Source organism: Alsobacter metallidurans, assembly GCF_014636935.1.
Classification (GTDB): Bacteria; Pseudomonadota; Alphaproteobacteria; order Rhizobiales; family Beijerinckiaceae; genus Alsobacter; species Alsobacter metallidurans.
The window spans coordinates 1,051,368-1,164,316 of sequence record NZ_BMES01000001.1; the positions used below are offsets into that span (position 1 = coordinate 1,051,368).

At 68.8% G+C, this 112,949-nt stretch carries 105 protein-coding genes and 2 riboswitches (2 of these 107 cut by a window edge); of the genes, 56 read left to right on the forward strand and 49 right to left on the reverse strand.

Going from position 1 to position 112,949, the window contains the following annotated elements:
- From IEV99_RS04570 to IEV99_RS04620, 11 genes are all read right to left on the reverse strand, one after another.
- On the reverse strand, positions 1-1,025 hold the 5' portion of the coding sequence (locus IEV99_RS04570) for a glutamate--cysteine ligase (RefSeq protein WP_188516519.1). It extends 343 nt beyond the left edge of the window; only the first 1,025 of its 1,368 coding nucleotides appear in the window; it begins with the start codon at positions 1,023-1,025; its stop codon lies off the left edge, out of view.
- A 279-nt stretch (positions 1,026-1,304) separates the two neighbouring features.
- Positions 1,305-2,183 carry a DUF937 domain-containing protein gene (locus IEV99_RS04575; RefSeq protein ID WP_188516520.1) on the reverse strand — a complete coding sequence of 293 codons (879 nt, stop codon included), beginning with the start codon at positions 2,181-2,183 and terminating at the stop codon, positions 1,305-1,307.
- A 113-nt stretch (positions 2,184-2,296) separates the two neighbouring features.
- Positions 2,297-4,147: a monovalent cation:proton antiporter-2 (CPA2) family protein gene (locus IEV99_RS04580; RefSeq protein ID WP_188516521.1), complete on the reverse strand. Its 1,851-nt coding sequence runs from the start codon at positions 4,145-4,147 to the stop codon at positions 2,297-2,299.
- Positions 4,148-4,394: 247 nt separating this feature from the next.
- Positions 4,395-5,558: an ABC transporter permease gene (locus tag IEV99_RS04585; protein WP_371875778.1), complete on the reverse strand. Its 1,164-nt coding sequence runs from the start codon at positions 5,556-5,558 to the stop codon at positions 4,395-4,397.
- Between the two features lie 22 nt (positions 5,559-5,580).
- Positions 5,581-6,603: an ABC transporter permease gene (locus tag IEV99_RS04590; RefSeq protein ID WP_188517646.1), complete on the reverse strand. Its 1,023-nt coding sequence runs from the start codon at positions 6,601-6,603 to the stop codon at positions 5,581-5,583.
- A 7-nt stretch (positions 6,604-6,610) separates the two neighbouring features.
- Positions 6,611-8,536, reverse strand: coding sequence for an ABC transporter substrate-binding protein (locus tag IEV99_RS04595; RefSeq protein ID WP_188516523.1), 1,926 nt, complete (start codon positions 8,534-8,536; stop codon positions 6,611-6,613).
- A complete protein-coding gene (locus IEV99_RS04600) occupies positions 8,533-10,446 on the reverse strand; it encodes an ABC transporter ATP-binding protein (RefSeq protein WP_188516524.1) in 1,914 nt (637 codons plus the stop codon). The genes IEV99_RS04595 and IEV99_RS04600 overlap by 4 nt, the downstream gene beginning before the upstream one ends.
- A 159-nt stretch (positions 10,447-10,605) precedes the next feature.
- The gene (locus tag IEV99_RS04605; RefSeq protein WP_244643551.1) at positions 10,606-12,534 is read right to left on the reverse strand and encodes a glycosyltransferase; all 1,929 of its coding nucleotides are present in this window, start codon (positions 12,532-12,534) and stop codon (positions 10,606-10,608) included.
- Positions 12,531-13,658, reverse strand: a complete 1,128-nt coding sequence (locus tag IEV99_RS04610; protein ID WP_188516525.1) for a glycosyltransferase family 4 protein — start codon at positions 13,656-13,658, stop codon at positions 12,531-12,533. Before IEV99_RS04610 ends, IEV99_RS04605 begins: the two co-directional genes overlap by 4 nt.
- Complete coding sequence (locus IEV99_RS04615; protein WP_188516526.1) at positions 13,658-14,974, reverse strand: glycosyltransferase family 4 protein; 1,317 nt, start codon at positions 14,972-14,974, stop codon at positions 13,658-13,660. The genes IEV99_RS04610 and IEV99_RS04615 overlap by 1 nt, the downstream gene beginning before the upstream one ends.
- Positions 14,975-14,984: 10 nt before the next feature.
- On the reverse strand, positions 14,985-16,265 hold the full coding sequence (locus tag IEV99_RS04620) for a glycosyltransferase family protein (protein WP_188516527.1): 1,281 nt from the start codon (positions 16,263-16,265) through the stop codon (positions 14,985-14,987).
- 343 nt (positions 16,266-16,608) lie between these two features.
- Between IEV99_RS04620 and IEV99_RS04625 the strand changes: the two genes are divergently transcribed.
- On the forward strand, positions 16,609-16,782 hold the full coding sequence (locus IEV99_RS04625) for a Flp family type IVb pilin (RefSeq protein WP_188516528.1): 174 nt from the start codon (positions 16,609-16,611) through the stop codon (positions 16,780-16,782).
- A 14-nt stretch (positions 16,783-16,796) separates the two neighbouring features.
- On the opposite strand, the gene IEV99_RS04630 is transcribed toward IEV99_RS04625, so the two are convergent.
- Complete coding sequence (locus IEV99_RS04630) at positions 16,797-17,696, reverse strand: LysR substrate-binding domain-containing protein (protein WP_188516529.1); 900 nt, start codon at positions 17,694-17,696, stop codon at positions 16,797-16,799.
- A gap of 168 nt (positions 17,697-17,864) precedes the next feature.
- Here IEV99_RS04630 and IEV99_RS04635 point away from each other — a divergent pair, with 168 nt between their 5' ends.
- Positions 17,865-18,236 (forward strand): DUF1127 domain-containing protein, encoded by a 372-nt coding sequence (locus IEV99_RS04635; protein WP_188516530.1) that lies wholly within the window; start codon positions 17,865-17,867, stop codon positions 18,234-18,236.
- Between the two features lie 77 nt (positions 18,237-18,313).
- On the opposite strand, the gene IEV99_RS04640 is transcribed toward IEV99_RS04635, so the two are convergent.
- The gene (locus IEV99_RS04640) at positions 18,314-19,057 is read right to left on the reverse strand and encodes a 16S rRNA (uracil(1498)-N(3))-methyltransferase (RefSeq protein ID WP_188516531.1); all 744 of its coding nucleotides are present in this window, start codon (positions 19,055-19,057) and stop codon (positions 18,314-18,316) included.
- Positions 19,058-19,463: 406 nt separating this feature from the next.
- On the opposite strand from IEV99_RS04640, the gene IEV99_RS23715 reads away from it, so the two are divergent.
- Positions 19,464-19,961 carry a hypothetical protein gene (locus IEV99_RS23715; RefSeq protein ID WP_244643553.1) on the forward strand — a complete coding sequence of 166 codons (498 nt, stop codon included), beginning with the start codon at positions 19,464-19,466 and terminating at the stop codon, positions 19,959-19,961.
- The gene (gene ubiA, locus IEV99_RS23720) at positions 19,958-20,905 is read left to right on the forward strand and encodes a 4-hydroxybenzoate octaprenyltransferase (RefSeq protein ID WP_244643555.1); all 948 of its coding nucleotides are present in this window, start codon (positions 19,958-19,960) and stop codon (positions 20,903-20,905) included. Before IEV99_RS23715 ends, ubiA begins: the two co-directional genes overlap by 4 nt.
- Before the next feature lie 138 nt (positions 20,906-21,043).
- Here the strand turns inward: ubiA and IEV99_RS04650 are convergent, their stop codons facing one another.
- Entirely contained in the window at positions 21,044-21,898 is an 855-nt protein-coding gene (locus IEV99_RS04650) for a dienelactone hydrolase family protein (RefSeq protein ID WP_188516533.1), read from the reverse strand.
- Positions 21,899-22,028: 130 nt separating this feature from the next.
- On the opposite strand from IEV99_RS04650, the gene IEV99_RS04655 reads away from it, so the two are divergent.
- Complete coding sequence (locus IEV99_RS04655; protein ID WP_188517648.1) at positions 22,029-22,250, forward strand: DUF2093 domain-containing protein; 222 nt, start codon at positions 22,029-22,031, stop codon at positions 22,248-22,250.
- On the opposite strand, the gene lpxK is transcribed toward IEV99_RS04655, so the two are convergent.
- The 5 genes from lpxK to IEV99_RS04680 are packed head-to-tail and all read right to left on the reverse strand — an operon-like array spanning position 22,234 to position 26,416.
- The gene (gene lpxK, locus IEV99_RS04660; RefSeq protein WP_188516534.1) at positions 22,234-23,244 is read right to left on the reverse strand and encodes a tetraacyldisaccharide 4'-kinase; all 1,011 of its coding nucleotides are present in this window, start codon (positions 23,242-23,244) and stop codon (positions 22,234-22,236) included. The genes IEV99_RS04655 and lpxK overlap by 17 nt on opposite strands.
- A complete protein-coding gene (locus IEV99_RS04665) occupies positions 23,244-24,500 on the reverse strand; it encodes a 3-deoxy-D-manno-octulosonic acid transferase (RefSeq protein ID WP_188517649.1) in 1,257 nt (418 codons plus the stop codon). Before IEV99_RS04665 ends, lpxK begins: the two co-directional genes overlap by 1 nt.
- 26 nt (positions 24,501-24,526) lie before the next feature.
- Positions 24,527-25,252 carry a lysophospholipid acyltransferase family protein gene (locus IEV99_RS04670; protein WP_188516535.1) on the reverse strand — a complete coding sequence of 242 codons (726 nt, stop codon included), beginning with the start codon at positions 25,250-25,252 and terminating at the stop codon, positions 24,527-24,529.
- Positions 25,253-25,276: 24 nt separating this feature from the next.
- Entirely contained in the window at positions 25,277-25,522 is a 246-nt protein-coding gene (locus IEV99_RS04675; RefSeq protein WP_188516536.1) for a DUF4170 domain-containing protein, read from the reverse strand.
- A 42-nt stretch (positions 25,523-25,564) separates the two neighbouring features.
- Positions 25,565-26,416, reverse strand: coding sequence for an inositol monophosphatase family protein (locus IEV99_RS04680; RefSeq protein ID WP_188516537.1), 852 nt, complete (start codon positions 26,414-26,416; stop codon positions 25,565-25,567).
- 223 nt (positions 26,417-26,639) lie between these two features.
- Here IEV99_RS04680 and IEV99_RS04685 point away from each other — a divergent pair, with 223 nt between their 5' ends.
- Positions 26,640-27,167, forward strand: a complete 528-nt coding sequence (locus tag IEV99_RS04685) for a DUF6101 family protein (RefSeq protein ID WP_188516538.1) — start codon at positions 26,640-26,642, stop codon at positions 27,165-27,167.
- A gap of 340 nt (positions 27,168-27,507) precedes the next feature.
- On the opposite strand, the gene xseA is transcribed toward IEV99_RS04685, so the two are convergent.
- Positions 27,508-29,076: an exodeoxyribonuclease VII large subunit gene (gene xseA, locus IEV99_RS04690; RefSeq protein WP_188516539.1), complete on the reverse strand. Its 1,569-nt coding sequence runs from the start codon at positions 29,074-29,076 to the stop codon at positions 27,508-27,510.
- Positions 29,077-29,478: 402 nt separating this feature from the next.
- Between xseA and purD the strand changes: the two genes are divergently transcribed.
- The 6 genes from purD to rnhA all read left to right on the forward strand — a co-directional run bounded on the left by purD (position 29,479) and on the right by rnhA (position 35,374).
- Positions 29,479-30,744 carry a phosphoribosylamine--glycine ligase gene (gene purD, locus IEV99_RS04695; protein WP_188516540.1) on the forward strand — a complete coding sequence of 422 codons (1,266 nt, stop codon included), beginning with the start codon at positions 29,479-29,481 and terminating at the stop codon, positions 30,742-30,744.
- 81 nt (positions 30,745-30,825) lie between these two features.
- Complete coding sequence (locus IEV99_RS04700; protein ID WP_188516541.1) at positions 30,826-31,731, forward strand: alpha/beta fold hydrolase; 906 nt, start codon at positions 30,826-30,828, stop codon at positions 31,729-31,731.
- Positions 31,731-32,891, forward strand: coding sequence for a benzoate/H(+) symporter BenE family transporter (locus IEV99_RS04705; RefSeq protein WP_188516542.1), 1,161 nt, complete (start codon positions 31,731-31,733; stop codon positions 32,889-32,891). Before IEV99_RS04700 ends, IEV99_RS04705 begins: the two co-directional genes overlap by 1 nt.
- Before the next feature lie 44 nt (positions 32,892-32,935).
- Positions 32,936-33,928 carry a 4-hydroxy-3-methylbut-2-enyl diphosphate reductase gene (ispH, locus tag IEV99_RS04710; RefSeq protein ID WP_188516543.1) on the forward strand — a complete coding sequence of 331 codons (993 nt, stop codon included), beginning with the start codon at positions 32,936-32,938 and terminating at the stop codon, positions 33,926-33,928.
- A gap of 4 nt (positions 33,929-33,932) precedes the next feature.
- Entirely contained in the window at positions 33,933-34,898 is a 966-nt protein-coding gene (thrB, locus tag IEV99_RS04715) for a homoserine kinase (RefSeq protein WP_188516544.1), read from the forward strand.
- Complete coding sequence (gene rnhA / locus IEV99_RS04720) at positions 34,895-35,374, forward strand: ribonuclease HI (RefSeq protein WP_188516545.1); 480 nt, start codon at positions 34,895-34,897, stop codon at positions 35,372-35,374. The genes thrB and rnhA overlap by 4 nt, the downstream gene beginning before the upstream one ends.
- Positions 35,375-35,609: 235 nt before the next feature.
- Here the strand turns inward: rnhA and IEV99_RS04725 are convergent, their stop codons facing one another.
- Positions 35,610-36,095, reverse strand: a complete 486-nt coding sequence (locus IEV99_RS04725) for a peroxiredoxin (RefSeq protein ID WP_188516546.1) — start codon at positions 36,093-36,095, stop codon at positions 35,610-35,612.
- A gap of 94 nt (positions 36,096-36,189) precedes the next feature.
- Positions 36,190-37,047, reverse strand: a complete 858-nt coding sequence (locus tag IEV99_RS04730) for a protein-disulfide reductase DsbD domain-containing protein (RefSeq protein WP_188516547.1) — start codon at positions 37,045-37,047, stop codon at positions 36,190-36,192.
- 111 nt (positions 37,048-37,158) lie between these two features.
- Here IEV99_RS04730 and IEV99_RS04735 point away from each other — a divergent pair, with 111 nt between their 5' ends.
- Entirely contained in the window at positions 37,159-37,779 is a 621-nt protein-coding gene (locus tag IEV99_RS04735; RefSeq protein WP_188516548.1) for a YqgE/AlgH family protein, read from the forward strand.
- Positions 37,780-37,818: 39 nt separating this feature from the next.
- A complete protein-coding gene (locus IEV99_RS04740) occupies positions 37,819-38,043 on the forward strand; it encodes a hypothetical protein (protein ID WP_188516549.1) in 225 nt (74 codons plus the stop codon).
- Between the two features lie 279 nt (positions 38,044-38,322).
- Here the strand turns inward: IEV99_RS04740 and IEV99_RS04745 are convergent, their stop codons facing one another.
- The 11 genes from IEV99_RS04745 to coxB all read right to left on the reverse strand — a co-directional run bounded on the left by IEV99_RS04745 (position 38,323) and on the right by coxB (position 51,177).
- Positions 38,323-41,205 (reverse strand): EAL domain-containing protein, encoded by a 2,883-nt coding sequence (locus IEV99_RS04745; protein WP_188516550.1) that lies wholly within the window; start codon positions 41,203-41,205, stop codon positions 38,323-38,325.
- 135 nt (positions 41,206-41,340) lie between these two features.
- Positions 41,341-41,943, reverse strand: coding sequence for a GNAT family N-acetyltransferase (locus IEV99_RS04750; protein WP_188516551.1), 603 nt, complete (start codon positions 41,941-41,943; stop codon positions 41,341-41,343).
- 11 nt (positions 41,944-41,954) lie between these two features.
- Entirely contained in the window at positions 41,955-43,301 is a 1,347-nt protein-coding gene (locus tag IEV99_RS04755; protein WP_188516552.1) for a M16 family metallopeptidase, read from the reverse strand.
- Positions 43,298-44,719, reverse strand: coding sequence for a threonine synthase (gene thrC / locus IEV99_RS04760; protein ID WP_188516553.1), 1,422 nt, complete (start codon positions 44,717-44,719; stop codon positions 43,298-43,300). Before thrC ends, IEV99_RS04755 begins: the two co-directional genes overlap by 4 nt.
- 61 nt (positions 44,720-44,780) lie before the next feature.
- Complete coding sequence (locus tag IEV99_RS04765) at positions 44,781-45,536, reverse strand: SURF1 family protein (protein WP_188516554.1); 756 nt, start codon at positions 45,534-45,536, stop codon at positions 44,781-44,783.
- 260 nt (positions 45,537-45,796) lie between these two features.
- Positions 45,797-46,672 carry a cytochrome c oxidase subunit 3 gene (locus IEV99_RS04770; protein ID WP_188516555.1) on the reverse strand — a complete coding sequence of 292 codons (876 nt, stop codon included), beginning with the start codon at positions 46,670-46,672 and terminating at the stop codon, positions 45,797-45,799.
- A 52-nt stretch (positions 46,673-46,724) separates the two neighbouring features.
- On the reverse strand, positions 46,725-47,330 hold the full coding sequence (locus IEV99_RS04775; RefSeq protein ID WP_188516556.1) for a cytochrome c oxidase assembly protein: 606 nt from the start codon (positions 47,328-47,330) through the stop codon (positions 46,725-46,727).
- Positions 47,330-47,488, reverse strand: coding sequence for a cytochrome c oxidase system small membrane protein (locus tag IEV99_RS04780; protein WP_188516557.1), 159 nt, complete (start codon positions 47,486-47,488; stop codon positions 47,330-47,332). Before IEV99_RS04780 ends, IEV99_RS04775 begins: the two co-directional genes overlap by 1 nt.
- Positions 47,488-48,477: a heme o synthase gene (locus tag IEV99_RS04785; protein ID WP_188516558.1), complete on the reverse strand. Its 990-nt coding sequence runs from the start codon at positions 48,475-48,477 to the stop codon at positions 47,488-47,490. Before IEV99_RS04785 ends, IEV99_RS04780 begins: the two co-directional genes overlap by 1 nt.
- Before the next feature lie 153 nt (positions 48,478-48,630).
- Entirely contained in the window at positions 48,631-50,250 is a 1,620-nt protein-coding gene (ctaD, locus tag IEV99_RS04790; RefSeq protein WP_188516559.1) for a cytochrome c oxidase subunit I, read from the reverse strand.
- Between the two features lie 78 nt (positions 50,251-50,328).
- Entirely contained in the window at positions 50,329-51,177 is an 849-nt protein-coding gene (gene coxB, locus IEV99_RS04795; protein WP_244643769.1) for a cytochrome c oxidase subunit II, read from the reverse strand.
- A 373-nt stretch (positions 51,178-51,550) separates the two neighbouring features.
- Between coxB and IEV99_RS04800 the strand changes: the two genes are divergently transcribed.
- From IEV99_RS04800 to ypfJ, 8 genes are all read left to right on the forward strand, one after another.
- Positions 51,551-52,087: an invasion associated locus B family protein gene (locus tag IEV99_RS04800; RefSeq protein ID WP_371875763.1), complete on the forward strand. Its 537-nt coding sequence runs from the start codon at positions 51,551-51,553 to the stop codon at positions 52,085-52,087.
- Positions 52,088-52,196: 109 nt separating this feature from the next.
- A complete protein-coding gene (locus IEV99_RS04805; RefSeq protein WP_188516560.1) occupies positions 52,197-52,805 on the forward strand; it encodes a hypothetical protein in 609 nt (202 codons plus the stop codon).
- Between the two features lie 38 nt (positions 52,806-52,843).
- Positions 52,844-53,152, forward strand: coding sequence for an addiction module antidote protein (locus tag IEV99_RS04810; RefSeq protein WP_188516561.1), 309 nt, complete (start codon positions 52,844-52,846; stop codon positions 53,150-53,152).
- Positions 53,153-53,224: 72 nt separating this feature from the next.
- Positions 53,225-53,328, forward strand: a riboswitch (glycine riboswitch).
- Positions 53,329-53,331: 3 nt separating this feature from the next.
- A riboswitch (glycine riboswitch) is annotated at positions 53,332-53,432 on the forward strand.
- 56 nt (positions 53,433-53,488) lie between these two features.
- Positions 53,489-54,646 (forward strand): glycine cleavage system aminomethyltransferase GcvT, encoded by a 1,158-nt coding sequence (gene gcvT, locus IEV99_RS04815; RefSeq protein WP_188516562.1) that lies wholly within the window; start codon positions 53,489-53,491, stop codon positions 54,644-54,646.
- Between the two features lie 193 nt (positions 54,647-54,839).
- The gene (gene gcvH / locus IEV99_RS04820; RefSeq protein ID WP_188516563.1) at positions 54,840-55,211 is read left to right on the forward strand and encodes a glycine cleavage system protein GcvH; all 372 of its coding nucleotides are present in this window, start codon (positions 54,840-54,842) and stop codon (positions 55,209-55,211) included.
- A 17-nt stretch (positions 55,212-55,228) separates the two neighbouring features.
- Positions 55,229-56,569, forward strand: a complete 1,341-nt coding sequence (gene gcvPA / locus IEV99_RS04825; RefSeq protein ID WP_188516564.1) for an aminomethyl-transferring glycine dehydrogenase subunit GcvPA — start codon at positions 55,229-55,231, stop codon at positions 56,567-56,569.
- The gene (gene gcvPB, locus IEV99_RS04830) at positions 56,569-58,149 is read left to right on the forward strand and encodes an aminomethyl-transferring glycine dehydrogenase subunit GcvPB (RefSeq protein ID WP_188516565.1); all 1,581 of its coding nucleotides are present in this window, start codon (positions 56,569-56,571) and stop codon (positions 58,147-58,149) included. Before gcvPA ends, gcvPB begins: the two co-directional genes overlap by 1 nt.
- A gap of 237 nt (positions 58,150-58,386) precedes the next feature.
- Complete coding sequence (ypfJ, locus tag IEV99_RS04835; RefSeq protein WP_188516566.1) at positions 58,387-59,289, forward strand: KPN_02809 family neutral zinc metallopeptidase; 903 nt, start codon at positions 58,387-58,389, stop codon at positions 59,287-59,289.
- A gap of 161 nt (positions 59,290-59,450) precedes the next feature.
- Here the strand turns inward: ypfJ and IEV99_RS04840 are convergent, their stop codons facing one another.
- Entirely contained in the window at positions 59,451-59,975 is a 525-nt protein-coding gene (locus IEV99_RS04840) for a glycosyltransferase (protein WP_188516567.1), read from the reverse strand.
- A gap of 175 nt (positions 59,976-60,150) precedes the next feature.
- Here IEV99_RS04840 and IEV99_RS04845 point away from each other — a divergent pair, with 175 nt between their 5' ends.
- The 4 genes from IEV99_RS04845 to IEV99_RS04860 all read left to right on the forward strand — a co-directional run bounded on the left by IEV99_RS04845 (position 60,151) and on the right by IEV99_RS04860 (position 63,907).
- Entirely contained in the window at positions 60,151-61,287 is a 1,137-nt protein-coding gene (locus IEV99_RS04845) for a PA0069 family radical SAM protein (protein WP_188516568.1), read from the forward strand.
- 133 nt (positions 61,288-61,420) lie between these two features.
- On the forward strand, positions 61,421-61,882 hold the full coding sequence (locus IEV99_RS04850; protein ID WP_188516569.1) for a VOC family protein: 462 nt from the start codon (positions 61,421-61,423) through the stop codon (positions 61,880-61,882).
- 68 nt (positions 61,883-61,950) lie between these two features.
- Entirely contained in the window at positions 61,951-62,601 is a 651-nt protein-coding gene (gene rnhB / locus IEV99_RS04855) for a ribonuclease HII (protein ID WP_188516570.1), read from the forward strand.
- A gap of 130 nt (positions 62,602-62,731) precedes the next feature.
- Positions 62,732-63,907: a site-specific DNA-methyltransferase gene (locus IEV99_RS04860; RefSeq protein WP_188516571.1), complete on the forward strand. Its 1,176-nt coding sequence runs from the start codon at positions 62,732-62,734 to the stop codon at positions 63,905-63,907.
- Between the two features lie 231 nt (positions 63,908-64,138).
- Here the strand turns inward: IEV99_RS04860 and mutY are convergent, their stop codons facing one another.
- Positions 64,139-65,227, reverse strand: coding sequence for an A/G-specific adenine glycosylase (mutY, locus tag IEV99_RS04865; protein ID WP_188516572.1), 1,089 nt, complete (start codon positions 65,225-65,227; stop codon positions 64,139-64,141).
- Between mutY and IEV99_RS04870 the strand changes: the two genes are divergently transcribed.
- From IEV99_RS04870 to IEV99_RS04905, 8 genes are all read left to right on the forward strand, one after another.
- A complete protein-coding gene (locus tag IEV99_RS04870) occupies positions 65,226-65,795 on the forward strand; it encodes a DUF721 domain-containing protein (RefSeq protein ID WP_188516573.1) in 570 nt (189 codons plus the stop codon). The two genes, mutY and IEV99_RS04870, sit on opposite strands and share 2 nt — an antisense overlap.
- A 218-nt stretch (positions 65,796-66,013) precedes the next feature.
- Positions 66,014-66,655: a DsbA family protein gene (locus IEV99_RS04875; protein ID WP_188517652.1), complete on the forward strand. Its 642-nt coding sequence runs from the start codon at positions 66,014-66,016 to the stop codon at positions 66,653-66,655.
- 60 nt (positions 66,656-66,715) lie between these two features.
- Positions 66,716-70,177, forward strand: coding sequence for a chromosome segregation protein SMC (gene smc / locus IEV99_RS04880; protein ID WP_188516574.1), 3,462 nt, complete (start codon positions 66,716-66,718; stop codon positions 70,175-70,177).
- Positions 70,178-70,545: 368 nt separating this feature from the next.
- Complete coding sequence (locus IEV99_RS04885) at positions 70,546-70,902, forward strand: AtpZ/AtpI family protein (RefSeq protein ID WP_188516575.1); 357 nt, start codon at positions 70,546-70,548, stop codon at positions 70,900-70,902.
- Positions 70,903-70,977: 75 nt separating this feature from the next.
- Positions 70,978-71,724 (forward strand): F0F1 ATP synthase subunit A, encoded by a 747-nt coding sequence (locus IEV99_RS04890; protein ID WP_188516576.1) that lies wholly within the window; start codon positions 70,978-70,980, stop codon positions 71,722-71,724.
- 53 nt (positions 71,725-71,777) lie between these two features.
- Complete coding sequence (locus IEV99_RS04895) at positions 71,778-72,005, forward strand: F0F1 ATP synthase subunit C (RefSeq protein WP_091831801.1); 228 nt, start codon at positions 71,778-71,780, stop codon at positions 72,003-72,005.
- A 146-nt stretch (positions 72,006-72,151) separates the two neighbouring features.
- Positions 72,152-72,700 carry a F0F1 ATP synthase subunit B gene (locus IEV99_RS04900; protein ID WP_188516577.1) on the forward strand — a complete coding sequence of 183 codons (549 nt, stop codon included), beginning with the start codon at positions 72,152-72,154 and terminating at the stop codon, positions 72,698-72,700.
- A 15-nt stretch (positions 72,701-72,715) separates the two neighbouring features.
- Entirely contained in the window at positions 72,716-73,195 is a 480-nt protein-coding gene (locus IEV99_RS04905; RefSeq protein WP_188517653.1) for a F0F1 ATP synthase subunit B family protein, read from the forward strand.
- Between the two features lie 182 nt (positions 73,196-73,377).
- Here the strand turns inward: IEV99_RS04905 and IEV99_RS04910 are convergent, their stop codons facing one another.
- Entirely contained in the window at positions 73,378-74,181 is an 804-nt protein-coding gene (locus IEV99_RS04910) for a uracil-DNA glycosylase (RefSeq protein WP_188516578.1), read from the reverse strand.
- Positions 74,182-74,372: 191 nt separating this feature from the next.
- Here IEV99_RS04910 and IEV99_RS04915 point away from each other — a divergent pair, with 191 nt between their 5' ends.
- The 3 genes from IEV99_RS04915 (at position 74,373) to IEV99_RS04925 (ending at position 79,109) form a co-directional block, all read left to right on the forward strand.
- Positions 74,373-76,052, forward strand: a complete 1,680-nt coding sequence (locus tag IEV99_RS04915) for an electron transfer flavoprotein-ubiquinone oxidoreductase (RefSeq protein ID WP_244643561.1) — start codon at positions 74,373-74,375, stop codon at positions 76,050-76,052.
- A gap of 378 nt (positions 76,053-76,430) precedes the next feature.
- Entirely contained in the window at positions 76,431-78,179 is a 1,749-nt protein-coding gene (locus IEV99_RS04920; RefSeq protein ID WP_188516579.1) for a tetratricopeptide repeat protein, read from the forward strand.
- A gap of 48 nt (positions 78,180-78,227) precedes the next feature.
- Positions 78,228-79,109 (forward strand): 4-(cytidine 5'-diphospho)-2-C-methyl-D-erythritol kinase, encoded by an 882-nt coding sequence (locus IEV99_RS04925; RefSeq protein ID WP_188517655.1) that lies wholly within the window; start codon positions 78,228-78,230, stop codon positions 79,107-79,109.
- Between the two features lie 93 nt (positions 79,110-79,202).
- Here the strand turns inward: IEV99_RS04925 and IEV99_RS04930 are convergent, their stop codons facing one another.
- Positions 79,203-80,228, reverse strand: a complete 1,026-nt coding sequence (locus tag IEV99_RS04930; protein ID WP_244643563.1) for a polyprenyl synthetase family protein — start codon at positions 80,226-80,228, stop codon at positions 79,203-79,205.
- Between the two features lie 209 nt (positions 80,229-80,437).
- On the opposite strand from IEV99_RS04930, the gene IEV99_RS04935 reads away from it, so the two are divergent.
- Positions 80,438-80,677 carry a putative signal transducing protein gene (locus IEV99_RS04935; protein ID WP_188516580.1) on the forward strand — a complete coding sequence of 80 codons (240 nt, stop codon included), beginning with the start codon at positions 80,438-80,440 and terminating at the stop codon, positions 80,675-80,677.
- Positions 80,667-81,446 (forward strand): tRNA1(Val) (adenine(37)-N6)-methyltransferase, encoded by a 780-nt coding sequence (locus tag IEV99_RS04940; protein ID WP_188516581.1) that lies wholly within the window; start codon positions 80,667-80,669, stop codon positions 81,444-81,446. Before IEV99_RS04935 ends, IEV99_RS04940 begins: the two co-directional genes overlap by 11 nt.
- 60 nt (positions 81,447-81,506) lie before the next feature.
- Here IEV99_RS04940 and IEV99_RS04945 read toward each other — a convergent pair whose 3' ends face one another.
- Both IEV99_RS04945 and IEV99_RS04950 read right to left on the reverse strand, forming a co-directional pair.
- Positions 81,507-81,830, reverse strand: a complete 324-nt coding sequence (locus IEV99_RS04945) for a hypothetical protein (protein WP_244643565.1) — start codon at positions 81,828-81,830, stop codon at positions 81,507-81,509.
- Between the two features lie 114 nt (positions 81,831-81,944).
- A complete protein-coding gene (locus IEV99_RS04950; RefSeq protein ID WP_188516582.1) occupies positions 81,945-82,241 on the reverse strand; it encodes a hypothetical protein in 297 nt (98 codons plus the stop codon).
- A 201-nt stretch (positions 82,242-82,442) separates the two neighbouring features.
- On the opposite strand from IEV99_RS04950, the gene IEV99_RS04955 reads away from it, so the two are divergent.
- The 5 genes from IEV99_RS04955 to IEV99_RS04975 all read left to right on the forward strand — a co-directional run bounded on the left by IEV99_RS04955 (position 82,443) and on the right by IEV99_RS04975 (position 88,181).
- Positions 82,443-83,369, forward strand: a complete 927-nt coding sequence (locus tag IEV99_RS04955) for a glycine--tRNA ligase subunit alpha (protein ID WP_188516583.1) — start codon at positions 82,443-82,445, stop codon at positions 83,367-83,369.
- 267 nt (positions 83,370-83,636) lie between these two features.
- A complete protein-coding gene (locus tag IEV99_RS04960) occupies positions 83,637-84,248 on the forward strand; it encodes a cysteine hydrolase family protein (protein WP_188516584.1) in 612 nt (203 codons plus the stop codon).
- A 348-nt stretch (positions 84,249-84,596) separates the two neighbouring features.
- The gene (gene glyS / locus IEV99_RS04965; RefSeq protein WP_188516585.1) at positions 84,597-86,876 is read left to right on the forward strand and encodes a glycine--tRNA ligase subunit beta; all 2,280 of its coding nucleotides are present in this window, start codon (positions 84,597-84,599) and stop codon (positions 86,874-86,876) included.
- Positions 86,877-86,994: 118 nt separating this feature from the next.
- Positions 86,995-87,366, forward strand: a complete 372-nt coding sequence (locus tag IEV99_RS04970) for a hypothetical protein (RefSeq protein ID WP_188516586.1) — start codon at positions 86,995-86,997, stop codon at positions 87,364-87,366.
- Positions 87,367-87,479: 113 nt separating this feature from the next.
- Complete coding sequence (locus tag IEV99_RS04975; RefSeq protein WP_188516587.1) at positions 87,480-88,181, forward strand: HAD family hydrolase; 702 nt, start codon at positions 87,480-87,482, stop codon at positions 88,179-88,181.
- A 161-nt stretch (positions 88,182-88,342) separates the two neighbouring features.
- Here the strand turns inward: IEV99_RS04975 and IEV99_RS04980 are convergent, their stop codons facing one another.
- Positions 88,343-88,873, reverse strand: a complete 531-nt coding sequence (locus tag IEV99_RS04980; RefSeq protein WP_371875764.1) for a MarR family winged helix-turn-helix transcriptional regulator — start codon at positions 88,871-88,873, stop codon at positions 88,343-88,345.
- Between the two features lie 142 nt (positions 88,874-89,015).
- Between IEV99_RS04980 and IEV99_RS04985 the strand changes: the two genes are divergently transcribed.
- The 4 genes from IEV99_RS04985 to IEV99_RS05000 all read left to right on the forward strand — a co-directional run bounded on the left by IEV99_RS04985 (position 89,016) and on the right by IEV99_RS05000 (position 93,966).
- Positions 89,016-90,644 (forward strand): long-chain-fatty-acid--CoA ligase, encoded by a 1,629-nt coding sequence (locus IEV99_RS04985; RefSeq protein ID WP_188516588.1) that lies wholly within the window; start codon positions 89,016-89,018, stop codon positions 90,642-90,644.
- A gap of 45 nt (positions 90,645-90,689) precedes the next feature.
- Positions 90,690-91,472 carry a substrate-binding domain-containing protein gene (locus IEV99_RS04990; RefSeq protein ID WP_188516589.1) on the forward strand — a complete coding sequence of 261 codons (783 nt, stop codon included), beginning with the start codon at positions 90,690-90,692 and terminating at the stop codon, positions 91,470-91,472.
- A 353-nt stretch (positions 91,473-91,825) separates the two neighbouring features.
- The gene (locus IEV99_RS04995; protein ID WP_188516590.1) at positions 91,826-92,911 is read left to right on the forward strand and encodes a ParB/RepB/Spo0J family partition protein; all 1,086 of its coding nucleotides are present in this window, start codon (positions 91,826-91,828) and stop codon (positions 92,909-92,911) included.
- Positions 92,912-92,916: 5 nt separating this feature from the next.
- Positions 92,917-93,966, forward strand: coding sequence for a hypothetical protein (locus IEV99_RS05000; protein ID WP_188516591.1), 1,050 nt, complete (start codon positions 92,917-92,919; stop codon positions 93,964-93,966).
- On the opposite strand, the gene IEV99_RS05005 is transcribed toward IEV99_RS05000, so the two are convergent.
- Positions 93,959-94,969, reverse strand: a complete 1,011-nt coding sequence (locus tag IEV99_RS05005) for a DNA adenine methylase (RefSeq protein ID WP_244643567.1) — start codon at positions 94,967-94,969, stop codon at positions 93,959-93,961. The two genes, IEV99_RS05000 and IEV99_RS05005, sit on opposite strands and share 8 nt — an antisense overlap.
- A 221-nt stretch (positions 94,970-95,190) precedes the next feature.
- Here IEV99_RS05005 and IEV99_RS05010 point away from each other — a divergent pair, with 221 nt between their 5' ends.
- Together IEV99_RS05010 and IEV99_RS05015 are read left to right on the forward strand one after the other, a co-directional pair.
- Positions 95,191-95,436 carry a DUF898 family protein gene (locus IEV99_RS05010; RefSeq protein ID WP_244643568.1) on the forward strand — a complete coding sequence of 82 codons (246 nt, stop codon included), beginning with the start codon at positions 95,191-95,193 and terminating at the stop codon, positions 95,434-95,436.
- A 218-nt stretch (positions 95,437-95,654) separates the two neighbouring features.
- Positions 95,655-96,434: a DUF1499 domain-containing protein gene (locus tag IEV99_RS05015; RefSeq protein ID WP_188516592.1), complete on the forward strand. Its 780-nt coding sequence runs from the start codon at positions 95,655-95,657 to the stop codon at positions 96,432-96,434.
- 22 nt (positions 96,435-96,456) lie between these two features.
- Here the strand turns inward: IEV99_RS05015 and IEV99_RS05020 are convergent, their stop codons facing one another.
- Positions 96,457-97,962 (reverse strand): MDR family MFS transporter, encoded by a 1,506-nt coding sequence (locus tag IEV99_RS05020; protein ID WP_188516593.1) that lies wholly within the window; start codon positions 97,960-97,962, stop codon positions 96,457-96,459.
- Positions 97,963-98,149: 187 nt separating this feature from the next.
- On the opposite strand from IEV99_RS05020, the gene IEV99_RS05025 reads away from it, so the two are divergent.
- On the forward strand, positions 98,150-98,938 hold the full coding sequence (locus IEV99_RS05025; RefSeq protein WP_188516594.1) for a bestrophin-like domain: 789 nt from the start codon (positions 98,150-98,152) through the stop codon (positions 98,936-98,938).
- 9 nt (positions 98,939-98,947) lie between these two features.
- Here IEV99_RS05025 and IEV99_RS05030 read toward each other — a convergent pair whose 3' ends face one another.
- Positions 98,948-100,579 (reverse strand): RNA-directed DNA polymerase, encoded by a 1,632-nt coding sequence (locus tag IEV99_RS05030; protein ID WP_188516595.1) that lies wholly within the window; start codon positions 100,577-100,579, stop codon positions 98,948-98,950.
- An 815-nt stretch (positions 100,580-101,394) separates the two neighbouring features.
- Between IEV99_RS05030 and IEV99_RS05035 the strand changes: the two genes are divergently transcribed.
- A complete protein-coding gene (locus IEV99_RS05035; protein ID WP_188516596.1) occupies positions 101,395-101,652 on the forward strand; it encodes a DUF6719 family protein in 258 nt (85 codons plus the stop codon).
- A gap of 49 nt (positions 101,653-101,701) precedes the next feature.
- On the opposite strand, the gene IEV99_RS05040 is transcribed toward IEV99_RS05035, so the two are convergent.
- Positions 101,702-102,613 (reverse strand): MBL fold metallo-hydrolase, encoded by a 912-nt coding sequence (locus IEV99_RS05040; protein ID WP_188516597.1) that lies wholly within the window; start codon positions 102,611-102,613, stop codon positions 101,702-101,704.
- Positions 102,614-102,784: 171 nt separating this feature from the next.
- On the opposite strand from IEV99_RS05040, the gene IEV99_RS05045 reads away from it, so the two are divergent.
- Positions 102,785-103,408, forward strand: a complete 624-nt coding sequence (locus IEV99_RS05045) for a biotin transporter BioY (RefSeq protein WP_188516598.1) — start codon at positions 102,785-102,787, stop codon at positions 103,406-103,408.
- Positions 103,409-103,461: 53 nt separating this feature from the next.
- On the opposite strand, the gene IEV99_RS05050 is transcribed toward IEV99_RS05045, so the two are convergent.
- The 5 genes from IEV99_RS05050 to IEV99_RS05070 form a co-directional block, all read right to left on the reverse strand.
- On the reverse strand, positions 103,462-103,872 hold the full coding sequence (locus IEV99_RS05050; protein WP_188516599.1) for a hypothetical protein: 411 nt from the start codon (positions 103,870-103,872) through the stop codon (positions 103,462-103,464).
- A 69-nt stretch (positions 103,873-103,941) separates the two neighbouring features.
- A complete protein-coding gene (locus IEV99_RS05055) occupies positions 103,942-104,703 on the reverse strand; it encodes a sulfite exporter TauE/SafE family protein (protein ID WP_188516600.1) in 762 nt (253 codons plus the stop codon).
- Between the two features lie 117 nt (positions 104,704-104,820).
- Complete coding sequence (frc, locus tag IEV99_RS05060; RefSeq protein ID WP_188516601.1) at positions 104,821-106,098, reverse strand: formyl-CoA transferase; 1,278 nt, start codon at positions 106,096-106,098, stop codon at positions 104,821-104,823.
- A 13-nt stretch (positions 106,099-106,111) separates the two neighbouring features.
- A complete protein-coding gene (gene oxc, locus IEV99_RS05065) occupies positions 106,112-107,845 on the reverse strand; it encodes an oxalyl-CoA decarboxylase (protein WP_188516602.1) in 1,734 nt (577 codons plus the stop codon).
- A 57-nt stretch (positions 107,846-107,902) separates the two neighbouring features.
- Entirely contained in the window at positions 107,903-108,613 is a 711-nt protein-coding gene (locus IEV99_RS05070; RefSeq protein ID WP_188517660.1) for a GntR family transcriptional regulator, read from the reverse strand.
- A gap of 358 nt (positions 108,614-108,971) precedes the next feature.
- Here IEV99_RS05070 and IEV99_RS23845 point away from each other — a divergent pair, with 358 nt between their 5' ends.
- The 3 genes from IEV99_RS23845 to IEV99_RS05080 form a co-directional block, all read left to right on the forward strand.
- On the forward strand, positions 108,972-109,106 hold the full coding sequence (locus IEV99_RS23845; RefSeq protein ID WP_280514630.1) for a hypothetical protein: 135 nt from the start codon (positions 108,972-108,974) through the stop codon (positions 109,104-109,106).
- Between the two features lie 214 nt (positions 109,107-109,320).
- Positions 109,321-110,628 (forward strand): oxalate/formate MFS antiporter, encoded by a 1,308-nt coding sequence (gene oxlT / locus IEV99_RS05075; protein ID WP_188516603.1) that lies wholly within the window; start codon positions 109,321-109,323, stop codon positions 110,626-110,628.
- 490 nt (positions 110,629-111,118) lie between these two features.
- Positions 111,119-112,949 carry the 5' portion of an acetate--CoA ligase family protein gene (locus IEV99_RS05080; protein WP_188516604.1) on the forward strand. The gene runs 308 nt beyond the window's last position, so only the first 1,831 of its 2,139 coding nucleotides appear in the window; its start codon is at positions 111,119-111,121; its stop codon lies beyond the right edge, outside the window.

Below are 112,949 nucleotides of genomic sequence, written 5' to 3' on the forward strand. Positions count from 1 at the left end.
CCCACCCAGAACGCCGGCAGCGCGACCACCATGTCGGACGTCCCCATGTCGGCGCCGCGCATCTCCAGGTAGCGCTTCAGCCGCACCTCGGGAAACAGCGTCGAGAGGTGGTTGGCCCAGTCCGAGATCGTCGCGCGCTCGCCCGGCAGCTGGGCGAGCTTGCCGTCCAGCAAGTCGCGGAACGAGGCGCCGGCGACGTCGTGGTAATGGTCGCCGCGCTTCACGAAATACATCGGCACGTCGAGCGCGTAGTCGACATAGCGCTCGAAGCCCATGCCGTCTTCGAACGCGAACGGGATCATGCCCGAGCGGTCGTTGTCCGTGTCGCGCCAGATCTCGGACCGCACGGTCTTGAAGCCGTTGGGCTTGCCCTCCGTGAACGGCGAGTTGGCGAACAGCGCCGTCGCGATCGGCTGCAGCGCCACCGACACGCGCAGCTTGCGCACCATGTCGGCCTCGGAGGCGAAGTCGAGGTTCACCTGCACCGTGCAGGTGCGGAACATCATGTCGAGCCCGCGCGAACCCACCTGCGGCATGTAGCGGCGCATGATGCCGTAGCGCTGCTTGGGCATCACGGGCGTCTGCTCGCGCGTCCACACGGGGCTGTGTCCGAGCCCCAGGAAGCGCACGCCGATCTGGCCCGCCACCGAGTTCACGGCCTCCATGTGCTGCACCAGCTCGGAACGCGTCTCGTGCAGCGTTTCCACAGGGGCGCCCGAGAGCTCGAATTGCCCGCCGGGCTCCAGCGAAATGGCGCCGCCGCCCATCGGGTCCGCGAGCCCGATGATGGCCTCGCCGTCTAGAATCGGCTCCCAGCCGATGCGCGATTCAAGACCCTTCAGGATCGCCTCGACGCCCCTTGCGCCCGCATACGGCACCGGCGCGTGGTCGTGCGCGTAGAAGCCGAACTTCTCGTGCTCGGTGCCGAGGCGGAACTCGGACGCGGGTTTGTTGCCCTGTTCAAACCAGGCGACCAGCTCGGCGCGGCTTTCAATCGGCGTCGGGTCGGACTGGTCACGGGCCATGGGAGATCCTGAACTCCGGCGCGAGGGGTGCGCGGGACCCGTTCATTAAAGCCCCCGGCGCAACGAAGCAATGACAGGAACGGGTCAGATGCTTGCACAAACGCAAAACTCGAGGCGGAGGGCGCACGCGCGCGTTCCGCTCCGCGGCGCCACCTCCTCGCCGTCGTGGCGAGCGCTAGCGAAGCAATCCAGCGTGAAAGGCCCGGCGTAAGGCTGCATCGCTCCGCCTCCGGCTCGCATTGGCGGGAGGAAATGGGGGCCTCGAGCTCAAACGGCCACTCACTTGGAGGGCGTTGTCTCGGGTTTCTCGCCGCCCCACACCTGGGTCATCACGTTTTGGAGATTGCGCAGGTGCTGCTGCTGCACTTCGCGGCCAGTTTCCACCAATTGCGTGAAGGCGTCGAAATCCGGCGCGGTCGGGGCCGCAGCCGGGGCGGTCTGATCAGGCGCACCCGGCGCGGGCGGCGTGTCGGCGACGGGTGAGGGCGCTTCGCCGGGCGCATCGGCCTTCGGCGTCGCGGCGCGCTCCATGATGCCGGCCAGCATGGCGCCGATGCCGGCGGGGTCGAACATGTTGGGCTCGTCGGCCTTGGCGGGCTCGGGCTTGGGCGGCGGCGGGCCGCCCACCAGCTCACCCAGGATCTCGCCCCAGTTCTCGGGCACGCCCATCGGAAAGGCGGCCGGCTTGGCTTCGGGCTTGCCGCCCATCGCCTTGGAGAAAGCCTCCATGGCGCTCGCCATCGCGCCGCCGAAGGTCTGCCACGCGCCGCCGGTCAGCATGGCCGCCATGGCGGGCATCATCTGCTGCATCACGGCCGAGCTCATGCCGGTGGCGGTCGCCGCCTGCTGGGCGATTTGCGGACCGAGCTGTGGCGAGCCGAACAGCGCCGCCATCACCTGCTGGCCCTGCTGCATCCCCTGCGGCGAGAACGGCTGGATCGCGCCAGGCTGCTGCGTCGGCGGAATCGACAGGGCGGCCATCAGAAAGGGCCAGGCCTGCGGGTTTTTCAGCTGCTGGCGCAGCGCCAGCGTAAAGGCCGGCAGCAGCGCGTCAACGGCGGCCTCGCTCTGCTGCGGCGTCAGGCCGAACTGGCGGGAAAAAGCATCCAGGGCGTTCCCGCCCTGCGCCTTTTGCATCATGTCGAACAGATTGATCATCCCGGTCCCAGACCTGCGCCCGCATGACGTCCCCGGAAAACCGGATCATGACATTGCAAGCGCAAGGTCTCACGGGTTGTGCATTTTTCCAATGCGCGTGTGGGCCGACGCCCTCATTCAATCGTGGGGATATCCATCACGTCCTGGGTTTCCGCCGTCAGCGCCTTGGAGCGCGCCTTCGGCGCCGTCAGCGGCTCCGGCGTCAGCCGCGGAACGAGCTTGCTGAAGTCCGCCGGACGCAGCTTGCCCTCCACCTGCTGGAGCGCCAGGCGCTGCTCGTCGCGCTCGCGCACGCCGAGGCGCACTTCCTCGGCGCGGGAGGCTTCGGCGCCAAGGGCGATCAGGGTCTCGCGGCCGAACTCCAGCGCCGAGATCAGCGTCTCGCGCATCTGGTAGTCGACGCCGGCCTTGATCAGGTCAATCGAGTGGATGCGGTCATACGCACGGGCGTGCACCTGGGCGAGCGGGAAGTTTTCGCGCACGAGCTCCACGATGGTGAGCGCCGCCTGCCGGTCGTCCACACACACGGCGATCACGCGCGACTGCCCGGCCCCGGCGGCCCGCAGCACGTCGAGCCGCGCGCCGTCGCCGTAGTAAACCTTGAAGCCGAACTTGCCCGCCGCCTTGATGCGGTCGACGTTGTTGTCGATCACGGTGACGTCGACGCCGTCAGCGAGCAACACCTGCGTGGTGAGCTGGCCGAAGCGGCCGAACCCGATCACCAGCACGCTGCCCTGCGCGCCGTCGAAGCTCGCGGGGTCGAATTCCGGCTCCGGCCGGGCGGCGTCGCGGCGCTCGATCCCGATCTCGATCGCCTTGGCGGTGATCGGCCCGAGCACCATGGTAAGCGCCGCCAGCGCCGAGGCGAGGCTCGCCGCCTGCGCGTCCAGGATCGCGAGCGCGCCCGCCATGGGGACGAGCACGAAGGCGAACTCGCCGGCCGGCGCGAGCAGGGCGGCGCTGCGCAGCGCGTCCCGCGGCTGCGACCCCATCCAGCGCTCCAGCGCGAACGCCACCGCGATCTTCAGCGCGATCAGCCCCACGGCGGCCAGCGCCAGCGGCAGCGCGCGCGACAGGATCACGGTCGCGTCCATGCCCATGCCGACGCTCATGAAGAACAGCCCGAGCAGGAGCCCGCGGAACGGCTCGATGTCGGCTTCCAGTTGGTGCCGGAAGTTGGATTCCGACAGCAGCAGCCCGGCCAGGAAGGCGCCGAGCGCCATCGACATGCCGGCGTGCTCCATGATGATGGCGGAGCCCAGCACCACCAGCAGCGCAGCCGCGGTCATCACCTCCCGGGCGCCCGTCCAGGCCAGCACGCGAAACAACGGGTTCAGGAGGTAGAGGCCGGCCAGCACGATCGCCGTGATGGAGCCGACCGCCACCCCGGTGGAGCGCAGCCCCTGCCAGAGATCCGGCCCGGCCGCCGCCGTGCCGGGCGCCAGCAGCGGCACGATCGCGAGGATCGGCACCACCGCCATGTCCTGGAACAGCAGCACCGCGAAGGTGCGCTGGCCGTGATGCGTTTGCAGCGTTCCGCGCTCGTCCAGGATCTGCAGCGCGATCGCGGTGGCCGACAACGCAAAGGCGACGCCCAGCAGGGCCGAGGCGCGCACCGTGAGCCCCAGCGTCATGCAGGCGAGCGCGATCAGCGCGCCGGTGACGAGGAACTGCGCGGCCCCGAGCCCGAAGATGTCGCGCCGCATGGCCAGCAGCTTGGACGGCTTCAGCTCCAGCCCGATCACGAACAGCAGCATCACGACGCCGACTTCGGCGACGCCCCGCACCGAATCCGCGTCGTTGAACAACCGGAGGCCCGCCGGGCCGATCACCGCGCCGGCCACCAGATAGCCGATCACGGCTCCCAGCCCGAGCCGCTTAAAGATCGGCACCGCCAGCACGGCGCTCAGGCAAAAGATCAGGATGGGCGCAATGAAGCTCGTCGTTCCGTGTGTTTCAGGCATGAGTCCGGGCCGGAGAGGGGGATGCGGGATCATAAGAGACGATTCACAAGCTGGCGAGGGCGCGCGCCGCAACAGAGGCGCGAAGCGCCCACCCTCCCCTTGAGGGGGGAGGGTCGCCGCAAAGCGGCGGGGTGGGGTGACATCGGGCGAAGGGCGTCAACAGCTCAGCCAAGCCGCACCGTCACCCCGCCCCGCCGGGCTTCGCCCGTCGACCCTCCCCCTCAAGGGGAGGGTGGTGACGCGTCCCTCAGCTATACGGATCCGCAGCGTCCCGCAGGCCGTCGCCCATGAAGTTGAAGGCGAGCACCACGAGCACCACCGGGACCATCGGGGCCAGCAGCCAGGGATAGAGGTTTACGGCAGCGAGATTCTGCGCCTCGTTGAGCAGCACGCCCCAACTGGTGACGGGCGGGCGCAGGCCGAGGCCGAGGAAGGACAGCGCGGTTTCGCCCAGGATCATGGACGGGATCGACAAGGTCGCGCTGGCGATCAGGTGGCTCATGAAGTTGGGCACGAGATGATGCGCGATGATGCGCGCCCGCGAGGCGCCCATCAGCTCGGCGGCGCGCACGAACTCTTCCTCGCGCAGGGCGAGCAGCTTGGAGCGCACGGCGCGCGCCAGCCCGGGCCAGTCCAGCAGGCCGAGGATCAGCGTGATGGCGAAGAACACCAGCACGGGGCTCCAGTTGGCCGGCAAGGCGGCCGACAGGGCGAGCCACAGCGGCAGCTCGGGCAGGGAGCGCAGGACCTCGATCATGCGCTGCACGGTGGCGTCCACCCAGCCGCCCATGTAGCCTGCGAGCCCGCCCAGCGTCAGGCCGATCACGAACGACACCGCGATGCCGAGCAGGCCCACCGTGAGTGAGATGCGCGCCCCATAGATGATGCGCGAGAAGAGGTCGCGGCCGAGCTTGTCGGTGCCGACCAGAAAGAACGTGCCGCCCTCCGGCGGGCAGACGAGATGGAAGCGGGACTGGATCACGCCCCAGAACGCATAGGGCGCGCCCTGGCAGAAGAAGCGCAGCGGCTGTGGCTTGGTCCGGTCCTCGACGTATTCGCGGCGGAATGTGTCGAGGTTGAACTTGAACGCGTAGGGATAGACGAACGGCGTCCGCAGGCTGCCCTCGTGCATGATGTGCACGCCCTGCGGCGGGGCCGAGAGGTGCTCGGCGTTGCGCGTCGCCAGGCCGTAGGGGGCGATCACCTCCACGAAGGGCAGCATCAGGTAGAGCGCGACGAGGAAGATCGCCGAGGCCAGCGCCACCCGGTGTCGCTTGAATTTCCACCAGATGAGCTGCAGCGACGAGGCGCGATAGAACGCCTCTTCGTGCGCGCTCATCTTCTCGGCCGCGCTCGGGTCGAACGGGGCCGTGTTGACGTAGTGGCCCGGGGCGTTCGGGTCGTGCGTGATGGGGGCGAGGCTGGCGCTCATCTCACCTCTTTCGCCCGCCAAAGCGGATGCGCGGGTCGATGGTGGCGAGCAGCAGGTCCGACAGGAGCATGCCGACCACCGTCAAAACCGCCACGAACATCAGGATGAACCCGGCCAGGAACTGGTCCTGCTGCTTCAGCGCCTGCAGCAGCACCGGCCCGACGGTGGGCAGGCTCAGCACCAGCGACACCAGCACAGAGCCGGAGATCAGGTGCGGCAGCAGGTTGCCGATGTCGGCCACGAAGGGGTTCAGCGCCATCCGAAACGGATACTTGATCAGCGCCGGCATGGGCCGCATGCCCTTGGCCTTCGCGGTGATCGTGTACTGCTTCTGCAGCTCGTCCAGCAGGTTGGCCCGCATGCGCCGGATCATCGCGGCCGTGCCCGAGAGCCCGATCACCACCACGGGGGCGATCAGGTGCGAGCCGATGGAGCCGAGCTTGGCCATGCTCATGGGCTCGCCGTCGTAGCGCGCGTCCATCATCCCGCCGATCGAGATGCCGAACCATCGGTTGAGGTAGAACAGCAGGATCAGGGCGAGGAGGAAGTTTGGCGTCGCCAGCCCGATATAGCCCAGCAGCGTGGCGGCGTAGTCGCCCCACGAATATTGCCGGGTGGCCGAATAGATCGCGATCGGGATCGCGATCACATGGACGAAGATCACGACGGCGACATTCACCAGCAGAGTCAGCCCGAGCGCGCCGCCCACGACCTCGTTCACCGGGCGCTGGAACTCGAACGACCAACCCCAGTCGCCCTGCAGCAGGCCCGAGAAGCCGTTGGGACCGGACCAGGCGCCGATCCAGATCAAGTACTGCTCCCATACCGGCCGGTCGAGACCGTATTGGGCGCGCAGGAACTCGGCCTTGGCGGCGGCCGCCGGGTCGCCCTGCGAGCGCAGCTCGGCGATCTGGTTGCTGAGATAGTCGCCGGGCGGCAGCTTGATCACCACGAACACCAGCGCCGAGATGGCGACCAGCGTCAGCAGCATCGTGACGGCGCGGCGCAGGATGTAGAGCGCGATCGCCATGTCAGGCGCCTGCCGCGTAGTAGTATTCGTCTATCCGGTACACGCCCATCAGCGAGGTCGGCTCCCAGGAGAACAGCGCCTTTTCGGGCACGTTGCGCAGCCGCTTGTTCACCACCACGGGCTGCAGCTCGCCCGCAATGGTGCCGATCGTCCACTGGTTCTCGGCGTGCAGCGCCAGCATCTCGCGCCAGATCGCGGCGTTGCGCGTGTCCTCGGTGGCGCTCAGCCACTCCTTGTAGAGCGCGAGCAGGCGCTTGCCGCCCGGCGTGTCGGGCTCCTCGCCGTTGTGGCCCTGCGTTTCGAACCACTGGCCCCATTTGGGCCAGCTGTAGTGCTCCTGCCGCACCGGCGCGAGCTCGGTGGGCGGCATCATGGCGGTCGGCACGGCGTTGTCGAGGCCGGTCGCCGCCACCATCACGGTTTGGCCCGAGAACGAGCGCTGGCGCAGGATGCCGCGGTCCTGCGGCTTCATGAACAGCTTCACCCCGACATCGCGCCAGAACTCGGTGATGAGCTGCAGCGCATCGACGATATCGGTGGACTCGCCGTCCACCTCCACGACGATCTCCAGCGTCCTCCCGTCCGGCAGGGTGCGGAAGCCGGAGGAATCGCGGCCCGTCAGGCCCACTTCGTCGAGCAGCCCGTTGGCGAGCTCGGGGTCGTAGGCCGCGTTGTCGGTCCGGAACACGTCCGAGTACAACGGGCTGGTCGCCAGCACGGTGTTGTTGCCCTCGACGCCGAGCCCGAACAGCAGCGCGTTGTTGAGGATGCGCCGGTCGATGGCGGCCGACAGCGCGCGCCGGTAGCGGATGTCGCGGTTCAGCCGCCGCCACTCCGGGTCGGCCGTGTTGAGGTTGGGGTAGAGCGTGTAGATCGACCCGCGCGCATAGGGCCAAAGCAGCGTGCGGTAGTTCTGCGCCGCTTCGCCCTCCTTCAGCACCGGCACGTCGTTCATCGAGAGGCCGCGCGCCTGCAGGTCCACCTCGCCGGCGTTGCTCTTGGCCGGAAACAGCCCGGGCGAGGCCACGTCCACCAGCACCTTGTCGACATAGGGGAGCTGCCGCCCCTCCGGGTCGAGCCGGTGAAAATAGGGGTTGCGCTCGAACACCATCCGGTTGGCCGGCGGCGGCGTCACCAGCCGCCAGGGCGTCAGCACGGGCGCGTCGGGGTTGCTGTACTCGTAGTCATCGTCGAGCCGGTTGTGCAGCGCCGCCCAGTTGCGCAGCTTGGCGGCCGCGATCGCCTTCTCGATCACGCCCTTCTCGGCGTAGCGCTTGTGGAACGCCCGCAGATATTGCGACGGCGAGAACAGCCGCAGCGGCCGCGGCATCGCGAGCGCCGGCAGGAACCGCGGGTTCGGGGCGTCCCAGGAATAGCGGATGCGCAGGTCGTCGATGATCTCGAAGCGCGGCAGCTTGCCGTCCACCATGAAGAGCTCGGGCGGCCCGCTCGGGCTCAGGTCCTTGTTGAGCGCCACGTCCTCCCAGTAGTAGCGGAAATCCTCGCTCGTGAAGGGCTGGCCGTTGGACCAGCGATGCCCGCGCCGCAGCGTGAACGTGAAGACGCGGTTGTCCTGCTCCTCGTAGCTCTGCGCCAGGTCCGGCTGCAGCGTCAGCGTCTCGTCATAGCCCACCACGCGCGTGTAGCCGTTCGCCGACATGTAGCGAAGGTCGCGCGTCTTCGCGATCAGGGTGCGGATCTCGCCGCCATAGCGCCCCACCGTGCGCTTGCGCGACGCGAAATCGGCGATCAGCGGCGTGGTCGGCAGGCGGTCGATCACGGGCGGCAGCAGGCCCTTTTTCACCCGCTCGGCCAGCATGGGCGACTCCTGGAAGGAGAACCCCTCCGCGCGCAGGGCGCCTGGCGCCGCTGCGGCGGCGGCCGCCGCCAGCCCGGTCTGGAGAACGCCGCGACGCGTGATCGTCATGACGCGGCCCTCAGCGGCTCGGGTTGCGCCACGGCATCGCAGGGCCGCGCCAGCGCGATGCGGTGGTCGGGCTCCACCTCCACCATCTCGGGGCGGGTCTCGCCGGGCACGAGGCGGAACGGCTCCGGCCAGTCCGCCGGGTTCGAGAACCCCCCGCCCGTGAGGCGCGAGAAATCGAGCAGGTGGTCGAGGTCCGGGCTCGGCACGGCGGCCAGCAGCGCCTGCGTGTAGGGGTGCTTGGGCGAGCGGAACAGCGTCTCGCGCGGCGCCTGCTCGACGATCACGCCCCGGCACATCACCGCGATGTCGTTGGCCATGTAGTCCACGACCGCGAGGTTGTGCGACACGAACAGGTAGGAGAGCCCGATCGCGGTCTGCAGGTCCTTCAGCAGGTTCAGGATCTGCGCCTGCACGGACACGTCCAGCGCCGAGGTCGGCTCGTCACACAGGATCACGGCCGGGTTCAGCGCCAGCGCGCGCGCCAGCCCGATGCGCTGCCGCTGCCCGCCCGAGAACGAATGCGGGTAGCGCCGCATGGAGCGCTGGTCGAGACCGACCAGCTCCAGCAGGTCCTTCACGCGCTGGAAGCGTTGGTCCTCGCTGCCGATGCGATGGATGCGCAGCGGCTCGGCCAGGATGTCGTACACCGTCATGCGCGGGTCTAGGCTCGAGAACGGGTCCTGGAACACGAACTGCACGGCCCGGCGGTAGTCCTTCAGGTCCGAGCCCTTGAGCTTGAACACGTCGCGCGCGCCGGTTCCGTCGTCGAAGCACACGGTGCCGCAGTCGGGCGCCATTGCGCGCATGATCACCTTGGAGAGCGTGGTCTTGCCCGAACCGCTTTCGCCCACCAGCCCCAGGGTCTCGCCCGCGCGCAGCGTCAGGTTGACGTTGGAAAGAGCCGCGATCCGCTGCGGCGTGCCGAAGAGCCCGCCCGAGCGCAGCGTGAAGGTCTTGCTGACGCCGGTGACGTCCAGCACGGTGCGCCCCGCCGGCACGGGATCTCGCCCGCAATGGGCTGCGGCCGCCGCCGCTGCGGCGTCGATCTTGATCTCTCGCAGCGGCGTCAGGCGCTCGTCCTGCTTCATGTCGAAATGCGGCACGGCGCGCATCAGCGCCACCAGATAGGGATGCTGCGGCCGGCGGAAGATGTCCTCGCGCTCGCCGCGCTCCATCACCTGGCCGCGATACATCACCACCACGTCGTCCGCCATGTTGGCGACCACGCCGAGGTCGTGCGTGATCAGCAGCACGGCCATCTGGGTTTCGGCCTGCAGCTCCTTGATCAGCGCCAGGATCTGCGCCTGCGTGGTCACGTCCAGCGCGGTGGTGGGCTCGTCGGCGATCAGCAGGGCGGGCCGGCAGATCAGCGCCATCGCGATCATGGCCCGTTGGCGCATGCCGCCCGAGAGCTCAAACGGATAGGTGGTGAGCATGCCCTTGGGGTCGCGGAAGCCGACCCGCTCGAAAACCGCCATGGCGCGCGCCTCGGCGTCCTCCTGGCTCACGCCGTCATGGATGCGCAGCGCCTCCGTCACCTGGTCGCCCACCGTGTGCAGCGGCGACAGCGACGTCATCGGCTCCTGGAAGATCATCGCCAGCCGCGCGCCGCGCAGCTGCCGCATCTTCTCGCTATCGGGATCGAGCTTGACGATGTCCACCGGCCCGCCGCCGAGCGGATCGCGAAACATGATCGAGCCGTTGACGATGCGCCCGCGCTTGGGCAGCAGGCGCAGCATCGCGTTGGCGGTTACGGACTTGCCGGAGCCGGATTCGCCAACCACCGCCAGCGTGCGGCCGGGATAGAGATCGAACGAAACGCCGCGGACCGCGTGCACGAGCCCGGCGTCCGCGGTGAAATCCACCGCGAGATCCCGGATGCTGACCAGCGGTTCGGTGTTCGGCGTCATCTCGCTCCCGCGGTCCCGCTCGTGGTCGGCCGTCCGGACCAGAAGAGCCGGAGCGGACGAACCTGTCGACGAGTTTTCGTGTCCGTCCCGCATCTTGGCCTCACCTGTCCCTAACGCACAACTCCGGGATAAAGGCGACGCTGGCATGAAACTCCCGCTTCAGCCATGCGGTAGCGCAAACGCCTCTTCGGCGGACACGAAACGGACGGCCCCGGAGGCGCCCAGCCGGGCGAGAAGCTCCTCGACGAAACTCCAGATCCAGCCGTCGTGCACAAGATGGTGGGTGAGCAGGCCAAAGGCTTCGTCCAGGTCTGCGCCCCCTGCCGCCATCGCCCGCGCATGCGCGGCGACGATCCCGATCAGCGCGGCCTCGTCGGCGAGCCCACGATCTCCATGCCAGTCGATGGGATCGAGATGCGTGTTGACCTGCCTCAGCCCCGGCGCCGCCTCGCGGGCGCGCCGAGCCCTGAACGTCGACAGGCCGCGAAAGCCGAGCCCCGGGAGCGCGGGCACAAGCGCCGGGTCGATCCGGTTCCAGGGCGGAACCAGCACCGGCAGCGCGCGCGCGCCGAACATCTCCTCCAGGCGGTCACGGCCGAACTGAAGCTCAGCCAGCACCAGATTGCCCGGCGCGTGCCCGAGCTCCTGCTTTTTCGCGCCCTCAGGCGCGTGGTTGCGGTGCGCCCACCCATGCTGCAACACGCTGGCGAACGGGGCCGTCCGCAACCTCTCGGCAAGCTCCGGCCGCACCGCTTCGGGAATCACCGCCAGCGCGACCGGGCAGCCGACGCGCTCGGCCAGCGCGAGCATGTGGTCCAGCGCCGGCGAAGGGGCGACGCAGTCGTCGTCCCGCCACCACACCGCCATGCTGCGCCCAGCCGCTCGCAAAGCCGAGAGCCCATCGTCCAGTTCGCGCCAGGCCAAGGCCCGCTGCGTCGCCGCCGCAGCGGCGCTTTCCAGAATCGCGCAAGCGCGCTCCGCTCCGTCGCGCCAGTCCGGCCAGTGCGGCCGGGGCCCGGCCGAGACCTCGTGAACGGCGCGCAAAAGCGCCTCCGGGGTGAGGTTTGCTTCCTGGAGGGTCACGACGAGCCCGCGCTCGGCCAGGGCCTCCGCCCGCAGGCGCTGCTCGCGCTCGCCGCCCTGCTCGAAGGGAACCAGCACGGCCCGCGCGCCGGCCGCCGCGATGTCCATCACGGTGTTGTAGCCCGCCTGGCTCACCGACACGGCGGCCTCGCGCAGCAACTGGACGAAATCCGGCCGGGCCCGTTCGACAACCACGCGGTCGCAGCCGTGCGCCCGCAGCGCCTCGAAGTCGCGCTCCGCGACTCCATGCCCGGCCAGGATGCGCCAGGGGCGCCAGAGCGGATCGACGCGCCCGGCGGCGACGCCGGCGCTCAGCAGCGGCAGGCCGGCCGCGCCGCCGCCGCCTGAAACCACGATCGCGCCGGCCTGCGCCGGGGCGGGCTCGCCGGTGGGCGGAGCCTCCGGCGGCGGGTCGCCCACATAGCCCGTATAGGCGAGCCGGCGTTCGAGCTCATCGCCGACAGGCCAGGAGGCGTCGAGCGGAACCACCTCCGGGTCGCCATGCACGAGCACCCGATCGTAAAAGGCGCAGAGCCGCTCCAGCGTCTCCTGCGCGCGGACCGCCCGCGACGGCGATTGCAGAATATCCCTGACGGAGCACACCACGGCCGGGCGTGGGTCGCGGCCGCGCGCGCTTTGGAGCAGCGGCACGAATTCGGCCGCGAGCTGGCGGCGGCCAAATGGAAACAGCTCCGTCACCAGCAGGTCGGGCCGGGTGCGCTCGAAGGCCGCGAGCGTGAGCGCCCGGCGTTGGGCCAGAGCCTCCGCCGTCAGGGGCGCGTCGTCCGCCCCGAGCAGCGTCGCGAAATCTGTCCCGACACAATGCGCCGGGGGCAGCTGCACGAGGTCCACCCCGTCGAGCCGCACCATGGGGGCAGGCCTGCCGCCGCTGACCAGCGTGACGCGATGGCCGCGGCGCGCCATGGCGCGGGCCAGCGCGGCCGTGCGGGCGAGATGGCCGGTGCCCAGCAGATGCGTGACAACAAACAGCGCCGAGATGCTCACGAGGCGCGCTCCGCGAAAGCCCGGCCGGCCTCGGCCAGCGCGCCGCGCAGCCGCGCGGAGGCGGCATCCAGCGTGCGGCCCCCGAGCGCCTGGTCCCGGGCTGCGACGCTCAGCGCGCGCAGCCGGCCGGGGGCGTCCAGCAGCGACCCCAGCGCGCTCGCGAACGCAGCCGCGTCGCCGGGCGGCGTCAGCACGCCCGTGCGGCCATTGTCCACCACGCCGGCGACGCCGCCATACGCGCCCGCAAGCGCAGGGCAACCAAACAAGGCGGCCTCCAGAAAGGCCATGCCGAAGGCTTCGTTCACGGCCGGCCACGCGAGCAGGTCGGCGCCCGCGTAAAGCCGGGCCAGCCCCGCCCGGTCCAACTCGCCATGGAGACGGACCCGGTCGCCGAACCGTGCGAAAGCGGCCTCGACCTCCGGCCGCGCAGGGCCGTCTCCGGCCACGTCCAGCGTCCACGGCCGCTCATCCAGCGTCGCGAGCGCTTCGGCGAGCACGCGAAACGACGCCAGCTTGTCGCCCGCCCGCATCATCCCGACCGCCAGCAGGCGGGGCCGCCCGGCGGCCGTCGCGGCTGGCCGCTCCAACCGCGGCCAGGCGGCCGCGTCCAGAAAGGGAGGAAAATCGATGAGCCGCTGCGCCGTCGGCCGGGCCGCCTCGAGCATCGGCCGGTCCCGCGCGTTCATGATCAGCACGGCGTCGGCCCGATCCAGCGCCGCCTCGGCCAGCGCATGCCCGACCGCCCACGGGCCGCCGGCCCGCTTGGGGGCGCGTGAGCCCTCCACCACCACGTATGGCAGCCCGAGCGCGGTCGCGACCGCGGGGCCGAACACATCCGGCGCCTTGTAGTGCACATGGTAGGTCAGCACCGCGCCGGGCCGCTCGGCCGGCGGGCGGCTCTGCGCCTCCTCGACGAAGCGCCCGGCCGCGTCCCGGGCCTCGGCGGCAAGCCGGCGCATGAGGCTCGCGTCGCCGCGCGGGTCGAACATGCGCAGCGCGAAGGGTCGCTCGGCCGCGATGCCGGCCTGCTCCAGCGCCCGCAGCAGCAGGCGCGCGATCTCCCGGTCGCCGGACGGAGCGGGGTGCTCCGGCGGCTTCAGGGGCGCATGAAAAACGACGCGCATCAGGACGCCGCTGCGGCGAGCGTTCCGGCCGGAGAGGCGAGGGGAGCCTCGGCCCCGAGCGACCGGTCCAGCCTGTGAGCGACGGCCTCGACGCCCGCCTCGAACGAGAAGTCGCGAACCCGGCGCGCCGCCGCATCGCCGAGCCGCGCGCGAAGGGCTGGCGAACGGATCAAGGTTTCCAGCGCATCGGCCAGCGCAACGGGATCGCGGGTCGGCGTCAGCACGCCCTCCACGCCCTCGCGGACGAACTCGGGCACGCCCGCAAAGGCGGTGGACAGGATAGGCAGCGCCTGCGTGGAAGCCTCCATGATGACGTTGGGCAGCCCGTCGCGGTCGCCGTGGTCCCCTTCCCGGCAGGGCAGCGCGAACAGGTCGGCGTCGCGCATCGCCGCCACCACGGCGTCCTGCGCCTGGCCGCCCAGCCACTCGATCCGGTCTGCGAGGCCAAGCGTCGTCGCCCGGGCGCGCAGCGCATCCTTGAGCTCGCCCGAGCCGATATGGGTAAACCGCCAATGGAGGCCGGCGGGCAGGCGGGCCAGCGCATCGAGCAGATCGTCGTAGCCCTTCTTGGCCACCGCGCGCCCGACCGAGAGAATGCGGACCGGATCGCCCGGATCGGACCCGTCGCGCGCCGGGCGCGATGGCGGCGCGGCCGGGAAGCGGGTCAGGTCGAGGCCGTGGTAGATTAGCGCGACCCGGTCGGGATCGTCGGCTGGCGCGAGGCGCCGCAATTCGTCCAGCCCCATGGCGGTGCACGTGACCCCCCAGGCGGCGTCCGCGATCTTCTCGCGCTTCTCCCAGTCCGGCGTGGTCCAGATGTCCTTGGCGTGCGCCGAGAAGCTGAAGGTGCGGCCGCTCAAGAGACAAGCGTAGCGCACCACCGAGGCGGGCGTATGGAGGTAGTGCACGTGCACGTGCCGGATCGCCGGGTCGAGCTCACGCGCCAGCACGAGCGCCTGCCCGAGCCGCCGGGCCCGATTCGGCGTGAAGTCCCGCTTCAGGTCGCGCCAGAACAGGCGCAGCAGCGCGCCCAGCGCCGGCCTGCGCAAGGCGGCCCCCGCGCCCGCCAAAACCCGCAGGGGCTCCTGGTACAGGTATTCCGGCAGGTAGGACGCCTCGGCGCGGATCTGCCGGTTCAATGGGTGCACGGCCTTGTCGGTGGGCCGTCGTAGCGCCCAGATCGCAAGCCGGAAGCCGGCGCGCTCCAGCCCCAGCATCTCCTGCGCGATAAAGGTCTCGGAGAGGCGCGGATAGCCCTTCACCACCACGGCGACGGCCGGCGGCGCCGCGCGTCCCGGCGCAGGATCAAGCGTCATGGACGCCGGCTCACTCGGCCGCCATGCCGACGCCGGAGCGACCGCGCCCGGTCCGTGCGTCCTCGAACCACGGGCGCGTCATCGCGCCGATGCGCTCCAGCCCGTCCAGCAGGTCGGGGATCACGGCCTGCGAGGGCTTCGGCTGGCTCATCAGCGCCCGGATGGCGGCCGCCATCTCGAGCGGGTCGTGCGTGGACGGCGGGTTGTCGAGCCCGTCGAGCTGGCGCACCAGGCCGGCCTCCTCGGCGAACTGCGCCCGGATCGCCTGTTCCAGCCGCGGCGTCTTGCGCGGCACGATCAGGCCGGGCTTATCCATCGAGAGGATTTCGCAGAACGTGTTGTAGCCGCCCATCGCCACGATGGCGGACGCCTTCTGCATCAGGTGTTCGATCTTGGAATCAAACGCGATGGCGTCGACCTTCTCGAGCTTGGCGATGCGCCCCATCAGCGATTGCCGCGCCCCGCGCGACACGAAGGGGCCGAACACCACCAGCGCCGGGATCGGGATGTCGGGGTCGCGCTCATAGGCCGACACCACCCAGTCGAGCAGCGCCGGCCCGTCGCCGCCGCCGCCGGTGGTGACCAGCACGAACGGCCCACGCGTCAGCTTCGGGTAGCGCGAGAACTGCGGCGCGTCCGGCAGCTCGCGCCGCAGGTAGCCCGTATAGGTGATGCGGTTGCGCACCGCTTCCGGCAGGTCAAGCGCCGCCAGCGGCTCGTAGAGGCGCCGCAGGCCGTAGATCCAGATGTCGTCGTAGAAGTCCACCAGCGCCTGCACGGCGCCCTTGCGCTCCCACTCGGGCGCGAGCAGCGCCGGCTCGTCCATGACGTCGCGGATGCCCAGCACCAGCCTCGCGCCGCGCTGCTTCATCAGCTGCAGCGTCGGCAGGATCTCGCCGCGGAAGCCGGTCGGCTCCTTGTCGACGATCACGAGGTCGGGATCCAGCGCCAACGCGGTGTTGCGGATGATGGCCTCGCGCAGCGCCACCGCCTCGTCGAGTCCGATCTTGAGGTTCAGGGTGGTGTAGTCGCCGTCCGGCAGCTTCACCACGCCCGGCACGCGCACGAAGTCGACGCCGTTGCCGAAATCGAAGCTGCCCACCACGGGCGAGCCGGTCACGATCACCACGGAAGCGTCCGGCGCGGCCTGCACGAGCGCGTTCGCGATGGCGCGCGACCGGCGCAGATGCCCGAGCCCGAACGTGTCGTGACTGTAGATCAGGACCCGCGGGGCGCGTTTCACGCCGGCGCCCCAGGAAGCGCCGAATGCGCCTGGAACGGGTTGGAACATCGTGTCGCACTCCCGCTCGCAAGGGCCCAGGCCCCCAGGTCGGCACTCGAATCGGCAGGTGCAAACGCCTGCTGGAAATCACTGTTCCGCAGCGTCGGCTCGCGCCGGGAGTTCTGGCCTACGCGCTTCACCAACTCAAGGTTACACGCCTTGGCGTGACCAGCAAGTGACGAGAATCAAGCCGGCGCTCACCGGAGCAGAACCCTATCCGACTCGCAAAAGGCCCGCCACGGCGCCCTTCTCGCGCGGAAACACAACCATAGCGAGCTTTTTCACCGCCATGATCACGCTCCATTAAAAGACACGCGCGTAAGTTGCATGAACTGAGGTTGGCGACCCCCTGATGATCCGCGCCCTTAAACACTTCCGCCAAGACGAAACGGGCGCGACGTCCATCGAATATGGGCTGATCGCCGCCATCATCTCGCTGGTGATCATCGGCGGCTCCGGCTCCATCCGCAGCGCGCTGTGGGACCTCTTCAACTCCATCCTGAGCAACATGGCGTCAGCCGCCTGACGGCCCGGCCCGGCTCACTCCGCCGCAACCGCGTCATCGTCCGGCGCGATGCTGGCCCCCTTCAAATTGTCCAGGCTGGACACGATGTGTCCCGCCAGCGCGTCCGCCAGCGCCGAGCGCTCATGCCGGTTGCGCATCAGGCCGATCTTGCAGGACGGCAGCGTCGGAAAGCCCTCGGACGGCCCCAGCACGCGCATGCCCGGCCGCGCCGCGCTCTCCGGCAGCACGCCCACCGCCAACCCGGCCAGCACGGCCGCCCCCACGGCGTTGGAGTTCCAGCTCGAATACAGGATGCGGTAGGGCCGGCCCATCGCGTCCAGCCGCTCGGTCGCGGCCTGGCGCCAGTTGCAGGTCGGGCGTCCCAGCGCCAGCGGCAGCAGCCCCTCCTCGTGCACGGCGTGGCGCAGCGACGCCACCCACAAGAGCCGTTCCTTGCGGATGATCTCGGCCGGGCCCCGGCTCTCCACATGCGTGATGATCGCGAGATCGAGGTCGCTGGTCTGGATCCGGTCCGCCAGCATGGGCGTCGGCTCGCACACCACCGTCACCTCCACCTTCGGATTTGAGCGCGAGAACCGCGCCAGGATCTCGGGCAGGTAGCGGTCCGCGTAGTCGTCCGGCACGCCGAGCCGCACCCGACCGGCGAGCTCGGCGTCCGCGAAGCTCGCCAGGCACTCCACGTTGAGCCGCAGGATGCGCCGGGCGTAATCGAGCAGCCTTTCGCCGTCCTCGGTCAGGCGCGAGGCCCGCCCGTCGCGCTCGAACACCGGCTTTCCGAGCCGCTCCTCCAGCCGCTTCATCTGCATGGACACGGCTGACTGCGTCTTGTGCACCACCTCGGCCGCCTTGGTGAACGACCCCGTGTCGCAGATCGCCACAAAGGTCTTCAGCTGATCGATGTCGAGAAGGTGCATGACTTCACCCGGTCGCGCGTGACGGCCCTGTGACAATGATCGTTTTTACTGATGCAGTCCATCATGAACATTCGTTTCACTTATGATCTGCGGTTGCGTAGATCTGTCGCACGGCCGACGTCCCGGCCGCCCCCGCCGCAATGGCGCGCAAACATGCAGGAGATCACGATGACCGCCCCCGCCCAGCAGGCCCTCGCACCCTCGTTCACCGGCGCCGGCGCGCTTGTGGCGCGCGTGGCCGTCGCCTGGAAGCGCTGGCGCAATCGTCAACAGGTCGCCGAGCTCCTCTCGCTGGACGACCACCTGCTTGCCGACCTCGGCGTGGCGCGCGGCGATGTTTTCGAGGCCCTGGCTCATCCGCCGGCCCGCGACTGCTCCGCCTCGCTCGGGGCCGCCGCCACCCGGGCGCGGCAGGAAGAGACGATGAGGCTTCGGGAAAGCCTTCGATCGGCTCGGATTCTGAGCCTTCCGAAAGCCGGGATCCAGCCCGCCGCGGCCGCAGGAGCGGCTCCCGCCGCGCAAGTCGGCCACGCCGCCTGACCCATCCCCCGTTTAGCGGCTGCGCGACCCCCTCCCGCAGCCGCTCCTGGGGCCCCGCTTCACGGCGGGGCCCTTTTTTAGGAGCGCCAGTCGCCGAGCGTCGCCTGGACAAGCGCCAGCGCGGCCACCGCGGCCGTGTCGGCGCGCAGGATACGCGGCCCCAGCGAAAGACGCAGGAGCCGGGGCAGGCGCAGCAATTGGGCGCGCTCCTCCGGCGAAAACCCGCCCTCGGGGCCGATCAGGATCGCGGCCGGCCCGGGCTCAACCCCCCTCAGCGCCGAAAGCGGGTCTGCAACTTCAGCGTCTTCGTCGCAGAAGATCATTAATCGTGATGGATCCCAGTCGCCCAGCAGCCGGTCGATCCGGACCTCGTCCGCGACCTCCGGCACGCACAGCACGCCGCATTGCTCGGCGGCCTCCACCACATTGGCCCGCATGCGCTCGATGTTGACCCGCGACACCTGCGTGTGCCGCGTGACCACGGGCTGGATCCGGCTCGCCCCCATCTCGACGGCCTTCTGCAGCATGTAGTCGAGCCGCGCATGCTTCAGCGGCGCGAACAGGTAATGGAGGTCGCCTGGCGCCGGCTGCGGCCGCGTCTGCTCGGCGATCTCGGCCGCCGCGGCCTTCTTGGAGCCCTTGCCGATCCGGGCCAGGAACTCGCCGTCGCGCCCGTTGAACACGAGGAAGCGGTCGCCCTCCTGCATGCGCAGCACGTTCAGAAGGTAATGCGAGGGATCGCGCTCCAGCGCCAGCGTCTGGCCGGCCGCCAGCGCGGCGTCGACGAAAATGCGGTGCGCGCGAAAATCATAAGCGGCCACGGCGGCTCTCCTGGAAGCGCCCCTCATAAAGCCGCGCCGTCCGGATTTCAGCCGTTTTCTCGCGCTAGGACCGGCTGAACTCCCAACGAAAGGTCGAAAGCTCTTCTTCGTTGCGGCGACCAACAATCCCCTCATCCTGAGGAGCATCGCCCCTTGGCGATGCGTCTCGAAGGACGAGGGACTCCAGGATCAGCGCATGATCGAGCGCACTGGACCCCTCGTCCTTCGAGACGCAGGCCCAAGCGGGCCCGCTCCTCAGGATGAGGGGCATTGGAGACGCCGGCGGCTTAGACGTCAGGGAGGCGGTCGCTCCGCCCACCGCAAATCGCGTGAGGCTGCGCGCGGACGATTGCGCCGCTTCGCCTCATGCTGGTAAGGAACCTCGATGGTAAACAGGGGACGAAGCATGGTCTCGGCGGATGTGCGTGCGCGGTTGGCGGTCAGGTTCGCGCTCGCCGTGATGATGGGCGGCGCCGCGCTGGCGTCGTTCGGCTCGCAGGCTCACGCGCAGGCGGCGGCGTCCGATTGCGCGTCCATCGGCCCGCTGCTGCAGCAGCGCGGGGCTCTTCTGCAGCGCGCCACCAATTTTGCCAAGAAGAAGCCGACCGCGGCCGAAGCCTGCAGCGTATTCACGAGCCTCGCGGCCAATGGCGCCAAGGTGCTGCCCTGGCTGAAGACCAACGCGGACTGGTGTCAGGTGCCTCCGCAGGTCACCGAGACGATCACGCAGCAGTCGGCCCAGGTGAACAAGGCCAAGGCCAACGCCTGCCAGGCGGCCGCCATGCAGAAGAAGATGGAAGCCCAGGCCAAGCGCGGCGGCGGCGGGCCGCAGGCGCCGGGCCTGTTCGGCGGCGGCGACGATGTCGTCGGCGGCCCCATCAAGATGCCCCAGGGCGCTCTGTGACGGACAGCCCGTCCGCGGCCGGCCCGGTTCTCCCGGACGCGCCGCGCGGCAACCTCGTCGATAGCTACGCGCCGGCCGCGTGGCGGCCCTATCTTCGTCTCGCCCGCATCGACCGGCCCATTGGCTGGTGGCTGCTGCTGCTGCCCTGCTGGTGGTCCGCCGCCGCCGCGGCGGGCGCCGACGGCTCCGGCCCTCCGTCCATTCTCACGCTCGCGCTGTTCTGGATCGGGGCCGTGGCGATGCGCGGCGCCGGCTCCACCTACAACGACATCATCGACCGCGACCTCGACCGCCAAGTGGAGCGCACCCGCAACCGGCCAATTCCGTCCGGACAGGTCACGGCCCGGCAGGCGGCGTGGTTCCTGCTCGCCCAGTGCGGAGTTGGCCTGGCGGTTCTGCTGCAGTTCAACCGCTTCGCGATCGCGACCGGCTTCGCATCGCTGGTTTTCGTGCTGATCTACCCATTCATGAAGCGCATCACCTCGTGGCCGCAGGCCGTGCTGGGGCTCGCCTTCGCGTGGGGCGGCCTCATGGGCTGGGCGGCGCATTACGGCGCGCTCGGCTGGCCGGCGGTGTTTCTGTATGCGGCCGCCATCGCGTGGACGATGGGCTACGACACCGTCTACGCCATCCAGGACCTGGAAGACGACGTGATCGCGGGCATCAAGTCCACGGCCCGCATGTTCGGCGCCCATGCGCGCGAGGCGATCGGGGCGCTCTACCTCTTCGCCATCGTGTTCGCGGCCGCCGCCATCCGCAGCGCCCATCTGGGGGTCTGGGCCTATATCGGCCTCATAGCCTTCGCCACGCACCTCTTTTGGCAAGTCCGCGTCCTGCGCAAAGCCGACGGCGCCGTCGCCCTCCGCCTCTTCCGCTCCAACCGCGACGCCGGCCTCCTCCTCTTCGCCGGCCTCGCCCTGGACGCCGCCGTCCGCACCCTCTGAGCGCCTCGCCGCCGCCTCGCCGTCATTGCGAGCGCAGCGAAGCAATCCAGACCTAAGGGCCGGGCGTCAGACTGGATTGCTTCGCCCTCCGGCTCGCAATGACGCGAGGGGACGCCCGCCATTCGCGCAAACAACCCCTCACCGCGCCAAAAACGCCGGCACCCGCTTGATCGCGTCCTCGCGGCCGGCCGGGTTGGTGCCGGCGCGGGCTTCGCCGCTGTCGGAGGCCGTGTAGGCGAGGCCGCGGCGGGTGACGACTTCGAGGTTGGGGTGGTCGAAATCGTGCACGGCGTCGGGGTACGTCACCAGGGTGGCGTTGCGGCCGGCCGCCTTGGCCTGTTCGACGAGGCGACGGCAGGCGTCCGGGGGCGTCCAGTCGTCGTCCTCGCCGACCAGGATCAGCAGGGGCAGGCGCGGCTTGTAGTGGCCGGTGGCCGCCAGTGTCCGACAGCCGGGATAGAACGCCACCGCGCGGGCGAAGTCCGGGCCGTCCCCCATGGCGGCGCGGTCCGTCTTGGCGTCCCGGATGGCGTAGAGCGTCGTCGAGGCGCCGTTGGACCAGCCGAGGATGTTGACGGCCTCGGGCTTGACGTAAGGCTGGGCCTGCAGCCAGCGCCGCGCCGCATGGGCGTCGCTTTGCCGCTGGTGATTGGGGCGGACGACGCGTTCGCGGTTGCGGCACTGCGGCCCTTGGGCGCGCGGGCCGTAGCTGTCGGGCATCAGCACCACAAAGCCCAGGCCGACCAGACGCTCAGCCCAGTCGGCGTCGCGCGGCGCGATGGCGCCGTTGCGCAGAAAGAGCCCGCCGCAACCATGGAGGGCCACCACGGCCGGGAACGGCCCCAGGCCGGCCGGCTTGTAGAGGGCGGCGGCCAGCACCACGTCAGATCCCGGCAGGCGGATGCGCTCCGGCCCGGCCGCGCGGACCGTCGCCGGGTGGGCAGCCGCGGCCGTCATCCACAACAGCGCCGGAAGCAGGGCGGCGAGACGCATCAATCGAACACCGGGTTTTGGACGGGAGGCTTGGATGGGGCCTCGCGCTGCGGTACACAGCGCGGACCCTTGACGCCAGCATCGCCGGTCCCGGCGGCGTCCGCAAGATCGAGCAGGAGTGATGCCTGTGCTGAACCGTTTCGAACGCCGTGGGCCCGTGCAGGGCGAGGCGGTCGTGGAATATCTCGACGGGGATTTTCGCGTCGTGAAGCCGGGCGCCTTCGTGCGCTGCGCCGTCACGCGCCAGCAGATTCCTGTCGACGAGCTCCGCTACTGGGACGTCGACCTGCAGGAGGCCTACGCTTCCCGCGAGGCCGCGCTGGAGCGGCTCGGCGTCACCCGGAAGAGCTGAGCGCCCAACGCTCCAGGGCCGCCGCGAAGAGCCGGTCGGCGGCGGCCGGGTCGCGGAACCGCAGCGTCACCGGGAGCACGTGGATCTCTCGTTCCTCGCCGGGGGCGAGCAGGCCCGCGAGCCGCACCTCGTCCTTGGCTGTGGTCACCACGAGGAAATCCTTGCGGCGCGCCCGTGAGAGCAGCCGCGCCACTTCGCCGCGCGTAAAGGCGTGGTGATCGGGAAATGGTTGTTCCTCCACCACCCGCACGCCGGCGTCGCGCAGCGTCGCGAACATCTTCTCTGGCCGGCCGATGCCCGCGAAGGCCAGCACTTTTTTGCGCTTCAGGGCCGCCACGGCTCGCGGATCGGGCGCGAGATCGGCAAACAGCACAGGAACGCCGCGCGCGGCAGCCTCGGCCGCGACGGCCTCGCCGGGCGCGCCCGGCCCGATCACCAGCACGGCGTCCACCTGGCCGAGTTGGCTGGCGAGAGGGGCCCGCAACGGCCCTGCAGGAAGGCACAGCCCATTGCCCACGCCCGCCGCGCCGTCCACCACGGCGATCCGGAGGTCCTTGGCGAGCGAGGGGTTCTGCAGTCCGTCGTCCATGATTACGACGTCGCCCAGCGCCGCGGCCAGCCGCGCACCGCCGACGCGGTCCGGCGACACCACCGTGGGGGCGCGGCGCGCCAGCAACAACGGCTCGTCGCCGGTGAAATCGTGCCGGTGCCGGGCGAGGTCGACCCGGGTCGGCTCGCGCACCTTGCCGCCATAGCCGCGGGACAGAAAGGCGGGACTCCGGCCCAGTGCGGCAAGGCGGTCCGCCGCCGCAAGCGCGGTCGGGGTTTTGCCGGCGCCGCCGGCCGTGAAATTGCCGATGCATACCACCGGAACGCCGACGCGTTCGCCGATGCGCTTCATCCGGACCGCGGTCGCCGCGCCGTAGATCCACCCGAGCGGGGCGAGCAGGCGCGCGGCCGGCCCCCGGTTCCGCCAAAAGGCGGGAGCGCGCATCAGCGCTCCTCCAGGTGCATCTGCATCAGGTAAGGCTCCACCGCAGCCATGGTGCGATCCACGCCGCCGCCAAAGGAATCCACTGTGGCGGCGGCGGCGCGCGCCATCTTGCGCATCCGCATGCCATCGCCGAGCAGGCGCATCAGCGTGTTGGCGAGCTGCTGTGCGTCGGGAACCGCCAGCGCGCCGCCGTCGCGGTCCAGCGCCGCATAGACGTCGGCGAAGTTCTGCACGTGCGGGCCGTGCAGGATGGCGGCGCCGAGCTTGGCCGGCTCGATCGGATTCTGGCCCCCGTCGCCCACCAGCGACTTCCCGACGAACACCACCGGGGCGATGCGGTAGAACAGGCCGAGCTCGCCCATGGTGTCGGCGATGTAGAGATCGACGCTGGTGTCGGGCTCCAGCCCCCTGGAGCGCTGCGCGGCGCGCAGCTCGAAATCCCCCGCCACGGCCGCAATCTCGTCGCCACGCTGCGGGTGGCGCGGCGCGATGATGGTGAGAAGGCCGGGAAAATGCGGCGCGATGGCGCGGTGCACGGCGGCGACGATCTCGTCCTCGCCCGGATGCGTGGAGGCCGCGATCCAGCACGGCCGGCCAGCGATCAATCCGCTCAGGGCCGACACCCGCAGCGGATCGGCCGGCGGCGGCGGCACGTCGAACTTCAGGTTCCCGACCACGCCCACCCGGGGCGCGCCCAGCCGTGCGAGCCTGTCGGCGTCGCCGGGCGACTGCGCCAGGCACAGGTCGAAGCGCCCCAGCACGGCCTCGATCATCCCGCCCATGCGCTGCCAGCGCCGGAAGCTGCGCTCCGACATGCGGGCGTTCACGAGCACCAGCGGAATGCCCCGCCGGTCGACGTCCACCAGCATGTTGGGCCAGATCTCCGACTCCGCGATCAGCACCAGGTCGGGCTGCCAGTGGTCGAGGAAGCGGCGCACGTAGGCGGGCACGTCCAGAGGCGCGAACTGGTGGAACGCGCCGGCGGGCAGGCGGCGCTCCAGCAGGCGCGCGGACGTGACCGTGCCCGACGTCACCAGCACGGCGAGCCCGCGCTGGGTCAGGCGCTCCACCACGGGCAGGAGCGAGAGCGTCTCGCCCACGCTGGCGCCGTGCAGCCAGGCGACGCGCCCGCGCGGGCGCGCGAGGGAGGGCTCGCCCCGGCGCTCGCCCACGCGGGTGCGCTCCTCCTTGCCCCGGCGGGCCCGGGCCTGCAGCAGCAGGCGCGTGAACGGGCCCAGCAGGCGCGTGCCGGCCATGTAGGCGCGCAGGCTCAGGGGCGTGCTCACGCGGCGCGCTCCTGCGGGCGCAGCGCGGCCCCGGGGTCGTGTCCGCCCACCAGCGCGTACGCGCGGGCGTGCACGTCGTCGAGCGCGCGCTCCAGCCGCGCCCGCGCGGCCTCCAGCGCCCCCGCGTCCGCGTCCGCGGCCACCCGGATGGGCTCGCCCACGGCCACGACCCCGCGCCCGAACGGCAACCCAATCGAAGTCCTGTCCCAGTTGGCGAGGGTGAGGCGGCGGCTGGTGACCACGGCGGCCGGGATGATGGGGCGGCCGGAAAGGCGCGCCAGCGTGACGATCCCGAGCCCGGCCACGCGGGCCGTCTTGGGCACGTCGGCCGTGAGCGTGACGCTGTCGCCGCCCGCCAGCGCCCGCAGCATCTCGCGCAGCCCATAGACCCCGCCGCGTTTGTGCATCTTGGACGGCTGGCCGCCGGAAGCCCGGATCGGCCGGATGCCGAAGCTCTCGCAGGCGGCCGCGTTGATGCCGCCGTCGCCATGGCGGGAGATCAGCACCGCGTAGCGGTCCTGCGGCCGCTTGCCGAGCGGGATCATGAAGTGCTGCCCATGCCAGAGCGCGCAGATATAGGGCGCCTCGGCGTCGAGCCGGGCGAAAAGGTCCGGCGGATCCACCGTGAAGCGGTTGGTGCGCTTGACGAGGCGCAGGTAGCCGGCGAGCAGGCGCCCCACGGCGGTCTGCACGGCCTGCGATCGTCCGATGGACTTCAACATGGGCGTGTTTGGCGCCGGCCCGCCTCAGCGCGCCGCGGCCGTCTCCGACGGATCGAGCAACCGGTGCAGGTGCACGATGAAATAGCGCATGTGGGCATTGTCGACCGTGGACTGGGCCTTGGCCTTCCAGGCCGCGTGCGCCGACGCATAGTTCGGGAAAACGCCCACGATGTCGAGCTTGGTAAGATCCCGGAATTCGGTTCCGTCCAGGGTCACGAGTTCGCCGCCGAACACGAGATGCGGCAGTTGCTTGGCGGGGGTATCGGTCATCGGTCGGGTCCTTGACGCTGGTTGCGCAAACGGGGTGGGGGGCTAGAGCCCCGCGATGGCGTCCTTGTGGCCCGCCGCCCTGGCGATCGGGCCGGCGGACAGGAGCCGCGCGAGGTCGCCCGCGAGCGCGGCGCCGGCCACCGCGATGGGCTCATGCATCGTGCTGGTGCGGTTGTATGTCGGCGAAACGCCGGATGGCGTCTCGATCACGGCCCCGGCCGCCGTCACGATGGCGTGCGCGGCCGCAAGGTCCCAGTCATGCGCCTTGCCGCTCGCCAGCGCGCCGTCCACCGAGCCGTCGGCGACATGCACGAGCCGATAGGCGAGCGAGTGGATGCGCGGCATGCGCCGGAACGGCGTGCGCGCCGCCTCCATGGCGTCCAGGATCGGGCCCGGCCCGGCGATGCGGGCTTGCGCGATCGCGCCATGGCCGGAGGCCCGGATCGGCGCGCCGTTGCGGAGCGCCGGCCCGCCGGGCAGCGCCTCGTACATCACGTCCTGGACGGGCGCGTACACGAAGCCCGCCACCGCGATCCCGTCCTCGACGAGGCCGAGCGCGATCGTCCAGTCCGTGTCGCCGCGCGCGAAGGAGCGCGTGCCGTCAATCGGGTCCACCACCCAGACGTGGCGGCGGTCGAGTCGCGACGGATCGTCGGCGGTCTCCTCCGACAACCAGCCGAAATGAGGCGCGAGATCCATCAGGCGCGCCTTCAGGAAGCGGTCGACCGCGAGGTCGGCCTCCGTGACGGGCGAGCCGCCGTCCTTGTAGCTGACGTCGGCCGACGTCGCGGCGCCGTGCCGGAAAAACGAAAGGGCGAGTTTCCCGCCCTCGATCGCGGCCGCACGGGCGGCTTCGAGCGCGCCTTCCGGGATGTGGCTCGGCTTGGGGGCCATGCTGGTTTCCAGTTCGGGGGAGCGCTGTCTTCTAGCCTCGATGCTGCAACGCGGCAAGCTCAGGCCACGCTGCAAGGGACCGGTAGGGAAAACGGCCGTTAACCGGCTCGCAGAGCCCCGTTAACCACCCCTTTTAAGCGATTCCGAGACGCTCGGGAGCATGATCGTCGGCAAGTGGTCGGACCCGAAAAACAATGGGCCGCCAGCGTCTTGGGAGACGTCGATGACATGGATGCAGGAGCAGGCCAGCCCTGCGGGCCGCCGCGTGCGGCTCGCAGGGACCGGCCCCGACGAAACACGTCCGGTGCGCTGCCTCGTCGAGGGTCCGCTCGCCGACATGACGCCGCTCAGCGGCCCGGCGGCGCGCCGTCGCACGGTGGCGCGCGCCGCCTCGGGCGTGCTGCTGGCGCAAAGCGAAGTCCCTGGCGATTTCTACGACATCCACCTCTGCTACGCCGACGGAAGGCCGATGCAGATCCTGTATTCGGCGCAGGACGACGCCGCCGTGGTGGCGCTCTGGCGCCGCACCGCGCTCGACCTCGGCTTGCCCCTCATGGTGCAGCGCCAGGACGGCTCCGTGCTGCAGCCCTACGAGCATTGCGGCCCCGTTGCGATGGGCCTCTTTCGCTACCGGCGCCGCACCGCCCTGCTGCGCAACCGCCGCCCGCGCTTCCTCCAGCGCCGCAAGACCACCTGCCTTCCCGACCGCCCGGTCGTCCACCGCAACCGCGAGATGACCTCGCAGGCGTGAATGCACGGGTCGACCCTCCCCCTGAGGGGAGGGTGGGGCTGCGGCGTCTCCGTCACCTGCCGTCATTGCGAGCCGGAGGCGAAGCAATCCAGCCTAAGTGGCTGGCCGTTAGACTGGATTGCTTCGCTGCGCTCGCGATGACGGCGAGGCGGTCATGGTGGGTCCGGTGATCGGGACAGAGATCGCCGTCTCTCCACCGTCATCCCCGGCGGCCTGCGCAGCAGGTCGGGAAGGGGATCCAGAGCAAAGGCGCTCACCTCTGGATCCCCTTTCCGGCGCTCCGCGCCGCCGGGGATGACGGAGAGAGTGGAGCCTCACCGAAACTGGGAGTCTCAGTCAGTCACCCGCCGAACAGGCTGCCCTGGCCGGCGGGCTCGGGGGTCTTCGGCTTGGCCGCGCGGGGGCGGGGATTGTCGCCCGCGACGGCTTTCACGCGGCCGTCCGCGAATTCAATGTCGAGCATCGTTCCGCCGGCCACCTGCGCGGCTTCCCGCACCAGATGCCCGTCCGGGCCGTGCACCAGCGCGTAGCCGCGGCGCAGAACCTGCTTGTAGTCGTAGCTATCGAGCAGCTGCACCACGCGGCCGAGGGTTTCGCGCCGGCGCTCCACCGTGGCCGCCACGGCGCGGCCAGGCCGGCCTTCGAGCCGCTCCAGCCGCTCGCGGCGGCGGGCGACGAGCACCAAAAGGGCGCGGTCCGCGCGTTGCCCGAGAGCGGCGATGCGCTCGAGGCGCTGCGCTAGGCGCTGCTTCTCGGCCCGCAGGTTGGCGTCCTTGGCGGCGGCCAGGCGCTTCTCCAGCCCATCCAGCTTGGCCCGCATGCCGGCCAGCCGCGCCTGCGGCGAAAGCCCCGCGAGCTTGCGGGCGGCCTCCGACAGCCGCGCCTCGTGCCGGCGGGCGTTGGCGGCCAGCGCGTGCGCGAGCTTGCCGCCCGCGAGGTCGAGCCGCTGGCGCGGGAGGGCCAGCAGGTCCTCCGGGCCGGGCAGGGCGCGCGTGGCGGAGCGCAGGTCCGCCTTGCGCCGGTCGAGATGGCGCAGCAGCGCGGCCAAGACGCGCCGGCCGAGGTCGCCCACATTCGCCATGAGCTCGGAGCGCACCGGCACCGCCATCTCGGCCGCGCCCGTGGGCGTGGGAGCGCGCTTGTCGGACGCATAGTCGATCAGCGTCCAGTCGGTCTCGTGGCCGACGGCCGAGATCAGCGGGATCATGCTGTCGGCGGCGGCGCGCACCACGGCTTCGTCGTTGAAGCCCCAGAGATCCTCGATGGAGCCGCCGCCGCGGGCCACGATCAGCAGGTCCGGCCGCGCGATCGGGCCGCCTTCCGGCAGCGCGTTGAAGCCCCGGATGGCGGCCGTCACCTCGGCCGCGCTGGTCTCGCCCTGCACGCGCACGGGCCACACCACGACATGGCGCGGGAACCGGTCGGCGAGACGGTGGAGAATGTCGCGGATCACCGCGCCGGTGGGCGAGGTGACGACGCCAATCACGCCCGGCAGGTAGGGCAGCAGCTGCTTGCGGGCTTCGTCGAAGAGGCCCTCGGCGGCGAGCCGCTTCTTGCGCTCTTCGATCTGCGCCAGGAGAGCGCCGACGCCGGCCGGCTCCAGCGTGTCGATGATGAGCTGGTACTTGGACTGGCCCGGGAATGTCGTGATCTTGCCGGTGGCGATGACTTCCATGCCCATCTCGGGCCGGAACCGCATCTTAGCCGCCGCGCCGCGCCAGATCACGCCCGCGAGGCAGGACTTGTCGTCCTTGAGGTCGAGGTAGACATGGCCGCTGCCATGCACCGTGACCTTGCCGAGCTCGGCCCGCACGCGCACATGGCCATAGGCGTCCTCCAGCGTGCGCCGCAGGGCGCCCGAGAGTTCGCTGACCGACCATTCGGGGACGTTGGAGACGGTGTCGTTCATGCGCGCGAGCATAGTGGCCGAATCGCCGGGCGGGTAGGGCGGTGGGGCGGAACCCTCTCCCGCGCAGCGGGGGAGGGCAGGGAGGGGGCGGTGGTGCGGCCGACACCAGCCATCGCCGCGCTCCGCCGCCCCCTCTGTCGGCCGGCGCGACATCTCCCCCGCTGCGCAGGAGAGAGTTGCGCGACGGGCCCCGCAGCCGCAGCGGGCCCCTCTCCCCGGGCGCGCTTCGCGCGCCGAACGGGGAGAGGGCTGGGGTGAGGGTGGCCCAGCCGCTCCCCTCATCCGGCCCTTCAGGCCACCTTCTCCCCGTGCCGGCGAGAAGGGAGGCGCGCAGATTCTCGTTTTCACCCGCCGACCGCTTGCTCTAAAGCATCGCCAGGAACCAACCCGGCGGAGGCCACCATGAAGATCCTGCTCATCGGCTCCGGCGGGCGCGAGCATGCGCTGGCGTGGAAGCTGGCCCAGAGCCCCCGCTGCGAGAAGCTGTTCATTGCGCCCGGCAATCCCGGCACGGCGCAATGCGGCGAGAACGTCGTGGTGGACGTGACCGACCACAAGGCCGTGGTGGATTTCTGCCGGCTGATCGGCGTCAAGTTCGTGGTGGTGGGCCCCGAGGCGCCGCTGGTGGCCGGGATCGTGGACGACCTCAAGGCGGCCGGCATCGTGGCCTTCGGGCCGGAGCGCGTGGCCGCGCAGCTCGAGGGCTCCAAGAGCTACACCAAGGAAATGTGCCGCGAGGCCGGCGTGCCGACGGCCGCCTTCGCGCGCTTCACCGAGCCTGCGCCCGCCAAGGACTACATCCGCGCCCAGGGCGCGCCCATCGTCGTGAAGGCGGACGGGCTCGCGGCCGGCAAGGGCGTGGTGGTGGCCGCCACCGTGGCGGAGGCCGAGGCCGCGATCGACATGATGTTCTCGGGCGGCCTCGGGGCGGCCGGCGAGGAAGTCGTGATCGAGGAATGCATGGTGGGCGAGGAGGCGAGCTTCTTTGCCCTGGTGGACGGCGAGCGCGCCCTGGCGCTGGCCTCCGCGCAGGATCACAAGCGGGTCGGCGATGGCGACACCGGGCCCAACACGGGCGGCATGGGCGCCTACTCGCCGGCGCCGGTGGTGACCGACGCCGTGGCGGCCCGCGTGATGGCCGAGATCATCGAGCCCACGGTGGCGACCATGAAGCGCCGCGGCGCGCCCTTTCGGGGCGTGCTGTTCGCCGGGCTGATGATCACCGCCGAGGGGCCGAAGCTGATCGAATACAATTGCCGCTTCGGCGACCCCGAATGCGAGGTGCTGATGCCGCGCCTCCAAGGCGACCTCGTGGAGCTGCTGCTCGCCACCGCCGAGGGGCGCCTCGGCGACGTGAGCGTGGGCTGGAGCCGGGAGGCGGCGCTCACGGTCGTGATGGCCGCCAGGGGCTACCCGGCCAAGCCAGAGACCGGCACGCCGATCCGCGGGATCGAGGCCGCCGAGGCGCTGGAAGGCGTGCGGGTGTTCCACGCCGGCACCAAGGCGCAGCCGGACGGCTCGCTGGTCGCCTCCGGCGGGCGCGTGCTCGCCGTCACGGCGCTGGGCGCCACGGTCGCGGAAGCCCAGAAGCGGGCCTATGACGGCGTCGCCAGAATCGACTGGCCGGGCGGCTTCAACCGCACCGATATTGGCTGGCGCGCCGTCTAGGCGCTGGACCGCGAGCCTCCTGGCTCGCATCTTTCCGTCGTTCAGGGCGAGCCGGAGGCTCGCGGTCCAATCGAGGCTCCCATGTCCGATCTCGCCGACCTCTTCCCCGGCTTCGCCTCCAAGTGGATCAACACGGAGGCGGGCAAGATCTTCGCCCGGGTGGGTGGGGAGGGGCCGCCGCTGGCGCTGATCCACGGCTTTCCGCAGACGCACGTGATGTGGCATCGCATCGCGCCGGAGCTGGCCAAGCGCTTCACCGTGGTGGCGATGGACCTGCGCGGCTATGGCTGGTCCACCGCGCCGCGCGGCGACGGCGGGCGGGAGGTTTACTCCAAGCGCGCCATGGCGGGCGACGTGGTCGCGGTGATGCAGGAGCTCGGCCACGTGCGCTTCGCCGTCGTGGGGCACGATCGCGGCGCGCGCGTCGGCTACCGGCTGGCGCTGGACCATCCGGGCCGGGTGGAGCGGCTGGCGTTGCTCGACATCGTCCCGACGCTGCTGATGTGGGACCGCATGGACGCCAAGAGCGCCATGCAGGTGTATCACTGGACGTTCCTGGCGCAGCCCGAGCCCGTGCCCGAAAAGGCGATCGGCGGGGATCCCGTGGCGTGGCTCGACCACACGCTGGCGAGCTGGACCAAGACAAAGTCGCTGGACGGCTTCGACGGGCGGGCGCTGGCGCATTACCGGGCGTTCTTCAACAATCCCGACCGCATCCACGCCTGCTGCGAGGACTACCGCGCCGGCGCGACCACCGACCTGGCGCAGGACCGCGAGGACCGGGCGGCGGGCAAGATCATCGACTGCCCGGTTGCGGTGATCTGGGGGGCGGCCGGCATCCCGGCCGCCGGCGCGAGCCCGCTGGACGCGTGGCGCGAGACCTTCGCGCCGAAGGCCGTCGGCGAGGCCGTGGACGCCGGGCACTTCCTCGCCGAGGAGAACCCGCAGGCGACGCTGGCCGCGCTGCTGCCGTTTCTGACCGCCTGATGCGCCCTTCCGTCGTGATCTCGGCCGTCGTGGCGGCCCTCGTGGGCTTTGGCGGCACGCTCGCGATCGTCGTTCAGGCGGCGCGGGCGGCTGGCGCGGACGCCGCGCAAACGTCGTCCTGGGTGACCGGGCTCTGCCTCGCGATGGCGGCGACAAGCGCGTTTCTGAGCATCCGCCACCGCATCCCGATCATCACCGCGTGGTCGACGCCCGGCGCGGCGCTGATCGCGGCCTCAACCGTGCCAGTCGGCATGAACGCCGCCGTGGGCGCGTTTCTGCTGGCGGGCGGGCTGATCCTGCTAACGTCGGCGTTCCGGCCGCTGGGCGACCTCATCGGCCGCATTCCCACCGCGGTGGCGGCAGCCATGCTGGCGGGCGTGCTGATCCGCTTCGTGCTCGCTGTGTTCGAGAGCGCCGGCCACGCGCCGCTGCTGGTGTGGCCGCTGGTCGGCCTCTTCCTGGTCGCCCGGCTCGTGAACCCCTCCTGGGCGGTGCTCGCCGTGCTGGCGGCGGGCGGAGCGCTGAGCTATGCGCTCGGCCTCACCGGGCCGATGCCGGACGGGCTCGGCTTCACCAGCGTTGCCTGGATCGCGCCCAGCTTCGAGCCGGCCGTGCTGGTCGGGCTCGGCCTGCCGTTGTTTATCGTCACCATGGCGTCGCAGAACCTGCCCGGCTTCGCGGTGCTGAAGGCGGCCGGCTACGCCGCCCCGGCGCGCTCCATCCTGGGCGTCACCGGCCTCGCCTCCGTGCTGACCGCGCCGCTGGGCGCCCACACCAGCAACCTCGCCGCCATCACGGCCGCGCTCTGCACCGGCCCGGACGCCCATCCCGACCCCGAGAAGCGCTGGATGACCGGGCCGTTCTACGGCGCGACCTACCTCGTCTTTGCGGCCTTCGGCGCATCCTTGGTGGCGATCTTCGCGGCCCTGCCGGGCGACCTTGTGAAGACTGTCGCCGGCCTCGCCCTGCTTGGCCCGCTGACGGGCGCGCTAGCCGCCGCGCTGGGCGACGAGCAGCGCCGGTTCGCGGCCGTGCTGACGCTGGTGGTGACGGCCTCCGGCTACGCGGCCTTCAGCATCGGCTCCGCCTTCTGGGGCCTCGCCGCCGGCCTGCTGGCGCTCGCGCTTGACGGCGGCGCCCGCCGCTGGCGCGCCCGCTAGCGTCCCGCCTTGACCTCGCCCCGCCGCGCCGCCACAAGAGCCCCATGGCCGCCGACGCACCGCCCCTGACCCCTTCCGCCGAGAAGCCGCCCCTCACGGTGCTGCTCTGCGCCCCGCGCGGCTTTTGCGCCGGCGTGGTGCGGGCCATCGACGCGGTGGAGCAAGCGCTGCGGCTCTACGGGCCGCCCGTGTATGTGCGCCACGAAATCGTACACAACAAATACGTGGTGGAAGGCCTGCGCCGCAAAGGCGCGGTGTTCGTGGATGAACTCTCCGAGATCCCCGAGACCTCCGCGCCCGTGATCTTTTCCGCCCACGGCGTCGCCAAGGCGGTGCCGGTCGAGGCCGCCGAGCGGCGCTTCTTCGCCGTGGACGCCACCTGCCCGCTGGTCACCAAGGTGCACCGCGAGGCCGAGGTGCACTGGAAGCGCGGCCGCACCGTGGTGCTGGTCGGCCATTCGGGCCATCCCGAGGTGGTCGGCACCATGGGGCAACTGCCGCCCGGCGCGGTGCTGCTGGTGGAAACCGTCGCGGACGTCGCCCGCCTCGCGCCGCCCGACCCTCAGACGCTCGCCTATGTGACGCAGACGACGCTGTCGGTGGACGACACCCGCGAGATCGTGGAAGCGCTGCGCGCCCGCTTTCCGGCCATCGTCGCCCCCCACAAGGAAGACATCTGCTACGCCACCACCAACCGGCAGGAAGCCGTGAAGGTCGTGGCCCCCAAGGTCGACGCCATGCTGGTGGTCGGCTCGCCCAACTCCTCCAATTCGCAGCGGCTCAAGGAAGTCGCCGAGCGCGCCGGCTGCCCGGTGTCCCGGCTGGTGCTGCGGGCGCAGGACATCGACTGGTCGCTGTTCGGCTCGATCAGGGCGCTGGGCGTCACGGCCGGCGCCTCCGCCCCCGAGGTGCTGGTCGAGGAGATCATCGACGCCTTCGCGGAGCGCTACGACGTGACTGTCGAGACGGTCTCGACCGCGGACGAGAGCGTGTTCTTCCCCCTGCCGCGCGAGCTGCGCGGCGCAGCCGCGGAGTAGGCGCGTGGCGGTCTACACCGACGTCTCGGACGAAGAGCTCTCGGCCTTCGTGGAGAAGTACGACATCGGCGGCCTTCTGGCCGCCAAGGGCATCGCCGAAGGCGTCGAGAACTCCAATTACCTGCTGCACGCGCAGAAGGGCTTCTACATCCTCACGCTCTACGAGAAGCGCGTGCGCGAGGAGGACCTGCCGTTTTTTGTCGGCCTCATGCAGCATCTGGCGGCTGGCGGCCTCAATTGCCCTGTGCCTGTGCGCACCCGCGACGGCGAGGCGCTGGGCCGGCTCGCCGGCCGGCCGGCCTGCATCGTCACCTTCCTGGACGGCATGGGCGTGCGCCGCCCCGGCGTCGGTCACTGCATGGCGGTGGGCGAGGCGCTGGCCCGCCTGCATCTCGCCGGCGCCGACTTCCCCATGCGCCGCGCCAACGCGCTCTCGGTCGGCGGCTGGAGGCCGCTGTTCGAGGCCGCCGAGGCGCGCGCCGACACGGTGACGCCGGGCCTGCGCGAGCACACCGCCGCCGCGCTGGCGGCGCTGGAGCGCGACTGGCCCACCGGCCTGCCCGAGGGCGTGATCCACGCGGATCTCTTTCCCGACAACGTGTTCTTTCTCGGCCCGCAGCTCTCCGGGCTTATCGACTTCTATTTCGCCTGCACGGACGCGCTGGCCTACGACCTCGCGATCGGCCTCAACGCCTGGTGTTTCGAGAATGACGGCTCCTACAACATGACCAAGGGTCGCGCGATGATCGCCGGCTACGAGCGCGTGCGCCGGCTGGAGCCCGCCGAGGTGGAAGCCTTGCCGACGCTCTGCCGCGGCGCGGCGCTGCGCTTCATGCTCACCAGGCTGGTGGACTGGCTCAACGTGCCGCCCGGCGCGCTGGTGCGCCCCAAGGACCCGCTGGAATACTACCGCAAGCTGCGTTTCCACGAGCGCGCCGCCTGCGCGTCCGACTACGGGCGCACGCCATGACGACGACGGACGGCGCGGCCGACAAAGTCACGATCTACACGGACGGCGCCTGCAGCGGAAATCCCGGCCCGGGCGGCTGGGGCGCGCTGCTGGTCGCGGGCGACAAGAAAAAGGTCATGAAGGGCGGCGAGCCGCTCACCACCAACAACCGCATGGAGCTGATGGCCGCCATCATGGCGCTGGAGGCGCTGAAGCGTCCCTGCGTGGTCGACCTCTGGACCGACAGCCAATATGTCCGCCAGGGCGTCACCACCTGGATCCACGGCTGGAAGCGCAACGGCTGGAAAACCGCCGACAAGAAGCCCGTCAAGAACGCCGAACTTTGGCAACAGCTCGACGCGGCCCGCGGCAAGCACACGGTCCAATTCCACTGGGTGAAAGGCCATGCCGGCCACACCGAGAACGAGATGGTGGACGGGTTGGCCCGGGAAGGAATGGCGCCATTCCTGCCGAAGAAACGCGGGGCGGCGGGGTAAACCCCCTGGGCCATGGGGACGAGAGGGGCGGGTCCCTCGCCCGTCATTGCGAGCGACAGCGAAGCAATCCAGCTGACGCAGGGCCACTCGGCTCAGAGCCTTTCGCCCGGCGCCTGGGTTGCTTCGTCGCTGCGCTCCTCGCAATGACGGCGAGGCGCACTATCGGGCATGAACGACCGGTACAAGCCTGGCCATGACGAACATGGGGCGGCTTGTGCCGGATGAATGCCCCAGCTCAGAGCTGCTTCAGCAGGTTCTCGGCGCCCGAGACGTCAGCCTTGGAGGGCGAGTCCTCGACGTTGACGGCGCGCACGACGCCGTCGTCGACGATCATCGAGTAGCGCTGCGAGCGGGTGCCGAGGCCAAAGCCCGTGCCGTCGAGGGCGAGGCCGAGGGCCTTGGCGAAGTCGCCGTTGCCATCGGACAGGAACTCGATCTTGCCGGAGCCGCCGGTGGACTTGGCCCAGGCGTCCATCACGAAGACGTCGTTGACGCCCGTGACCGCGATGGCGTCCACGCCCTTGGCGAGAATCTCGTCGGCCTTCTCGATGAAGCCCGGCAGGTGGTTTTTGTGGCAGGTGGGCGTGAAGGCGCCGGGCACCGCGAACAGCACCACCTTGCGGCCCGAGAAGATCTCCTCGGTGGTCTTGGCGGCCGGGCCGTTCTCGGTCATGACGCGAAACGTGGCCTGGGGCAGGGTATCGCCGACTGCGATGCTCATCGAAAACTCTCCTGGGGATCTCGGGCTTGGCCCGGACGGATGCTCAGCGCAGGGGCCGGGCGGGGAACCCGCCCTGCGTCATGACGGCCTAGATCTAGTGCGGCTTGATCATGGCGTCGAGATGGGCTTCCACGGCCTTGTCGCCCGCCGTCAGCGTGACCGTGAGGGGCTGGCCCGCCAGCCTGGCGTCCGCGGGCCGCGCCTCCACGGAAAGGCGCCATGTGGCGCGGCGGTTTGCCCCCTCGACGGTCTCGGTCGCGAGCGCCGGAACGCCGAAGAGCCAGTCGGCCGTGGGGCCCTCCACGAAGATGTCGGTGGCCGCGCCGGCGGGCGTCAGCGTGGTGGCCAGAACGGCCTTGTCGTCCGGCGTGGGCTCCAGGCTGGCGATCGCCGGGACCTCGCGGTCGCCGATCTTGCCCGACTTCGGCGTGCGCGCGACCGCGTCACGCACGCTCGACGCGAAGGGGGCGAGCAGGCCGCCCAGCGGCAGCGCGGCCTCGCCGTTGACCGGGATGCAGATCTGCTCGCAGACCGCGTAGTCGAGCTTGAGGTCGAGCTTCGCGGGCTTGGCGGGGTCGGCGAGCGTCACCCGCACGGGCAGCAGCGCCTTGTCCTTGTAGCCGATCGACGACCCGGCCGCGTCCTGGAAGCGCGTCGGCGCGGGCCAGAGCACCTCGACGGATCGGACGTTCTCCGACCGCGACCAGTCGAAGCTCGGCGGCAGGCCCGAGTCGCCCGGCATGCGCCAATAGGTTTTGAAGTGCGGATCGAGCCGGATCTCGACGCCGGCGAGGCGCTGGCCGGGCTTGTCGCCCGCGCCGCCGTCCACGAGGCGGAACGATGCGTGGAAGCCGGACTGCCAGTCCGACGCGCCCGGCGAGGCGGCGAGGGACGGGGAAGCCGCGCATGCGACGGCGAGCAGCAGGGCGGAGACGGCGCGAAAAAAGGTCATCCGCCTCTCATGCCAGAGCCGCCCGCGCCCGCAAAGTGACGAGACGGTGATGGGCGTTGGAACGGCGCGCCCGGGCCCGCGTTGGCTTCGCAGCGAAATGGGCATACGATCATGTTCCTTGAAACCATCGAGAATTCCGTCGCGATGACGTCCCGCGGCTTCCTGGACGGTCAGATGCTGATCGCAATGCCGGGCATGCCGGACGAGCGGTTCGCCCGAACGGTGATTTATGTCTGCGCGCACTCGCCAGAAGGCGCGATGGGCTTGGTGATCAACCAGCCGGCGCCGAACATCGAATTCCCGCATCTGCTCGAGCAGCTCGAGATCATCACGGCCGACAGCGGCATCAAGCTGCCCGAGCGCGCCGAGCGCTTCAAGGTGCTGAAGGGCGGCCCGGTGGAGACCGGCCGCGGATTCGTGCTCCATTCGTCGGACTTCTTTATCGACAAGTCGACCCTGCCGATCGACGACGGCATCTGCCTCACCGCGACCGTCGACATCCTGCGCGCCATCGCAACCGGCGGCGGGCCGCGCGACGCCATTTTGGCGCTGGGCTATGCCGGCTGGGGCGCGGGCCAACTCGAAACCGAGATCAACGAGAACGGCTGGCTGCATTGCGAGGCCGACCCGCAACTGCTGTTCGATGGCGGGTTCGAGACGAAATACGACCGCGCGCTGCGCAAGATCGGCGTCGATCCCGCGATGCTTTCGACGGAGGCCGGTCACGCGTGAGCGTTAGACACGCGAGTGATCTTTGCTAAGATGACCCGCATGGGCAAAATCGACGCTGCTCTTCGGGCCTGGGAAGATCTGGACGAGTCTGAGAAGGACACGTTCGAGGCGATCATCGCCGAACAGCGCCATCCAGAACAGGAACTTTTGTCGACCGATCAGCAGGCTGAGGTCGACGAGCTCGTTGCCCAGCTCGAAGCAGGGACGCTGGAATTGGCGACGGACGAACGTGTCGTCGCCCTGCGGCGTTCCGTTGGCCTTTGAAGGTCGTTTATTCAGATAAGGCCGCGAGCCAGCTCGAAAACATCAGAGACTATCTTTCGGCCGAGAGCGCTACCCTGGGTCCCGAAACGGTCGCACGCATCTTCAAGTGCGCGGACACGATTCACCTATGGCCAGAGGGTGGGCGTCGTCAGCGAGGCAACATTCGCCTCCGCGTGGTTCCCCATCTGCCCTAAGTGATCCTTTACCGGGCCGACCGGCGGAAGAATGTTCTGACCATCCTCGCCGTCTACCACACCGCACAGGACCGACCCCGCTAGCTCACGCCGCCTCGGACGCCGCTCCCACCAGTTTGCGGGCTTCCAGCGCCGTCATGGGCGGGCCGAAGGCGTAGCCCTGCGCGTGTTCGCAGCCGAGCTGGTAGAGCTCGATGGCGTCGGACTCGGTCTCGGCGCCCTCGGCCACCACTTCCATGCCGAGGTCGTGCGCAAGCGTAATGATGGAGCGCAGGATCACCGGGCGGGCGCCCTTGCCGTCGGGCTTCACGAAGGAGCGGTCGATCTTGATGGTGTCGAACGGGAAACGCTGCAGGTAGCTCAGCGACGAATAGCCGGTGCCGAAATCGTCCAGCGACAGCCCGGCGCCGAGATCGGCGATGCGGGTGAGGATCTGGGTGGCGTATTCCGGGTTCTCCATCACCAGGCTTTCGGTGATCTCCAACTTCAGCGTGCCGCGCTGCACCGGATAGCGCGACAGCACCATCTTGACGTCCTGCAGGAGGTCGTGGCGCAAAAGCTGGCGGCTGGACACGTTGACGCTGGCGAAGATGGGCGGGTCCACCTCCAGCGCCCGCTGCCAGGCGGCGAGCTCCTGGGCGGTGCGGTCGAGCGCGAACACGCCGAGCTCGATGATCAGGCCGCTCTCCTCCGCGATGGAGATGAACTCCGCCGGCGCGAGGCGGCCATGCTTGGGATGGTCCCAGCGCATCAGCGCCTCGAAGCCCGCCACGGTGCGGTCCTCCAGCCGGACGATGGGCTGGAACAGCATCTTGATCTCGTTGCGCTCCACGGCGCGGCGCAGGTCCATCTCCAGCGCCAGCCGGTCGGTGCGCTGCGCCCGCATCGCGGGGCGGAACACCTCGATGCGGTCGCCGCCGAGCTTCTTGGCGTGCATCATCGCGATCTCGGCCGAGCGCAGCACGTCCTCGCCGCGCGACTGCGAGCTCGGATCCGGCAACGCGATGCCGGTGGAGGCGGTGAGGAAGATCTCGCGGTCGCCGAACACCACCGGGGTGGTGACGACGCGCCGGATGGTGTCGGCCAGCATGGTGATGCGGTCCGGCTCGCGCTCGGACAGCAGCAGCAGGCCGAACTGGTCGCCGGTGACGCGCGCCAGCGTGTCCTGCGGCTTCAGCAGGCGCCCGAGCCGGCGCGCCACCGCGAGCAGGATCGAGTCGCCGGCCGGCAGCCCAACCGACTCGTTGATCTGCTTGAACCGGTCGAGGTCGAGCACGATCACGGTGGGGCGAACGTCGTCGTCCGTGCGCGCCAGCGTCAGGGCGTTGTCGAGCCGGTCGAGGAACAGCCGGCGGTTGGGCAAGCCGGTGAGGTTGTCATGCACGGCGTCGTGCAGGATGCGCTCTTCGGCGGTCTTCATTTCGGTGACGTCGCCGAGCGTCCCGACCACGCGCACCACTTCGCCGTCCGAACCCACCACCGGGCGGGCGCGAAGCGCGTACCAGTAGTAGTGGCCGTCCGAGGTCTTCAGGCGGAAGTCGAGCGAGACGCGCCCGCGGCGCTGTTCCAGCACGGCGTCCAGCGTGGCGCGGAAGCGGTCGCGGTCGAAGGGGTGCATCACCTCCAGCCAGTTGGCGGCCGGACCCTCCAGAGCGCCGCGCTTGAGGCCGAGCTGCGCCTCCACCTCGGGGCTGACGAACACCCGGTCGGCCGTGACGTCCCAGTCGAACACCGTGTCGCCGGAGCCGGCAAGCGCCAGCGCCTTGCGCTCGGCGTCGCTCACGAGCCCCTGCGCCAGCGCGCCGCCCGCAAAGGCGTGCTGCATCACCGTGAAGCCGATCAGCATCACGATCAGCACCAGGCCGCCCAGCAGGGCCGGGGACACGAAGTCGTTGGTGAGCTGGCCCGAGATCGCGAAGGCGGTGGCGATCACCCACACCAGCAGCAGGAACCAGGTCGGCGCCAGCATCACGGCGCGGTCGTAGTTGTGGGTGGAAAGGTAGACGACCAGCAGGAACCCCACCGCCGCCACGGCCGCGATGGAGATGCGCGCCACGCCGGCCGCCATCACGGGGTCGAACACCGCGAGCCCGATCAGCGCGGTGAGGAACACCAGCCAGCCGGCCGTGACGTGGCTGTAGCGCACGTGCCAGCGGTTGAGGTTGAGGTAGGCGAACAGGAACACCAGCAGGGTGGCGGCCAGCACCGCCTCGGCGGCGGATCGATACACCTGCTCGCCCTGCGGCGTGGTGGGGACGATCTTCTGCCAGAAGCCGAAATCGATGCAGATATAGGCCAGCACCGCCCAGGCGAGCGCCGCCGCGGCGGGGAAGATCACCGCGCCCTTCACCACGAACACGATGGTGAGAAACAGCGCCAGGAGCCCCGCGATGCCGATCACGATGCCGCGGTAGAGGGTCAGGCCGTTGGCCTTTTCCTTGTAGTCGTCCGGATTCCACAGGTAGAGCTGCGGCAGCTTCGGATTGGCGAGCTCGGCGATGTACGTCACCGTGGAGCCCGGATCGAGCACGATCTCGAAGATGTCGGCCTCGGCGTTGTCCTCCCGGTCCGGGCTTTCGCCCTGGCTCGCCGTCACGGCGGTGATTCGCGTCGCGCCGAGGTCGGGCGACACCACGCCGGAATTCACCAGCCGGAAATGCGGGGCCACGAGCCAGCGGGTGAGCTGCTCGTTGGTGTCGTTCTTCAGCGCGAACACGATCCAGTCCGGCCGCGTGCCGGCCTCCTTCGCCTTGATGGCGATGCGCCTGACGATGCCATCCGCGCCGGGAGCTGTGGAAATCTGGATCAGGTCTCCATCCGAGCGCGAGCGCTCCACGAAGGGCAGCAGGTCCACGGCCGCGCTGCCGGTCCGCACCGACACGGGATCGAGCGCCAGGGCCGTCCCGGGGACGGCCGCCAGCGCGAGGACGAGCCCGGCCAAGGCGAAAATGAACCTGAGAAAACGCAACGAGGACGTCCTGGGGAATCGGCGCCGAACCTCCCGGACGGGCGGCGAAGCGTCAGCAGTGGTAGCTGTCGGAAGGGAGGAGGGCAAGGCGGGCTCGCCCCATCGGGAGGAACACGGCGTGGTTCTCGCCGCCCATCAAGGCGAGGGTGTGTCCGCCGCAAACTCGGCCCGCAGCAGGGCGAAGAGCAGGTGGTCCTGCCACAGCCCGTCGATGCAAAGATACTGGCGGGCGTAGCCCTCGCGCTGGAAGCCGACCTTCTCGAGAACCCGCGTCGACGCGATGTTGTAGGGCACGCAGGCGGCCTCGATGCGGCGCAGCCGCAGCGTCTCGAACGCGTACGAGCAGGCGAGCCGCACGCCTGTCGTCATGGCGCCCGCGCCCGCATGCTGCTGGCCCATCCAGTAGCCCAGCGTCGCCGCCTGGGACACGCCGCGCCGCACCATGCCGAGCGTCAGGCCGCCCAGCAGCGCGCCGTCCGCTTCGCGAAACAGAAAAAACGGGTAGGCCGAGTCGTCCTCGATCTCGCGAGCATAGCGCTTGAGGCGGCGGCGAAAGGCCGGCTTAGTCAGGTCGTCCGAAGGCCAGACGGGCTCCCACGGCTTCAGAAAGTCGCGGCTCGCCTCACGCAGCGCCGCCCAGGCGTCGAAATCCTCCAGCCTCGGCGTGCGCAGCACGAAGCCTTTGCCGCGGAGACCCGGGGGCTCCTCGGCGGCGATCGGCAGACGGAAGAACGCCATCGCGCGCCCCGTCAGCTCGCGGTTTTAGCCGAGCCGACGCTTGGCTTTGCCGAGCCGAGATGCGCGGCGATGCGCGACGTGTCCATGAGCTTGCGGACGGGCCCGACGGCCGTCACCGTCGGGGCGCTCGCCAACGTGGCGGCGGCGACCCGCTTCACGTCGTCGAGCGTGATCGCCTCGATGGCGGCCACGATCTCCTCGCGCGGCATCACGCGGCCGAAGGCCAGCACATGGCGGGCCATCTGCTCGGCCCGGCGGGCGGAGGATTCCAGCCCCATCAGCAGCGACACCTTGATCTGCTGCTTGGCGCGGACGACCTCCTCCTCGGTCGGCCGCTCCGCCGCCTCGCGCAGGCAGTCCAGCATCACGGGCATGAACTCTGCCAGCTTGTCCTCGCCGGTGCCGCCATACACCGCGAAGGTGCCGGTGTCCGAGAAGGGCTGGTGAAACGAGTAGATCTCGTAGCACAGGCCACGCTTCTCGCGGATCTCCTGGAACAGGCGAGACGACATCCCGCCGCCGAGCAGGTTCGAGAACACATGCAGGGCGTAGTGGTCGGGATGGTTGAACGAGGCCCCCGCGAAGCCCACCACCATGTGGGCCTGCTCGAGCTTGCGGATCTTGCGCTGGTCGCCGCCCGAATAGATGCCCGCCACCGGCTCGGGCGCGACCTCGCCGCCGAACTTTGCGAAGCGGCGCGAAACCTCGTCCACCACGGCGTCGTGGTCCACCGCGCCGGCGGCCGCCACCACCATGTCCGGGCCGCGATACTGCCGCTCCAGAAAGCCGCGCATGCTCTCGGGCGTTTGCGCCCGTACGGTCTTGGGCGTTCCCAGGATCCGCCGCCCAATCGGCGCCCCGCCGTAGGCGGTCTCCATGAACATGTCGAAGACGATCTCGTCCGGCGTGTCCTCGCAGGCCCCGATCTCCTGCAGCACCACGCCTTTCTCGCGCCGGAGCTCGCCCTTGTCGAAGGCCGGCTCGGTGAGGATGTCGGACAGGATGTCGAGCGCCAGCGGCACGTCCTCGCCCAGCAGGCGCACATAGTAGGAGGTGCGCTCCACGCTGGTCTCGGCGTTAAGGTCGCCGCCCACAGCCTCGATCTCGGCGACGATCTCGAGCGCCGAGCGGCGGCGCGTGCCTTTGAAGGCCATGTGTTCCAACAGGTGCGCGAGGCCCTGCTCGCCGTCCCGCTCGTGGCGCGCGCCCGCGCCGATCCAGACGCCGAGCGACGCGGTGGCGAGTTGGGGGATGGTTTCGGTCACGACGCGCAGGCCGTTCGGCAGCGTGGTGATGCGCACCGCCTCCTGCCGCGGCGCGCCGAATTTCAAGTCCTTGTTGCGCGGGGGCGCATTCATGCGGCGGCTCCCTGCCGGGACCCGGCGGCCCTGGCCTTGTGACGGACGAATAACTCGATCGCACCCTGATCGTTGGGCAAGACGGTGAAATGCTCGGGCCGCTGGAGAAGATCCGCGAGATGCACCGGCAGAGCGGGCCTGCGTCCCGTGGCGGCTTCCACCGCGTCCGGGAACTTGGCCGGATGGGCGGTGCCGAGCACCACCATCGGGGTCGCAGGAACACGCGCCAGCACCGTGCGGGCGCTGGCGACGCCCACCGCCGTGTGCGGATCGAGCGTGTAGCCGCTGGCCTGGAACGTTGCGGCCATCTCGGCGCGGACGCCGGCCTCGTCCACCTTGCCGGCCGAGAACTCGGCCCGGATGAGTTCGAGCGCGGCGGGCTCGATGGTGAAGGACTTGCTCTGCGAGAGCCCCTGCATGAGCCGCCGGATGGTCGCGCCGTCGCGGCCATGCGCCTCGAACAGGAGGCGCTCGAAGTTGGACGAGACCTGGATGTCCATGGAGGGCGAGGAGGTCGGCACCACGCCGGTGGCCTCGTAGCGCCCGGTCGCGATGGCGCGGGCCAGGATGTCGTTGGCGTTGGTGGCGACGTTCAGCCCGCCGATGGGCAGGCCCATGCGCTTGGCCACCCAGCCGGCGAGCACGTCGCCGAAATTGCCGGTCGGCACCGAAAAGTTCACGGGCCTGTGCGGCGCGCCCAGGCTGACGGCGGCCGTGAAGTAGTAGACGACCTGCGCGACAATGCGGGCCCAGTTGATGGAGTTGACGCCGGATAGCATCAGCTCGTCCCGGAACGCGTGGTTGTTGAACAGCGCCTTCACGAGCGCCTGGCAGTCGTCGAAGTCGCCCTCCACCGCGACAGCGTGGACGTTCTCGGCGTCCACGGTGGTCATCTGCCGGCGCTGCACCTCGCTCACCCGGCCCTGCGGGTAGAGGATGAACACGTCGACCCGCTTCAGGCCCTTGAAGGCGTCGATGGCCGCGCCGCCGGTGTCGCCCGAGGTGGCGCCCACGATGGTGGCGCGCTGGCCGCGCTGTTCCAGCACGTGGTCCATCATGCGGCCGAGGAGCTGCATGGCGACGTCCTTGAACGCCAGCGTCGGGCCGTGGAAGAGCTCCAGCACGAAGAGGTTGTCGCCGAGCTGCACAAGCGGGCACACGGCCGGGTGCCTGAACGTCGCATAGGCGGCGTCCACCATGGCCGAGAAGGCGGCGGAATCGATGTCGGACGCAAAGGGCCCGATGATGCGCCGCGCGACCTCCGGATAGGGCAGGCCCGCCAGGTCCGCGATCGCGTCATGCGTCAGGGTCGGCCAGGATTCCGGCATGTAGAGGCCGCCGTCGCGGGCGAGGCCGGCCAGCAGCGCGTCGGAAAAACCGAGGGCGGGCGCTTCGCCCCGGGTGGAAACATGGATCACGGGTGACCTCTTCAGTGCGACGCGAGGGTAGGAGCCCGGTCGGGGCCTGACAAGCGCAGGTTCACGCAGAGCCGTCCTTCAGCTGCTGGCGGGCCCAGAAGCCGAACACCCCGAGAAGGCACAGCGCCAGCGCGAACCACGTGAAAGCGTATTGCAGGTGGTTGTTGGGGAAGCTCACGACGGTGTTGCCGCCCCGGGGCCAGCCGCCCGGAACAGGCGTCGCGTCCGCGTCCACCACGAAGGGGGCGACGCGCGTAAGGCCCTTGGCCTGGCCGATCGCGACCGGATCGCGCGAGAACCAGTTGTTCTTGACGGGATCGTTGCTGGGCACGAACACGCCGGGATGCTCGGGCATGCGGAGCAGCCCCGTCACGGTGACGTCGCCCGACGGCTGCCCTTCAGCCCGCTTGGCGGGATCGCGCAGCTCGGTCGGTACGATGCCGCGGTTGACGATCACGACCGAGCCGTCCGCGAGCCGGAGGGGCGTGAGAATAAAGAAGCCCATCAGCGTGTTGGCAGGGGCCGGGCCGGTGGTCGGCAGCGCGATGAAGCCGTTGAGGTGAGCTTCCTTGTCATGGAGGAAGCGACCGGTGACGCGGACGCGCTGGTAGTCGACGTTCTTGGCGTTGAGCCCGCCCCAGTCGGCCTCCGGAGGCAGGGCGCCGGGCTCGGCATGCATCCGCGCCTCGACCCGCGCCAGCAACCGTTGCTTCGCGCCAAGCCGCTCGATCTGCCAGAAGCCGAGCCCGACCAGGATGGCGAAGCCGACCAGCGTGGCGATGGCGGGCGCTATGAGGCGAGTAAGGCGGGGGTTCAAGGATGCGAACTTTCTTTGAAAGCGAAAAGGCGGCCCGGGGGCCGCCTGATCCGGAATTCGAGGCCGCAGCTCCCACCCTCCCCTTGAGGGGAGGGTCGCCGCGAAGCGGCGGGGTGGGGTGCTGCAGGGCGTTGGCGGAACGTGGGTCAATCGCTCGGGTGGTTGCCGGAGCCGGAGCTCGTCCCCGGCTTCACCCCACCCCGCCGGCCTGCGGCCGTCGACCCTCCCCCTCGAGGAGAGGGTGCAGAGACCCTCTCCCGTCAGTGCGCGGCGGCGGCCCCCACTGCGGCGCCCCAGTTGGAGCCCTTGAGGTAGATGGCGACGAACAGGAACAGCCACACAACGTCCACGAAGTGCCAGTACCAGGCCGCGAACTCGAAGCCGAGGTGACGCTGCGGGGTGAAGTGGCCCTTCAACGCGCGGATCAGGCAGACCAGCAGGAAGATGGTGCCGATGAGCACGTGGAAGCCGTGGAAGCCCGTCGCCATGAAGAACGTGGCGCCGTAGATCGAGCCCTTGAAGGCGAACTGCGCGTGCGAATACTCGTAGACCTGAACGACCGAGAACAGCGCGCCCAGGATCACGGTGAGGATCAGGCCCCACTTCAGGCCCTGGCGATCATTGTGCAGCAAGGCATGGTGAGCCCAGGTCACCGTGGTGCCGGAGGTCAGCAGGATCAGGGTGTTCAGCAGCGGCAGGTGGAAGGGATCGAACACCTCGATGCCCTTCGGCGGCCAGTGACCGCCCGTCAGCTCGAAGCGGGCGAACTGCTTGGCCTCGTTGGCGAACAGGCTGGCGTCGAAATAGGCCCAGAACCACGCCACGAAGAACATCACCTCGGAGGCGATGAACATGATCATGCCGTAGCGATGGCTGATCTGCACCACGCGGGTGTGGTCGCCCTTGTGCTCGGCCTCGTTGATAACGTCCGACCACCAGGCCAGCATGGTGTAGAGCACGCCGATGAAGCCGGCGCCGAACAGCACCGGGCCTGCATGCAGGCCGCCGAGCGCCATGTTCTTCATCCACATGATCGCGCCCAGCGCCATCACGAAGGCGCTGATCGATCCGACGAACGGCCAGGGGCTCGGGTCGACGAGGTGGTAGTCGTGGTTCTTGGCGTGGACGTCGGCCATCAGGGTCGCTCTCCGATACGATCCACGGGCGATTCTGGCGCCCGCGTGCCGCTTATAGCTTAGGTTTGCGTGTGGGGTCGGCATTTTCGGCCAGGGGCTTGGTGGAGCCCTTGGTCGGGAAGATGGTGTAGCTCAGCGTGATCTCGGTCGCGCTCGCGAGGTCGCGGTTTTTCACGATCTCGGGGTCGACATAGAACACCACCGGCGCCTCGAGCGTCTCGCCCGCCGCCAGCGTGATCTCGTTGAAGCAGAAGCACTGGAGCTTGTTGAAATAGGCTCCGGTCATCTCGGGCGCGACGTTGAAGGACGCGATCGCGGTCCCGGGTTTCGTGCTGCCGTTGATGAGCTTGTAGAACACGGTCGCGGTCTCGCCGACCTTCACGTCGATGCTCGGCTGCTCGGGCTCGAAGCGCCAGCCGAGGCCGGTCGAGACGTTGGAGTCGAACCGCACCTTGAACACGCGATCGCCCGTGGTCTTGGACGCCTCGGTGGCGATCAGCGGCGTGCCGCCGAAGCCGGTGGCCTGGCAGAACATGCGGTAGAGGGGCACGGCCGCATACGAGAGGCCCACCATGCCGACCACAGTGGCCACGCAGGCGACCAGCGTGCGCCGGGCGGCGCGCGAGCGGTCGGGGGAGGGGCGTTGATCCTGGCTCATCACATCGGCCTGTTGAGGACGTTGCCGCCCAGCTTGGCGACAGTGACGATAAAGAACAGCAGCACGAGGCCGCCGAGCACCAGCCCGAGCGCGACCGAGCGGGAGCGGCGGCGCTTGGCCTCCTCCTCGGTCAGCACGATGCCGGGCTTCTGCTCCATCACGAGGCGGCTCCCGTGAGGAAGCGGGCCGCGAAGGCGCCCAGCGCGGCGACGCGGTCATGGCCGACCATGAACTCGGCCAGCAGCACGGCGTAGAGCAGGAAGAGGTAGAGGATCGAGAAGCCGAACATCCCGAACGCGGCCTTGCGGGCCGCCTCGCCCTCGCGCCGCGTGAAGATGCGCCAGGCGAGCACGAGCATCATCACGCCGGTGACGCTGGCCGTGACCGCGTAGGGCAGCCCCGCGAAGCCCATCGCGTAGGGCAGCATCGCGACCGGGACGACGATCAGCGTGTAGATGAGGATCTGCAGGCGGGTGTGGTCGTCGCCCGCCACCACGGGCAGCATCGGGATGCCGGCCCGGCGGTAGTCGTCGGACTTCACCAGCGCGAGCGCCCAGAAGTGGGGCGGCGTCCACAGGAAGATGATGGCGAACAGCACCACGGTCTCGATCGACACCGTGCCGGTGACGGCCGCGTAGCCGATCATGGGCGGGAAGGCGCCGGCCGCGCCGCCAATCACGATGTTCTGCGCGGTCGCGCGCTTCAGCCACATCGAATAGATCACGACATAGAAGAAGATCGTAAAGGCCAGCAGGCCGGCCGCGACCCAGTTGGTGATCAGCCCGAGGGTGACCACCGAGCCGATCGACAGCGTGAGGCCGAAGCCCAGCGCCTCGTCGCGCGTCACCTTGCCGGCCGGGATCGGCCGCTTCACGGTGCGCCGCATCAGGGCGTCGATGTCGGCGTCGTACCACATGTTGAGGCAGCCGGACGCGCCGGCCCCCACCGCGATGGCGAGCAGGGCCGCAAAGCCGATCACCGGGTTCACGTGCGGGGCCAGCATCATGCCGACCAGCGCGGTGAACACCACGAGCGACATCACCCGCGGCTTCAGCAGGGCGAAGAAGTCGCCCGCCGTGCCGTTGGAAAGGCCGGACTGGCTCTGCCCGATGCTGTCTTGAACGATGCTGTCGCTGACCGCTGACATGAACGCGTCAAAGGCTCCGTGTGGGTGGTCGGTTCGGGTGCGAACCGGTCCTTGGCGTCTCCGTCCCGGCGGGACGGACAGGCGAAGGATCGGGGACTTCAACAAAGTCCGGAGCCGGCCGAAGCCGGCTCCGGTGAAAACGTTTGGCCTCGATCAGTGATCCGAGCCGGTGATACGCGGCAGCGTCTCGAACTGATGGAAGGGCGGGGGCGACGAAAGCGTCCACTCCAGCGTGGTCGCGCCTTCGCCCCACGGGTTGTCGCCGGCCTTTTCCTTGCGGCTGAAGGCCGTGAACACGCCGTAGAAGAACACGATCAGGCCCAGCGCGAAGATGTAGGAGCCGAAGGACGAGATGCGGTTCCAGCCCGCGAATGCGTCCGGATAGTCCACGTAGTGACGCGGCATGCCGGCCAAGCCCGTGAAGTGCATCGGGAAGAACAGCAGGTTCGCGCCCACGAAGGCGATCCAGAAGTGGAGGCGGCCGATCCAGTCCGGGATCACGTAGCCGGAGATCTTCGGGAACCAGTAGTACCAGGCCGCGAAGATGCCGAACACCGCGCCCAGCGACAGCACATAATGGAAGTGCGCCACCACGTAGTAGGTGTTGTGCAGCTGCCGGTCGACGCCGGCGTTCGCCAGCACGACGCCCGTGACGCCGCCGACCGTGAACAGGAAGATGAAGCCCATCGCCCAGATCATCGGCGCGGGGAAGCGCAGCGAGCCGCCCCACATCGTGGCGATCCAGGAGAACACCTTCACGCCCGTCGGCACCGCGATCACCATGGTGGCGAACACGAAGTAGCGCTGCGTGTCGAGTGACAGGCCGGCCGTGTACATGTGGTGAGCCCACACCACGAAGCCCACCGCGCCGATCGCCACCATCGCGTAGGCCATGCCGAGATAGCCGAAGATCGGCTTGCGCGAGAAGGTCGAGATGATGTGGCTGACGATGCCGAAGGCCGGCAGGATCATGATGTACACTTCGGGGTGACCGAAGAACCAGAACAGGTGCTGGTACAGGATCGGGTCGCCGCCGCCGGCCGGGTCGAAGAAGGTCGTGCCGAAGTTGCGGTCCGTCAGCAGCATCGTGATGGCGCCCGCGAGCACCGGCAGCGACAGCAGCAGCAGGAACGCGGTCACCAGCATCGCCCAGGCGAACAGCGGCATCTTGTGCAGGGTCATGCCCGGCGCGCGCATGTTCAGGATGGTGGTGATGAAGTTGATCGCGCCCAGGATCGACGACGCGCCGGCCAGATGCAGCGACAGGATGCCGAAGTCCAGCGCCGGGCCCGGGTGGCCCGAGGTCGACAGAGGCGGATACACCGTCCAGCCGCCGCCGAAGCCGTTGGAGCCGGGCGCGCCTTCAACGAACAGCGAGATCAGCAGCAGCGCGAAGGACGAGGGCAGCAGCCAGAACGAGATGTTGTTCATGCGCGGGAACGCCATGTCGGGCGCGCCGATCATGAGCGGCACGAACCAGTTCCCGAACCCGCCGATCAGGGTGGGCATCACCAGGAAGAACACCATGATGAGGCCGTGACCCGTCACGAACACGTTGTAGGTCTGCGGATTGGTGAAGTACTGCAGCCCGGGCTCCTGGAGCTCGAGGCGCATCGCGATCGAGAGCGCGCCGCCGATCAGGCCGGCCATGAGGCCGAAGATCAGGTACATCGTCCCGATGTCTTTGTGGTTCGTCGACAGCACCCAGCGGCGCCAGCCGGTCGGGTGATGTGCGTGCGCGTCGTCGTGCGCGTGTGCCGCAGCAGTTGCCATTGTGTCGTGTCCCAGATCGCTGGAAGCCAAGCTTCCGCTGTCCTGTTCGCAGTTTAAGCTTCGAAAGGCCTCAGGCCGTCACTCGACCGGAGCCGAGCGCGAGGCGACCTTCACGGCCGCGCCGGCGTCGTTGGAGGCGAACTTCTTTTTCGCGTCCGCGAGCCACGCCGTGTACTTGTCCTGGCTCACCACCCGGATGGCGATGGGCATGTAGGCGTGGTTCTGGCCGCACAGGCGCGAGCACTGGCCATAGTAGACGCCCTCGCGGTCCGTCTTGAACCAGGTCTGGTTCATGCGGCCCGGAATGGCGTCCATGCGGAAGGCCAGGGACGGCACCGAGAAGGAGTGGATCACGTCCGCGCCCACCACCTGGAAGACCACCGTCTTGCCAGCCGGGAGCACGACCTCGTTGTCCACCGCCAGCAGCGCCGGCTGTCCGGCCTTCTGGGCGTCCTCGCGCGTCAGCATGTAGCTGTCGAACTTGAAGCCGCCGCCCTGGTCCTGCGGATACTCGTAGGACCAGTACCACTGGTTGCCGATCGCCTTCACGGTGATGTCGGCCTTGGGCAGCTCGATCTGGTACTTCAGCAGCCGGAAGGACGGGATCGCGATGCCGACCAGGATCAGCACCGGGATGATCGTCCAGGCGATCTCGAGGCCGGTGTGATGCGTCGTCCGCGAGGGGACCGGATTGGCCTTCTCGTTGAACTTCACCACCACGGCGATCAGCAGGCCCAGCACGAACAGCGTGATGATCGTGATGATCCAGACCAGCGCGGTGTGGAAGTCGTGGACGAACTCCGCGACGGGAGACACGGCGTCCTGGAATCCCATCTGCCAGGGTTCGGGATGTCCGGCCGCCGCGAAGGCGTGGCCGGGGATGCTGAGACCGAGCGCCGTGAGCGCTGAACGGTTCCAGAAACGAATCGTCACCTGCGAATCTCCTGACCTGAATGTGCCCGGCCCATCGGCGCGTCGCGTCTTTCCGAAGGCGGCGTTCCCCACGGGGGAGGGGGAGAACGGAGCCGCTTTGGACGCGCAGACCTGAACCTCGCGCAGCTTGATCTAGCGCAAAGACCACGAAGGCGCCACCACCGCAACCGCGGCGGTCCGCGTTTTTTGTGCGTCATAAGCACGCGAGAATGGCGCTTTCGTCCATCCCATAAACCAAAGTCGGATCGGGGACCGCGCCTTGACACGCGTTTGCGGCCATGGTCCCACCATCGCGTGCCCCCGCAATGTCTCGTCATATGAGGCGCGGGCGAACTTTTTGCTTGGCCCGAGAACAGGAGCGGTCCCCATGCCGAAGGTCTTGACCGACATGCTGGCCCGGATGGCGCCCCGCCTTTCCGCGCGCCTCGCGGCGGGCCTTGTCGCCGCGCTGGCGTTTATCGCCCCGGCGGCCGCGCAGGGCCCCGTGAAGAACAGCTTCGGCGACTGGCAGATGCGGTGCGAGACGCCGGCCGGCGCCAAGGTGGAACAGTGCGCTCTCGTGCAGAGCGTCCAGGCCGAGGACAAGCCGAACGTCACCCTCGTGGTGATCGTGCTGAAGACCGCCGACGGCAAGAGCCGCCTCCTCCGCGTGATAGCGCCGCTCGGCGTGCTGCTGCCCGCCGGGCTCGGCCTCAAGATCGATCAGGCGGATGTCGGGCGCGCCGGCTTCGTGCGCTGCCTGCCCACCGGCTGCGTCGCCGAGGTCATCATGGAGGACGAGCTCCTGGGCAAGCTGAAGAGCGGCAAGGCCGCCACCTTCATTGTGTTCCAGACGCCCGAGGAAGGCATCGGCATCCCGGTGTCGCTCAACGGCTTCCCGAAGGCCTTCGAATCCCTGCCTTGACGGTTGCGGCGACTCGCCTTCCGTCTCGCGCCATCCTCGCCCCGTCGGGGTCTCGTGTGTTAAGCACCTGCCGCCGCACCGCCACGGTTGCGCTTGCCTGGAGTGTTCGATGATCCGGTCCGTATCGCGCGTTCTCCGTCTGGCCGCCTTGCTGGGCTCGGCGGGCCTGCTTGCCGGCTGCAACACCTTCGGCGGATCAACTGAGCCGCAGGCGGCCTCGGCGTCCGGCGGCTCCAGCTTCATGAACATCTTCCGCTATGGCGGAACCACGGTGCCGCCATCCATGAACCCGCCCGAGGAAGAGATTGACTGCCCCTCCGTGCAGATCCTCGACGGCGCGGCGGCGTTGCGCCAGGAAGCCGGCGGCGACGTCCGCAGCCAGCTCTCCATCGGCCAGACGGCGCGCGAGTGCCGGGTCGTCGGCAACCAGATTTCGATCAAGGTCGGGCTGGAAGGCGCGGCCGTGCTCGGCGCCGGCGGCTCGCCGGGGACCTATGTCGCGCCCATCCGCTTCGTGGTGAAGAAGGGCGACAAGGTGGTTTCGTCGGTGCTCCAGCGCGGCAGCGTCACGATCCCGCAAGGAGATGTGCGCGCCAGCTTCGTGATGGTGCAGGAGGGCCTCATGGCCCCCAAGGACGGCCCGGGCGACCTCGAGATCTATATCGGCTTCGATCCCCAGGGCCGCAGCGCCCCGGTGAAGAAGCGCACGCGGGGGTAAGGTGGCGCATACGCGCGAGCCTTCAGGCGGAACGCAGCATGCTGGTGACACTCCCCCTCGACGCATCCGAATACCTTGACGACTCTGCCGCTCAGGTGGAGCTCGTCTCCTCCGCGATCATGTCGGGACAGGCGGGCTACATCGCGGCCGCGCTTCGGGTCGTCGCCGAGGCGCGGGGCATTGCGCAGATCGCTTCGAATGCCGGCGTGCCCGCCGCCACCCTCGAAAAGGAGCTTGGCGAGGGCAATCCAACGCTCGCCACGATCCTCTGCGTGCTGAGCGCGCTGGATTTGCAGTTGGACGTGCGCCACGTCGAGCCCGGGTCGTTACAGGTGGATTTCGGCTGAGCGCGAGCCGGGGCCTGAGCGCAACCAGACGCGTTGACTCACCCCCGCGGCTCGCCTACCACAGACAGGCTTCTGATCTCCGCGGAAGAGTCCGGCCAGGTCCCACGCGGTCCAGGCCGGCGCCGAAGGCGCAACCGCCCCGGAAACGCTCAGGCCCAATGGACCGCGGAGAGCTGGCGCTCTGGAAAGCGGCGTTCGCGCAAGCGAAACGCCCACCGACGGGGGTAACCTCGGCCCTTTCATAGCGGCCGGGGGAAATCTCTCAGGTCTTCGGACAGAGGGGGCGCGAACCGGGCCATTGGGGCCCGGCCGCGCAATCCTGTCCGGGAGACCCGAATGGCCGAGCCCAGCGCCGACTCTGAAGCCCCGATCGCCGTCACCCCCCTGCATGCGCGTCACCGTGCGCTCGGCGCCCGCATGGTGCCCTTCGCCGGCTATGAGATGCCGGTGCAATACCCGACCGGCATCCTGGCCGAGCACGCCTGGACGCGCGAAAGTGCCGGGCTGTTCGACGTGTCGCACATGGGCCAGGGCTTCCTGATCGGCCCCGACCACGAGACAACGGCCCGCGCCCTGGAGACGCTGTGCCCGGCCGACGTGCTGGGCCTCAAGCCCGGGCAGCAGCGTTATTCGCAGTTCCTCGCCGAGGACGGCGGCATCCTCGACGATTTCATGATCACCCGCCCGGCCGACCCGGACGAGGACGGCGTGCTGATGCTGGTCGTCAACGCCGCCGGCAAGGCGCAGGACTGGGCGCACCTGGAGCGGCATCTGCCCGCGGGCGTCCGACTGCTGCGCGCCGACGGTCGCGGGCTGCTGGCGCTGCAGGGCCCCAAGGCTGCCGAGGCGCTGGACCGCCACGCCCGTGGCGTCGCCGAGATGGCGTTCATGACCGCGATCTCGACCAGCTTCGACGGCATCCCGGTGCAGGTCTCCCGGTCCGGCTACACGGGCGAGGACGGCTACGAGATCTCGGTGGCGGCCAAGAAGCTCGACGCCGTCGCGGGCGCGCTGCTGGCCGACCCGCTGGTGAAGCCGATCGGTCTCGGCGCCCGCGATTCGCTGCGGCTCGAGGCCGGGCTCTGCCTGTACGGCCACGACATCGACCCATCCACCTCGCCGGTCGAAGCAGCGCTGGTCTGGTCCATGGGCAAACGCCGGCGCCAGGAAGGCGGCTTCCCGGGGTTCGAGCGCATCGGCCGCGAGCTGGCGGAGGGCCCGTCCCGCATCCGCGTCGGCCTCCTGCTGGAAGGCCGCGCCCCGGCCCGCGAGGGCGCCGAGATCGTGACGCCAGAGGGCGCAAGCGTTGGCAAGGTCACGTCGGGCGGCTTCGGCCCCACGGTTGGCGGCCCGATCGCAATGGGGTATGTCGCGCCTGCCCATGCCGCGCCCGGAACCGCGCTGGCCCTGATGGTTCGCGGTCAGGCGCTCCCCGCCAAGGTTGTCGCGCTGCCCTTCGTGCCGCACCGCTACGTGCGCAAGGCCGCGTCGTGAGCTTGGGTTTCCACCCTCGCCCCAGCCCTCTCCCCATCCCAGGCGGAGGGGGCACATCGCGGCCGCGGCGCCGCCTCTCCCTTCGCCCCGGCACGGGGAGAAGGTGGCCCGAAGGGCCGGATGAGGGGTCGCCCCGCCGAACTCTCCCCCCGGAAACCACCGCAAATCGAACCGCCACCCGCAGGAGCCGCGCATGACCATCAAGTTCACCAAGGACCACGAGTACATCCGGGTCGAGGGCGACATCGGCACGGTGGGGATCAGCGACTACGCCCAGCAGCAGCTCGGCGACGTCGTGTTCGTGGAGCTTCCGGCCGTCGGCAAAAGCCTCGCCAAGGGCGCGGAGGCTGCAGTGGTGGAGAGCGTCAAGGCGGCGAGCGAGGTCTATGCCCCGGTCGCCGGCGAGGTCGTGGAGGTCAACGCCGAGCTGGAGGGCACGCCCGCCACCGTGAACGACGACCCGCTCGGCAAGGGCTGGTTCGTGAAGCTGCGGCTCGCAGCCCCGGCCGAGCTCGACGCCCTCATGGACGAAGCCGCCTACAAGGCCTTCGTGGCCTCCCTCTGAGCCGGACGGGACCCCACATGCGCTACCTTCCCCTCTCCAACATCGAGCGCGCCGACATGCTGGCGCGCATCGGCGTGGCCTCCATCGACGACCTCTTCGCCGACATCCCGGCCGACAAGCGCCGCGCCGGTCTGGCCGACCTGCCGACGCGCAAGACCGAGATGGAGGTCGAGCGCCTGCTCGGCCGCATGGCGGCCCGCAACACGGCGGCCTCAGCCGCGCCGTTCTTTGTCGGCGCGGGCGCGTACAAGCACCACGTTCCCGCCACCGTGGACCACCTGATCCAGCGCTCGGAATTCCTGACGAGCTACACGCCCTACCAGCCCGAGATCGCGCAGGGCACGCTGCAATACCTGTTCGAATTCCAGACCCAGGTGGCGGCGCTGACCGGCATGGAGGTCGCCAACGCGTCCATGTATGACGGCTCCACGGCCTGCGGCGAGGCCGTGCTGATGGCCCACCGCGTCACCCGCCGGCGCAAGGCCGTGCTGTCCGGCGGGCTGCACCCGCACTACGCCGAGGTGGTGCGCACCCTGTCGCGCATGGCCGAGGACGAGGTCGTCACGCTGGCGCCCGACGTCTCTGCGACCGAGGACCTGCTGGCCGCGGTCGACCGCGAGACCTCCTGCGTGGTGGTGCAGACGCCGGACGTGTTCGGCAATCTGCGCGACCTCAGCGCCCTCGCGGAGAAGTGCCACGCCGAGGGCGCGCTGCTGGTGGCGGTGTTCACCGAGGCGCTGTCGCTTGGGCTGGTGACGCCGCCCGGCCACATGGGGGCCGACATCGTGGTGGGCGAGGGCCAGAGCATCGGCAACGGCCTCAACTTCGGCGGCCCTTATGTGGGCCTGTTCGCCACCCGCCAGAAATACGTCCGCCAGATGCCCGGCCGCCTCTGCGGCCAGACCGTCGACGCCGACGGAAACCGCGGCTTCGTGCTCACGCTCTCCACCCGCGAGCAGCACATCCGCCGCGACAAGGCGACGTCGAATATCTGCACCAATTCGGGCCTCTGCAGCCTCGCCTGGACGATCCACATGTCGCTGCTCGGCTCGGCCGGCCTCAGCCGCCTCGCGCGCCTCAACCACGTCAATGCGGTGAAGCTGCATGAAGCTCTTGAATCGCTTCCTGAGGTTGAAGTGCTGAATGCAAGCTACTTCAACGAGTTCACGCTGCGTTTGAAGACGCCAGCCGCCGCCGTCGTGGAGGCTCTCGCGGCGCGCGGGATCATGGCCGGCGTGCCGGTGTCGCGCCTGCTGCCGGGCGCGGGCCTCGACGACCTGCTGCTGGTCGCCTCCACGGAAATCAACACCGACGAAGACCGCGCCGCGCTCGTCGCCGGCCTGAAGGAGCATGCGTGATGCTGAACCGCCAGGGACGCGCCACACAGCCGGGCGAGGCTGCTTCCGCCGTCGTCCATCCCACTTTCACGGGCAACCGCGCCCTCCAGCAGGAGGAGGCGCTGATCTTCGAGTTTGGCCGTCTCGACGCCACGGGCGTGGACGTGGACGAGCCCGTTGCCTTCACGTCCCGCCTCGGCGGGCTGGAGCGCCGGGACGGCATCGGCCTGCCGGGTCTCTCCGAGCCGGAAGCCATGCGCCACTACGTCCGGCTGTCGCAAAAGAACTACGGCATCGACACCGGCGTGTTTCCGCTGGGCTCCTGCACGATGAAGCACAATCCGCGGCTGAACGAGCGCATGGCTCGCCTGCCGGGCTTCGGCGACGTGCATCCGCTGCAGCCCGTCTCCACCGTGCAGGGCGCGCTGGAGCTGATGGACACCCTGGCCGCCTGGCTGCTGGAGCTCACCGGCATGCCGGCCGTGGCGCTGTCGCCCAAGGCCGGCGCCCATGGCGAGCTCTGCGGCATGATGGCCATCAAGGCCGCGATCGCCCACAAGGGCGAGGCGGGGACGCGCCGCACCGTGCTGGTGCCCGACAGCGCCCACGGCACCAACCCGGCCACGGCCGCGCTGATCGGCTTTACCGTGAAGCCCGTCCCGGTGCGCGCCGACGGCACCGTGGACCCCGAATCCGTGCGCGCGCTGGCGGGGCCGGACACGGCCGCGATCATGCTCACCAACCCCAACACCTGCGGGCTGTTTGAGCCGGACGTCGTCGAGATCGCCGAGATCGTCCACGCGGCCGGGGCCTACTTCTACTGCGACGGAGCCAACTTCAACGCCATCGTCGGCAAGGCCCGGCCGGGCGACCTCGGCGTCGACGCCATGCACATCAACCTGCACAAGACCTTTTCGACGCCCCACGGCGGCGGCGGCCCGGGCTCCGGCCCGGTGGTTCTGTCCGACCGGCTCGCCGCCTTCGCACCCGTGCCGTTCGTGGTGCGGACCGCCGATGGCTTCAGGCTGGTGGAGAGCGAAGCAGACGCGGCCGGGCAGGGCGCCCAGCCTTTCGGTCGGCTCACGGCCTTTCATGGCCAGATGGGCATGTTCGTGCGCGCCCTGTCTTACATGCTCTCGCATGGGGCGGACGGCATGAAGCAGGCCTCCGAGGACGCGGTGCTGAACGCCAACTACGTGCGCGCCTGCCTGGCCGACCTCCTGTCCCAGCCCTTCGGCGACCGACCCTGCATGCACGAGGCGCTGTTCGACGATTCCTGGCTCAAGGACACGGGCGTCTCCACGCTCGACTTCGCCAAGGCGATGATCGACGAAGGCTACCACCCGATGACCGTGTACTTCCCGCTGGTGGTGCACGGCGCGATGCTGATCGAGCCGACCGAGTCCGAATCGAAGGCCTCGCTCGACCTCTTCATCGCGGCCCTGCGCGACCTCGCGATGGCGGCCAAGCGCGGCGACGCAGAACGCTTCACGGGCGCGCCCTACCACGCGCCCCGCAAGCGCCTGGACGAAACCCGCGCCGCCCGCCAGCCCATCCTGCGCTGGACTCCGCCCGAGCCGGTGCGCGACGCGGCGGAGTAGGGGGGCGGCTGGCCCAACCTTCTCCCCGGCACGGGGAGAAGGTGGCGCGCAGCGCCGGATGAGGGGAGCGGCTGGCCCACCCTCACCCCAACCCTCTCCCCGCTTCGGGGAGAGGGGGCCCACCGCGGCAGCGGCTCCCCCTCAATCCCATGTACCTCTTGCAACCAACACCCCGCTCACGCCATTTGTGCCTGAGACTGCGCGGAACGGGCTCGCCGCGCCCTGAGGGGAAACGCCATGCGTTGGGATGATCTGCGCACTTCCGAGAACGTCGAGGATCGCCGCGGCGATGGCGGCGGCTTTGGCGGCGGCGGAGGAAGCGGCTTCGGCCTGGGCGGCGGCCGGCTCGGCATCGGCGCGATCGTGGTGCTCAGCCTCGCCGGCTGGGCGCTCGGCATCGACCCGCGCATCCTCATCGGCGGCGCCGAGATGGTGACGGGCGGCCGCGCGCCCACACAGGAATCGCGCTCCGCCCCCACCAGCCAGCCGACGGACGATTCCGGCCGCTTCGTCGCCAAGATCCTGGGCGAGACCGAGGACGTCTGGTCGCAGCTCATGCCCGCGCAGGCGAACCGCGAATACCGGGCGCCGCGCCTCGTGCTGTTCTCCCGCGCCACGCAGTCGGCCTGCGGCTCGGCTCAGTCCGCCATGGGGCCGTTTTATTGCCCGCTGGACCAGAAGGTTTATCTCGACACGTCCTTCTTCCAGGACATGCAGCGCCGCTTCGGCGGCGGCGGCGACTTCGCCTACGCGTACGTGATCGCGCACGAGGTCGGCCACCACGTCGAGAACCTGCTCGGCATCCTTCCGAAGGTGCAGGAGGCGCAGCGCCGCTCCGGCGACAAGGCCCAGGCCAACAACCTCTCGGTGCGCGTCGAGCTGATGGCCGACTGCCTCGCTGGCGTCTGGGCCGCCAAGATGAACGAGAAGCGCCGCAACATCGACGAGAACGACGTCCGGCAAGCCGTCAACGCCGCCACGGCCATCGGCGACGACCGGCTGCAGAAGCAGGGGCAGGGCTATGCGGTGCCCGACAGTTTCACGCACGGCTCCTCCGAGCAGCGCGTCCGTTGGCTGATGACCGGCCTGAAGAGCGGCGACCTGCGCACCTGCAACACGTTCCAGACGCAGCGCCTCTAAAGGGCTTACCCGTTGGGTCAATCCGCCCAACTCTCCGCGAGCAGCCCTCCCTCCACCGTCATCCCCGGGCTCGACCCGGGGATCCACGCGCTGCGTCCCGGCTTGGATGGCCGGGACAAGCCCGGCCATGACGCAGCGTGGGTTGAAGCTCCGGCGGCAGCCTACCCCCGGCTTCGCCTGTCGATGATCGGGCTCGCCAGCCGCACTGCCCGGGGTGGCGTGTTGCCGGCCGCCAAGCGGGCAGTCGCGACGATGAGCCCCTGCGCCGGGCGTCCGCGCCCGAACAGGCTCGCGCGCCAGTTCGTCATGCCGGCCGCGAGCCGCCCATGCCCGCCCCGCGGGGTGAGAGAGAACACGGCCGCTTCGCGCTCGCCATCCGCACTGGCCACGAAATCGGCAGCTTCCTGCATCCACCCGCCGGCCGGCACCAGGCCGGGCTCCAGCGTCAGCGTCCACGCCGAGCGCGCCCTCGCGGCGGCGGCGGCCAGCATCGCGCCCCGGCTGCCCCCTGCTTCCACGATGCCGCAGCCGGCCGCGTCCGCCACAACGGCGGGGTAGCCCTCCAGGCGCGGCGCCACGAGCCACATGTCGCGCACCACGCCCTCGGCCGCCGCCGGCACCAGAGCCGCCACGGTGTCGAGAAGAGCCGGTTCGTCGTCGAGCACCGGGATGATCACGCTGAGCATGGGCCCCCATACCACGGCGGGGCGGCGGGCTCGACTGCCCGGAAGTGGCAAAACGAGGCAGAAACGCCCAAATTGCATGCGGGAGCTGCAAAGTGAGCGGAACAGAAAAGGAACATCTTGCGCGAAGCGCCGTTCGGGTGTCTGTTCCTCATATGTTCACGGATGGAATCGCCCCATGCTGAAGCTCCGCCCCGAGCCCAGGCCTTTGAACTACCAGATCGGCGACGGCCGGCGCGACCCCGACCCGGTGGACGCCGCCCGCCGCCGCGGCCGCGGCGCCGTCACCAACCGCTCCGGTCGCTTCGAGCCGATCGAGCGTGTGGTGGAGGACGACGGCTGGAACAGCACCGACGAGTTGCCGGCCTTCAAGACCGAGATCACGCTCGAAAAGGCCAAGACGGTGATCACCCGCAACGAGTCGCCCGACATCTCGTTCGATCGGGCGATCAACCCCTACCGGGGCTGCGAACACGGCTGCGTCTACTGCTTCGCCCGACCGACCCACGCCTATATGGGCCTGTCGCCGGGGCTGGACTTCGAAACCAAGCTCTTCGTGAAGGAGGGCGTGCCCGAGCTTCTGGCGCGCGAACTCTCGGCCGTGGGCTACAACCCGCGCACGATCGCGATCGGCACCAACACGGACCCCTACCAGCCGATCGAGCGCGAGCGGCGGGTGATGCGCTCCGTGCTGGAGGTGCTGGCGCGCGCCAACCATCCGGTCGGCATCGTCACCAAGTCGGCGCTGGTGACGCGCGACATCGACATTCTCGGTCCGATGGCCGAGAAGGGTCTCGCCAAGGTGGCGCTGTCGGTGACCACGCTCGATCCCAAGCTCGCCCGCACCATGGAGCCGCGCGCCTCGACGCCCACGAAGCGCATCGACGCGATCCGGCAGCTCGCCGAAGCGGGCATCCCGGCTTCCGTGATGGTGGCCCCGATCATCCCGTCGCTGAACGATCCCGAGATCGAAAGCATTCTGGAGGCCTGCTACGCGGCAGGCGCGCGCGAGGCTGGCTACGTGATGCTGCGCTTGCCGTTGGAGGTGCGCGACCTCTTCCGCGAGTGGCTGCTGGAGCACCACCCGGCCAAGCTGCGGCACGTCCTCTCGCTGATCCGCTCCACGCGCGGCGGCAAGGACTACGACGCCCAGTGGGGCGAGCGCATGACCGGCGACGGTCCCTACGCGTGGATGATCGGCCGCCGCTTCGAGATCGCGGCCGAACGCCTCGGCTTCAACAAGCGCCGGCTCAAGCTGCGCACCGACCTGTTCTCCCCGCCAAAGCGGGCCGGGGAGCAACTGACGCTGTTTTGAGGCGGCGACGCGAAAGGTTTGAACCGGAGCCACTCGTCCTTATCCAGCCATGAGCCGGCGCGCCCTTTTTCCGGCGGGGTGAAGGCGCCAGTTCAAGTGCTGCGCTGCCCTTGCCGACATAAAGGACCGCCCCATGCCCGTACCGCCCCGCGTCAGCCTGATCACCCTCGCGGTCGCCGACGTCGCCCGGTCAACCGCTTTCTATGCGGCCCTGGGCTGGCCGCTGTCCTTCGCCAGCCAGGCCGAGGTGTCGTTCTTCGACCTCGACGGCCTGGTGCTGTCGCTTTATGGGCGCGACGCGCTGGCGGCGGATCTGGGGCTACAGCCGGCAGCCCCGCCGCAGCCCGGCGTGGCCCCGACCTTTACGCTGGCGCAGAACCAGCGCAGCCGCGAGGCCGTGGACCGCGTGCTCGCCGAGGCGACGGCCGCCGGCGGAACTCTGCTGAAAGCCGGCCACGAGACCCATTGGGGCGGCTATGTCGGCTATGTGGCGGACCCGGACGGCCATGTCTGGGAAATCGCCCATAATCCGCATTGGCCGCTGGATGCATCCGGCCGGATCGTGCTGCCCGGCTCCGCCGGCGACGCCGCCTAGGCGGAGGAAAACGGGGACTGCGGCGCTCCGGCTCTTGCCCGCCGGCGCGATCCGGCGAGGATGGCGCGATGTCGCGAATCGCCGCCGCTCCCCCCGCGCCCCAGACCACGCCGGACTTCAAGCGCGAGCGCGCCCTGATGCGCGACGGCTACGCCATCGTGGCGGGCGTCGACGAGGCCGGCCGCGGTCCGCTCGCCGGTCCGGTTGTGGCAAGCGCCGTGGTGCTCAACCCGCGCCGCATCCCCAAAGGCCTCGCCGACTCCAAACTCCTGGCGGCCGCGCGGCGCGAGGAGCTCTTCGAGGAGATCCTCGCCACCGCGGACGTAGCCGTGTGCTCCATGTCGGCCGCCGCCATCGACGCTACCGACATCCGCAAGGCGACGCTGGAGGCGATGCGCCGCTCGCTCTCCGGCCTCGCGGCCCGGCCCGACTACATCCTGGTGGACGGCCGCGACCTGCCGCGCTGGGAAGGCCCGGGCCAGGCGGTGATCAAGGGCGACATGCTGGTCTGCTCCATCGCGGCGGCCTCTATCGTCGCCAAGGTCACGCGCGACCGGCTGATGAGTCGATTGGGAGCAGCCTATCCGGACTACGGCTTCGAGAAGCATGCAGGCTATGGAACGCCCGCGCACCGCGCCGCATTGGCTGCCGTGGGACCGTGTCCCTTTCACCGCTTCACATTCTCGCCCCTCGGAGGGGCAGCCGTTAATGAAGAATAAACCTTAGAATAGGCAGGAATTGCCTAGCGTTGTTCTTATTCGAGACGAATTTTTTTCAAGTTGGAAACTTCGCTTTTACCTTGGCGCCCGCATCTTCGCATCTGTTCGGTTGCGTAAATGGTGCTGCGTCATGGGTGCCCAGCGTACCGAGGCAGTCGACGTCGGATCCCGGAAACTGGTCTCGCGTACCGGGCGTCCGTCGTCGCCACCTCGGGTGGGAGAGAATGCTCTCCCGTTAGACACGGTTATGGTCGGCGACTGCGTCGCCGAGCTCGCCAAATTGCCGGACGCCAGCGTTGACCTGGTTTTCGCCGATCCCCCATACAATCTGCAGCTCGAAGGCGCGCTCACCCGCCCCGACCAGTCGCTGGTGGATGCGGTCGACGACGACTGGGACAAGTTCGCCAGCTTCGAGGCCTATGATCATTTCACCCGCGCCTGGCTGCTCTCCTGCCGGCGCGTGATGAAGCCGAACGCCACGCTGTGGGTCATCGGCTCCTACCACAACATCTTCCGCGTCGGCGCGATCCTGCAGGACCTCGGCTTCTGGATCCTGAACGACGTCGTGTGGCGCAAGGCCAACCCCATGCCAAACTTTCGGGGCAGGCGGTTCACCAACGCGCACGAGACCATGATCTGGGCCACCAAGGGCCCGGACGCCAAGGGCTACACCTTCCACTACGACGCCCTCAAGGCCGGCAACGAGGACCTGCAGGTCCGCTCCGACTGGTACCTGCCGCTGTGCACCGGTGGCGAGCGGCTGAAGGACGGCGATGGCAAGAAGCTGCACCCGACGCAAAAGCCCGAGGCGCTGCTCGCCCGCATCATGATGTCGAGCTCCAACCCCGGCGACGTCGTGCTCGATCCCTTCTTCGGCTCCGGCACCACCGGCGCGGTGGCGCGTCGCTTCGGCCGCAGCTTCATCGGCGTGGAGCGCGAGCGCGCCTATGCGGACGCCGCGCTGGCCCGCATCGCCGCCGTGGAGCCGCTGCCGGCCGACGCGCTGCTGGCCCCGCCCGAGAAGCGCTCGGAGCCGCGCATCCCCTTCATGTCCGTGGTGGAGGCGGGCCTGCTCGCCCCCGGCGCGGTGCTGTGCGACGAGCGTCGCCGCTTCGAGGCGGTTGTCCGGGCCGACGGCTCCCTCGCGATGGGCAAGCTCATCGGCTCCATCCACAAGATGGGCGCGCTCGCGCAGGGCCTCCCGGCCTGCAACGGCTGGACTTTCTGGCACACGGCCTCGAAAGCGGGCCTCGAGCCCATCGACGCTCTGCGCAAGACGCTTCGCGCCACAATGCCGGCGGCCTGAGCCAGCCCCAACCTAGAAAATGACGCCGCAGCCGCACCCTCCCCTTGAGGGGGAGGGTCGACGGCCGGAGGCCGGCGGGGTGAAGCCGGGGCAGGGCGCTGCATATCAAAGCTGCCCGATCACTCCGCTCTTCGCCAGCCGTCACCCCACCCCGCCGCTTCGCGGCGACCCTCCCCCTCGAGGGGAGGGTGGGCCTGCGGCCCTCTATCGAGCGCTCAACGGAGCGCGGAGCTACCCGCCCAATCCCAGCGCCACGGCCTTGCGCATCACGGTGGGCAGGGCTTCGCCGTCCAGCGTCGCGATCGGCATCCAGCGGCAGCCCTCCGGGGCGGGCGTCTCGGCCGGCACGTCGGCCCGGAACACCGTCAGCCGCAGCGGAAAATGCGTGAAGGTGTGGTCCACCACGCCGATGCAGCGTCGCCAGTCGGCCTTCAGCGGAGCAAGGCCAAGCGCCTCGTCCGGATCGAAATCCGTGCTCCACGCCGTGCCGGGCGGCTCCGTCATGCCGCCAAGCAGGCCCTTGGGCGGGCGCGTCCGCAGCAACACCGTGTCGTCATCCCGCACGGCCACGAAAGCCGCGCCGAACCGCAGGGCTCCGCCGCTCTTCTTCTCCTTGCGCGGATAGCTCTCCTGCGTCCCTTCGATGCGGGCCTGGCAGGGCTCGCGCCAGGGGCAGAGCCCGCAGGCTGGGCTCTTGGGCGTGCAGATGGTGGCGCCGAGATCCATCATCGCCTGGGCGAAATCGCCCGGCCGCGCATCGGGCGTCAGCCCGTCTGCGAGGTCGCGGATCAGCGGCTTGGCCTTGGGCAGCGCCTGCTCGACCGTGAACAGCCGCGTCACCACACGCTCCACGTTGCCGTCCACCACGATGGCGCGCTGGTCGAACGCGATGGAGGCGATCGCGGCCGCCGTGTAGGCGCCGATCCCCGGCAACGCCCGCAGCCCGACCTCGCTCGCCGGAAACCGCCCGCCATGCTCCGCCGCCACCGCCTGCGCGCAGGCATGGAGGTTCCGCGCCCGCGAGTAATAGCCGAGCCCCGCCCAGGCTTTCATGACGTCCTCGGCGGGCGCGGCCGCGAGCAAATCCACAGTGGGAAACAGCGCCAGAAAGCGCTCGAAATAGGGCTTCACGGCCCTCACGGTGGTCTGCTGCAGCATGATCTCCGACAGCCACACCCGGTAGGGATCGGCCGCCTGGCCCGGCAGCGCACGCCAGGGCAGGGCGCGGCGGTGGCGGTCATACCAGGCGAGCAGCGCGGCGGGGTCGGGCCGCGGCGCGTTGGCGCGCGGCTTTGCCGGGGAGAGGGGAGCGGTTACCATGCCGGCCCTGTGTAGCCGCGCCCACGCCGCCGGCGCAATCGAACGGATCGTCGCTGCCTTGGCCCCCAGACCGCCCTTCCGCAAAAGCACGCGCGCGCTCGCCGAGCTCGTGGACGACTGCATCGCCCCGGCGCTGGCCGCCCAGGGTTTCGCGGCCTCGGACGTCGTGGTCGCCTGGCCGGAGATCGTCGGCGACCGGCTGGCGCCTTATTGCGAGCCCGTGAAGATCCAGTGGCCGCGCCGCCCCAAGGGCATGGGCCCGGACGAGCCGTCCGAACCCGCCGTGCTGGTGGTGCGCGTCGAGAGCGCCTTCGCGCTGGAGCTGCAGCATCTCGCGCCCCTGATCGTGGAGCGCGTCAACACCCGATATGGCTGGCGCTGCGTCGGCCGGCTCACCTTTCGGCAAGGTCCCGTCGGGCGCGACCGCGCGCCAAAAAAAGTCGTGCCGCTGCCCGACGCCCGCATGGTCGAAACCGCCCGCGCGCGCGTCGGCGAAGTGCAGGACGACGGCCTGCGCGACGCCCTGGTGCGGCTCGGCGCCGGCATCATGGCGCGCAAGGACGGGTGAGGGGCCGATGTGGGCTAGGGCGCGAAGCGCCACCCCCTCGAAGGGAGGGTGGGCCTTCGGCCTCGCCACGAACCGCAGGCGCGCTTACTCGAACGCATTCTCGTGATCCACATTCACGCACGCTCGTCTTGCCACAATGGCGCCGTCGTTTCACAGTCCAGCCGAACGCGCGCCGGCCGGGAAAGCCGGCCGCTTTTCCGATCAAGGAGAATTTCGTGATCATCAGCCGCCGCACCGTCGTCCAGGGCCTCGCCGTCGCCGGACTCATGGCCGCACTGCCGGCTTTCCCGCGCAGCGCTCTGGCGCAATCCACCACGGCGGCGGACCTGGCGGTCGCAGGCCCGCTCGGCGACGTCTGGCTCGGCAAGGAGGACGCCAAGGTCTCGATCATCGAATACGCCTCGATGACCTGCTCGCACTGCGCCGCCTTCCACGAGAAAACCTGGCCGACGCTGAAGTCGAAATACATCGACAGCGGCAAGGTGCGCTTCTCGCTGCGCGAGTTCCCGCTGGACCCGCTCGCCACCGCCGGCTTCATGCTGGCGCGCTGCGACGGCAACGACAAATACTACCCCGTCACGGATCTCCTGTTCTCCAAGCAGCGCGACTGGGCCTTCACGGACAAGCCGGTTGACGCTCTCTCCAAGCTCATGAAACAGGCCGGTTTCACACAGGAAAAATTTGAATCCTGCTTGAAGAACCAGCAGATCTATGACGCCGTGAACTGGGTCAAGGATCGCGGGGCCGAGAAGATGGGGGTCAACTCCACCCCCACCTTCTTCATCAACGGGCAGGTGCAGCGCGGGGCGCTATCGATTGAGGAACTGGACAAGATCCTCACCCCGCTCGTCGGGGGCTGAGCGGCTGGGGCCTGGGTGGCCCCCGGCCCGCGCCTGCGCGTCTGATCGCAGGCGCACGGCATGAAGCTCACGCGCCTGCGCCTCGTCGGCTTCAAAACCTTTGTTGAGCCGACCGACTTCCTGATCGAGCCCGGCCTCACCGGCGTGGTGGGGCCGAACGGCTGCGGCAAGTCCAATCTCGTCGAGGCGCTGCGCTGGGTGATGGGCGAAAGCTCGTTCAAGAGCCTGCGCGCGTCCGGCATGGACGACGTCATCTTCTCGGGCTCGGGCAACCGGCCGAGCCGCAACACCGCCGAAGTCGCGCTTCTGGTCGACAACTCCGAGCGCACCGCGCCGGCCATGTTCAACGACGCCGAGGCGCTGGACGTGTCTCGCCGCATCGAGCGCGAGGCGGGCTCCACCTACCGCATCAATGGCCGCGAGGTTCGCGCCCGCGACGTCCAGCTCCTGTTCGCCGACGCCGCCACGGGCGCGCGCTCCCCCGCCATGGTGCGGCAGGGGCAGATCGGCGAGATCATCGCCGCCAAGCCGCAGGCCCGCCGCCGCATTCTCGAAGACGCCGCCGGCATCGCCGGGCTGCATTCGCGCCGGCACGAGGCCGAGATGCGGTTGCGCTCGGCCGAGGAGAACCTGCTGCGGCTGGAGGACGTGCTCGGCCAGATCGACGCGCAGGTGGAGAGCCTGAAGCGGCAGGCCCGGCAGGCGACGCGCTACCGCACGCTGGCGGCCGACATCCGCCGCTCCGAGGCGCTGCTTCTTTATATCGGTTGGCGCGAAGCCCGCGACGCGGTCGCGGCGGCCGAAGGCAAGGTCGGCGAGGACTTGCGCCTCGTCGCCGAGCGCACCGCCGCCCAAGGCCAGGCCGCCCGCGACCAGGCCGTCGCCGCCCACGCGGTGCCGGCGCTGCGCGACGCCGAGGCGGCGGCCTCCGCCGCGCTGCAAAGGCTCGTGCTGGCCCGCGACAGCCTCGACGCCGAGGAAAAGCGCGCCGGCGAACGCGCGGCCGAGCTGGAGCGCCGCGCCTTTGAACTCGTCCGCGACACCGAGCGCGAGCGCGCGCTGCTGGATGACGCCGCCGCCGCGCTGGAGCGCCTCGCCGCCGAGGAAGAAGGGCTCGACGACGACTATGGCGACGCCGCCGAGCGGCAGGCCGAAGCGCGCGAGCGTCTGGCCGAACTCGAGGACGTGCTGTTCGATTCCGAAGCCGCGCTCGCTGCCGCCCAGTCGGCGCTGGCGGACCGCAACGCCCGCCGGAGCGCCGCCGAGCGCGCCATTCGGGAAGCCGAGGAGCGCGTGGCCCGCGTGTCGCGCGAGGCCGAACGCGTCGGCCGCGACCTTGCGGCGCTCGACGCCAGCCTGGGCGGCGACGTTGGGCTCGAGGCGCTGGAAGCCGAGATGGAGCAGGTGGCCGAATCAGCCGCCGAAGCGGAGGACACCGCGCAGGCCGCCCGAGAGGCCCACGCCGCGGCCCGCGACGCCCGCGACCGGCTGCGCGGCCCGGCCCAGGACGCTGACCGCACAGCGCAGCGGCTCGAAACCGAGGCTCGGACCTTGGAAAAGATGCTGGCCGCCGGCGCCGGCAAGCAATGGCCGCGCGCGCTGGACAGGCTCACGGCCGAGCGCGGCTTCGAAACCGCGCTGGGCGCGGCGCTTGGCGACGATCTCGACGCCGCCATCGACGCCGCCGCGCCGACGCATTGGGCCGAAACCGGAGCCGGGGAGAGCGACCCTGCGCTTCCGGCCGGGTGCTCGCCCTTGTCCGACCATGTCCAGGCGCCCGCCGCGCTGGCCCGGCGCTTGCGGCAGATCGGCGTCGTGGCGCGCCAGGATGGCGCGCGCCTGCGGGCGGCCTTGCGTCCGGGCCAGCGCCTGGTCAGCCGCGAGGGCGACCTCTGGCGCTGGGACGGCTTCACGACGGCCGCGGACGCGCCGACGCCGGCCGCGCGCCGCCTTGCCGAGCGCGCCCGCCTGGCCGACCTGAAGGGCGAGGCCGAGGCCGCGCGCGAGGCCGCCGAAGCGCTGCGCCACGAGGGCGAGCGCGCCGAAGCCGCCGTCCGCGCCGCCGCGCAGGACGAGACCATGGGTTTCGAGACCGTGCAGATGATGCGTCGCGGCCTCGACGCCGTGCGCGAGCGCCTCGCGGCCGTGCAGCGCCGCCGTGGCGAGGTGGCGGCGAAGCGCTCGGCGCTCGCGGAGGCGCATAGCCGCCTCTCGGCCGAGAGCGAGGAGGCCGCCGCCCGCCGCGATCACCTCGCGCAGCAGCTCGCCGACATGCCGGGCGCGGCCGAGCTGGAGGCCGGGCTGGAGAAAGCCAAGGCCCGCGCCGCCCAGGACCGGCAGGCCGCCAACGAGGCCCGCATCCTCGTGCAGACCATGCAGCGCGAGGTGGAGCTGCGCGCCCGCCGCCGCGACGCGATCGTGGCCGAGCGCCAAGCCTGGACCGAGCGCCGCAGCCGCGCCGTGGGCCAGATGGAGGAAGTCGAGCGTCGCCGCTCCGAGATCGAGGAGGAGCGCGAGCAGCTGCGCGACGCGCCCGAGCTCTTCATGGACAAGCGGCGCCAGATCCTGGGCCAGATCGCCGAGGCCGACGCCGCCCGCAAGGCGGCCGGCGACCGGCTGGCCGAAGCCGCTCAGGCGCAGGCCGTCGCCGACCGGGTCGCCCAGGAGGCCTTGGCAGCCCTGGCGGCCGCGCGCGAGGAAAAGGTCCGCTCCGAATCGCGGCTCGAAGCCGCCCGCGAGCGCTTTTCCGAGCTGGTGCGCGCCGTCGCGGAGCGGCTCGACGCCACGCCGGACCGCCTGCCGGAGCTGAGCGGCGTCGCGCCCGGCGCCGAGTTGCCGGACGCGCCCTCGGTGGAGCGCCGCCTCGAATCGCTGCGCGGCGACCGCGAGCGCCTGGGCGCCGTGAACCTCCGCGCCGAGGACGAACTCACCGCCATCGAGACGCAGCGCGATTCGCTCACCGGCGAGCGCGACGACCTCACGGAGGCCATCAAGCGCCTCCGCACCGCGATCCAGAGCCTCAACCGCGAGGGCCGCGAGCGCCTGCTGGCGGCTTTCGCGGTGGTGCAGGGGCATTTCGAACGGCTGTTCACCAGCCTCTTCGGCGGCGGCACCGCGCAGCTCGAACTCATCGAATCGGACGACCCGCTGGAAGCCGGCCTCGAAATCGTCGCCCGCCCGCCGGGCAAGAAGCCGCAGACCATGACGCTGCTCTCCGGCGGCGAACAGGCGCTCACCGCCATCGCGCTGATCTTCGCGGTGTTCCTCACCAACCCGTCGCCCATCTGCGTGCTCGACGAGGTGGACGCGCCGCTCGACGACAGCAACGTCGAGCGCTACTGCGACCTCCTGCGCGACATGGCGAAAAGCACCGAGACGCGCTTCCTGGTCATCACCCACAACCCCATCACGATGGCCCGCATGGACCGCCTCTTCGGCGTCACCATGGCCGAGCGCGGCGTCAGCCAGCTCGTGTCGGTGGACCTGGGCCTCGCCGAGAAGCTGGTGGCCGAGGCGGTATAGGATTTGGCGCACTCGACTGAACACCCTCCCGTCATTGCGAGCGCAGCGAAGCAATCCAGCTAATGCCGGGCCTTCAGACTGGATTGCTTCGCCTCCGGCTCGCAATGACGGGGAGGATGGCCCCGATGCCGGGGAGAGAGATCGGGCGCCGGTTTTCCGGTCCGCCCATCGCCCAACCCGCAACCTCCTCGCAACCGCATTGGACAAACGACCCCATCCCTTCGTCGAAATGACGAATAGCATAACAAAAACAGAGACATAGGCCTGTATGCCGCATTCTTGACACCTGCGGGGGCGGAAACTATGGTGCGCGCGACTTTCAGGGGGGCGCCAGGGAGGCGCTCCGTGCCCGGGAGCGCGGCTTCGCCATGCAGAATGACGGAACGCCGAACGGGAACGGGGACAAGTCCCGCGCCTCAGAGGACGTCGATCTCCAAGCCAGGCTTCAGCGTCTGGGAAAGCGCCTTGACGAAGTCCGGGACACCGGGCAGGAGCAGCGGCGCGCGAGCCAGACGAGCGGGGGTGATCCCTCCGCGATGGGCAAGGCCTTCCGTTTGTCGACGGAGTTCGTGGCCGGCATCATCGCAGGGTGTGGTCTCGGCTGGGCGGTGGACAGCTTCACGGGCTCCAAGCCTTGGGGGTTGATCGTCGGCATGATGCTGGGCTTCGGCGCCGGCGTCTGGAACGTGATGCGGGCGTCCGGTTTCCTCCGGCCGCCACAATAGTTTCGAAGGCCGCCCCGGCGGCCAACAGGCGCGGACCATTCCGGTCCGCAAAAGCGAGAGAGGGCCAGACCGGCCATGGCCGATCCGATCCATCAGTTCCAGTTGAAGAACATCGCCACCCTGGGCCATCTCGGCAACCAGGAGATCGTGTTCACCCAGTCCTCGCTGTTCATGCTGGTGGCGGTGGGTGTGATCACGCTGTTCATGCTGGCCGGCACGGCGGGCCGCGGCCTCGTGCCGGGCCGCCTGCAGTCGATGGTGGAGCTCTCCTACGAGTTCGTCGCCAACACGGTTCGAAGTTCCGCCGGCAACGAGGGGATGCGCTTCTTCCCCTTCGTCTTCTCGCTGTTCATGTTCGTGCTGATCCTGAACCTCGCGGGCCTCATCCCGTACAGCTTCACGGTCACCAGCCACATCATCATCACGGCCGCTCTGGCGCTGCTGGTGATCGGCGTGGTCGTCGTCTACGGCGTGATGAAGCACGGCACGCACTTCTTTGGCCTATTCGTGCCCGGCGGCGTGCCGCCGGTCATGCTCGCCATCCTGGTGCCGATCGAGATCATCTCGTTCATCTCCCGCCCCATCAGCCTGTCGGTGCGTCTCTTCGCCAACATGCTGGCCGGCCACATCGCGCTGAAGATCTTCGCGGGCTTCATCGGCTCGCTGCTGGCCGCCGGCGCGTGGGGCATCATCTCGCCGCTCCCGCTCGCCCTGACGGTCGCGCTCACGGCTCTCGAAGTTCTTGTTGCGGTGCTCCAGGCCTACGTGTTCGCCACGTTGACCTCGATCTACCTCAACGACGCCCTCCACCCCGGTCACTGATCTCCCGACCGGGACAATCCCTCCCTACCGATCCGACCTCATAGGAGTTTTCCATGGATCCCGTCGCTGCGAAGTACATTGGCGCTGGTCTGGCCTGCCTCGGCATGGCGGGCGCTGGCATCGGCCTCGGCAACCTGTTCGGCCAGTTCCTCTCGGGCGCTCTGCGCAACCCGTCGGCCGCCGACGGCCAGCGCGGCACCCTGCTCCTCGGCTTCGCGCTGACGGAAGCGCTCGGCATCTTCTCGCTGCTGATCGCGCTGCTCCTCCTGTTCGCCGTCTGATCGACACAAGGCATTGCGCCGGCTGAGGCCGGCGGGCCGCCATCGCGCGGCGAATGCTCAAGGTCGGTCGCCCTCAGCGCGCCCGGAGCGGTTCATCCCGCCCCGGGCGCTCCCTGACAGGGCGCCCCCGTTTTCAAGGTGAGGTCATGGCGACGACGACGCAGGCAACAACCGAGGCGCATGGCGGAGCCCACGCGGCCGGCGGGGCGTTTCCCCCGTTCGACAGCAGCACCTTCGGCTCGCAGCTGATCTGGCTCGCGCTGGCTTTCGGCGCGCTCTACCTCCTGATGTCCAAGGTCGCGCTGCCGCGCGTCGCCCGTATTCTCGACGAGCGCAACGGCAAGATCACGGGCGATCTCGAAACCGCCGCCAAGCTCAAGAGCCAGACCGACGACGCCATCGCGTCCTACGAGAAGGCCCTCGCCGACGCCCGCGCCAACGCGCAGGCCATCGCGGGCGAAACCCGCGACAAGCTCCAGGCCGAGACCGACGCCCGCCGCAAGGCGCTGGAGGCTGACCTGCACGCCAAGCTCGAGGCCGCCGAGGCCCAGATCGTGGCCGGCAAGACGGCCGCCATGCAGAATGTCCGCGGCATCGCGGCCGACGCCACCGCGGCGATCGTGCAGCAGCTCGTGGGCCGCACGCCGTCGACCGACGAGGTCGACGCCGCCGTGTCCCAGTCCCTCGGCCGCTAAGGAACCGCAACCATGCTGTATGACGCCGAATTCTGGGTCGCGGTCGCGTTCTTCATCTTCGTCGGGCTCGTCTGGAAGGTCGGGGGCTTCAGCGCCCTCGTGAGCGGCCTCGACAAGCGCGGCGAGAAGATCCGCGCCGAGCTCGAGGACGCCCGCATCCTGCGCGAGGAGGCCCAGAAGGTGCTGGCCGACTACCAGAAGAAGCGCCAGGAGGCCGAGGCCGAGGCGGCCGAGATCATCCGCACCGCCCGCCTCGAGGCCGAGCGCCTCGCCGCCGACGCCCAGACCAAGCTGGCCGACTTCGTCGCCCGCCGCACCCGCATGGCCGAGCAGAAGATCGCCCAGGCCGAGGTTTCGGCCACCGCCGAAGTCCGCGCCGCCGCCGCCGAGGCCGCCGTGAAGGCCTCCGAGCAGATCCTGCGCAAGGACGTCGCGACTTCCGCCGACGCGCTCCTGGCCAAGGGCCTCGCCGAGGTCCGCTCCAAGCTCAACTGAGCCGGGCTGGATGGATTGCAGAACGGCCGCCTTCGGGCGGCCGTTTTCGTTTCCGGGTTATGCTCTCGTCATTGCGAGCCGAAGGTGAAGCAATCCAGACGCCGGGCGTGAAGCGGCATTCCAGAGCGTCGAGCCCATCCCCACCCGCTGGATTGCTTCGCTCCGCTCGCAATGACGAGGGGCTATCCCTCCAGCGCCGCCCGGATCATCTTGAAATCCCGCCACGCCAGGCGCTTCTGCAACGGCTGCCGCAGCAGATACGCCGGGTGCAGCGTCGCGATGGCCTTGAGGCGGCGCGAGCCGGCGTCGTAGTCCATCCAGCGGCCGCGCGTGCGCGTGATGCCGTCCTTCACGCCCAGCAACGTCTGCGCCGACGCGCCGCCCAGGCAAACCAGCACCTTGGCCTTGGAGAGCTCGATCTGCCGCGCGATGAAGGGCAGGCACACGGCCGATTCCTGCGGCGTCGGCGTGCGATTGCCGGGCGGGCGCCACGGGATCACGTTGGCGATGTAGACCTGGCTGCGGTCCATCCCGATGGCCGAGAGCATGCGGTCCAGCAACTGCCCGGAGCGGCCCACGAAGGGCGCGCCGGCTCGGTCCTCCTCGGCGCCCGGCGCCTCGCCGACCAACATCACCGGGCTTTCCGGGTTGCCGTCCGCGAAGACGAGGCTGCGCGCCGTCAGCTTCAGGGCGCAGCCCTCGAACTTCTCCAACAGCGCGCGCAGCTCCTCCAGCGACGCGGCCGAGCGCGCCAGCATGCGGGCTTCGGCGACAACGTCCTCGGCCGCCGCCGACGCGCCCGCGAACCCGACCGGTCGCGCCACTTCGGCCGGCGCCGAAGCTCCGGCGGCCGGCGCACGCGGCTGCGGCGCCTCGGCGAAGCGGTCGTGCGGCTCATCGTCGACGAGCGCGTCCACCCCCATGGCGGCGTACCACGCCAAAAGGTCGGCCGCCGCGCGGCCCGCGTCGATCTCGGGAAAGTCCATCCTGCCATTCTAGCCGCCCGATCCGGCTGAAACCAGCGCTTCGGCCTATGGCGCAGCCATTCCGGCTTTGTTACTGCATGAGGAGCGGCTCTCGCGGCCGCCGCTCGTTCTTGCGTTAGTTTACACATGAACTATATGCTGGGGCGGGTGAAGCGCACACAACACGGCCGCTTGGCCGCACGAGGGTGACGATGGATCTGGCCGAGGCTCAGGCCATGCCCCGCGAGGGCATGGATTACGACGTGGTGATCGTGGGCGCGGGCCCGGCCGGCTTGTCGGCCGCGATCCGGCTGAAGCAGCTCAACCCCGATCTCGGCGTCGTGGTGGTGGAGAAAGGCTCCGAGGTCGGCGCCCACATCCTGTCCGGCGCCGTCGTGGACGTCGTCGGCCTCGACAAGCTCCTGCCGGACTGGCGCGAGGACCCCGAGGCGCCGCTCCGGACGCCCGTCACGGATGATCGCTTCTATGTGCTCGGCCCGGCCGGCGGCGTGCGGCTGCCCAACGGCTTCATGCCCGGGCTGATGAGCAACCACGGCGCCTACATCGTGTCGCTCGGCAACGTGGCGCGCTGGCTCGCGACGCGCGCCGAGGCGCTGGGCGTGGAGATCTACCCGGGCTTCGCAGCCGCCGAGGTGCTCTATGGCGACAACGGCGAAGTGGTGGGCGTCGCCACGGGCGACATGGGCGTGTCCAAGACCGGCGAGGTGAAGGACGGCTTCGCGCGCGGCATGGAGCTGCGCGGCAAATACGTGCTGTTCGGCGAGGGCGCGCGCGGCAGCCTGTCCAAGCAGCTGATCAAGCGCTTCGGCCTGGACGAAGGCCGAGACCCGCAGAAATATGGCATCGGCCTGAAGGAGCTCTGGCAGGTCTCGCCCGAGAAGCACAAGCCCGGGCTGGTGCAGCACAGCTTCGGCTGGCCGCTGGACATGACGACCGGCGGCGGCTCGTTCCTCTACCACCTCGAGGACAACCTCGTGGCGGTCGGCTTCGTGGTGCACCTGAACTACGAGAACCCGACCCTTTCGCCGTTCGACGAGTTCCAGCGCTTTAAGCAGCACCCGATGATCCGCGACGTGTTCGTGGGCGGCAAGCGCATCAGCTATGGCGCGCGCGCCATCACGGAGGGCGGCTGGCAGTCCGTGCCCAACCTCGCCTTCCCGGGCGGCGCGCTGATCGGCTGCGCGGCCGGCTTCGTCAACGTGCCGCGCATCAAGGGCTCCCACAACGCCGTTCTGTCCGGCATGCTCTGCGCCGAGCACGTCGTGGCCGCGCTGAACGAGGGCCGCGCCAACGACGAGCTGAAGAGCTACGAGGCCGCGTGGCGCGACAGCGCCATCGGCCAGGACCTGAAGCGCGTCCGCAACGTCAAGCCGCTCTGGTCGAAGTTCGGCACCGCGGTCGGCGTCGGCCTCGGCGCTCTCGACATGTGGACCAACCAGCTTTTCGGCCTCTCGTTTTTCGGCACGCTTAGCCACGGCAAGCCGGATTCGGCGACACTGAAGACCATCGATCAGGTCAAGCCCATCGTCTACCCGAAGCCCGATGGCGTGATCTCGTTCGACAAGCTCTCGTCCGTGTTCCTGTCGGCCACCAACCACGAGGAAGACCAGCCCTCGCATTTGCGGCTGACCGATCCTTCGATCCCGATCGCCCGCAACCTGCCGCTCTATGGCGAGCCCGCCCGGCTCTACTGCCCGGCCGGCGTCTACGAGGTGGTCTACGCCGATGCGGAGGCGAAGACGGACCCGCGCTTCGTGATCAACGCCCAGAACTGCGTCCACTGCAAAACCTGCGACATCAAGGATCCGTCGCAGAACATCACCTGGGTGACGCCAGAAGGCGGCGGCGGCCCGAACTACCCGAACATGTAAGGGGGCAGAGGAGCGCGAAGCGCGACGCGCCACCTTCCCTTGAGGGGCAGGGTCGCCGCGCAGCGGCGGGGTGGGGTGACACCGGGCGCAGAACTGGTTCTGAACGCCGGAGCATGTCCCCGGCCTCACCCCACCCCGCCGGGCTTCGCCCGTCAACCGTTCCCCTCAAGGGGAGGGCGAGCTGCGGCGCGTTTGCAACGAGCCCCCTCAGGCCCAATCGCCGCACGCGATCCGGCCCCGCTTGCCGCAGTCCCGCAAAAACGCCATGTTGCGGCCCGAAGAATGGCCTCCCGATCGAGTGGCCGTCCGCCCGCCGGACAAAGACGGAAAGCGACACACAGCGTGACGATTGCGAGCCTCCGCCGACCCCTTCATCGCATGCGCCCGCTTGTAGCCGCGGCGGCCTTGCTGGCCAGTTGCGCGGTCGCGCAGGCACGCGGCAGCGGCGGCTATTCGGATGCGGTGGACGCCGGAAACACGTTGTCGGGCAACTACTTGTCCGCCGTGGTGGCGGGCGCGGCGCGCGACACCAGCGCGGCCGCGTTCTTTTATCGGGAAGCCCTGCGGGACGATCCGCGCAGCGCCGACCTCACCGAGCGCGCCTTCGTGTCGCTGCTGGCCGAAGGCTCCTATCCGGAGGCCGTGAAGCTCGCCGAGCGGCTCGCCGCCGGACGCGATTCGCGCAACGGCCTGGCGCAGCTCGTGCTCGGCGTACGCGACATCAAGGCCAAGCAATACGCTAAGGCGCGCCAGCGCCTCGCGGCCGGCGGGCGCAACCGCACCGCCGACCTCACCGCGACGCTCATGACGGCCTGGAGCTGGCTTGGCTCCAACAACCTCAAAAAGGCGATCGAGACCATCGACAGCGTGAAGGGCGAGGAGTCCATCGCGGTGTTCCGCAACTACCATGCGGGGCTCATCGCCGAAGTCGGCGGCGACAAGGTCGAGGCCGAGAAGCGCCTGAAGGGCGCCTACGAGGCCGAGAGCCGCACGCTGCGCATGGTCGACGTGTATGGCCGCTTCCTGGCCCGCGTCGGAAAGCGCAAGGAGGCGCTCGAAGTCTACAAGACCTTCGACAAGCTGCTGCCGCGCCACCCGCTGGTGACGGCCGCCATCGCGACGCTTGAGAGCGGCGGCAACCTGGAGCCCGCCATCGCGGATGTGCCCGGCGGCGTCGCCGAGGTGTTGTATGGGCTCGGCGCCGCCGGCAACCGCACCGGCGACGAGCTCGCGGCGATGATCTACCTGCGCCTCTCGTTGTGGCTGGAGGAGAAGAACGGCCTCGCGGTGATTACGCTGGCCGACATCTACGACCGCATGAAGCAGAGCGAGCGGGCCAACGACACCTACGACATGGTGCTGGCGACCTCGCCGCTGCGCCGCAGCGCCGACATCCAGATCGCCCTGAACCTGGAGCAGCTCGACCGCAAGGACGAGGCGGTGAAGCAGCTCGAGGCCGTGGTGGCCAAGAACCCGACGGACGTCGAGGCGCTGACCGCGCTCGGCAACGTCTATCGGTCGCGCAAGGAATTCGAGAAGTCGGCCGAAACCTACGGCAAGGCGATCGCCGCCATTGGCACGCCCGACCAGGGCCATTGGACGCTGTTCTACTTCCGCGGCATCTCGCTGGAGCGCATCAAGCAGTGGCCCAAGGCCGAAGCCGACATGAAGAAGGCGCTGGAGCTCTATCCCGAGCAGCCGCTGGTGCTGAACTATCTCGGCTATTCGTGGGTGGACCAGAACGTCAACCTCGACGAAGCCTTCAAGATGCTGAAGCGCGCCGTCGAGCAGCGGCCGACGGACGGATACATCGTCGACAGCCTGGGCTGGGCACACTACCGGCTGGCGCAATATGACGAGGCGGTGCGCATCCTCGAAAAGGCGATCGACCTGAAGCCCTCCGACCCGGTGATCAACGACCACCTGGGCGACGCCTACTGGCGCGTGGGCCGCAAGCTCGAGGCCAAGTTCCAATGGAACCACGCCCGCGACCTGAAGCCGGAGCCCGAGGACCTGCCCAAGATCCTCGAAAAGATCGAGAAGGGCCTGCCCGACGACAAGCCTGCCGCCGAGGCGGAAGGCAAGCCGGCCGAACCCAAGCCCGAGCAGAAGACCAACGGCGGCTGAGGCTGTGGGCGTTCTTCGCCCATGCGCCTGGCTGAGCCAGCGGTCGCCATGCTGACCGAGCGCGCGCCCGCAAAGGTCAACCTCGCGCTGCACGTGCTCGGACGGCGGGCGGACGGCTACCACGCGCTCTCCAGCCTCGTGGCCTTCGCGGGGATCGCCGACCGGCTGGCGCTGGCGCCCGGGCCTACGCTCTCCCTCACGGTGGATGGCCCCACCGCAACGGCGGCCGGACCGGACGACGACAACCTCGTGCTCCGCGCCGCCCGCACTTTCGCGGCCCTGTCGCCGGGGCTGCGCGCCGGCGCGTTCACGCTGCTGAAGCGCCTGCCCGTCGCTGCCGGCATCGGAGGCGGCTCGTCGGACGCCGCCGCGGCGCTGCGCCTGCTGGCCCGCCTCAACGACCTCGCGCCCGATCACCCCGCGGTGTTGGAGGCGGCGCGCTGCACGGGATCGGACGTGCCGGTGTGCCTCGTCCCGCGCCTGCGCATGATGGAGGGAGCCGGCGAAACCGTGGGCCCGCCGCTCGCGCTGCCGCCTCTCTTCGCCGTGCTGGTGAATCCACGCGTGGCTGTCGAAACCCCGCCGGTTTTCGCTGCCCTGGGGCTGGAGCGTGGGGCAATGTTCGCAACGACCACCGGGCGACAGTCTGCGCCGGTTGACGCGCCGGCGGCGCCGGATCGAGCGGCGCTCATCACCATGCTCGCCACCCTGCGCAACGACCTCGAGGCCCCCGCCATCCAGGTCGCGCCCGCCATCGCGGACGTCCTTGCCGCAATGCGAGCTGCAACCGGCTGCCGGCTGGCCCGCATGTCAGGCTCCGGCGCCACCTGCTTCGGCCTCTTCGACGACTGCCACGCCGCCGCCAAAGCCGCCCGCGCGCTCGCCGCCGAACACCCCGGCTGGTGGGTGAAGCCCACGATGTTGCGCTGACGCCTCGCCAAATGCGCCTTCATCCAGAGCGCCGCAGCCACACCCTCCCCCTCGAGGGGAGGGTGGGCCTTCGGCCCTCAGCCCTTTACCGCCTCAGTGCGAGCGGGCGATGCAGAAGTCCACGGCCTCGATCATGGCGTGCTTCATGGGGCTGTCGGGGAACAGCGCCAGCGCGTCCTTGGCCATGGCGCCGTAGTGGCGGGCGCGCTCCACGGTGTCCTCGATGGCGCGGTGACGGCGCATGATCGAGATGGCCTGCTCCAGGTCGGCGTCGGACGCCTCGCTCTTTTCCAGCGTGCGCTTCCAGAAGGCGCGCTCGTCCTCGGTCCCGCGCCGGAAGGAGAGCACCACCGGCAACGTGATCTTGCCCTCGCGGAAGTCGTCGCCGACCTTCTTGCCGAGATTGGCGCTGAGCCCGCCGTAATCCAGCGCGTCGTCGATGAGCTGGAACGCGATGCCGAGATTGGCCCCGTAGGAGCGGCACGCGGTCTGCTCCGCCTTGGCGCGGCCCGCGATGATGGGGCCGACCTCGCAGGCGGCCGCGAACAGCGCGGCCGTCTTGCCGCGGATCACGGCCAGGTATTCGTCCTCGGTGGTCTCGGTGTTCTTGGCGGCTGCGAGCTGCATCACCTCGCCCTCGGCGATCACGGCGGCCGCGGTGGAAAGCACGTCCAGCGCCTGCAGGGAGCCGACCTCCACCATCATCTTGAAGGCCTGGCCAAGCAGGAAGTCGCCCACCAGCACGCTGGCCTCGTTGCCCCACAGCATGCGGGCCGCGAGCTTGCCGCGGCGCATCTCGCTGCCGTCCACCACGTCGTCGTGCAGCAGCGTGGCGGTGTGCATGAACTCCACCGCGGCTGCGAGCTTCATGTCGCCGTCGCCCTCGTAGGCGCAGAGCGCGCTGGTGGCGAGCGTCAGCATCGGCCGCAGGCGCTTGCCGCCTGAGTTGATGAGGTGCTTGGCGATCTCGGGAATCAGCAGCACGTCCGAGCCCACCCGGGCCAGGATCAGCTGGTTCACCCGGTCCATGCCGGATGTCGTGAGCTTCACGAGCGGCGCGATGCTCGGCGCGCCGGCGCCGGACGGCTGCTTGCCGTCGAGGGAAACCACGATGCCCACGTGCGTGAACCTTTCTCCGGATCGGCCCGGACGCCCAAAACCCCACGGCGCGGGCCGTTGTTCGGCCCTGCGCGCGCTTCCGGTACCACGGACACACGGCGACCGCCAATGCGGGGCACCGTGCCACGAAGGGCGCCCTTGCCGCAACACACCGCGATGCCGCACAAAGAAGCGGCGCGGCGAGCCGGATCGCCGCCCCGGGGGGCCGTATGCGGGAAATCCTGCGCACCAACGATCTCGTGCTGATCTCGCTCGTCGAGGCGCTGCTCGGCGGCGCGGACGTGCCGTATTTCCTGGCCGACGCCCATGTGAGCGCCATGGAGGGCGGCATCGGCGCCTTCCCGCGCCGCCTTCTCGTGCCGGAGGACGACGAGCGCCAGGCGCGGCGCATCCTGAAGGACGCCGGCCTCGGCGCGGAGCTCACGCCCGAGCGCGGCCATGCGGTCTGAGCCGGGCGGCGTGGTCGAGGACCGCCTGCTGGGCGGCAAGCTCATCCTGCGCCAGCCCGCCCGGGGCCATCGCGCCGGTACGGACGCGGTGCTGCTCGCCGCCGCCGCGCCGGCCGAGTTTGCCGGCGACGCCGTGGACCTCGGAGCCGCCACCGGCGCGGTCGGCCTAGCGCTGGCCTTGCGCGCGCCGAGCGCCCGCGTCCGGCTGGCCGAGATCGATCCAGCGCTGGCGGCGCTCGCGGCCGAAAACGCCGCCCTGAACGGCCTCGGCGACCGCGTCCGCGCCTGCGTGGCGGATGCGCTGGCGGGCCGCGCAGCCCGCGAGGCGGCTGGCCTGCCGGACGGCTCGGCCGATCTCGTGCTCACCAACCCGCCTTACCTCGACCCCGCCGCCTCGCGCGCCTCGCCGCATGGCGGCCGGGCGCTCGCGCATGTGATGCCGGAGGGTGGGCTCGACGGCTGGATGGCGGCCGCCGCCGGCCTGCTCCGGCCGCGCGGCGTGCTGCTCGTCATTCACCGCGCCGACGCGCTGCCGGCCCTGCTTGCCGCCGCCGCCGGCCGCTTCGGCGCGCTCGCGGCGCTGCCGGTCCACCCGCGCGACGGCGAGCCGGCCACGCGCGTGCTGCTGCGCGGCGTCCGCGGCAGCCGCGCTCCCTTTTCGCTCGCCGCCGGGCTCGTGCTGCACGGCCCGGACGGGGCGTTCACTCTGCAGGCCGAGGCGCTGCACCGCGGCGAAGCCGTGCTCGACTGGGGCGCGCCGCGCGCATGAAAAAACCGGCCATGAGGCCGGTTTTCGTCGTTCCAGGTCGATCGCCCGTAGGGGACGAGATTACCAGCGGCGCACGCAGACGCGGCGCGGGCCGTAATAGGTGTACTGCACGCGGCAGACCACGCGGGGACGATAGGCCGGGCGGTAGTATACGCGCGGGCGGTAGTAGCGGCGGCCGTAATAGCGCGGGCCGCCGTAATAGTGGCGGTGGCCATAATAGCCGTGGCGTCGCCACTGGGTCTGCTCGCCCAGCGCGGGCGCCTGCTTCTCGATCTGCACGGCGGCGCCGGGCGTCACCGCGGCGGCCTTGGCCGCCTGCGGGGCCATCGTGAACAGCAGGAACAGCGCGAACACGCTGCTCAGGACCATTCCGAAACGCTTCATTCCTTGGATCCTCCGAGACTTGTTGTCGGTCGCTTATACCACAGCCGCAACTCGGGCATTATCATGGCGTGTATTATAAGTTGCATTCTCGGTTAAGCGACGCCGACCAAAGCCTCACAGCCCGGCCGGGCTCCGCTTCACGGTGCAGCGCGGCCCGGAGGGTTCGCCATAGCCGGTCGCCACCACGCGCACGGCCGGCCCGCAGCTTTTCACTTCAACGGCGCGCGGCGCCGGCGCGATCGAGCCCGTGGTCATCTCGGCGGCGGCCAGCGAGGCCCGCAATTCGGCCACCGGCGTCGGTACGGGAACACGCTCGGGCTGGTGCGCGTCGGCGCCCGCGATCGCGGTCATCGCCAGGGGGGTGATCAGCAAAGCGAGGCCGCCCAGGGCGGCGATGGTCTTCACGGTCATTGGAACCTCCCAGTTCCGCCCGTCTCGGGCTTGGGCGAACCATGCGCCGCCGCCGCACCGAAAACGGTGCGCCAACGCACACGGGGAGGGTCGGCCCGCAGGGCCCCGGGGTGGGGTGAGTCCGGGAGCCACATCCTTGACCCGCCCCCGCCCCCTCCTTAGGGTCCGCCGCGTTCGCAGCACTCTCGTCGGAAACACGCCATGTCGGTTGCTCTCGAGCCCACGCGCTCGTTCCAGGGCCTCATTCTCACGCTTCACCGCTTCTGGGCGGAGCAGGGCTGCGTGGTGCTGCAGCCCTACGACATGGAGGTCGGCGCCGGCACCTTCCATCCGGCCACCACGCTGCGCTCGCTCGGCCCGAAGCCCTGGAAGGCCGCCTATGTGCAGCCCTCGCGCCGCCCCAAGGACGGCCGCTATGGCGAGAACCCCAACCGCCTGCAGCACTACTACCAGTACCAGGTAATCCTGAAGCCCTCGCCGCCGGACCTGCAGGACCTCTATCTCCGTTCGCTGGCCGCCATCGGCATCGACACCCGCCTCCATGACGTGCGCTTTGTCGAGGACGACTGGGAAAGCCCCACGCTGGGCGCCTGGGGCCTGGGCTGGGAGTGCTGGTGCGACGGCATGGAGGTGAGCCAGTTCACCTATTTCCAGCAGGTCGCCGGCTTCGAGTGCTCGCCCGTCTCGGGCGAACTCACCTACGGGCTGGAGCGCCTCGCCATGTACGTGCAGGGCGTCGAGAACGTCTACGACCTCAACTTCAACGGCCTCGAAGGCGCCGAGAAGGTGACGTACGGCGACGTGTTCCTGCAGGCCGAGCAGGAATATTCCCGCCACAACTTTGAGCACGCCAACACGCAGATGCTCTTCCAGCACTTCAAGGACGCCGAAGCCGAGTGCCGCTCCCTTCTGGAAAAGGGCGACCGTGGCGAAAGCGCGGCCCACGCGATGGCGCTGCCGGCCTATGACCAGTGCATCAAGGCCAGCCACATGTTCAACCTGCTCGACGCTCGCGGGGTGATCTCCGTCACCGAGCGCCAAAGCTACATCCTGCGGGTCCGCGAGCTCGCCAAGGCTTGCGGGGCGGCCTTCCTGCGCACGGAAGCCGGCGGCTTCGTGGCCGCGTAGGGCGCCGTCCTCCGGCGCACGCCGCGGCCCCACCATCCTGTCGAGGGGAGGGTGAAGCGCCGCAATTGGTCCAACATCGCGGGCGACGGCGAAACAAACGTGCTGCTGGAGCGCGTCAAGCCCGCGCTGGGGCTGTCCTGTCGCTTCGTATCCCGCAAAGATTGAAGCGTCCGCCCGGCGCGCGCCTCACGATCAGGCGCGCACAAGCGGCCCCCTCCCCACCGCCGCCATTCCGTGTACTCTCCCGCCGAACCGGGAGGACCCTCGATGACCGAACCAGCGCCCCGCACGCTGCTCCAGATGGCCGGCGCCAACCTCGCCCCCGCCAGGCTTCACGAAGCCGTGCTCGTCCTCATCGACGTGCAGAACGAATATGTCGACGGCAAGCTCGCGCTGCCGGACGCCCGGCCCGCCTTGAAGGTGATCGCCGGCCTGCTGCACCGCGCCCGCGTGCAGGACACGCCCATTTTCCACGTGGTCCACAAGGGAGGCGCGGGAAGCGGCAAGGCCTTCGATCCCGAGACGCGCGGCTTCGAGATCGCCGACGAGGCCGCCCCGGTGGGGGCCGAGACCGTGGTCGAAAAAGGCCTCCCTAACGCCTTCGCGAACACGACGCTTCTCGACCTCGTGAAGGCGACCGGCCGCAAGGAGCTGATCCTCGCCGGCTTCATGACGCATATGTGCGTCTCCTCCACGGCCCGCGCCGCGCTCGACCTCGGCTTCCGCACCACGATCGCGGCGGACGCCTGCGCGACCCGCGACCTTCCCGACGCGCTCGGGGGCGAGCCCCTCTCCGCCGCCGCCATCCACCGCGCCGCCCTGACCGAACTGTCGGACCGCTTCGCGGTGATCTGCCGTGCGGCCGCCATCGAGGCCTAGGCGAGGCAGGGTCCGAGCCGCAGAGGCCGCAGAGCCGGGCGAAGCGCCGCAACGCGCCCCCTCTGGCACAGGGAGAGGGCTGGGGTGAGGGCGGCGAAGCCTGGCTGGTTTTTTGAGAACAGGCGCCGGCGGACCCTCACCCTGTCCCTCTCCCCTTGCGGGGGAGAGGGCACGCGCGGCTTCCGCCCGGTCCACTTGGCGAAGAGAGAGGGCTCGGAAAGAGCACGCCGCAGCCCACTCTTGCCTCAAGGGGAGGGCGGCGCATCGCGCCCATTCCAACCTCCCTCGACACGCCCGCCTGCGCCGCTTAAAGCGTAGCGCTCCCGCCCGAAACGAACCGCGACCGCCATGCCCGATCTTCTGCTCGAACTCTTCTGCGAGGAAATCCCCGCCCGCATGCAGCGGCGCGCCGCCGAGGACCTGCGGAAGCTCGTCACCGACGCGCTGGTGGAGCGGGGTTGCGTGTATGAGGGCGCTCAGGCGTTCGCGACGCCCCGGCGGCTCGCCCTGCATGTCGTGGGCTTGCCGGCCCGCCAGCCCGACCTGCGCGAGGAAAAGAAGGGCCCGCGCGTCGGCGCCCCCGAGGCGGCGCTGCAAGGCTTCCTGAAGAGCGCCGGCCTCACGGACATCAGCCAGGCGCAGGTGCAGGCAGATCCCAAGAAGGGCGAGTTCTACGTCGCGATCGTCGAGAAGCCCGGCCGCTCCACGCCCGAGGTGATCGCCGACATCATGCCGGGCATCATCCGCGGCTTCCCCTGGCCCAAGTCCATGCGCTGGGGCGCGGCCTCCGCCAACCCGGGCGCGCTGCGCTGGGTGCGGCCGCTGCAGTCCATCCTGTGCACCTTCGGGCACGAGATGGAGACGCCAGAGGTCGTCCAATTCGAGATCGACGGCTTGCGCTCCGGCGACGTCACCCGCGGCCATCGCTTCCTCGCGCCCGACCTCATCATCGTGCGCCGCTTCGACGACTACGTGGCCGCGCTGGAGCGCGCCAAGGTGGTGCTCGACGCCGACCGCCGCAAGCAGATGATCCTCACGGACGCCCGCAACCTCGCCTTTGCGCGCGGGCTGGAGCTGGTGGAGGACGAAGCGCTGCTGGAGGAAGTCGCCGGCCTGGTGGAATGGCCCGTGACGCTGGTCGGCTCCTTTGACGAGAGCTTTCTCGCCATCCCGCCCGAGGTGGTGCGCGCCACCATCCGGGCCAACCAGAAATGCTTCGTGCTGCGCGAGCCGGCTGCCGGCGCGCTCACCAACCGCTTCGTGCTTGTCGCCAACATCGAGGCCAGCGACGGCGGCGAGAAGATCGTCGGCGGCAACCAGCGCGTGGTGCGCGCCCGCCTTTCGGACGCCCGCCACTTCTGGGAGACGGACCAGCGCCCACTGCCGGATTTCGAGAGCGCATCCGACAAGCCGCTCGACCAGCGCCTCGCCAAGCTGCGGGCGCTCGGCATCGTGTTTCACGAGAAGCTCGGCACCCAGGGCGAGCGCATCGACCGCATCGTCGCGCTGGCGCGCGAACTCGCGCCGCTTGTGGGCGCCGACCCGGATCTCGCGGCCCGCGCGGCCGAGCTCGCCAAGGCCGACCTCGTCACCGAGATGGTGGGCGAGTTCCCCGAAGTGCAGGGCCTCATGGGCCGCCGCTACGCCGAGCTGCAGGGCGAGGACAGGAGCGTCGCGGCCGCCGTCGAGGAGCACTACAAGCCGCAGGGCCCGACCGACCGCGTCCCCACCGACCCGGTGAGCGTGGCCGTGGCGCTCGCCGACAAGCTCGATACGCTGGTGGGCTTCTGGGCCATCGACGAGAAGCCCACGGGCAGCAAGGACCCGTTCGCGCTGAGGCGCGCGGCGCTGGGCGTGATCCGGATCGTGTTGGAGAATGGGATCAGGCTGAACCTCAGCAATGCTTTCGCCTCTGCTTACCGCTCACATCGGACAACAAACCCGCTACTCGCATCTCAGCTCGATGTGGCGGCGGCTAGCGCCGGTCAGTCTGTGGCCGCAACGATCAACGCGGTTGCTGGAGCAGTATATCAATCTGACCTCCTCTCCTTCTTCCACGACCGCCTGAAAAACTACCTCCGCGACCAGGGCGCCCGACACGACCTGATCGACGCCGTGCTGGCCGACGCCGCGTCGGACCGCGAGCCTCCAGGCTCGCCCTTGCGCGCCGGCGAGCCGGGAGGCTCGCGGTCCAGGGCCGCCAACGACGACCTCCTCGCCATCGTCCGCCGCGTCGAGGCGCTTGGCCGCTTCCTCGACACCGAGGACGGCAGGAACCTCCTCGCTGGCGCCAAGCGCGCCGCCAACATCCTGCGCATCGAGGAGAAGAAGGACGGCCGCGCCTACGCGGATGCGGTGGACCCCGCGCTGCTCGCCCAGCCCGAGGAGCAGGCCCTCGCAACCGCCCTCGACGCCGCCGAGGGGCGCGCCCGGGCGGCCGTCGCGGCCGAGGACTTCGAGGGCGCGATGGCGGCGCTGGCCGTGCTGCGCCCGGCCGTGGACGCGTTTTTCGACAAGGTGACGGTGAACGCCGACGAGGCGGCCCTTCGCGCCAACCGCCTGCGGCTCCTGTCGCGCCTGCGCGAGGCGACCCGCACGGTGGCGGATTTCTCGGCCATCCAGGGCTGATCCCGCGCCTGGCTTTGCTCGTTTGTGGATATGCTGTCGTAATTCACAACCAGATATTTGATATAAGTTAAGACATGCGCCATAGTGTCCGTCCACCACGTGGGCCGACGGAGCGCGCATGTCTGTTCAGGATCTCCCTCTCGACGTGATCGGGGCGCAGTTCGCGATGCTGGAGCCGGATCGCCAGCGCGACACCGCCTTTCTGTGCCTCAACGCGGTTCTCCGCGAGGCGCTGGACCGCGGCGCGGACGGAATCGCCGCCGCCGAGCTCGACCACATGCGCTCCGCCGTCACGACTTTTGAGGAGGGGCTCTACCGCCGCACCATCCACCAGCTCGAGATGGCCCAGGCCATCGCGGCCCGGCTGTCCGCCGGCGGCGCCTTCGCGGCCGTGGGCCAACGCAACGCCTACCGGGTCGCCATGCTGCGCCGCCGCCTCGACCTGATCCGAATCATCACTCCCGTGGCGGCCGACCGCATCGCCAGCTGACCTCGCCGCGAGCTGAGGCTCGCCAAGCGCTCAGGAAGCCAGGCGCTGGACCCCTCCGCCCAAACCCACTACCACCGGCAGGCCGCGCGGCGCGGCTCAACCGGGGATACGGCGTGGCGCTCAAGGGCATTCTCTTCGACAAGGACGGCACCCTCATCGATTTCGACGCCACCTGGGGGCCGGCCGCCTTTGAGGCCATGACCGCCATGGCGAAGGGCGACGCCGCCGCGCTGGCGCGCCTGGCGGAGCTCAACGAATACATCGTCGAGGAACGCCGCTTCCTGCGCACATCGCCGCTGGTGGCCGGCTCCTCCAAGAGCTACGGCCACCTCTGGGCCGACGCCCTGGGCCGCGAGGACGGCCCCGACCTTCACGCCGAGATGGACGACCTGTTCCGCCACTGGGGCCTCCACTGGCTCGCCCCCATCGGCGAGCCGCTGGCCGTGCTGCAGGAGCTCGCCGCCGACGGCTACCGGCTCGGCGTCGCCACCAACGACGCCGAGGCCTCGGCGCTGGCGCAGGCCGAGCGCATGGGGCTGATGCCGCATCTGGAGTTCGTCGCCGGCTACGACAGCGGCCATGGCGGCAAGCCCGAGCCCGGCATGGTGCTGGCCTTCGCGGCCGCGCTCGGCGTCCCGCCCGGCGCCGTCGCGCTGGTGGGCGACAGCACGCACGACCTCCACGCCGCCCGCGCGGCCGGCGCGGTCTCGATCGCGGTGCTCACCGGCCCGGCCCCGCGCGCCGAGCTGGAGCCCCACGCCGACCACGTGGTGGCGTCGATAGCCGACCTGCCGGCCCTGCTGCGGACCCTCTAAGAACCCTCACCCCCACCCTCTCCCCGTTCCGGGGCGAGGGGGCCCATCGCGGCCGCGGCGCCGCTTGTCCCTTCTCCCCGGCACGGGGAGAAGGTGGCCGAGCGCAGCGAGGTCGGATGAGGGGAGCCCGACCCACACCAAGCCCGGCCCAAACGAGAAACCTACTCCGCCGCCTCGCCCACCTGCTCGGGCAATTCCCGCACCCGGTCGCGCCAGCGCACAAGCAGGCCGTCCAGCGCCGCGATGTCGGCGGCCGGCAGCCGGCCCAGCGTTTCGCCGATCAGCTGGCGCTGTAGCGCCAGCCCCTGCTCGGTCAGGGCCCGGCCCTGGTCGGTGAGATGCAGCGCGTAGGAGCGCCGGTCCGCCGGCAGGGCGCGGCGCTCCACCAGCCCCTGCGCGGTGAGCCGGTCGATCAGGCCCGAGACGTTGCCCTTGGTGACGTAGAGCCGCTCGGCGATCTCCTGCTGGCTCGCGCCCTCGCGCTCCGACAGCGTCGACAGGAGGTCGAATTGCGGCACCGAGAGCCCGATGCGGCGGAACTCCTGCGCGGCCCGCGACGTGATGCGGTGATGCAGCCGCAGGAAGCGGAACCACGTCCGCAGCACGTCCTCGCTGGCCGGGGGAGAAGGCGGCGCGCTCGCCGGGCCGGCGGCGCCGTCAGGGGCAGAAGCGCTCTCGGGGAACTGGATCACGCTCACACTCTCGTCGTCTGCAACTTCCGCGACCCTAACTATTCGCCTCCTGACGGCTTCCGCAAGCGCCCGGCTGCGCTAAGATGAACCCCTTGGGCAAAGCGCGAGAAACGCGCGGGAAAAACGCCTCCGGGAGGGGATGATGCAAGGTTTGATGCAGGATTGGCCGCTTCTCATCAGCCGCGTGATCGACCACGCGGCGCGCGAGCACGGCGATCGCGAGGTCATCTCCCGCTCGGTCGAGGGGCCGATGCATCGAATCACCTACCGCGAGGTCCGCGCCCGCGCCCTCCAGTGCGCCCAGCGCCTCGAGCGCGACGGCGTCAAGCTCGGCGACCGCGTCGCCACGCTGGCGTGGAACACCTGGCGCCACCTGGAGTGCTGGTACGGCATCACGGGCGTGGGCGCGGTGTACCACACCGTCAACCCGCGCCTGTTCGACGACCAGATCGTCTACATCATGAACCACGCCGAGGATCGCATCCTGTTCCTCGACCTCACCTTCATCCCGCTGATGGAGCGCCTGGCCGATCGCCTGCCCACCGTGGAGCGCTTCATCGTCCTCACGGACGCGGCCCACATGCCGCAGACCACGCTGAAGAACGCCGTCGCGTACGAGACCTGGCTCGCCGAGGCCGATGGCGACTTCGGGTGGCGGGAGTTCGACGAGAACACGGCGGCCGGCATGTGCTACACCTCCGGCACCACCGGCAACCCCAAGGGCGTGGTCTACAGCCACCGCTCCAACATCCTCCATTCCATGATGGCGGTTGCGCCGGATTGCCTGAACCTCTCCTCGCGCGACGTCGCCATGCCGGTGGTGCCGCTGTTCCACGCCAATGGCTGGAGCTTCGCCTTCTCGGGCCCGATGGCCGGCGCCACTATGGTGATGCCCGGCGCCAAGCTCGACGGCCCCTCGGTCTACGAGCTGCTCGAAACCCTCAACGTCACCTGCACGGCGGCGGTCCCCACCGTCTGGCTCGGCCTGCTCGCTTATCTGGAGCAGACCGGCAAGCCCCTCACCAGCCTCAAGCGCGTGGTGATCGGCGGCTCGGCCTGCCCGCGCGCCATGACGGAGAAGTTCGAGCGCAACTACGGCGTCCAGGTGCTGCATGCCTGGGGGATGACCGAGATGAGCCCGCTCGGCACCGTCTGCGTCATCAAGCAGGACTATGTGGGCCTGGAGGGCGACGCCCTCTACGACATCAAGATGAAGCAGGGCGTCGCCCCCTTCGGCGTCGAGATGAAGATCACGGACGACGCCGGCCTCCTCCTGCCGCGCGACGGCAAGACCTTCGGCCGCCTCAAGGTGCGCGGCCCGGCCGTCAGCAAGAGCTACTTCCGCGGCGAGGGCGGCCAGATCCTTGACGAGGAGGGCTGGTTCGACACCGGCGACGTCGCCACCATCGACCCGCACGGCTACATGCAGATCACCGACCGCGCCAAGGACGTTATCAAGTCCGGCGGCGAGTGGATCTCCTCCATCGACCTCGAAAACCTCGCCGTCGGCCACCCCGACGTCGCCGAAGCCGCCGTGATCGGCATCGCCCACCCCAAGTGGGACGAGCGCCCCCTCCTGATCATCGTCCCCAAGCCGGACGTGACCCCCGACAAGGCCCGCATCCTCGCCTTCATGGAAGGCCGCATCGCCAAGTGGTGGATGCCGGACGACGTGGTCTTCGTGCCCGAGATCCCGCACACCGCCACGGGCAAGATCCAGAAGATGGCGCTGCGCGACCGGTTCAAGGACTACCGGTTCGAGGGCGCGTAACCCGCCCCGCGCCCGCCGGCGCCTATTCAGATCGGGAGAGTGTCGATGCGTTTCTCAGCCCTCCGCCGCGCCCTTTGCGTCGGCCTCGCCGCCACGGTTCTGGCCGGCGCGGCCCGCGCGGACGAAGTCAGGGTGGTCAGCTCCGGCGGCTTCGCGGCCGCCTTCAAGGCAGTCGCGCCGGAGTTCGAGCGCCAGAGCGGCCACAAGCTCGTCGCCGAGTGGGGCCCCTCCATGGGCAAAACCGTGAACGCGGTGCCGCAGCGCCTCGCCCGCAACGAACCCATCGACGTCGTTATCATGGTCGGCTACGCGCTCGGCGATCTCGCCAAGGCGGGCCAGGTGGTCCCGGAGAGCCGGGTCGATCTCGCCCGCTCGCTGATCGGCGCCGCGGTGCGCCAGGGCGCGCCCCGTCCGGACATCGCCACCGTGAAGGGCCTCAAGGCGGCGCTGCTCAACGCCAAAAGCGTCGTTTATTCCGACAGCGCCAGCGGCGTCTATATCGAGAAGGAGCTCTTCAAGAAGCTCGGCATCGAGGCCCAGATGGCCGGCAAAGCCCGCATGGTCCCGGCCGACCCGGTCGGCGAAGTGGTGGCCCGCGGCGACGCCGAGCTCGGATTCCAGCAGATCAGCGAACTGAAGCCCGTCCACGGCATCGACCTCCTGGGCCCCATCCCCGAGGAGGTCCAGTCCGTCACCGTGTTCTCCGCCGGCATGGTGGCGACGAGCCAGCACAAGGACGCCGCCCAATCCCTCCTCCGCTTCCTCGCCTCCCCGACGGCCGCCGCGGCGGCGCGGGAGAGCGGGATGGAGCCGATGGCGGGGAAGTGAGGGGAGGGCCCCGCCGGCGAGCGCCCTCTGCTGATTGTAGTCCCGAAGCCCAACGCAACCCCTGAATAGCCGCCATCCTGGCCTTCATGCATCCAGAAAATCGCTCTGTGCGAACCATCCCGGGATCATTGATCGAGCAAAGGGGGAAGATCCGAACGTAGCCCACGACTTAGCTCTAGGAGGTCCGCTCGTGAGCACTCTCATCAGCGACTTATAGAAAAACTGCCGGGCAACTCACCAAGGCACCACGGGGTGACATCTCGGAAATTGTTACGCTTCGCTAAGGCCAAGCAGCTATTTTGCGTCTTGGCAATCGATGCGTTACGCACCAATTAGCTGTGTTTGGGTTTGATATGCCGATTGAAAACAAGTCTCCTGACGAACTCTCGCTGGATCGGGCGAATCCACGCTTTGGCCTGGCGCATGCCGATACTGAGGCGGAGGCGTTGGAAATCCTGGCGGAAACCGCAAATCTCAAAGAGCTTTGGGACTCGATCGCTGAACGCGGGTACGAATCCTTCGAGCCGTTGGTGGCCATGAACGAGGGCGGTCGACTTGTCGTTCTAGAAGGGAATAGACGCTTGGCGGCGGTCAAGCTCCTGCTCAACCCCGAGCTGTTGAACAAGGAAGCCGCGCGGCGTCGCATACCGCGGCTACCAGCCGATAAGCTCGCTACCTGCCAGCAGCTATCCGTCATCACTGTTGGCAGCCGCGATGATGCTGCGGGATACATCGGGTTCAAACACGTCAACGGTCCGGCGCGCTGGTCATCTCTAGCCAAAGCGAAATTTGGCGTGGATTTCTACGAGTCGATGAGCCAGCAACAATCTCCGCACGAGCGGATGAAATCGTTGACGAAGCAGCTCGGTGATAGCCGCGGCCTGATCATCAGGCTTTTGGTAGCCTACAAAATAGTGCTGCAGTGCAGCCAACTAGGCATATTTGAGAAACTCGACATTGAAGAGGGAAATATCGAGTTTTCTCATCTTTATACACTGATCAACAACCCAGACAGCAGAGCTTTCATTGGGTTGTCCCGCGCGCCGCTCAGCGAAAGCATGTTTCGCGATAACCCAGTCCCGGACACTCACCACGCCGAATTGGCGTTGCTGATGTCATGGTTGTACGGGGAACGGTCTGTTATCAAGGCGCAGGGAACCGACCGCCCTCGTTTACAACGTGTCTTGGCAAGCGATGCCGGCCTGAAGGAGTTGAAGGTAACCGGTGACCTCGGTTCTGCGGAAGCGGTCGCAGGATTGAAGAACGACGATTGGCTTGAGATGCTAGCTAAGGCGGCCACAATTCTTACGAAGGCCACGACCGACGCGGCGGTTGTTTCCGTAGAACTTACAGAGGAGAGCACTGACCAGGCGCGTTCCCTGATTAAACGCATTGAACTGCAAACGAGGCAGATCAAATCCGTTTTGATCACGGAGTAACACCCGTGCTCAGATTCGGTCTGTCCGTGCTAAACTCTCCCAAAGTCACGTCTGACGTTCTGGCTTACTGGGAGATCGCTGCCTTCTTTCTGAAATCGGTATCCGCCGAGGCTCTTGACCTCGACGTTGATGAGGCCACCGACTGGTACATCGACAACGAAGTTGAAGAAGCTTCTCAAGACGATTATCGATCGGAGCGACAGACTGCAGAAAGCGAGATGATTGAGAGCTTCACGCAAGCCTTGACCAAAGCCACGCGGGAAAGATCGTCGGCTCTAGGACCGCATTACCCGTTCTTGCTGGACAATACCGACTTAATCCGCAAAGATTATTCAGCGTTATCGAATGTATCACTAAACTACATATGCCTGCAATTTTATCGCTTGGTCAAAGCCGGACTCGTCGAATTTTATGGGCAGAATTCCGACGATATCAAAGCTACGCGTGCTTTGTTCCTCCGAAAATTCACCAAGATATTCGAAAATATCGCTGCATATGCTGTTGCAGGCCATACATCTGGCTCAGCGTTCCTAACGTCAAGCTGCAGAAGCTCAGAGCATCTTCATGCCCTGCTTAATTCGATCTGTGCGTCGATCGGTGCAGGCGAAGTGCTTGCTTACGATCAATGGAATGAATTGCAGCAGGCGGCAAACGATGGTGGAGTCGACTGTATCGTTCGTGTCGGATCTGCACTAGATCGAGGCACTGCCTTCCTTTCCCTCGTTGGAGCCAGCATTCAAGAGGCGCATGTAGATCAAAAAATCATGGGAGTAGACGCTCGAGAGCGTTTCAGCAAGTTTTTCAGGCAGAAGCCGGCCGCTTTCCAAAGTGCTTTTGCAAGGCCCCAGGATGAAACAGACCTTATTAGGCTGAAATGCATCGAAAAAGATTGCTTGCTTTACGCGTATGAAGATATTGTTCTCAACATCGGGAAGTTGCAATTCCCGATACATACGGTAAATCTCAGGAAGATTAGCGTCATGTCGCGGCGGATTTTGAACGAATTGAAGACAGCTTCCTTCGTGCATAATTTCGAAGACAATGCGCTTATCTAATTCTGCTTCGATAAAGAAGCTCTTTTTCAGAGCGCTTTCTGCTGAGGCTGTAGCCAACTTCAATCAGATTTTGCTCGATCTGGCTGTAATTTTCCCTGACCAGTGGATGATCGTCGTATGTCAGCAGCCAATGCGGAGCGCTGCCGGCGCTAATCCAATTGGCCAGATCCCGATGCCTCGCCTCGTTCATGCCATCGTAATAGAGTCGGCCGCCGGCACCGACGTACGGTGGATCAATAAACAAAAAAGTATTGCTGAGCTTTTGCTGATGAGCAAGTGACTGACAAAATTCAAGGCCATCTTGGCAAGATAGTATAATCTGATCTCTAAGCTCGCCTAGCGCGCGAACCCGCTTCGCAAGAGCCTCTTTGTTGAATCTCGCGTCGATCTTCCACCTGCCCTCCTGAGAGTACCCCCCGATAGGCCCCGATCCGAGAATTACACCCGAGCGGCTGGTTCGATTGACGAAGAAGGCAGCAAAGCCGAGCTCGAAATCGTAATCTTGCAGCGAGGTTTCATGAAGGCGAATGAGGGCGTTGTCCCAGGTAGTCAGATTAACTTGGACCGAACTAATTTTTTCTAGAAAGCGTTCGGTCTCGTTCACCATTGCGCGCCAAGCCGAGTAAATCCGTCGGTCCGCGTCATTTAGGAAGAGTTGCTCAACCTCGCCCGCGAGCAGCAAGTTCGTAGCCGCACCCGCCCCACCGCAATATGGCTCCGCAAAGCTGGGCGGCGACCCATCAAACCGCTTCGCAATTTCAGCGGACAATAAGGGCGTCAGGAAACCCTTACCACCAGGATATCGAAACGGAGAGGCGGCGTTGCCCACATATGGTCGGCGAAAGGCGCTCATATCGATGATGTTGGTCGCCTGGTCTCGCACGTCCCGACTCGCATTTACGTATAAGCGCACCATGATCGTCGCAGGCTCAATTGCCAAGGGGATCCGGGAAAAAGGGAAATAACCATTTCTGCCAAGAGGCCAAAGCTTGCCCCAACCCACCACACCCCCCGGTTGCTTGCGCCCCCACGCGCCCCGCGGGCGACAAAGCGCCTGAGGGACTTCACCATGCACGATGTCGCCACAACTCCGGGCTGCATGGCCCCGGACGAAACCCGGATGCGCTTGTCCGGCGCGCCGGCCGAATCCGGAACACTGCTCATCCGCGGCGCGGCGCTGACGCTGGCGACCTTTGGGCTCGAACCTCCTGTCTCATCGAAAACTTGCGCCGCTGCCGGTGGGCCAACACGCGCCTGGGCGAGGACGGGTTCGAATATTCCGGCGCGGCCAAGGAGCTGCTGATCGGCTTCCTGGCCGCCCTGGCGGCGCTCGCGCCCCTCCATGTCGCCTCCTTCCTCATCGGGATCGAGGCCGAGCGCCTGCAGGCCTTCGCCAGCGTGCCGCTGGGCCTGCTGCTGGTCGTGCTCGGCCCGTTCGCAGCGCCCCGGAGCCGGGGAGAGCCGGCGTGAGCCGGCCATCATCGCCGCGAGGATGCGGATCGCGTGGGCGAGCCAGGCCAGCGCCGCGCTGGCTGCCGTCCGCCCCTCCAACACCCATCCGCCGCAGAACACGACCATCCCCAACCCCCTCCAATCCAGCCCTTGACTTATCCGCCAAAATAGGAAAATTGTCAAGAAGTCCCGCCGGCCCTCTGGCCGGGCGGGGCGATCCCGCCTATGCTGGATCCATGCGTCGTCTGGTTGTGGATCTGCCCCTGTCGCGCGCCGCCTTGTGGAGCGGGCGCCTCGCCATGTTCGCCCTGGCGCTGGTGCTCCTGGGGGTCGCGCTGGCGCGCACCGGGCGCATCGAGCTGCCCGCCGCCGTGGTGGTGCTCGGCGCCGGACTCGCGATCGCGATCGCGGCCGCGCTCCTGGCCGTGGCCGCCTTCGCGGTGATCTGGGGGGACGGGCGCCCGGGCTTCGGCCAGGCGCTCGGCGGCATGCTGGTGGCGGGCGCCATCGTGGCCCTGCCGGCCTGGATGGGCGCGGAGGCCGTGCGCCTGCCCCGGCTCGCGGACGTGAGCACGGACCTCGTGGACCCGCCCGCCTTCTCGCGCTCGCGCAAGGCGCTGGAGGCGCGCGGCGGCGCGCTCCCGCCCGAGCCCGCGCGCGAGGCGCGCGACGCGCAGAAGGGCGCCTATCCGGGCCTGGCCCCGCTCACCCTCGAGCTCAGCGCGCAGGACGCCTATGCGCTCGCCCTCAAGGCCGCCCAGGCGCGCGGCTGGAGCGTGATCGAGAGCGCGGCCCCGGGCGGGCGCTCGGGCGTCGGGCGCATCGACGCGGTCGACCACACGCTGGTGATGCGCATGCCCCTGGACGTCACCGTGCGCATCCGCCCGCTCGCGGCCGGCGCGCGCGTGGACGTGCGCTCGCGCTCGCGCTCGGCCGCGCACGACCTGGGCGCCAACGCCAAGCGCATCAGCACGTTCCTGAGCGCGCTGCAGGAGCTCGCGGACAACCGCGACTAGGCGGGCCGGGGAGGGCGGGCGCCTACTCGCCCGCCGGCGAGGGCGCAGGCGCAGGCGCGCGCCGCCCCAGCGCGTCCGAGGACGCGGGCACCAGCAGGGTCACGAGCACGATCGCGCAGGCCAGCGCCAGCATGCTCCAGAACGTCAGGTGCAGCGCGCCCTGGAGCGCGGCCGTGAGCGCCGGGTCCGCGGGGGCGCCCGGCGCGCTCTCCAGCGCGGCCCGCAGGCGCTCGCTCGACACCGCGCCCACGCCCGGCGCCCGCGCCAGCGACCAGTTGAGCACGGCCCCGAGCGCGGCCGCCCCCAGCGTGCTCCCGAGGTTGCGCGCGAACAGGTTGCTCGCGGTCGCGACCCCGCGCTGGCTCCAGTCCACGCTCTCCTGGATGAGCACGAGCGACGCGATCGAGTACAGGCCCATGCCCAGGCCCATCACGGCCGAGCCCACGGCCGCCCACACGGGCGAGCTGCCGGGCCCGAGCGTCACGAACACGCATGCGCCCAGCGGCAGCAGGAGCCCGCCCGCGATCATGATGCGCCTGAGCCCGAACACCGGGAACAGGCGCGCCGCCAGGGTCGCGCCCGCGGGCCAGCCCAGCACCAGCATGGTGAGCGTGAGCCCGGCCGTCACGGGCGAGCGGTGGAGCACGCCCTGCACGTACATGGGCAGGAACGTGGTCAGGCCCATCAGCGCCATGCCGGCGAGCAGGCCCGCGGCGTTGGCGGCCGCGATCGGGCGCCGGCGCCAGAGCGGGAACGACACCATGGGGTCGGGCGCGCGCCGCTCCTGCCAGACGAACAGGGCCGCGCTGACCGCGAACACGCCCGCCGCGCTCCAGGCCACGTCCGGCCGCCCGCCGCCCGCCAGCGTGAGCGCGAACATCAGCGCCGCCGTCGCGACCGTGAACAGCGCGGCGCCCGCGTAGTCGATGGAGCGCTCGGCCGTGCGCGGCTCCTCGCGCAGGTAGCGCACGAACATCCAGACGGCCGCGAGCCCGATGGGCACGTTCACCCAGAAGATCCACGCCCAAGAGAGCGCGTGGATGATGAGCCCGCCCGCGATCGGCCCGAGCACGCTCGACACCGCCCACACGCTGGCGAGGTAGCCCTGCACCTTGCCGCGCTCCTGCGCGGGGTAGAGATCGGCCACGATCGTCATCGCGATCGGCTGCATCGCGCCCGCGCCCACGCCCTGGATGAGCCTGAACGCGATCATGCTCGGCATAGACCACGCGAACCCGGCCAGCACGCTGCCGACCAGGAACACGCCGATGCCCGCCAGCATCACGGGCTTGCGCCCATACAGGTCCGCGAGCTTGCCGAACACCACCGTCATGGCCGTCTGCGTGAGCAGGAAGCTCGAGAACACCCACGCGTAGAGGTCCAGCCCGCCGAGCTCGGCCACGATCTGCGGCATGGCGGTGGACACGATCGTGGCCTCGATCGCGACCATGAACATGGACGCCATCACGGCTGCGATCACGAACGGGCGCCGTGTTCCGGCGTTGGCGCCGAGGCTGGGTGCGGACATGCGGGATCTCGACGGGGGGCCGGCGCCGCCAGCGGGCGCCGCGCTTTCGGCCCCTTAAATGCATTCCGCCGGCCAGAGTTCAACCACGCCGCCCGTCGGCGCGATCCCGTCGCCCGCAAAGCGCCATCGCGCCCGGCCCGATCCCGCGCTACAACCTAGGCGAGCTTCAACGTCACGGGAGGGCGGCATGGCGGGCTGGCTGGATCGCTTCGTGTCGTCCCAGAGCGACCCCGTGCTGCTGCTCAGCGGCGTGGTCGGCATGGCGGGCCTCGCCGTGCTGGTGGCGCTGGCGGTGCGGCGCATCCTGCGGCGGGTGGACCCGGCCGTGCTGGAGGGGCAGTCCAAGCTCGCCGAGGCCGTGCATGGCGGCCTGCTCGCCTTCGCGATCTTCGTGCTCGCGCTGGTGCTCACCGACGTGCGGGCCAATTTCGGTCGGGCCGACGACGCCGCCCTGCGCGAGGCCTCCGTGCTGGCCCGCCTCGACCGCGACCTCGCCCGGGCGGCGGACAGCCCCGCGGCCCCGCAGGCCGCCGAGGCCCGCGCCGCCCTGAAGCGCTACGGACGGGCCGTGGCGGAGTTCGAGTGGAAGGCCCTGGCCGAACCCGCGCCCCGCCTGTCCGAGGAGGCCGGCCAGCGCCTGGCCGAGCTCGTCGCCGCCGTGCGCCGCCTGCCCCCGGGCGAGGCCGCCGGCCTCGCGGGCCTGCTCGACAAGGCCGAGGAGCTGCGCCAGGGCCGGCTCGAAAGCGCCACCAAGAGCGTGCCCGCCCTGTTCTGGGAGGTGATCGCGCTCTTCCTGTTCGGCGCCATGGTGATGAACGGCCGCCACACCCTCGACCGCTTCGGCCTCGGCCTCATCTGCCTCCACATGGGCGCCATCGGCATGGTGGTGGCGCTGATCCTCGCCATGGACTCGCCGTTCAGGGGGGAGACGAGCGTGTCGCCGGCCGCGATCGTGCGGGCGGTGGGGGAGGGGTGAGATGCTACGTCATAATCGAAGTCGCTTCATTATATTTTTATAGTAATAATCCATTTGCAACGAATTATGATTGTTCTTCAATGTTAATAATGAGCTTGCGGAGGCCAGTTTATTTTGAAGAGCAGAAGTCAGGAGTAAAAACTTTGAATGCGTTATACCTGTAACACGGGACGGATTTGGCGATCTTAAGGACGGGTACATCTCTGCGAATGTTGATCGATCGTTTTGAAGATTTATGTGAAATTTGTAAGTCTCACGCACACCGTCATTCAAAGCGCTGAAAATCAGATTTTTGTAATCAGGTTCTTCAGGAGTCAATGTAAATAGAGGAGTTAAGGCTGCTACCAACCTTCCGAGACGATCATGCGAAAACCAGACGCTTCGGAACTCGTAAATCGTCTTGAATATTTGGGACGGTGTACCATATTTTGATTGCAACCACAGCTTGCAATAGAAACCATAATACGTCGATGCATCATTCGATTCGATGATCGTATCTATATATTTTTGGCAATTCCGTCTTTTAACCAGTGTTTCCGTGAGACAATTCGCGATTGCGACGCCTGCAGCATCGTCCACAAGTTGGCCAGAAATTGCTGCATTGGCTAATGCTTCAGAGGTTGACGGTTTTAAAGGCTTGCTACGAATGAACGATAGCGCGTTGTCTCTAACTGCAGGGCGAAACTTTATAATTTTCTCTAGATTACTAGGAGAGACATATGCATCCACCTCGGCGGCCGCGCCAAGCCAGCGCTTAAGTACCTTTTCTCCATTTCCTGCGTCGAACAGCTTACGAGATAATCCCTGCTGGGTTCTGCGCTCAATGAGCGCGCGCAAAGGTAGAAGCGAAATGCCATAGGTTTTTCTGTGTTTGATGCTCGCCTTAATTGCGTCAATACGCGAATTTTCTATGACTCGAAAATGATGCCGAGCTTTCTGCTGTGATAAGATCAGAGTCTTTCCGCTATTCAGACGAACTTGCTTTGTTTGCAGGACAAGATCAATGGACTTAAGGACTTTTTTCGCATCCGCCAGAGTATCGACTCCAATATCGATATCATCCATAAAACGTACAAAGTCACGGCTGGTGTCGCTGGCAAGGTACGCATCCAGCTCGTACAGAAAGCAATGCGCAAGTAGTCTAGGTGCATCCAAGTTGATCTGTGGAAGGCCGATCTCTATACGTGGCGTATAGTCCGGTTGCCAAAGCAAGTCACTAAGAACAAATATAAGCATGTCGATTATGCATTCATCTGCTCCAGCAATCGATGAAATCGAGTTGCGAAGATGAACATAAGATATACTATCATAGTAATTTGCGATATCCGTTACAACAACATAGTTTCGAGATTTCGAAAATTCGAATAGTTCATGCTGGAAGTTTAGCCAAGCGGCGAGAGTGCCATATTCCGCTCGATCTGATGAGAAACGGTGTTCCTGAGGCTCAAAAAAAGACCTATCAGTGGGGGATTTACCCCGTATGGTTTTATATAGTGCATCTGACAGGCATTGGAGTACCAGAGCATCTCTAACACTCGGTATTACAAGCTGTCGACACAAGCCCTTGCTTTTTTCTACAAGAATTCTTTGTGATTTTTGTGGAACATAATCTCCCGAAAGTATTAAGTTTGAAAGTTTCAAACATTCTATTTTTCGAGATGTATGAAAATCGAATTGTCGATCCCATCATTAAGATACTGCTGTCTCATTGCCGGTCTGACTTTTTCTTTCCAGACACGTTCAATATTCGCAGGTGAAAAGATTGTCAGCATTTTCGCTGCGCGTATTTCGAAACGTGGAGATCGCACTGCCAGCCTCAAAAATAGAATCGGCCAAAGTCTACGATAAATCTAGACAGGTGAAATGGCTGAGTAAGAGTTTTAAGCCGTCATCCGGCTGCTTCGCAGCCACCTTCTCCCGGGGGAGAAGGGGCGCGCGCGGGGTGGGTGTGGAGGCTGGATGGAAGGGCGCGGAACCCTCTCCCGCGGAGCGGGGGAGGGCAGGGAGGGGGCGGATGGGCGTTGGGGCGGGGTCGTTCGGGCGGCGCCGTGGCGCACGGCCGCCTCCTCTGTCGCCTGTGGCGACATCTCCCCGCTGCGCGGGAGAGAGGTGGCGCACAGGTCGGCGGCGGCGGCGGTTGCGGGGGCCCTCACCCCGGCCCTCTCCCCTTGGGGAGAGAGGGGGGCGGTTGCGGCGCGTTCCACGGATTGGCGGTCTTCGCCCCGGCCGGCCCTGGCGCTTGGGCGGGTCGGCCGCGTGTCCGCCCCACCCCGCCCACAAGTCTCGGACTAGGGCCCCCGGCTTAAGCTGAACGGGGCGGGATGCAATCGAAACGCGTAGCTCTCCTGCGCGGCTGAGACGCGGCCGGAAAGGCGCGACCATGGGCGGCTTCGCTTGGCGGCCGAGGGCCGGCCGGCGCGCCGCGCCGGGGCGGGGCTGATCGGGGAGGACCAGCCATGAAGGGGATCCGCATGCTCGTCGCGAGCGTCGCGCTCGCCGTGTTCAGCACGGGCGCGAGCGCCCAGCGGGTGATGAAATACGAGCCGCCGCAGGGCGAGCTGCGGGGAGGGCAGTTCGTGTATGTGGACAACGGCAAGTGCCCCAAGGGCCAGATCCTGAAGGTGACGGCCGGCGTGCGGGTGGGCCGCATGGTGAGCGGCGGCGGCGGCGTCCCGCGCGAGAAGGTCTGCGTGGCGCGCCCCAGCGGCGTGTGAGGCGCGACGCGCGCCCGGCGGACCCGCCGCCCGGGCGACCCCGCCGCCCTTACGCCACGCGGTAGCGCGACTGGAGGCCGGGCGGGCCGTCCGTGGCGACGAGGCCGCGCTCGGCGAGGTCTTCCAGGTGGGCGAAGACGCTGAGCGCCGCCGCGCCGTGCAGCGCGGGGGCGAGGCCGTCATAAAGGCGCGGGACGATGTCGGCGATGAGGCCGTCGCCGGCCGCGACGCGGTCCAGGATGGAGGCTTCGCGCTGGCGCCGGTGGTGGGCCAGCGCCCGCACGAAGCGCGACGGGTTCGCGACCGGGCCGCCATGGCCGGGCCAGTAGACGCGGTCGTCGCGGCCCTGCAGGCGGTTCAGCGAGGCCATGTAGGGGCCCATCGCGCCATCCGGCGGGGCCACGATGGTGGTGCTCCACGCCATCACGTGGTCGCCCGAGAACAGGGCGTTCTCCTCCGGCAGCGCGAACGCGAGATGGTTGGCGGTGTGGCCGGGGGTGGCCACGGCCTGCAGCGTCCAGCCGTCGCCCGCGATGCTGTCGCCATCCTGGAGGATGCGGGCGGGCGCATGGTCGCGGTCGCCGCTCGCTTCCAGCCGGTTGTGCTCGCCCTCCGCGAGCGGCCGGAAGGCGACGTGCGGGCCGCAGCCGACGATCGGCGCGCCCGTGGCGGCCGCCAGCAGGCGCGCGCCCGGCGAATGGTCGCGATGCGTGTGCGTGACCACGATCTGGGCGACGCGCTCGCCCGCCAGCGCGGCCTGGAGGGCCGCGATATGGGCGGGATCGTCCGGGCCGGGGTCGATCACCGCCACCGCGCCGTGGCCCACCACATACGTGCAGGTGCCCGTGAACGTGAAGGGCCCGCCATTCGGCGCCACCATGCGGCGCACCAGCGGGCTCACCTGTTGGAGCGTCTCGGGCGCGGCGTCGAAGGAGCGGTCGAAGGGGATGTCGTCGGCCATGCGGAGGGTCCGGTGGGGTTGCGGGGCGGCTACCCCGTTCAACGCGGCGCCTCGTCGTTTCGGCGAACTTGTGGCCGCCCGCGCGAGACCCTATAGGTCGACGGGACGGATCGGAAGGGGAGCGAATCCCTGCCCGACAGACGCTTTCGCACGGTTACCCGAGAGGACCTGATGGCCGCCGAGTCGCTCCCCACCCCCATGCCCACCACGTTGGCCTCCGCGCTGTGGCCGGCCGCATCCGCCGGCTCCGACCGGGCCGCCACGCTGGCGCGCGCCGTGTTCCTGGCGCTGGTCGGCACGGCGCTGCTGACGCTCTCGGCCAAGATCAAGGTTCCGTTCTATCCGGTGCCGATGACGCTGCAGACGCTGGTGGTGCTGTGGCTGGGGGCGGCCTACGGCTCGCGCCTCGCCGCCGTGACGGTGATCGCCTACCTGGTGGAAGGCGCGCTGGGCCTGCCGGTGTTCGCCGACACGCCGGAGCGCGGCATCGGCCTCGCCTACATGATGGGCCCGACGGGCGGCTACCTGCTGGGCTTCGTGGCCGGCGCCTTCCTGGTCGGCGTGCTCTGCGAGCGCGGCCTCGGCCGCTCGCTGCTCGGCATGGGCGTCGCGATGACGCTGGGCCACCTCGCGATCTTCGCGTTCGGCTTCGGCTGGCTCGCGATGGCGATCGGCGCCGAAAAGGCCTGGCTCGCCGGCGTGGTCCCGTTCTTCGCCGCCACCGCGCTGAAAACCGCCCTCGGCGCCGCGCTGGTGCCGGCCGTATGGACCGTGGTGGACAAGCGCCGGGGCTGAGGCTTTCGGGGTTTCGTGAGGTTGAGACGGCGCCCTCGGGCGCCGTTTTCGTTTCAAAGGGCGTGGTCGACCACTTCGACGTTGTAGATCAGCGTCGCCGAGTTCTCCTTGTTGAAGCGGTCCACCCAGTAGAGCTTGGCCGTGAAGCTGTCCGTCCCGAGCTTCTGGGCGTGGTACGAGATCCTGTAGCGCTGCGACACACGCGCCTCGTTCAGCTTGGGCGCCGTCACGATCGCGATCGGGCGATTGAAGCCGCCGAGAGCGTTCCAGGAGAAGTTGCACCACGCGGTAGGCTTTTCCTGCATCGGCGTCAGCTTCTGGCGGTTGGCGGCGGCCGTCATCTTCCAGTCGATCTTGAGGGTGTCGCCGTCATAGATCCGGTGGTGGCCCGAGTAGCAATAGGTGGTGGCCTGGGCTTCAACCGAAGCGAGCGCAAGAACCGCTCCGAGTAGTATACCGCGCATCATCGACTCCCGTTTGATGAATATCAAACGGAGTACGACGGCCGCCGCACGCCCGGCAATCCGGGACGACTACATACCCGGCCCGTATTGCCGCCAGAAGAACACCAGCGTGAGCACCACGCCGAGCGCCAGCACGCCGAGCTTGATGAGCTTGGGGTCGATCAGCTTGGCGCCCTTGGCCCCCAGCACGCCGCCGACGATGCCGGCGACCATCATGGCCAGCGTCTCGGGCCAGCGCACGATGCCCGCGCCCGCGAAGGCCACCACGGCGGCGCCGTTCATCAGCGTCGCCAGCATGATCTTGAGGCCGTTCATGGCATGGATGTCGCGCAGGCCGAACAGCGTCAGCGCCGCCAGCATCAGGAAGCCGATGCCGCCGCCGAAATAGCCGCCATAGATCGAGATCAGGAACTGCGTCGCCAGCACGGCCGTGGGCCCCAGAGAATAGCGCTTCAGCGCCGCCGGCCCGGCGAAGTTGCCCCAGCCGAACACCAGCGTGGCGAACAGCATCAGGAAGGGCACGAGCCTGGCGAAGGCCTCGTTGGAGGTGAACAGCAGCAGCAGCGCGCCGAGGAGCCCGCCGACCAGGCTCACGGCCACAAAGGCCGGCACGTTGACCTGCGTGATCGACTGGATGTCGCGCCGGTAGGTCCAGGCGCTGGCGCCCTGGCCGGGAAACAACGCCACCGTCGAGGACGCGTTGGCGGCCAGCGGCGGCACGCCCGCGAAGATCAGCGCCGGAAAGGTCAGGAAGGCGCCGCCGCCCGCCACGGCGTTGACCACGCCGGCCGCAAAGGCGGCCAGCATCAGAAGCGCGAAGGTGAGGATCATGGGGGTTACTCGGCGGGTAGGGCCCGGCTGGCGGGATCGCCCATTCTAGCCGCGCAGCGTTGGGGAAAACAAAAAGGCCGGGATCTCGCGATCCCGGCCAGTTGGAGTGGAGGAGGGTTACTCCGCCGCCGCCATGCGCGGGGCGCCGATGGCCCCGGAGGCGGCGATCTCGGAGAGCTCGCTCTCCGAGTATTTCAGCACGCTGCTGAGGATCTCCTGCGTGTGCTCGCCAAGCAGCGGCGAGCGCTCCACCACCGTGGGGCTGGCCGACAGCTTGATCGGGTTGCCGACCGACAGGTACTTGCCGCGGGTGGGGTGATCCACTTCCACGAGGGTGCCGGTCGCCTTCAAGGACTCGTCCTCGGCGATCTCCTTCATGGACAGGATCGGCCCGCACGGGATGTCCCGCTCGTTCAGGATCTGCATCGCCTCGAACTTGGTCTTGGTCATCGTCCACTGCTCGATGCGGCCGAAGATCTCGTTCAGGCGAGGCAGGCGGACCGGCGGCGTGGCGTAGTCCGGGTTGGTCTTCCAGTCCGGCTCGCCGATGATGTCGCAGATCGCCTCCCAGACCGGGGCCTGGGTGATGAAGTAGAGATACGCGTTCGGGTCGGTCTCCCAGCCCTTGCACTTCACGATGCGGCCCGGCTGTCCGCCGCCCGAATCGTTGCCGGCGCGCGGCACCGAGTCGCCGAAGGGCACGCCCTCGCCGAACTGGCTGTATTCCTTAAGCGGGCCGTGCTGCAGGCGCTGCTGGTCGCGCAGCTTCACGCGGCAGAGGTTGAGCACGCCGTCCTGCATCGCGCAGGTGACGCGCTGGCCCTCGCCCGTAACCGTGCGCTGGTAGAGCGCCGTCACGATGCCGAGCGCCAGGTGCAGGCCGGTGCCGGAATCGCCGATCTGCGCGCCCGTGACGAGCGGCAGGCCGTCGCGGAAGCCGGTGGTCGAGGCGGCGCCGCCGGTGCACTGGGCGACGTTCTCGTAGACCTTGCAGTCCTCATAGGGGCCGGGGCCGAAGCCCTTGATGGAGGCCACGATCATGCGCGGGTTCAGCGTCTTGATGCGCTCCCACGGAAAGCCCATGCGGTCCAGCACGCCGGGGCCGAAATTCTCGACCAGGACGTCGCACTCCTTGATCAGGCGCTCGAGGACCTCCTTCCCCTTCGGGTTCTTGGTGTCGAGCGTGATGGAGCGCTTGTTGTGGTTCAGCATCGTGAAATAGAGGCTGTCCACCTTCGGGATGTCCTGAAGCTGGCCGCGCGTGATGTCGCCGACGCCCGGACGCTCCACCTTGATCACGTCCGCGCCGAACCAGGCGAGGAGCTGCGTGCAGGTGGGGCCGGACTGGACGTGGGTGAAGTCAAGGATCTTCACCCCTTCGAGAGCCTTGGTCATTGAATGTCCTCCCTTACTTCTTCTTGACCACGCTTTGCGGGTTCAAATTGCCGATGCGGCCGCTCTCGGTGCCCGCCGCGGGGTCGATCACGGCGTTGATGAGGGTCGGCTTGCCGGAATCCATGGCGGCGTTCACGGCGCGCGAGAGCTCGTCGGGGTTCGTGGCGTTCACGCCGACGCCGCCGAAGGCCTCCATCATCTTGTCGTAGCGCGAGCCCGGCACGAACACCGTGGTGGCGGGATCACCGCCCGCCGGGTTGACGTCCGTGCCGCGATAGATGCCGTTGTTGTTGAAGATCACGATGCAGACCGGCAGGTTGTACCGGCAGATCGTCTCCACCTCCATGCCCGAGAAGCCGAAGGCGCTGTCGCCTTCCACGGCCAGAACCGGCTTGCCGGTCTCGATCGCGGCCGCGATGGCGTAGCCCATGCCGATGCCCATCACCCCCCAGGTGCCGACGTCCAGGCGCTTGCGCGGCTGGTACATGTCGATCACGCCGCGGGCGAGGTCGAGCGTGTTGGCGCCCTCGTTCACCAGGATGGCGTCGGGACGCTCCTTGATGATGGTGCGCAGCGCACCCAACGCGCCGTGGAAGTCCATCGGCGACTTGTTGTTCATCAGGCGCGGGGCCATCTTGGCGATGTTCTCGTCCTTCTTGGCCGAGACCACGCCCACCCAGTCGCTCGGGGCCTTGGGCCAGTTGGAGCCCATGCCCTGCAGCAGCGCCGAAACGCAGCTGCCGATGTCGCCGACCACCGGGGCGACGATCTCGACATTGGAGTCCATCTCCTTGGGCTCGATGTCGATCTGGATGAACTTCTTGGGGGCGTCGCCCCAGGTCTTTCCCTTGCCGTGCGACAGCAGCCAGTTGAGGCGCGCGCCGATCAGCATCACGACGTCGGCGTCCTTCAGCACGGTGGAGCGCGCCGCGCCGGCCGACAGCGCATGCGTGTCGGGCAAGAGGCCCTTGGCCATGCTCATCTGCAGGAACGGGATGCCGCTGGTCTCCACCAGCGCCCGGATGTCGTCGTCGGCCTGCGCGTAGGCCGCGCCCTTGCCGAAGATGATCAGCGGCCGCTTGGCGCCCTTCAGCACGTCCAGCGCGCGCTTGATGGCGTCGGGCGCCGGGATCATCGCCGGGGCGGCGTCGATCACCTTCACCAGCGAGGCGGCGCCCTTCTCGGCGTCCATGGTCTGGCCGAACAGCTTGGCGGGAAGGTCGAGGTAAACGCCGCCCGGGCGGCCCGACACGGCGGCCCGGATGGCGCGCGCCACCGCGATGCCGATGTCGGCGGCGTGCAGCACGCGGAAGGCCGCCTTGCACAGCGGCTTTGCGATCGCGAGCTGGTCCATCTCCTCGTAGTCGCCCTGCTGCAGGTCGACGATCTCGCGCTCGGAGGAGCCCGAGATCAGGATCATCGGGAAGCAGTTCGTGGTCGCGTTGGCGAGCGCCGTCAGGCCGTTCAGGAAGCCCGGGGCCGAAACCGTGAGGCAGATGCCCGGCTTCTTGGTCAGGTAGCCCGCGATCGCGGCGGCGTTGCCGGCGTTCTGCTCGTGGCGGAAGGAGATCACCCGGATGCCTGCGGCCTGCGCCATGCGGCCGAAATCCGTGATCGGAATGCCCGGCACGCCGTAGATCGTCTCGACGCCGTTCAGCTTCAGCGCGTCGATGATGAGGTGGAAGCCGTCCGTCAGTTCACGCTCTTCGGCGCCTGCGGCGGCGCCCTCGGTCAGAGCTGCGCTCATTGGTAGTCTCTCCCTGTTGTTTCTTGTCGGCTTTGCGGTGGTTCGTTGTGGTCCGGGTCAGAAGCGGCCCGGCCGGACCGGGCCGTCGCCGAGAAGCTCCTTGCCGTGCTTCTCGACATAGGCCGCGAGACCAAGCGTGTGTTCCTTGGAGAGCCGCTCCGCGAGGTCCGCGTCGCGCCGCTCCAGGGCGTCGATGATGCCGAGATGCTCGTCGAAAGAGCGCGCGATGCGCTCCGACTTGCCGATCGACAATTGCCGGATGCCGCGCACATGCAGCAGCAGGTTGGCGGTGAGGTCCACCAGCAGCTCGGACCCGCCAAGCTCGATGAGCCTCTGGTGGAACGCGATGTTGGCGGCCGAATACTCGCTCACAAAGGCGGCCGGCGGGTGCTGCTCGCCAAAGGATTCAAACAGCGTGCGCAGCCCGCGGATATCCACCATGGAGGCGTGGTGAGCGGCGAGCCGGGCCGCCATGCTCTCCAGCGCCGCCCAGGCCTCGATGGCCTCGACGATCTCGCGCAGGCTCTTGCGCACCACCACGATGCCGCGTCGGGGCACCGAGCGAACGAAGCCCTCGTGCTCCAGCATCGCGATGGCCTCGCGCACGGGCGTGCGACTGACGCCGAGCTGCTCGGACAGCTGCCGCTCGTCCAGCCACACGGGCTCGGGCGAGCTGTAGGGATCCATGCCGGTGATCGCCTTCTTGAGCGCCGTATAGGCGCGCTTCTTGAAGGTGAGCTCCGGCTTCATCGGTTCGATGTCGAGCATGGCCGTCGCGTTCTCGCTCGCGCGCTCGAAGGAAAGGGCTGTCCCCGGAGGGCTTTGCAACACGCCGGTGAACTGCGGATCGGAGTCGTCGGTCATCGGCGAACCCGGCCGCGGTTTCGGGTGGCACGTCGCATGCCAAATTGGTGGCATGCCAAACACCAGCTGTCAACGCGCGCCCCTCGCGAGTGGGGAAGCCTTGCGTTTCCTCAACTTACGCTGCAATGCAAAAACATCTTAGCTGCGATGCACCATTGGATCTGGAGGTTTGGTATCTGGCATGCCAGATTTGGGTCAAGGACGCTGACGCAGTTGGCGCCTCCCAGTTTCGAGACCCCTCTAGCCAGATTGGAGAATTCCCATGGCCACCAACGTTCTCTACGGCGCTCGCCAGTCCTCGCTCCTCGACCGCGTCTTCGCTTCGGTCGTCGCCTTCCTGAACAACGTCGCCGAGATCAACCGCCGCAACGGCGCAGTTGCGCCTTTCGGCCTCTGATCGAAACGTCTCCGGCGTACAGCGCCGAAATATTGCAGGCCGCCAACAGCTTGGCGTTCCGCCGCTGATCTCCTCCCAAAGAAACTTGCGAAAGCAAACCGGGCGCACCCTGTGCGTCCGGCTTTTTTGTCGCTTGCGCGTTGGCATAACATATACCACTCTGGCCTTCTCAAATGCGTGGCATCAGTCACAAAACAACGCATGAGGGATGGAAATGACCAGTTATGCAGAGGGCGGAGCCGCGGCTCCGCGCGTCAGTGACGCTTATCGCTGGACCCAGCTGGCGCTGGGCGTCGGCGCGATGGTGATGATCGCCAACCTTCAATATGGTTGGACGTTCTTCGTCCCGGACATTCAGAAAACCTTCAAGTGGGATCGTGCGGCCATCCAGTGGGCCTTCACGCTCTTTGTGTTGTTCGAGACCTGGCTGGTTCCGATCGAGGGCTGGTTCGTGGACAAGTACGGCCCGCGCGCCGTGGTGTTCATCGGCGGCATCCTGTGCGCCATCGGCTGGGTGATCAATTCCTACGCGACCACGTTGAACATGCTCTATGTCGGTCAGATCGTGGCGGGCATCGGCGCCGGCGGCGTCTACGGCACGTGCGTGGGCAACGCACTGAAGTGGTTCCCGGACAAGCGCGGCCTCGCGGCCGGCATCACGGCGGCGGGCTTCGGCGCAGGCTCGGCCCTCACGGTCGCCCCCATCCAGGCGATGATCGCCAATTCGGGCTTCCAGGCCACCTTCTACTGGTTCGGCATCGGCCAGGGCATCATCATCTGCATCCTGGCGATGTTCCTCTACGCCCCCAAGGCCGGCCAGGTGCCCGCCGTGGTGGCCAACGCCAACATCATCCAGACCCGCAAGAACTACTCGCCGGGCGAAGTGCTGAAGCAGCCGATCTTCTGGCTGATGTACTTCATGTTCGTGATCGTGGGCGCCGGCGGCCTGATGGTCACCGCCAACCTGAAGCCGATTGCGGCCGACTGGAAGATCGACGGCATCAACGTCTCGCTGATCGGCCTGACGATGACCACCGTGACCTTCGCGGCCACGATCGACCGCATCCTGAATGGCCTGACGCGTCCGTTCTTCGGCTGGATCTCCGACAAGATCGGCCGCGAGAACACGATGTTCATCGCCTTCGGCATGGAAGGCGTCGGCATCTACCTGCTCTACGCCTGGGGTCACGACCCGCTCTGGTTCGTGCTGCTGTCGGGCTTCGTGTTCTTCGCCTGGGGCGAGATCTACAGCCTCTTCCCGTCGACCTGCACGGACACGTTCGGCTCCAAGTTCGCCGCCACCAATGCGGGCCTGCTCTATACCGCCAAGGGAACGGCTGCGCTGCTGGTGCCCTTCGCGAACTACATGCAGCAGTCCTCCGGCAGCTGGGACACGGTGTTCCTGATTGCGGCCGGCGCCAACATCCTGGCCTCGGTGCTCGCCATCGCGGTGCTGAAGCCCTGGCGCAAGGGCGTGATCAACAAGTCGCAGGCCGCAGTGTTGCAGCCGGCCTCGGCCTGATCGCCTGAACGAGTGGGAAGGGCCGGATCGCCGAAAGCGATCCGGCCCTTCCGTTTTGGGGAGCTGCCCCCACGGCCTCGAAAGTGATTCCCGGAGCGGCGCAGCCGCGGAGGGAAGGGGATCGAGGGCAGGCGCGCTCACCCCTGGAACCGGTCCCGGCGCTGCGCGCCGCCGGGGATGAGGGTGGATTGCGGGTCACCTCCTCTTCGCCGTTGCGAGCCGAAGGGGACGCTCTACAGTCGGGAAGCCGGGCCGATGAGCTGCGTTGTCCCGCCTCGGGCTCGCAAAAACGGGCCTTTCGCGCCCCCGATCCGGGCCGTAGCGCGCCCGCTCGAAAAAGAGCGCGCCAGACCCCTTGACAGTTCACTCGCTTGGCATGCCAAATACCAAGCACCAGCGATGACCAGCCTCATAAGGGGCGACGCGCCAGGCGACACACAGGGCCGCAGGCCCTACGCCATCAACGATAACATCCGACGGGAGGATGCCCATGAGCTTCGATAAAGCCGCAGTGCGCACGGTGCTCGACGAGGTGAAGGCCGACGGCCGCACCGCCCTGACGGCCCCCGAGGCCAAGCGCGTCTGCGACGCCTACCAGATTCCCCTCCCGCAGGAAGGCCTCGCCACCTCGGCCGACCAGGCCGTGACGCTCGCCTCCGGCATGGGCTTCCCGGTGGTGATGAAGATCGTCTCCGCCGACATCCTGCACAAGACCGACGCTGGCGGCGTCATCGTTGGCGTGAAGTCCGGCGACGAGGCCCGCGCGGCCTATGACAAGATTCTCGCCAACGCCAAGAACTACAAGGCCGACGCCAAGATCGAGGGCGTGCAGGTGCAGCAGATGCTGCCCTCCGGCGCCATCGAGACCCTGGTCGGCGCCATCACGGACCCGTCCTTCGGCAAGCTCGTGGCCTTCGGCCTCGGCGGCGTGCTGGTGGAGGTGCTGAAGGACCTTACCTTCCGGCTCGCCCCGGTGGACAACGCCCAGGCGACCGACATGCTGAACAGCATCAAGGCGCAGGAGATGCTGAACGGCGTCCGCGGCTCCGAGCCGGTGGACCGCGCGGCGCTCGCCAAGATCCTCGTCAACGTCTCGGCCCTGCTGGAGGACTTCCCGCAGATCAGCGAACTCGACCTCAACCCGGTGTTCGCGACCGCCAAGGGCGCCACGGCCGTGGACGCCCGCATCGTGGTGGACTTTGAGTCCCACACGCAGCGCTACCGTCCGGACCAGACCGAGATCCTGCGCGCCACCAACCGCATCTTCAAGCCGAAGGCGGTCGCGGTGATCGGCGCCTCCAACGAGGCCGGCAAGATCGGCAACTCGGTGATGAAGAACCTCATCAACGGCGGCTACAAGGGCACCATCGTGCCGGTGCACCCCAAGGCCGACGTGATCGAGGGCGTGAAGGCCTACAAGTCCATCCTGGACTATGACGGCGTGGTGGACGTGGCGGTGTTCGCCGTGCCCGCGCACTTGTGCGTCGCCGCCATGGACGAAGTCGGCCAGAAGGGCGTGCCCGGCGCGGTGATGATCCCGTCCGGCTTCGCCGAGACTGACAACCAGCCCCTGCAGGACGAGCTGCTCGCCATGGCGCGCAAGCACAATGTCCGCGTCATGGGCCCGAACATCTACGGCTTCTACTACACGCCGGAAAACCTCTGCGCGACCTTCTGCACGGCCTTCGACGTGAAGGGCCACGCCGCGCTCTCGTCGCAGTCGGGCGGCGTCGGCATGTCGATCATCGGCTTCGCGCGCTCCACCAAGATGGGCGTGTCTGCCATCGTCGGCCTCGGCAACAAGTCGGACCTGGACGAGGACGACCTGCTCACCTTCTTCGAGCAGGACGACAACACCAAGGTCATCGCCATGCACTGCGAGGACCTGAAGGACGGCCGCGCCTTTTCGGAGGTCGCCTCGCGCGTTTCCAAGAAGAAGCCCGTGATCATGCTGAAGGCCGGCCGCACGGCCTATGGCGCCCGCGCCGCCGCGTCCCACACGGGCGCGCTGGCCGGCAACGACAAGATCTATGACGACGTGCTGAAGGCCGCGGGCGTGATCCGCGCCCCGAGCCTGCGCTCCATGCTCGAATACGCCCGCGGCGTGCAGGTGCTGCCGACGCCCAAGGGCGAGAACGTGGTGATCATCACGGGCGCGGGCGGCTCGGGCGTTCTCCTGTCGGACGCCTGCTTCGACAACGGCCTCACGCTGATGAAGATGCCGGACGACCTCGACGCGGCCTTCCGCAAGTTCATCCCGCCCTTCGGCGCGGCCGGCAACCCGGTCGACATCACGGGCGGCGAGCCGCCCAAGACCTACC

Coding starts and splice junctions, on each gene's coding strand:
- IEV99_RS04650 (WP_188516533.1), bottom strand. CDS start 21,898: ATGCGTCTCGCCGCCCTGCTTCCGGCGCTGTTGTGGATGACGGCCGCG.
- IEV99_RS04625 (WP_188516528.1), top strand. CDS start 16,609: ATGATCCGCGCCCTTAAACACTTCCGCCAAGACGAAACGGGCGCGACG.
- IEV99_RS04895 (WP_091831801.1), top strand. CDS start 71,778: ATGGATCCCGTCGCTGCGAAGTACATTGGCGCTGGTCTGGCCTGCCTC.
- IEV99_RS04915 (WP_244643561.1), top strand. CDS start 74,373: ATGGATCTGGCCGAGGCTCAGGCCATGCCCCGCGAGGGCATGGATTAC.
- IEV99_RS04630 (WP_188516529.1), bottom strand. CDS start 17,696: ATGCACCTTCTCGACATCGATCAGCTGAAGACCTTTGTGGCGATCTGC.
- IEV99_RS23715 (WP_244643553.1), top strand. CDS start 19,464: ATGGTCTCGGCGGATGTGCGTGCGCGGTTGGCGGTCAGGTTCGCGCTC.
- IEV99_RS04780 (WP_188516557.1), bottom strand. CDS start 47,488: ATGGAGCAGAAGCCCGGCATCGTGCTGACCGAGGAGGAGGCCAAGCGC.
- IEV99_RS04705 (WP_188516542.1), top strand. CDS start 31,731: ATGCGCCCTTCCGTCGTGATCTCGGCCGTCGTGGCGGCCCTCGTGGGC.
- IEV99_RS04810 (WP_188516561.1), top strand. CDS start 52,844: ATGCTGGTGACACTCCCCCTCGACGCATCCGAATACCTTGACGACTCT.
- IEV99_RS05025 (WP_188516594.1), top strand. CDS start 98,150: ATGGCGGGCTGGCTGGATCGCTTCGTGTCGTCCCAGAGCGACCCCGTG.
- IEV99_RS04730 (WP_188516547.1), bottom strand. CDS start 37,047: ATGACCTTTTTTCGCGCCGTCTCCGCCCTGCTGCTCGCCGTCGCATGC.
- IEV99_RS04845 (WP_188516568.1), top strand. CDS start 60,151: ATGCTGAAGCTCCGCCCCGAGCCCAGGCCTTTGAACTACCAGATCGGC.
- IEV99_RS04615 (WP_188516526.1), bottom strand. CDS start 14,974: ATGACGCTTGATCCTGCGCCGGGACGCGCGGCGCCGCCGGCCGTCGCC.
- IEV99_RS05040 (WP_188516597.1), bottom strand. CDS start 102,613: ATGGCCGACGACATCCCCTTCGACCGCTCCTTCGACGCCGCGCCCGAG.
- IEV99_RS23845 (WP_280514630.1), top strand. CDS start 108,972: ATGGCCACCAACGTTCTCTACGGCGCTCGCCAGTCCTCGCTCCTCGAC.
- IEV99_RS04910 (WP_188516578.1), bottom strand. CDS start 74,181: ATGGACTTTCCCGAGATCGACGCGGGCCGCGCGGCGGCCGACCTTTTG.
- IEV99_RS04885 (WP_188516575.1), top strand. CDS start 70,546: ATGCAGAATGACGGAACGCCGAACGGGAACGGGGACAAGTCCCGCGCC.
- IEV99_RS04890 (WP_188516576.1), top strand. CDS start 70,978: ATGGCCGATCCGATCCATCAGTTCCAGTTGAAGAACATCGCCACCCTG.
- IEV99_RS04995 (WP_188516590.1), top strand. CDS start 91,826: ATGCCGATTGAAAACAAGTCTCCTGACGAACTCTCGCTGGATCGGGCG.
- xseA (WP_188516539.1), bottom strand. CDS start 29,076: ATGAACGACACCGTCTCCAACGTCCCCGAATGGTCGGTCAGCGAACTC.
- IEV99_RS04945 (WP_244643565.1), bottom strand. CDS start 81,830: ATGAAGCGTTTCGGAATGGTCCTGAGCAGCGTGTTCGCGCTGTTCCTG.
- frc (WP_188516601.1), bottom strand. CDS start 106,098: ATGACCAAGGCTCTCGAAGGGGTGAAGATCCTTGACTTCACCCACGTC.
- IEV99_RS04840 (WP_188516567.1), bottom strand. CDS start 59,975: ATGCTCAGCGTGATCATCCCGGTGCTCGACGACGAACCGGCTCTTCTC.
- IEV99_RS04805 (WP_188516560.1), top strand. CDS start 52,197: ATGATCCGGTCCGTATCGCGCGTTCTCCGTCTGGCCGCCTTGCTGGGC.
- IEV99_RS04900 (WP_188516577.1), top strand. CDS start 72,152: ATGGCGACGACGACGCAGGCAACAACCGAGGCGCATGGCGGAGCCCAC.
- IEV99_RS04990 (WP_188516589.1), top strand. CDS start 90,690: ATGCGTTTCTCAGCCCTCCGCCGCGCCCTTTGCGTCGGCCTCGCCGCC.
- IEV99_RS05020 (WP_188516593.1), bottom strand. CDS start 97,962: ATGTCCGCACCCAGCCTCGGCGCCAACGCCGGAACACGGCGCCCGTTC.
- IEV99_RS05055 (WP_188516600.1), bottom strand. CDS start 104,703: ATGATCCTCACCTTCGCGCTTCTGATGCTGGCCGCCTTTGCGGCCGGC.
- glyS (WP_188516585.1), top strand. CDS start 84,597: ATGCCCGATCTTCTGCTCGAACTCTTCTGCGAGGAAATCCCCGCCCGC.
- IEV99_RS04785 (WP_188516558.1), bottom strand. CDS start 48,477: ATGTCAGCGGTCAGCGACAGCATCGTTCAAGACAGCATCGGGCAGAGC.
- IEV99_RS04970 (WP_188516586.1), top strand. CDS start 86,995: ATGTCTGTTCAGGATCTCCCTCTCGACGTGATCGGGGCGCAGTTCGCG.
- IEV99_RS05015 (WP_188516592.1), top strand. CDS start 95,655: ATGCGTCGTCTGGTTGTGGATCTGCCCCTGTCGCGCGCCGCCTTGTGG.
- IEV99_RS04610 (WP_188516525.1), bottom strand. CDS start 13,658: ATGCGCGTCGTTTTTCATGCGCCCCTGAAGCCGCCGGAGCACCCCGCT.
- IEV99_RS05035 (WP_188516596.1), top strand. CDS start 101,395: ATGAAGGGGATCCGCATGCTCGTCGCGAGCGTCGCGCTCGCCGTGTTC.
- IEV99_RS05045 (WP_188516598.1), top strand. CDS start 102,785: ATGGCCGCCGAGTCGCTCCCCACCCCCATGCCCACCACGTTGGCCTCC.
- IEV99_RS04950 (WP_188516582.1), bottom strand. CDS start 82,241: ATGACCGTGAAGACCATCGCCGCCCTGGGCGGCCTCGCTTTGCTGATC.
- gcvPB (WP_188516565.1), top strand. CDS start 56,569: ATGCTGAACCGCCAGGGACGCGCCACACAGCCGGGCGAGGCTGCTTCC.
- IEV99_RS04725 (WP_188516546.1), bottom strand. CDS start 36,095: ATGAGCATCGCAGTCGGCGATACCCTGCCCCAGGCCACGTTTCGCGTC.
- gcvT (WP_188516562.1), top strand. CDS start 53,489: ATGGCCGAGCCCAGCGCCGACTCTGAAGCCCCGATCGCCGTCACCCCC.
- ispH (WP_188516543.1), top strand. CDS start 32,936: ATGGCCGCCGACGCACCGCCCCTGACCCCTTCCGCCGAGAAGCCGCCC.
- ypfJ (WP_188516566.1), top strand. CDS start 58,387: ATGCGTTGGGATGATCTGCGCACTTCCGAGAACGTCGAGGATCGCCGC.
- IEV99_RS04670 (WP_188516535.1), bottom strand. CDS start 25,252: ATGTTGAAGTCCATCGGACGATCGCAGGCCGTGCAGACCGCCGTGGGG.
- IEV99_RS04770 (WP_188516555.1), bottom strand. CDS start 46,672: ATGGCCGACGTCCACGCCAAGAACCACGACTACCACCTCGTCGACCCG.
- IEV99_RS04600 (WP_188516524.1), bottom strand. CDS start 10,446: ATGACGCCGAACACCGAACCGCTGGTCAGCATCCGGGATCTCGCGGTG.
- IEV99_RS04920 (WP_188516579.1), top strand. CDS start 76,431: ATGCGCCCGCTTGTAGCCGCGGCGGCCTTGCTGGCCAGTTGCGCGGTC.
- IEV99_RS04635 (WP_188516530.1), top strand. CDS start 17,865: ATGACCGCCCCCGCCCAGCAGGCCCTCGCACCCTCGTTCACCGGCGCC.
- IEV99_RS04985 (WP_188516588.1), top strand. CDS start 89,016: ATGCAAGGTTTGATGCAGGATTGGCCGCTTCTCATCAGCCGCGTGATC.
- IEV99_RS04860 (WP_188516571.1), top strand. CDS start 62,732: ATGGGTGCCCAGCGTACCGAGGCAGTCGACGTCGGATCCCGGAAACTG.
- lpxK (WP_188516534.1), bottom strand. CDS start 23,244: ATGCGCGCTCCCGCCTTTTGGCGGAACCGGGGGCCGGCCGCGCGCCTG.
- IEV99_RS04775 (WP_188516556.1), bottom strand. CDS start 47,330: ATGAGCCAGGATCAACGCCCCTCCCCCGACCGCTCGCGCGCCGCCCGG.
- IEV99_RS04800 (WP_371875763.1), top strand. CDS start 51,551: ATGCCGAAGGTCTTGACCGACATGCTGGCCCGGATGGCGCCCCGCCTT.
- IEV99_RS04870 (WP_188516573.1), top strand. CDS start 65,226: ATGCCGGCCCTGTGTAGCCGCGCCCACGCCGCCGGCGCAATCGAACGG.
- oxc (WP_188516602.1), bottom strand. CDS start 107,845: ATGAGCGCAGCTCTGACCGAGGGCGCCGCCGCAGGCGCCGAAGAGCGT.
- IEV99_RS04925 (WP_188517655.1), top strand. CDS start 78,228: ATGCTGACCGAGCGCGCGCCCGCAAAGGTCAACCTCGCGCTGCACGTG.
- oxlT (WP_188516603.1), top strand. CDS start 109,321: ATGACCAGTTATGCAGAGGGCGGAGCCGCGGCTCCGCGCGTCAGTGAC.
- IEV99_RS05050 (WP_188516599.1), bottom strand. CDS start 103,872: ATGCGCGGTATACTACTCGGAGCGGTTCTTGCGCTCGCTTCGGTTGAA.
- ctaD (WP_188516559.1), bottom strand. CDS start 50,250: ATGGCAACTGCTGCGGCACACGCGCACGACGACGCGCACGCACATCAC.
- mutY (WP_188516572.1), bottom strand. CDS start 65,227: ATGGTAACCGCTCCCCTCTCCCCGGCAAAGCCGCGCGCCAACGCGCCG.
- IEV99_RS04700 (WP_188516541.1), top strand. CDS start 30,826: ATGTCCGATCTCGCCGACCTCTTCCCCGGCTTCGCCTCCAAGTGGATC.
- IEV99_RS04735 (WP_188516548.1), top strand. CDS start 37,159: ATGTTCCTTGAAACCATCGAGAATTCCGTCGCGATGACGTCCCGCGGC.
- IEV99_RS04960 (WP_188516584.1), top strand. CDS start 83,637: ATGACCGAACCAGCGCCCCGCACGCTGCTCCAGATGGCCGGCGCCAAC.
- rnhB (WP_188516570.1), top strand. CDS start 61,951: ATGTCGCGAATCGCCGCCGCTCCCCCCGCGCCCCAGACCACGCCGGAC.
- smc (WP_188516574.1), top strand. CDS start 66,716: ATGAAGCTCACGCGCCTGCGCCTCGTCGGCTTCAAAACCTTTGTTGAG.
- purD (WP_188516540.1), top strand. CDS start 29,479: ATGAAGATCCTGCTCATCGGCTCCGGCGGGCGCGAGCATGCGCTGGCG.
- IEV99_RS04940 (WP_188516581.1), top strand. CDS start 80,667: ATGCGGTCTGAGCCGGGCGGCGTGGTCGAGGACCGCCTGCTGGGCGGC.
- IEV99_RS04680 (WP_188516537.1), bottom strand. CDS start 26,416: ATGGCCCCCAAGCCGAGCCACATCCCGGAAGGCGCGCTCGAAGCCGCC.
- IEV99_RS04935 (WP_188516580.1), top strand. CDS start 80,438: ATGCGGGAAATCCTGCGCACCAACGATCTCGTGCTGATCTCGCTCGTC.
- IEV99_RS04750 (WP_188516551.1), bottom strand. CDS start 41,943: ATGGCGTTCTTCCGTCTGCCGATCGCCGCCGAGGAGCCCCCGGGTCTC.
- IEV99_RS04755 (WP_188516552.1), bottom strand. CDS start 43,301: ATGAATGCGCCCCCGCGCAACAAGGACTTGAAATTCGGCGCGCCGCGG.
- IEV99_RS04595 (WP_188516523.1), bottom strand. CDS start 8,536: ATGACGATCACGCGTCGCGGCGTTCTCCAGACCGGGCTGGCGGCGGCC.
- IEV99_RS04740 (WP_188516549.1), top strand. CDS start 37,819: ATGGGCAAAATCGACGCTGCTCTTCGGGCCTGGGAAGATCTGGACGAG.
- rnhA (WP_188516545.1), top strand. CDS start 34,895: ATGACGACGACGGACGGCGCGGCCGACAAAGTCACGATCTACACGGAC.
- IEV99_RS04685 (WP_188516538.1), top strand. CDS start 26,640: ATGACATGGATGCAGGAGCAGGCCAGCCCTGCGGGCCGCCGCGTGCGG.
- IEV99_RS05070 (WP_188517660.1), bottom strand. CDS start 108,613: ATGCTCGACATCGAACCGATGAAGCCGGAGCTCACCTTCAAGAAGCGC.
- gcvH (WP_188516563.1), top strand. CDS start 54,840: ATGACCATCAAGTTCACCAAGGACCACGAGTACATCCGGGTCGAGGGC.
- IEV99_RS04665 (WP_188517649.1), bottom strand. CDS start 24,500: ATGGCCGGCACGCGCCTGCTGGGCCCGTTCACGCGCCTGCTGCTGCAG.
- IEV99_RS04620 (WP_188516527.1), bottom strand. CDS start 16,265: ATGTTCCAACCCGTTCCAGGCGCATTCGGCGCTTCCTGGGGCGCCGGC.
- IEV99_RS04580 (WP_188516521.1), bottom strand. CDS start 4,147: ATGCCTGAAACACACGGAACGACGAGCTTCATTGCGCCCATCCTGATC.
- IEV99_RS04575 (WP_188516520.1), bottom strand. CDS start 2,183: ATGATCAATCTGTTCGACATGATGCAAAAGGCGCAGGGCGGGAACGCC.
- IEV99_RS04675 (WP_188516536.1), bottom strand. CDS start 25,522: ATGACCGATACCCCCGCCAAGCAACTGCCGCATCTCGTGTTCGGCGGC.
- IEV99_RS04850 (WP_188516569.1), top strand. CDS start 61,421: ATGCCCGTACCGCCCCGCGTCAGCCTGATCACCCTCGCGGTCGCCGAC.
- gcvPA (WP_188516564.1), top strand. CDS start 55,229: ATGCGCTACCTTCCCCTCTCCAACATCGAGCGCGCCGACATGCTGGCG.
- IEV99_RS04955 (WP_188516583.1), top strand. CDS start 82,443: ATGTCGGTTGCTCTCGAGCCCACGCGCTCGTTCCAGGGCCTCATTCTC.